The 115,343-nt window shown below is 45.1% G+C and carries 110 protein-coding genes, 7 tRNA genes and 1 other RNA gene (2 of these 118 cut by a window edge); 93 read left to right on the top strand and 25 right to left on the bottom strand.

All coding sequences use genetic code 11. The features are described 5' to 3' along the window. Positions 1-634 carry the 5' portion of a sorbosone dehydrogenase family protein gene (locus GFS24_RS14035; RefSeq protein WP_153660170.1) on the bottom strand. 497 nt of this gene lie to the left of the window's left edge, so 634 of the gene's 1,131 nt are visible here — the first part of the coding sequence; its start codon is at positions 632-634; its stop codon lies beyond the left edge, outside the window. 209 nt (positions 635-843) lie between these two features. Between GFS24_RS14035 and GFS24_RS14030 the strand changes: the two genes are divergently transcribed. Then, entirely contained in the window at positions 844-1,449 is a 606-nt protein-coding gene (locus GFS24_RS14030; protein WP_153660169.1) for an outer membrane beta-barrel protein, read from the top strand. Positions 1,450-1,527: 78 nt separating this feature from the next. Here GFS24_RS14030 and GFS24_RS14025 read toward each other — a convergent pair whose 3' ends face one another. Further along, on the bottom strand, positions 1,528-2,211 hold the full coding sequence (locus GFS24_RS14025) for an energy transducer TonB (protein WP_173003069.1): 684 nt from the start codon (positions 2,209-2,211) through the stop codon (positions 1,528-1,530). Between the two features lie 285 nt (positions 2,212-2,496). Between GFS24_RS14025 and rpsJ the strand changes: the two genes are divergently transcribed. From rpsJ to carA, 33 genes are all read left to right on the top strand, one after another. Then, positions 2,497-2,802, top strand: coding sequence for a 30S ribosomal protein S10 (gene rpsJ, locus GFS24_RS14020; RefSeq protein ID WP_012789286.1), 306 nt, complete (start codon positions 2,497-2,499; stop codon positions 2,800-2,802). A 225-nt stretch (positions 2,803-3,027) separates the two neighbouring features. Next, positions 3,028-3,651 (top strand): 50S ribosomal protein L3, encoded by a 624-nt coding sequence (rplC, locus tag GFS24_RS14015; protein ID WP_153660167.1) that lies wholly within the window; start codon positions 3,028-3,030, stop codon positions 3,649-3,651. 1 nt (position 3,652) lies between these two features. After that, positions 3,653-4,300 (top strand): 50S ribosomal protein L4, encoded by a 648-nt coding sequence (gene rplD / locus GFS24_RS14010; protein WP_153660166.1) that lies wholly within the window; start codon positions 3,653-3,655, stop codon positions 4,298-4,300. A gap of 31 nt (positions 4,301-4,331) precedes the next feature. Next, positions 4,332-4,631 (top strand): 50S ribosomal protein L23, encoded by a 300-nt coding sequence (gene rplW / locus GFS24_RS14005; RefSeq protein WP_074240029.1) that lies wholly within the window; start codon positions 4,332-4,334, stop codon positions 4,629-4,631. A 95-nt stretch (positions 4,632-4,726) separates the two neighbouring features. Then, entirely contained in the window at positions 4,727-5,560 is an 834-nt protein-coding gene (gene rplB / locus GFS24_RS14000) for a 50S ribosomal protein L2 (protein ID WP_153660165.1), read from the top strand. 61 nt (positions 5,561-5,621) lie between these two features. Continuing rightward, complete coding sequence (rpsS, locus tag GFS24_RS13995) at positions 5,622-5,891, top strand: 30S ribosomal protein S19 (RefSeq protein WP_153660164.1); 270 nt, start codon at positions 5,622-5,624, stop codon at positions 5,889-5,891. Between the two features lie 55 nt (positions 5,892-5,946). Further along, complete coding sequence (gene rplV / locus GFS24_RS13990) at positions 5,947-6,297, top strand: 50S ribosomal protein L22 (protein ID WP_153660163.1); 351 nt, start codon at positions 5,947-5,949, stop codon at positions 6,295-6,297. Positions 6,298-6,355: 58 nt separating this feature from the next. Further along, positions 6,356-7,168 carry a 30S ribosomal protein S3 gene (gene rpsC / locus GFS24_RS13985; RefSeq protein WP_153660162.1) on the top strand — a complete coding sequence of 271 codons (813 nt, stop codon included), beginning with the start codon at positions 6,356-6,358 and terminating at the stop codon, positions 7,166-7,168. A gap of 50 nt (positions 7,169-7,218) precedes the next feature. Continuing rightward, positions 7,219-7,638, top strand: coding sequence for a 50S ribosomal protein L16 (rplP, locus tag GFS24_RS13980; protein ID WP_153660161.1), 420 nt, complete (start codon positions 7,219-7,221; stop codon positions 7,636-7,638). A 63-nt stretch (positions 7,639-7,701) separates the two neighbouring features. Further along, complete coding sequence (gene rpmC / locus GFS24_RS13975; protein WP_153660160.1) at positions 7,702-7,902, top strand: 50S ribosomal protein L29; 201 nt, start codon at positions 7,702-7,704, stop codon at positions 7,900-7,902. Between the two features lie 113 nt (positions 7,903-8,015). Continuing rightward, a complete protein-coding gene (gene rpsQ, locus GFS24_RS13970) occupies positions 8,016-8,276 on the top strand; it encodes a 30S ribosomal protein S17 (RefSeq protein ID WP_153660159.1) in 261 nt (86 codons plus the stop codon). Between the two features lie 74 nt (positions 8,277-8,350). Continuing rightward, positions 8,351-8,719: a 50S ribosomal protein L14 gene (gene rplN / locus GFS24_RS13965; protein WP_074240021.1), complete on the top strand. Its 369-nt coding sequence runs from the start codon at positions 8,351-8,353 to the stop codon at positions 8,717-8,719. Between the two features lie 196 nt (positions 8,720-8,915). Further along, positions 8,916-9,254, top strand: a complete 339-nt coding sequence (rplX, locus tag GFS24_RS13960; RefSeq protein WP_153660158.1) for a 50S ribosomal protein L24 — start codon at positions 8,916-8,918, stop codon at positions 9,252-9,254. Then, positions 9,254-9,826 (top strand): 50S ribosomal protein L5, encoded by a 573-nt coding sequence (gene rplE, locus GFS24_RS13955; protein WP_153660157.1) that lies wholly within the window; start codon positions 9,254-9,256, stop codon positions 9,824-9,826. The genes rplX and rplE overlap by 1 nt, the downstream gene beginning before the upstream one ends. A 22-nt stretch (positions 9,827-9,848) precedes the next feature. After that, entirely contained in the window at positions 9,849-10,118 is a 270-nt protein-coding gene (gene rpsN / locus GFS24_RS13950; protein WP_153660156.1) for a 30S ribosomal protein S14, read from the top strand. Positions 10,119-10,207: 89 nt separating this feature from the next. Then, positions 10,208-10,606 (top strand): 30S ribosomal protein S8, encoded by a 399-nt coding sequence (gene rpsH, locus GFS24_RS13945; protein WP_153660155.1) that lies wholly within the window; start codon positions 10,208-10,210, stop codon positions 10,604-10,606. Between the two features lie 118 nt (positions 10,607-10,724). After that, the gene (gene rplF / locus GFS24_RS13940) at positions 10,725-11,279 is read left to right on the top strand and encodes a 50S ribosomal protein L6 (protein ID WP_153660154.1); all 555 of its coding nucleotides are present in this window, start codon (positions 10,725-10,727) and stop codon (positions 11,277-11,279) included. Between the two features lie 96 nt (positions 11,280-11,375). Further along, the gene (gene rplR, locus GFS24_RS13935; RefSeq protein WP_153660153.1) at positions 11,376-11,729 is read left to right on the top strand and encodes a 50S ribosomal protein L18; all 354 of its coding nucleotides are present in this window, start codon (positions 11,376-11,378) and stop codon (positions 11,727-11,729) included. A 59-nt stretch (positions 11,730-11,788) separates the two neighbouring features. Beyond that, positions 11,789-12,307: a 30S ribosomal protein S5 gene (rpsE, locus tag GFS24_RS13930; protein WP_153660152.1), complete on the top strand. Its 519-nt coding sequence runs from the start codon at positions 11,789-11,791 to the stop codon at positions 12,305-12,307. A gap of 33 nt (positions 12,308-12,340) precedes the next feature. Next, on the top strand, positions 12,341-12,526 hold the full coding sequence (gene rpmD, locus GFS24_RS13925) for a 50S ribosomal protein L30 (RefSeq protein WP_074240013.1): 186 nt from the start codon (positions 12,341-12,343) through the stop codon (positions 12,524-12,526). A gap of 88 nt (positions 12,527-12,614) precedes the next feature. Continuing rightward, positions 12,615-13,061 (top strand): 50S ribosomal protein L15, encoded by a 447-nt coding sequence (gene rplO / locus GFS24_RS13920; RefSeq protein WP_153660151.1) that lies wholly within the window; start codon positions 12,615-12,617, stop codon positions 13,059-13,061. Between the two features lie 79 nt (positions 13,062-13,140). Continuing rightward, complete coding sequence (gene secY, locus GFS24_RS13915) at positions 13,141-14,484, top strand: preprotein translocase subunit SecY (RefSeq protein WP_371730674.1); 1,344 nt, start codon at positions 13,141-13,143, stop codon at positions 14,482-14,484. A 150-nt stretch (positions 14,485-14,634) separates the two neighbouring features. Continuing rightward, positions 14,635-15,441 (top strand): type I methionyl aminopeptidase, encoded by an 807-nt coding sequence (gene map / locus GFS24_RS13910; RefSeq protein ID WP_153660150.1) that lies wholly within the window; start codon positions 14,635-14,637, stop codon positions 15,439-15,441. A 270-nt stretch (positions 15,442-15,711) separates the two neighbouring features. Next, the gene (gene infA, locus GFS24_RS13905) at positions 15,712-15,930 is read left to right on the top strand and encodes a translation initiation factor IF-1 (protein ID WP_012789309.1); all 219 of its coding nucleotides are present in this window, start codon (positions 15,712-15,714) and stop codon (positions 15,928-15,930) included. A 30-nt stretch (positions 15,931-15,960) separates the two neighbouring features. Then, the gene (rpmJ, locus tag GFS24_RS13900; RefSeq protein WP_074240009.1) at positions 15,961-16,077 is read left to right on the top strand and encodes a 50S ribosomal protein L36; all 117 of its coding nucleotides are present in this window, start codon (positions 15,961-15,963) and stop codon (positions 16,075-16,077) included. Positions 16,078-16,123: 46 nt separating this feature from the next. Continuing rightward, positions 16,124-16,504: a 30S ribosomal protein S13 gene (gene rpsM / locus GFS24_RS13895; RefSeq protein ID WP_153660149.1), complete on the top strand. Its 381-nt coding sequence runs from the start codon at positions 16,124-16,126 to the stop codon at positions 16,502-16,504. 108 nt (positions 16,505-16,612) lie between these two features. Next, on the top strand, positions 16,613-17,011 hold the full coding sequence (gene rpsK, locus GFS24_RS13890) for a 30S ribosomal protein S11 (protein ID WP_119078771.1): 399 nt from the start codon (positions 16,613-16,615) through the stop codon (positions 17,009-17,011). Positions 17,012-17,178: 167 nt separating this feature from the next. After that, entirely contained in the window at positions 17,179-17,784 is a 606-nt protein-coding gene (rpsD, locus tag GFS24_RS13885) for a 30S ribosomal protein S4 (protein WP_153660148.1), read from the top strand. 69 nt (positions 17,785-17,853) lie between these two features. After that, positions 17,854-18,849, top strand: coding sequence for a DNA-directed RNA polymerase subunit alpha (locus tag GFS24_RS13880; RefSeq protein ID WP_074240005.1), 996 nt, complete (start codon positions 17,854-17,856; stop codon positions 18,847-18,849). Between the two features lie 110 nt (positions 18,850-18,959). Next, positions 18,960-19,442, top strand: coding sequence for a 50S ribosomal protein L17 (gene rplQ, locus GFS24_RS13875; protein WP_153660147.1), 483 nt, complete (start codon positions 18,960-18,962; stop codon positions 19,440-19,442). An 88-nt stretch (positions 19,443-19,530) separates the two neighbouring features. After that, a complete protein-coding gene (locus GFS24_RS13870; RefSeq protein WP_153660146.1) occupies positions 19,531-20,088 on the top strand; it encodes a hypothetical protein in 558 nt (185 codons plus the stop codon). Positions 20,089-20,126: 38 nt separating this feature from the next. Next, positions 20,127-20,933: a hypothetical protein gene (locus GFS24_RS13865; protein WP_153660145.1), complete on the top strand. Its 807-nt coding sequence runs from the start codon at positions 20,127-20,129 to the stop codon at positions 20,931-20,933. Between the two features lie 97 nt (positions 20,934-21,030). Then, positions 21,031-22,143, top strand: coding sequence for a glutamine-hydrolyzing carbamoyl-phosphate synthase small subunit (gene carA / locus GFS24_RS13860; protein WP_153660144.1), 1,113 nt, complete (start codon positions 21,031-21,033; stop codon positions 22,141-22,143). A 757-nt stretch (positions 22,144-22,900) separates the two neighbouring features. On the opposite strand, the gene GFS24_RS13855 is transcribed toward carA, so the two are convergent. Both GFS24_RS13855 and GFS24_RS13850 read right to left on the bottom strand, forming a co-directional pair. Beyond that, a complete protein-coding gene (locus tag GFS24_RS13855) occupies positions 22,901-24,094 on the bottom strand; it encodes a pyridoxal phosphate-dependent aminotransferase (protein WP_153660143.1) in 1,194 nt (397 codons plus the stop codon). A gap of 98 nt (positions 24,095-24,192) precedes the next feature. Continuing rightward, positions 24,193-24,597, bottom strand: coding sequence for a DUF1573 domain-containing protein (locus tag GFS24_RS13850; RefSeq protein ID WP_153660142.1), 405 nt, complete (start codon positions 24,595-24,597; stop codon positions 24,193-24,195). Positions 24,598-24,795: 198 nt separating this feature from the next. Here GFS24_RS13850 and GFS24_RS13845 point away from each other — a divergent pair, with 198 nt between their 5' ends. The 3 genes from GFS24_RS13845 (at position 24,796) to GFS24_RS13835 (ending at position 30,500) form a co-directional block, all read left to right on the top strand. Then, on the top strand, positions 24,796-27,195 hold the full coding sequence (locus GFS24_RS13845) for a thiamine pyrophosphate-dependent enzyme (RefSeq protein ID WP_153660141.1): 2,400 nt from the start codon (positions 24,796-24,798) through the stop codon (positions 27,193-27,195). An 81-nt stretch (positions 27,196-27,276) separates the two neighbouring features. Continuing rightward, a complete protein-coding gene (locus GFS24_RS13840; RefSeq protein ID WP_153660140.1) occupies positions 27,277-28,209 on the top strand; it encodes a DnaJ C-terminal domain-containing protein in 933 nt (310 codons plus the stop codon). 1,334 nt (positions 28,210-29,543) lie between these two features. Then, on the top strand, positions 29,544-30,500 hold the full coding sequence (locus GFS24_RS13835; protein ID WP_153660139.1) for a D-2-hydroxyacid dehydrogenase: 957 nt from the start codon (positions 29,544-29,546) through the stop codon (positions 30,498-30,500). Between the two features lie 62 nt (positions 30,501-30,562). Here GFS24_RS13835 and GFS24_RS13830 read toward each other — a convergent pair whose 3' ends face one another. Together GFS24_RS13830 and GFS24_RS13825 are read right to left on the bottom strand one after the other, a co-directional pair. After that, the gene (locus GFS24_RS13830; RefSeq protein WP_153660138.1) at positions 30,563-31,273 is read right to left on the bottom strand and encodes a YebC/PmpR family DNA-binding transcriptional regulator; all 711 of its coding nucleotides are present in this window, start codon (positions 31,271-31,273) and stop codon (positions 30,563-30,565) included. Between the two features lie 172 nt (positions 31,274-31,445). Continuing rightward, positions 31,446-32,945: an amino acid permease gene (locus tag GFS24_RS13825; RefSeq protein ID WP_153660137.1), complete on the bottom strand. Its 1,500-nt coding sequence runs from the start codon at positions 32,943-32,945 to the stop codon at positions 31,446-31,448. Positions 32,946-33,231: 286 nt separating this feature from the next. Here GFS24_RS13825 and GFS24_RS13820 point away from each other — a divergent pair, with 286 nt between their 5' ends. The 3 genes from GFS24_RS13820 to GFS24_RS13810 all read left to right on the top strand — a co-directional run bounded on the left by GFS24_RS13820 (position 33,232) and on the right by GFS24_RS13810 (position 36,730). Next, complete coding sequence (locus GFS24_RS13820) at positions 33,232-34,611, top strand: dicarboxylate/amino acid:cation symporter (protein ID WP_153660136.1); 1,380 nt, start codon at positions 33,232-33,234, stop codon at positions 34,609-34,611. An 83-nt stretch (positions 34,612-34,694) separates the two neighbouring features. Next, on the top strand, positions 34,695-35,396 hold the full coding sequence (locus GFS24_RS13815) for a DedA family protein (protein WP_153660135.1): 702 nt from the start codon (positions 34,695-34,697) through the stop codon (positions 35,394-35,396). A gap of 80 nt (positions 35,397-35,476) precedes the next feature. Continuing rightward, on the top strand, positions 35,477-36,730 hold the full coding sequence (locus GFS24_RS13810) for an MFS transporter (protein ID WP_153660134.1): 1,254 nt from the start codon (positions 35,477-35,479) through the stop codon (positions 36,728-36,730). Positions 36,731-36,782: 52 nt separating this feature from the next. Here the strand turns inward: GFS24_RS13810 and GFS24_RS13805 are convergent, their stop codons facing one another. The 4 genes from GFS24_RS13805 to GFS24_RS13790 all read right to left on the bottom strand — a co-directional run bounded on the left by GFS24_RS13805 (position 36,783) and on the right by GFS24_RS13790 (position 39,699). Next, positions 36,783-37,244 (bottom strand): MarR family winged helix-turn-helix transcriptional regulator, encoded by a 462-nt coding sequence (locus GFS24_RS13805; protein ID WP_153660133.1) that lies wholly within the window; start codon positions 37,242-37,244, stop codon positions 36,783-36,785. A gap of 99 nt (positions 37,245-37,343) precedes the next feature. Beyond that, positions 37,344-37,925, bottom strand: a complete 582-nt coding sequence (locus tag GFS24_RS13800) for a YceI family protein (protein WP_153660132.1) — start codon at positions 37,923-37,925, stop codon at positions 37,344-37,346. A gap of 216 nt (positions 37,926-38,141) precedes the next feature. Next, positions 38,142-39,080, bottom strand: coding sequence for a malate dehydrogenase (gene mdh, locus GFS24_RS13795; protein ID WP_153660131.1), 939 nt, complete (start codon positions 39,078-39,080; stop codon positions 38,142-38,144). A gap of 121 nt (positions 39,081-39,201) precedes the next feature. Then, positions 39,202-39,699, bottom strand: coding sequence for a peroxiredoxin (locus GFS24_RS13790; protein WP_173003068.1), 498 nt, complete (start codon positions 39,697-39,699; stop codon positions 39,202-39,204). Between the two features lie 162 nt (positions 39,700-39,861). Between GFS24_RS13790 and efp the strand changes: the two genes are divergently transcribed. From efp to accC, 3 genes are all read left to right on the top strand, one after another. Then, the gene (gene efp / locus GFS24_RS13785) at positions 39,862-40,428 is read left to right on the top strand and encodes an elongation factor P (RefSeq protein WP_153660129.1); all 567 of its coding nucleotides are present in this window, start codon (positions 39,862-39,864) and stop codon (positions 40,426-40,428) included. A gap of 63 nt (positions 40,429-40,491) precedes the next feature. Further along, positions 40,492-40,965 carry an acetyl-CoA carboxylase biotin carboxyl carrier protein gene (gene accB, locus GFS24_RS13780; RefSeq protein ID WP_153660128.1) on the top strand — a complete coding sequence of 158 codons (474 nt, stop codon included), beginning with the start codon at positions 40,492-40,494 and terminating at the stop codon, positions 40,963-40,965. Between the two features lie 79 nt (positions 40,966-41,044). Further along, on the top strand, positions 41,045-42,382 hold the full coding sequence (gene accC / locus GFS24_RS13775) for an acetyl-CoA carboxylase biotin carboxylase subunit (protein ID WP_153660127.1): 1,338 nt from the start codon (positions 41,045-41,047) through the stop codon (positions 42,380-42,382). Positions 42,383-42,552: 170 nt separating this feature from the next. Here accC and GFS24_RS13770 read toward each other — a convergent pair whose 3' ends face one another. After that, complete coding sequence (locus GFS24_RS13770) at positions 42,553-43,185, bottom strand: hypothetical protein (protein WP_153660126.1); 633 nt, start codon at positions 43,183-43,185, stop codon at positions 42,553-42,555. Between the two features lie 127 nt (positions 43,186-43,312). Continuing rightward, entirely contained in the window at positions 43,313-45,508 is a 2,196-nt protein-coding gene (locus tag GFS24_RS13765; RefSeq protein WP_153660125.1) for a glutamine synthetase III, read from the bottom strand. 259 nt (positions 45,509-45,767) lie between these two features. Between GFS24_RS13765 and purL the strand changes: the two genes are divergently transcribed. Continuing rightward, positions 45,768-47,987, top strand: coding sequence for a phosphoribosylformylglycinamidine synthase subunit PurL (gene purL / locus GFS24_RS13760; protein WP_153660124.1), 2,220 nt, complete (start codon positions 45,768-45,770; stop codon positions 47,985-47,987). A gap of 598 nt (positions 47,988-48,585) precedes the next feature. Here the strand turns inward: purL and GFS24_RS13755 are convergent. Continuing rightward, a complete protein-coding gene (locus GFS24_RS13755; RefSeq protein ID WP_153660123.1) occupies positions 48,586-49,824 on the bottom strand; it encodes a pyridoxal phosphate-dependent aminotransferase family protein in 1,239 nt (412 codons plus the stop codon). Between the two features lie 135 nt (positions 49,825-49,959). Here GFS24_RS13755 and pafA point away from each other — a divergent pair, with 135 nt between their 5' ends. From pafA to GFS24_RS13740, 3 genes are all read left to right on the top strand, one after another. Further along, positions 49,960-51,636 (top strand): alkaline phosphatase PafA, encoded by a 1,677-nt coding sequence (gene pafA / locus GFS24_RS13750; RefSeq protein ID WP_153660122.1) that lies wholly within the window; start codon positions 49,960-49,962, stop codon positions 51,634-51,636. A 122-nt stretch (positions 51,637-51,758) separates the two neighbouring features. Beyond that, on the top strand, positions 51,759-52,532 hold the full coding sequence (locus GFS24_RS13745; RefSeq protein ID WP_153660121.1) for an enoyl-CoA hydratase/isomerase family protein: 774 nt from the start codon (positions 51,759-51,761) through the stop codon (positions 52,530-52,532). Positions 52,533-52,591: 59 nt separating this feature from the next. Then, entirely contained in the window at positions 52,592-53,254 is a 663-nt protein-coding gene (locus tag GFS24_RS13740; protein ID WP_153660120.1) for a hypothetical protein, read from the top strand. A 351-nt stretch (positions 53,255-53,605) separates the two neighbouring features. Here GFS24_RS13740 and GFS24_RS13735 read toward each other — a convergent pair whose 3' ends face one another. Further along, on the bottom strand, positions 53,606-54,010 hold the full coding sequence (locus tag GFS24_RS13735) for a hypothetical protein (RefSeq protein ID WP_153660119.1): 405 nt from the start codon (positions 54,008-54,010) through the stop codon (positions 53,606-53,608). Between the two features lie 148 nt (positions 54,011-54,158). Here GFS24_RS13735 and GFS24_RS13730 point away from each other — a divergent pair, with 148 nt between their 5' ends. The 3 genes from GFS24_RS13730 to GFS24_RS13720 all read left to right on the top strand — a co-directional run bounded on the left by GFS24_RS13730 (position 54,159) and on the right by GFS24_RS13720 (position 57,292). Next, positions 54,159-55,589: a tetratricopeptide repeat protein gene (locus GFS24_RS13730; RefSeq protein ID WP_153660118.1), complete on the top strand. Its 1,431-nt coding sequence runs from the start codon at positions 54,159-54,161 to the stop codon at positions 55,587-55,589. Positions 55,590-55,738: 149 nt separating this feature from the next. Next, the gene (locus GFS24_RS13725; RefSeq protein ID WP_153660117.1) at positions 55,739-56,503 is read left to right on the top strand and encodes a phosphosulfolactate synthase; all 765 of its coding nucleotides are present in this window, start codon (positions 55,739-55,741) and stop codon (positions 56,501-56,503) included. A gap of 54 nt (positions 56,504-56,557) precedes the next feature. After that, entirely contained in the window at positions 56,558-57,292 is a 735-nt protein-coding gene (locus GFS24_RS13720) for a shikimate dehydrogenase (protein ID WP_153660116.1), read from the top strand. Between the two features lie 285 nt (positions 57,293-57,577). Here GFS24_RS13720 and GFS24_RS13715 read toward each other — a convergent pair whose 3' ends face one another. Continuing rightward, positions 57,578-58,381, bottom strand: a complete 804-nt coding sequence (locus GFS24_RS13715; RefSeq protein WP_153660115.1) for a bifunctional 2-polyprenyl-6-hydroxyphenol methylase/3-demethylubiquinol 3-O-methyltransferase UbiG — start codon at positions 58,379-58,381, stop codon at positions 57,578-57,580. A 96-nt stretch (positions 58,382-58,477) separates the two neighbouring features. Here GFS24_RS13715 and GFS24_RS13710 point away from each other — a divergent pair, with 96 nt between their 5' ends. The 6 genes from GFS24_RS13710 (at position 58,478) to GFS24_RS13685 (ending at position 64,572) form a co-directional block, all read left to right on the top strand. Further along, positions 58,478-59,179, top strand: a complete 702-nt coding sequence (locus GFS24_RS13710; protein WP_153660114.1) for a hypothetical protein — start codon at positions 58,478-58,480, stop codon at positions 59,177-59,179. 81 nt (positions 59,180-59,260) lie between these two features. Beyond that, an RNA gene (ffs, locus tag GFS24_RS13705) (signal recognition particle sRNA small type) lies at positions 59,261-59,360 on the top strand. 142 nt (positions 59,361-59,502) lie between these two features. Continuing rightward, positions 59,503-60,153 (top strand): fructose-6-phosphate aldolase, encoded by a 651-nt coding sequence (gene fsa, locus GFS24_RS13700; RefSeq protein ID WP_153660113.1) that lies wholly within the window; start codon positions 59,503-59,505, stop codon positions 60,151-60,153. Between the two features lie 687 nt (positions 60,154-60,840). Next, positions 60,841-62,337 carry a glycerol kinase GlpK gene (gene glpK, locus GFS24_RS13695; RefSeq protein WP_153660112.1) on the top strand — a complete coding sequence of 499 codons (1,497 nt, stop codon included), beginning with the start codon at positions 60,841-60,843 and terminating at the stop codon, positions 62,335-62,337. A 23-nt stretch (positions 62,338-62,360) separates the two neighbouring features. Further along, positions 62,361-63,068 carry an MIP/aquaporin family protein gene (locus GFS24_RS13690; protein WP_153660111.1) on the top strand — a complete coding sequence of 236 codons (708 nt, stop codon included), beginning with the start codon at positions 62,361-62,363 and terminating at the stop codon, positions 63,066-63,068. Positions 63,069-63,240: 172 nt separating this feature from the next. Then, complete coding sequence (locus tag GFS24_RS13685) at positions 63,241-64,572, top strand: NAD(P)/FAD-dependent oxidoreductase (protein ID WP_153660110.1); 1,332 nt, start codon at positions 63,241-63,243, stop codon at positions 64,570-64,572. Between the two features lie 25 nt (positions 64,573-64,597). On the opposite strand, the gene GFS24_RS13680 is transcribed toward GFS24_RS13685, so the two are convergent. Continuing rightward, on the bottom strand, positions 64,598-65,884 hold the full coding sequence (locus GFS24_RS13680) for a DUF5103 domain-containing protein (protein ID WP_153660109.1): 1,287 nt from the start codon (positions 65,882-65,884) through the stop codon (positions 64,598-64,600). A gap of 35 nt (positions 65,885-65,919) precedes the next feature. Between GFS24_RS13680 and GFS24_RS13675 the strand changes: the two genes are divergently transcribed. Further along, positions 65,920-67,140, top strand: coding sequence for an ABC transporter permease (locus tag GFS24_RS13675; RefSeq protein ID WP_153660108.1), 1,221 nt, complete (start codon positions 65,920-65,922; stop codon positions 67,138-67,140). Here GFS24_RS13675 and GFS24_RS29325 read toward each other — a convergent pair. Beyond that, positions 67,133-67,861, bottom strand: coding sequence for an RNA methyltransferase (locus GFS24_RS29325; RefSeq protein WP_153660107.1), 729 nt, complete (start codon positions 67,859-67,861; stop codon positions 67,133-67,135). The two genes, GFS24_RS13675 and GFS24_RS29325, sit on opposite strands and share 8 nt — an antisense overlap. A gap of 85 nt (positions 67,862-67,946) precedes the next feature. Here GFS24_RS29325 and GFS24_RS13665 point away from each other — a divergent pair, with 85 nt between their 5' ends. Further along, on the top strand, positions 67,947-70,370 hold the full coding sequence (locus tag GFS24_RS13665) for a BamA/TamA family outer membrane protein (protein ID WP_153660106.1): 2,424 nt from the start codon (positions 67,947-67,949) through the stop codon (positions 70,368-70,370). On the opposite strand, the gene truB is transcribed toward GFS24_RS13665, so the two are convergent. The 3 genes from truB to GFS24_RS13650 are packed head-to-tail and all read right to left on the bottom strand — an operon-like array spanning position 70,358 to position 72,641. Further along, positions 70,358-71,044, bottom strand: coding sequence for a tRNA pseudouridine(55) synthase TruB (gene truB / locus GFS24_RS13660; protein WP_153660105.1), 687 nt, complete (start codon positions 71,042-71,044; stop codon positions 70,358-70,360). The genes GFS24_RS13665 and truB overlap by 13 nt on opposite strands. 20 nt (positions 71,045-71,064) lie before the next feature. Further along, positions 71,065-72,054 carry a nitronate monooxygenase family protein gene (locus GFS24_RS13655; RefSeq protein WP_153660104.1) on the bottom strand — a complete coding sequence of 330 codons (990 nt, stop codon included), beginning with the start codon at positions 72,052-72,054 and terminating at the stop codon, positions 71,065-71,067. Further along, positions 72,051-72,641: a riboflavin synthase gene (locus GFS24_RS13650; protein ID WP_153660103.1), complete on the bottom strand. Its 591-nt coding sequence runs from the start codon at positions 72,639-72,641 to the stop codon at positions 72,051-72,053. The genes GFS24_RS13655 and GFS24_RS13650 overlap by 4 nt, the downstream gene beginning before the upstream one ends. A gap of 138 nt (positions 72,642-72,779) precedes the next feature. Here GFS24_RS13650 and rpsU point away from each other — a divergent pair, with 138 nt between their 5' ends. From rpsU to GFS24_RS13585, 13 genes are all read left to right on the top strand, one after another. Further along, positions 72,780-72,974, top strand: a complete 195-nt coding sequence (rpsU, locus tag GFS24_RS13645) for a 30S ribosomal protein S21 (RefSeq protein ID WP_153660102.1) — start codon at positions 72,780-72,782, stop codon at positions 72,972-72,974. Between the two features lie 88 nt (positions 72,975-73,062). Beyond that, positions 73,063-74,001 carry a tyrosine-type recombinase/integrase gene (locus GFS24_RS13640; RefSeq protein ID WP_153660101.1) on the top strand — a complete coding sequence of 313 codons (939 nt, stop codon included), beginning with the start codon at positions 73,063-73,065 and terminating at the stop codon, positions 73,999-74,001. 245 nt (positions 74,002-74,246) lie between these two features. Next, entirely contained in the window at positions 74,247-74,546 is a 300-nt protein-coding gene (locus GFS24_RS13635; protein WP_153660100.1) for an HPF/RaiA family ribosome-associated protein, read from the top strand. 231 nt (positions 74,547-74,777) lie between these two features. Then, positions 74,778-74,851 (top strand) — tRNA-Thr (locus GFS24_RS13630). A gap of 39 nt (positions 74,852-74,890) precedes the next feature. Beyond that, positions 74,891-74,973: transfer RNA gene (locus tag GFS24_RS13625), tRNA-Tyr, on the top strand. Between the two features lie 87 nt (positions 74,974-75,060). Next, positions 75,061-75,133 (top strand) — tRNA-Gly (locus GFS24_RS13620). Positions 75,134-75,210: 77 nt separating this feature from the next. After that, positions 75,211-75,282: transfer RNA gene (locus GFS24_RS13615), tRNA-Thr, on the top strand. A 126-nt stretch (positions 75,283-75,408) separates the two neighbouring features. After that, a tRNA-Ser gene (locus tag GFS24_RS13610) sits at positions 75,409-75,477 on the top strand. Between the two features lie 69 nt (positions 75,478-75,546). After that, the gene (gene tuf, locus GFS24_RS13605) at positions 75,547-76,734 is read left to right on the top strand and encodes an elongation factor Tu (RefSeq protein WP_153660099.1); all 1,188 of its coding nucleotides are present in this window, start codon (positions 75,547-75,549) and stop codon (positions 76,732-76,734) included. Between the two features lie 112 nt (positions 76,735-76,846). Next, positions 76,847-76,917 (top strand) — tRNA-Trp (locus GFS24_RS13600). Positions 76,918-77,024: 107 nt separating this feature from the next. Continuing rightward, positions 77,025-77,219, top strand: coding sequence for a preprotein translocase subunit SecE (gene secE / locus GFS24_RS13595; protein ID WP_074239955.1), 195 nt, complete (start codon positions 77,025-77,027; stop codon positions 77,217-77,219). Continuing rightward, positions 77,219-77,914: a transcription termination/antitermination protein NusG gene (gene nusG, locus GFS24_RS13590; protein ID WP_153660098.1), complete on the top strand. Its 696-nt coding sequence runs from the start codon at positions 77,219-77,221 to the stop codon at positions 77,912-77,914. The genes secE and nusG overlap by 1 nt, the downstream gene beginning before the upstream one ends. A 124-nt stretch (positions 77,915-78,038) precedes the next feature. Beyond that, positions 78,039-81,515 (top strand): cache domain-containing protein, encoded by a 3,477-nt coding sequence (locus GFS24_RS13585; RefSeq protein WP_153660097.1) that lies wholly within the window; start codon positions 78,039-78,041, stop codon positions 81,513-81,515. A gap of 30 nt (positions 81,516-81,545) precedes the next feature. On the opposite strand, the gene GFS24_RS13580 is transcribed toward GFS24_RS13585, so the two are convergent. Together GFS24_RS13580 and GFS24_RS13575 are read right to left on the bottom strand one after the other, a co-directional pair. Then, positions 81,546-82,106, bottom strand: coding sequence for a DUF1579 domain-containing protein (locus GFS24_RS13580; protein WP_153660096.1), 561 nt, complete (start codon positions 82,104-82,106; stop codon positions 81,546-81,548). A 70-nt stretch (positions 82,107-82,176) separates the two neighbouring features. Then, positions 82,177-83,271, bottom strand: a complete 1,095-nt coding sequence (locus tag GFS24_RS13575; protein ID WP_153660095.1) for a lactonase family protein — start codon at positions 83,269-83,271, stop codon at positions 82,177-82,179. Between the two features lie 281 nt (positions 83,272-83,552). Between GFS24_RS13575 and rplK the strand changes: the two genes are divergently transcribed. From rplK to rpoC, 6 genes are all read left to right on the top strand, one after another. Beyond that, on the top strand, positions 83,553-83,996 hold the full coding sequence (rplK, locus tag GFS24_RS13570) for a 50S ribosomal protein L11 (protein WP_153660094.1): 444 nt from the start codon (positions 83,553-83,555) through the stop codon (positions 83,994-83,996). 45 nt (positions 83,997-84,041) lie between these two features. Beyond that, entirely contained in the window at positions 84,042-84,731 is a 690-nt protein-coding gene (gene rplA, locus GFS24_RS13565) for a 50S ribosomal protein L1 (RefSeq protein ID WP_153660093.1), read from the top strand. 10 nt (positions 84,732-84,741) lie between these two features. After that, positions 84,742-85,362 (top strand): 50S ribosomal protein L10, encoded by a 621-nt coding sequence (gene rplJ, locus GFS24_RS13560; protein WP_153660092.1) that lies wholly within the window; start codon positions 84,742-84,744, stop codon positions 85,360-85,362. 83 nt (positions 85,363-85,445) lie between these two features. Then, on the top strand, positions 85,446-85,817 hold the full coding sequence (rplL, locus tag GFS24_RS13555; protein WP_153660091.1) for a 50S ribosomal protein L7/L12: 372 nt from the start codon (positions 85,446-85,448) through the stop codon (positions 85,815-85,817). A 164-nt stretch (positions 85,818-85,981) separates the two neighbouring features. Then, positions 85,982-89,791 (top strand): DNA-directed RNA polymerase subunit beta, encoded by a 3,810-nt coding sequence (rpoB, locus tag GFS24_RS13550; RefSeq protein WP_153660090.1) that lies wholly within the window; start codon positions 85,982-85,984, stop codon positions 89,789-89,791. Positions 89,792-89,908: 117 nt separating this feature from the next. Beyond that, the gene (gene rpoC, locus GFS24_RS13545) at positions 89,909-94,204 is read left to right on the top strand and encodes a DNA-directed RNA polymerase subunit beta' (RefSeq protein ID WP_153660089.1); all 4,296 of its coding nucleotides are present in this window, start codon (positions 89,909-89,911) and stop codon (positions 94,202-94,204) included. Positions 94,205-94,656: 452 nt separating this feature from the next. Here rpoC and GFS24_RS13540 read toward each other — a convergent pair whose 3' ends face one another. After that, complete coding sequence (locus tag GFS24_RS13540; protein ID WP_153660088.1) at positions 94,657-96,441, bottom strand: response regulator; 1,785 nt, start codon at positions 96,439-96,441, stop codon at positions 94,657-94,659. Between the two features lie 222 nt (positions 96,442-96,663). Here GFS24_RS13540 and GFS24_RS13535 point away from each other — a divergent pair, with 222 nt between their 5' ends. From GFS24_RS13535 to GFS24_RS13465, 15 genes are all read left to right on the top strand, one after another. Beyond that, positions 96,664-97,707, top strand: coding sequence for a glycerophosphodiester phosphodiesterase family protein (locus GFS24_RS13535; RefSeq protein WP_153660087.1), 1,044 nt, complete (start codon positions 96,664-96,666; stop codon positions 97,705-97,707). Positions 97,708-97,892: 185 nt separating this feature from the next. Then, the gene (locus tag GFS24_RS13530) at positions 97,893-98,492 is read left to right on the top strand and encodes an OmpH family outer membrane protein (protein ID WP_153660086.1); all 600 of its coding nucleotides are present in this window, start codon (positions 97,893-97,895) and stop codon (positions 98,490-98,492) included. Positions 98,493-98,577: 85 nt separating this feature from the next. Further along, positions 98,578-99,999, top strand: coding sequence for an APC family permease (locus tag GFS24_RS13525; RefSeq protein WP_153660085.1), 1,422 nt, complete (start codon positions 98,578-98,580; stop codon positions 99,997-99,999). Between the two features lie 63 nt (positions 100,000-100,062). Further along, complete coding sequence (locus tag GFS24_RS13520) at positions 100,063-100,221, top strand: hypothetical protein (protein WP_153660084.1); 159 nt, start codon at positions 100,063-100,065, stop codon at positions 100,219-100,221. A 128-nt stretch (positions 100,222-100,349) separates the two neighbouring features. Beyond that, the gene (locus GFS24_RS13515) at positions 100,350-100,865 is read left to right on the top strand and encodes an RNA polymerase sigma-70 factor (protein ID WP_153660083.1); all 516 of its coding nucleotides are present in this window, start codon (positions 100,350-100,352) and stop codon (positions 100,863-100,865) included. A gap of 107 nt (positions 100,866-100,972) precedes the next feature. Further along, positions 100,973-101,896: a FecR family protein gene (locus tag GFS24_RS13510; protein WP_153660082.1), complete on the top strand. Its 924-nt coding sequence runs from the start codon at positions 100,973-100,975 to the stop codon at positions 101,894-101,896. A 111-nt stretch (positions 101,897-102,007) separates the two neighbouring features. After that, positions 102,008-105,286 carry a TonB-dependent receptor gene (locus GFS24_RS13505; RefSeq protein ID WP_153660081.1) on the top strand — a complete coding sequence of 1,093 codons (3,279 nt, stop codon included), beginning with the start codon at positions 102,008-102,010 and terminating at the stop codon, positions 105,284-105,286. Between the two features lie 41 nt (positions 105,287-105,327). Continuing rightward, positions 105,328-106,545, top strand: a complete 1,218-nt coding sequence (locus GFS24_RS13500; RefSeq protein WP_153660080.1) for a hypothetical protein — start codon at positions 105,328-105,330, stop codon at positions 106,543-106,545. A gap of 73 nt (positions 106,546-106,618) precedes the next feature. Next, positions 106,619-107,854 carry a hypothetical protein gene (locus GFS24_RS13495; RefSeq protein WP_153660079.1) on the top strand — a complete coding sequence of 412 codons (1,236 nt, stop codon included), beginning with the start codon at positions 106,619-106,621 and terminating at the stop codon, positions 107,852-107,854. A gap of 115 nt (positions 107,855-107,969) precedes the next feature. After that, positions 107,970-108,764, top strand: a complete 795-nt coding sequence (locus GFS24_RS13490) for a hypothetical protein (RefSeq protein WP_153660078.1) — start codon at positions 107,970-107,972, stop codon at positions 108,762-108,764. 9 nt (positions 108,765-108,773) lie between these two features. Next, the gene (locus GFS24_RS13485; RefSeq protein WP_153660077.1) at positions 108,774-110,114 is read left to right on the top strand and encodes a S41 family peptidase; all 1,341 of its coding nucleotides are present in this window, start codon (positions 108,774-108,776) and stop codon (positions 110,112-110,114) included. A gap of 672 nt (positions 110,115-110,786) precedes the next feature. Then, the gene (locus GFS24_RS13480) at positions 110,787-111,392 is read left to right on the top strand and encodes a DUF4254 domain-containing protein (protein ID WP_153660076.1); all 606 of its coding nucleotides are present in this window, start codon (positions 110,787-110,789) and stop codon (positions 111,390-111,392) included. After that, entirely contained in the window at positions 111,376-112,368 is a 993-nt protein-coding gene (locus GFS24_RS13475; RefSeq protein ID WP_153660075.1) for a glycosyltransferase family 9 protein, read from the top strand. The genes GFS24_RS13480 and GFS24_RS13475 overlap by 17 nt, the downstream gene beginning before the upstream one ends. Positions 112,369-112,472: 104 nt before the next feature. Then, positions 112,473-112,543, top strand: a tRNA-Gln gene (locus GFS24_RS13470). Positions 112,544-112,680: 137 nt separating this feature from the next. Further along, complete coding sequence (locus GFS24_RS13465) at positions 112,681-113,280, top strand: hypothetical protein (protein ID WP_153660074.1); 600 nt, start codon at positions 112,681-112,683, stop codon at positions 113,278-113,280. Positions 113,281-113,569: 289 nt separating this feature from the next. Here the strand turns inward: GFS24_RS13465 and GFS24_RS13460 are convergent, their stop codons facing one another. After that, positions 113,570-114,394, bottom strand: coding sequence for a DUF2971 domain-containing protein (locus tag GFS24_RS13460; RefSeq protein ID WP_153660073.1), 825 nt, complete (start codon positions 114,392-114,394; stop codon positions 113,570-113,572). A gap of 32 nt (positions 114,395-114,426) precedes the next feature. Beyond that, on the bottom strand, positions 114,427-114,993 hold the full coding sequence (locus tag GFS24_RS13455; RefSeq protein WP_153660072.1) for a hypothetical protein: 567 nt from the start codon (positions 114,991-114,993) through the stop codon (positions 114,427-114,429). A 187-nt stretch (positions 114,994-115,180) separates the two neighbouring features. Between GFS24_RS13455 and GFS24_RS13450 the strand changes: the two genes are divergently transcribed. Continuing rightward, positions 115,181-115,343, top strand: partial view of a HEPN-associated N-terminal domain-containing protein gene (locus GFS24_RS13450; protein ID WP_173003066.1) — the beginning only. Its footprint extends 1,001 nt past the window's final position; 163 of the gene's 1,164 nt are visible here — the first part of the coding sequence; the start codon lies at positions 115,181-115,183; the stop codon falls past the right edge of the window.

Here is a 115,343-nt window from a genome sequence, read left to right as displayed (position 1 = left end):
GGAACGGATTATCCGCTGGAATAGTACCATCCAGGTTAATACGGAGCACTTTGCCGCTGAGGGAAGTAGTAAGCTGCGCGTTGGTGGAAACATTCGCATCACCTGCTGTAATGAATAATTTACGGTCAGGGCTGATGTACAGCCTTGAGCCATTATGGATACCCGATGCCGGAATATTATCCAGCAGGATAGCGGGGTTCTTTAAAGTATTGTCAGCATACTGGTATACCACCACTTTTTCCCGGTAGTTACCTGCATTCCGGTAGTTGTACACTATAAAAACCTGCTTTGTAGTGGCAAAGTCTGGGTGTAGCACCATGCCCAGCAAACCGCCTTCTCCATCGGAAACAGCATCCGGGATGGTCAGGAGGGGGCTGATCGTACCCGTTTTGGGGTCTACGCGGCTCACCTTGCCATTCCTTTCCGTCATCCAGATAAAGTTATCAGGGCCCCAGAGGATCTCCCAGGGGCGTGAAATACCGGTACCCTGTACAACGCGGATGTCGTCCGTTGGCCAATCCGGATCTTCCGGCGGGGGAGTGGGGGAGTTGTTCTTTTTACAGGCAAAGGCAAATATACAGGCCGATGCAGTGAGGAAAGCCAGAACGGCTACAGATATGGTAACAGGTTTCATGCAGGTTTTATTTTAAAACGGGTAATGAGGTATTTTATATATAATATGATCAAAATGTTTGCCACGTTTTCACCCCCTGTTAAAAAATAATGTGCTGACATTCAACCTTTTTCAGATCTCGTTGTTAAAAAAGATGTTTAACCCCTCCCGCCTCTTTATCCCGCTGCCAATGAATGTCATGAGCAAGCAATTCATCAAAAACACATATTATGAGAAAAATTGGTCACTTAACCCTTATTCTGGCTGCAGTATTATGTTCCACTGCCACGTTTGCACAAACTGAAAAAGGCAATATGCTGGTAGGCGCCAATTTAGGTAACATCGGAGGCACGTTTCAGGACGGCGGTAACAGGTTCAATTTGAATTTAACGCCCAAATTAGGATGGTTCATCAAAGATGACGTTGCCATTGGTGGTGAGGTTAAACTGGGGTTGTCAACAGGAGAAGGGGTTACTAACTTTACTTATGGTGTCGGGGCATTTGGCCGGTATTATATCAAAGACAAGAAGGTAGAGGTATCCAAAAGGGCACGCTGGTTCCTGGAGGCGAATGCTGGCATTAATGGCGTAAATACAAAAACGGATCTTGGCAGTTCAAACACCAATGGGCTGGGGATAGGTTTTGGTCCCGGACTGGCTTATTTTATTACACCGAATGTAGGTCTCGAAGCATTGCTGAAGTACGACCTGACAGTTGGTTTTGGTAGTGCAACCACAGCACATGCTGTTGGTGTTAATGTTGGTTTCCAGATCTACCTGCCTACTTCAAAGGCCAGGCAGCTCTATAAGGAAGAACGGGCCAACATGAAAAAATAGCCCCCTTAAAAAGTAGATTATACATCACAAACAGGCTGTGTTCCCTGCGTTAAGCGGGAGGCAGCCTGTTTCGCTTTATTATTTAGGCAGTTCAAAGCGGATGATCAACTGGTGTTTGCTGGAAACCTTCTTCCCATCCAGCTCCGCAGGGATCCATTTGGGCATTTTTTCCACGATACGGGTAGCTTCCTCTTCCAGGCCATAACCAATAGCATTTCCAATCGTGGCCGTCCTGTCTACCCGTCCGTTTGCCAGGATCAGGAATTCTACAGTTACCGCACCGCTGATCCCGGCGCTTTTAGCCTCTTTGGGGTACTTCATATTGCTTTTAATGAAATAGGCCAGCGCTTTACCTCCTCCATTGTATTGGGGGAGCCGGGAAACTTCAGGGGTAGGCATATTATAGGGCTTGCGCATGCTATTGCCCAGCTGCACATTCAGGGGGATGGTCAGGTTCAGGTCCACCGGCTTTCCGTTCAGAAAACCCGGTTTCCATTTGGGCATACGGGAAAACATAGCCAGTATTTCCTTGTCCAGCTGTTTGAACGAGGAAGGGTACCGGATCTTTGTGCCGGTAACATAGCCGGTATGTTCTACGGTAAAATCTACATATACGCTTACGATGGTATCTTCCCGGAGATCGAAGTAAGGAACGTTCAGGTTATTGAAAAGCCAGGCTTCCATATTCCGAGGGCCGCCGGGAAACTGGGGGAGTACGTCTGCCTTCAAAGCGATGAGTTCCTGCTCGAGGGCTTCTTTCATTTCCGCCGGGCTAAGCGGTATGGAATCCTGATTTTGGGCAAAAACAGGAAAATAAACAAACAGGCATAATACAATAGATAAAAATCGCATAGATGAATGTAATGCCTTGGTAATAAAAAGATTAACTTTGCGTGGCTTAGCCTTAACAGAGATAAAACTAAAGATTGTGGCTCAGAAAGTCAATATTCTACAGAAATATACCCAAAATTATTTGCCATAAATAAAATAAAGCATACCTTTGCCGTCCCAAATTGTAGGGGGTAATAAAGAAGAAGTTCATTGCATATGTCTCAGAGAATTAGAATCAAGCTGAAGTCCTACGATCACAATCTGGTGGATAAGTCTGCCGAGAAGATCGTTAAAACCGTGCGTAACACGGGTGCCGTGGTAACAGGTCCAATACCTTTACCTACAGAGAAGAAAATCTTTACGGTACTGCGTTCTCCGCACGTTAACAAAAAAGCACGTGAGCAATTCCAACTGTGCACGCACAAGCGTTTGTTAGACATTTACACCTCTTCTTCCAGGACTGTAGACGCGCTGAGTAAGCTGGATCTGCCTTCCGGAGTAGAAGTGGAAATCAAAGCATAGGTAACTAAGAGACCTCGGCAAGGTGGGCAAATCGACGCAGGAGATTCATCGAGACATATAAAAAGATGAATTTACTACGAGATACAAGGCCCGCCTGAGGTGTTTTGTGACAAAAGCAACAAATAGGCTACGCCTTCAGGGTAGCCGCCCAATAAACGTATTTAAACCGCTCATCCTGAGGATAGCTAGAACTCCCTCAGGCGCTGGGCTAAATTATATAACACAATGAAAGGTATTATTGGTAAAAAGATTGGTATGACCAGCATCTTCGAGGCCAATGGCAAGCAAACAGCTTGTACCATTATCGAAGCAGGTCCATGCGTGGTTACCCAGGTGAAATCTCAGTCATCTGATGGGTACGACGCTGTTCAGGTAGCTTATGGTGAGAAGAAAGTTAAGAACACTCCCAAAGCAGAACAAAATCACTTCGCGAAAGCACAAACCTCCCCTAAACGTTACGTAAAAGAATTCCGCAACCCGGACGCTGCCGTAGCTAAAGCACTTGGCGAAACTATCACCTGCGAGATCTTCGCTGAAGGTGAGAAAATTGACATTGTGGGCACTTCCAAAGGTAAAGGTTTCCAGGGTGTTGTAAAACGCCACGGATTCAGTGGTGTGGGTGAAGCTTCCCACGGTCAGCACGATCGTCAGAGAGCACCCGGTTCTGTAGGTGGTTCATCTTATCCTGCCCGCGTTTTCAAGGGTATGCGTATGGCTGGCCACATGGGTAATGAAAGAGTGAAAGTGAAAGGTCTGAAGATCCTGAAGATATTCCCTGAAAAGAATTATATCCTGGTAAGTGGTTCCGTTCCCGGCCACATTGGTTCAATCGTTTTAATCCAGAAGTAATATGCAACTAGATATTTTAAATATAGAAGGTAAGAAGACCGGAAGAACTATTGAGCTTCCTGAAGAGATCTTTGGTGTTGAGCCGAACAATCACGTGATCTACCTCGCTGTAAAGCAATACCTGGCTGCACAACGTCAGGGTACGCATAAGGTGAAGACCCGTGCTGAAGTACAAGGTGCTTCCCGTAAACTGCACAAACAAAAAGGTACCGGCGGTTCCCGTAAAGGTAACATCCGTAACCCATTGTATAAAGGTGGTGGTACCATCTTCGGACCAAAACCTCACCGTTACGATTTCAAACTGAACCGTAAAGTGAAAGATGTAGCTAAGATCTCCGCACTGTCTACCAAGGCTAAAGAGAACAGCATCATCATCATCGAGGATATCAACCTGGATGTACCTAAGACCAAACAGTTCCAAAGCATTCTCAAGAGTTTGAATATTAATGTAGGCGGTAAGAAAACCCTTTTGGTTCTTCCTGAGTACAATGATAACGTATACCTGTCCCTCCGCAATCTCCCTACCGTTGACGGTACTGTATTGAGCGATGTGAACACATACGAGATCATGAACAGCAACTACCTGATATTCACTGAAAGCGCAGCAAAGATCTTCACTGAAGAAACTGCTGACGTAGTAGAAGCATAATAATTTTAATAACAGCTCAAAGCTATAAGATATGAAACTGTCTGATGTTTTAATCAAACCGGTGATATCGGAGAAGGTAAACAAGGCTACCGAAAAGTTTAACCGCTTTTACTTCATTGTTGACAAGAAAGCCAACAAACTGGAGATCAAAAAAGCAGTAGAAGATTTCTACGGCGTAACCGTTGCAGAAGTTAATACAATGGTGGTTCCAGGCAAGAATAAAACCCGCTTCACAAAAGCAGGCTTTATCTCAGGCCGCAAACCTTCCCATAAGAAAGCAGTGGTAACACTGGCTAAAGGAGAATCCATAGATCTGTATGCTAACATATAATATACCAGTGCCGTTAGCGGCGTAAGCTGCTAACCTGGATGTATATACAGATCACATTATAAATAGTCTATTAATCATTTTGAATTAAGTAGAAAATGGCACTGAAAAAGTACAAACCGATTACAGCCGGTACCCGTTGGAAAATAGGTAATGCATATGCAGAGCTGACATCCGACACTCCTGAGAAAAGCCTTCTGGCCCCTGCTCAGAGAACTGGCGGTAGAAACGTGCAAGGTAGAAGGTCTATGCGCTACATTGGCGGTGGACACAAGAAACAATACCGTATCATCGATTTCAAACGTGATAAGGTAAGCATCCCGGCTACAGTTAAAACGATCGAGTACGATCCAAACCGTACCGCATTCATCGCGCTGCTGAGCTATGTAGATGGTGAAAAACGTTACATCATTGCTCCAAACGGATTGCAGGTAGGCGCTACTGTTATCAGCGGCCCTGAAGTTGCACCGGAACTGGGTAATGCGTTACCGTTGAAAAACATGCCTTTGGGTACTGTTGTTCATAACATCGAGCTGCAACCTGGAAAGGGAGCCGCTATCGCACGCAGTGCCGGTACTTATGCACAACTGAGCAATAAGGAAGAAAAATACGCTGTGTTGAAAATGCCTTCCGGCGAACTGCGCAAAGTGTTAAGCACTTGCATGGCTACCGTAGGTACAGTTTCTAACTCTGATCACGCGCTGCAATCTATCGGTAAGGCTGGTGCCAACCGTTGGAGAGGTATTAAGCCCCGTACGCGTGGTGTGGCCATGAACCCTGTAGATCACCCGATGGGTGGTGGTGAAGGTAGGGCTTCAGGTGGTCACCCAAGATCAAGGAATGGCAAATATGCTAAAGGTCTGAAAACCAGGAAAAGGCATAAGAGCTCAGATAAACTGATCATCACCCGTAAAAACGGTAAGAAAGTATAAATAACGCTTAACAAGTTTTAATTCTGTTAAACCGGAGTTGAAATCTTAAATAAACAAGAATATGGGTCGTTCCATTAAAAAAGGTCCTTACGTAGACTTCAAATTAGAGAAGAAGGTAGAAAAGCAGAACGATGGTGGTTCCAAACGTACGGTTATTAAAACCTGGAGTCGTCGTTCTACTATCACTCCTGATTTTGTAGGCCACACTTTTGCCGTGCACAACGGTAACAAGTTCATCCCGGTTTACGTAACCGAGTTCATGGTGGGTCACAAACTGGGTGAATTTGCACCTACCCGCAACTTCAAGGGACACGCAAACAAGAAAATGTAGTCATCCGTTTTTTAAACGCTGACTCGAAACTTATATAACACAGAAACAAATCACAATGGAAGCAGTAGCTAAGCTGAACAACAATCCTACATCCACCCGCAAAATGCGTTTGCTCGCAGATTTGATCCGTGGTCTGGATGCAGAGAAAGCTTTGAATATTTTGAAATTCCATCCTAAACACCCTAGCGTGCCGCTGGAAAAACTGTTGCTATCAGCTATAGCCAACTGGAAGATCAAAAACGAAGGCGCTAGGATTGAAGATGCTAACCTGTTCGTAAAGACTGTCATGGTAGATGGTGGTCGCGTTCTCAAAAGGATGCGCCCAGCTCCACAAGGTAGAGGTTACCGTGTGCGCAAAAGAAGTAATCACGTAACACTGGTTGTAGACGGTCGTGCTGCTAAGTAAGCAGATCAGCTGTAGGAAAAAAATATATTTAAAACTCATAGACAAATAAAACCAGAACATGGGTCAGAAAACAAATCCTATTGGTAACAGGTTAGGTATCATCAGAGGATGGGACTCTAATTGGTATGGAAGCAAAAAAGATTATGCTTCCAAGCTGATCGAGGATAACAAGATCAGGACTTACCTGAATGCACGTATCAACAAAGGCGGCATTTCACGCGTAGTGATCGAAAGAACACTCGGTAAGCTCATCATCACCATTCATACCTCTAAGCCTGGTATCATCATAGGTAAAGGTGGTAACGAAGTGGACCGCATCAAGGAAGAACTGAAGAAACTGACTGGAAAAGAAGATGTTCAGATCAACATTCTGGAGATCCGTCGTCCGGAGATAGATGCTACCATCGTTGCTGAAACGATCGCTAAACAGATCGAAAGCCGCATCAACTACAAACGTGCAATCAAAATGTCCATTGCTACCGCTCTCCGTATGGGTGCAGAAGGTATCAAGGTGAAAGTTGGTGGTCGTTTAGGTGGTGCTGAGATCGCCCGTTCAGAAGAAATGAAACAAGGCCGCGTGCCCCTGCATACTTTCCGTATGGATATCGACTACGCTTCTTTATTCGCCCTTACTGTTTACGGTAAGATCGGTATCAAAGTGTGGATCTGTAAAGGTGAAGTATTAGGCAAACGTGATCTGAACCCGAACGCTGTTTCAGGTAAAGATGGTGAAAGCCGCGTAGGTGGTGGTCATCAGGGCGGTGGAAACCGTGGTGGTGGAGATCATCGTGGTGGTGGTGGTGGAAGAGACAACCGCGGTGGCGGTGGTGGTGGAAACCGTGGTGGTGGAGATCGTGGTCCCCGCAAATAATCACACAGCTGTTGGAAACTAATTAACAAACTTTTTTAACAACATAAACGATGTTACAGCCCAAGAGAACGAAACACAGGAAGATGCACAAAGGCCGCATCAAAGGTAACGCAAAGAGGGGCGCAGCTCTTTCTTTCGGTTCATTCGGCCTTAAAGCATTGGAACCTAAGTGGATCACAGACCGTCAGATAGAAGCTGCACGGGTGGCGCTGACCAGGCATATGAAGCGTGAAGGTAACGTGTGGATCCGTATTTTCCCAGACAAACCTATCACTGCTAAGCCGTTGGAAGTGAGGATGGGTAAAGGTAAAGGTGCTCCAGACCATTGGGCATGTGTAGTAAAGCCCGGTCGCATCCTGTTTGAAGCAGACGGTGTTTCCATGCAAGTAGCTAAAGAAGCTATGGAACTGGCCGCACAGAAACTGCCGATCAAGGTGAAATTCGTAGTGCGCCGCGACTATGTTGCTTAATTGCACCAGCGTATTCAACCTGATCAAGTAAACAAACCTGATAACCAGACAAAATTTTAAAAAATGCCAAAAGCAATACTGGATCTTAAAAGCCTGACTGAACAAGACCTCAAAGACAAACTGTCTGAGGAAAAGTTGCGCTTGAAAAAGGTCACGTTCAGCCACGCGGTAACACCGATAGAAAATCCGATGAGCATCCGCTTCATCAGAAGAGACATCGCACGTATCCAAACTGAACTGCGCAGAAGAGCGTTGGGATTCTAGTTCAAACTAGTACCAACGGTGGGTTGGAATATAGTGATAGCTATTAACCAGCAAAAACAATAAACACTCTCCTTTACCATGTAAAAATGGCCCGGAGTAAAATAACTTTCAAAATGACCGACGAAAGAAAAGTAAGAAAAACCAGGATCGGACTGGTATCCAGCAACAAAATGGATAAGACCGTTACCGTGGAAGTTGAACGTAAAGTGAAACACCCGATCTATGGTAAGTTCATCAAGAAAACCACCAAGTTCATGGCACACGATGAAAAAAACGAGTGCAGCATTGGTGATACAGTACGTATCATGGAATCCCGTCCGCTGAGCAAAAACAAAAGCTGGCGCATGGTAGAAGTGATCGCTAAAGTAAAGTAATTATTCATTTGTTTCAAGCTGCCCGTCATCAACTGATACGCAGCCTCTGCTAAAACAATTAACAACGTATTACGATGATACAACAAGAATCAAGGCTGAACGTAGCTGATAACAGTGGTGCTAAAGAAGTACTCTGTATCCGCGTACTCGGCAACTCCGGTCAGGATTATGCAGGTGTGGGTGATAAGATTGTAGTGACTGTAAAAGATGCTATCCCCGGTGGTGGCGTAAAGAAAGGCACAGTAACCAAAGCTGTTATTGTAAGAACAAAGAAGAAACTCCGTCGTAAAGATGGTTCTTACATCCGCTTCGATGATAACGCCGTTGTATTGCTGAATAACTCAGACGAGCCACGCGGTACCCGTATTTTCGGTCCGGTTGCACGTGAGCTTCGCGATAAAGGATATATGAAGATCATCTCCCTGGCGCCAGAAGTGCTTTAAGGAGTAGAATATATGTTCGGATCTGGAATTAAAGATTTTGAGAATAAAGGTGGTATATATGAAAATTACCTTTATCTGAAGACTGTAATTCAAGATCCGAATTCTTTACATATCTTTGCAGCCCGTTTAAAAAACGACATAAATATTAATCAAGTAGAACAAGTGTTCCGCTTGGCGTTTATAAATAAACAAACAGATGAAAACTAGATTTAAGCCTAAGTTCAACATTAAGAAAGGCGACCTGGTGGTGGTAGTTACCGGCGACGATAAAGACCGGACCAAACCCCGCAAGGTGTTGGAAGTGATTCTTGACAAAGCCCGCGTATTAGTGGAAGGCGTTAACATCATCACTAAACACACTAAACCTTCTGCCCAAAATACCAAAGGTGGTATTGTTAAGGTAGAAGCTCCTATTGCTATCTCTAATGTAATGTTATGGGATGCAAAGGCTGGCGCGCCTACACGCGTAGCTCGTCAGGAAAAAGAAGGTAAAATAGTTCGTATCGCTAAAAAATCAGGGGAGGTAATCAAATAATGGCAAACACATCATATCAACCCAGGCTGCAAACTAAATACCGTACTGAAGTAGTATCTACTTTGCACAAGAAATTTAACTATAAAAGCGTAATGCAGGTTCCCCGCCTTACCAAGATATGCCTGAACCAGGGTATCAACGGTGCGGTTGGTGATAAGAAACTGGTAGATGTTGCAGTAGACGAAATGACCCGTATCGCTGGTCAGAAAGCTATTGCTACTATGTCTAAAAAGGACATCTCCAACTTTAAACTGCGTAAACACATGCCAATTGGTGCCCGTGTTACTTTACGTGGTGTAAATATGTACGAGTTCCTGGACAGGCTGATCTCCGTATCCCTGCCACGTGTTCGTGACTTTAAAGGTATCAGCGAAAAAGCTTTTGACGGCCGTGGTAACTATACCTTGGGTGTTACTGAGCAGATCATCTTCCCTGAGATCGACATCGATAAAGTTTCCCGTATGACCGGTATGGATATCACTTTCGTGACCACTGCCAAAACCAACGAAGAAGCTTACGAACTGTTGAAAGAAATGGGTATGCCTTTCAAGAACATCAGAAAAGAAAACTAACATTAATATTTCATAATCAATTATGGCAAAAGAATCCGTAAAAGCCAGACAAAGAAAGAGAGAAGTGATGGTGGCCAAGTTCGCAGAAAAACGCGCTGCTTTAAAAGCAGAAGGCAATTATGCTGAGCTTGACAAACTGCCTAAAAACGCATCTCCCGTTCGCCTGCACAACAGATGTCAACTGTCCGGTCGTCCAAAAGGATATATCCGTATGTTTGGCATGTGTCGTAACATGTTCCGCGACATGGCACTGGCAGGTAAGATCCCTGGTGTAAGAAAAGCAAGCTGGTAATTCAATTCGAATTATCAACCTGTAGATTAACTTGATTCCTATCTTTTTCGATTGGATATCGCATTGTACAAACTGTAAACTATTCAACAATGGTTACTGATCCAATAGCAGATTTTTTAACACGCATCCGCAACGCCCAGATGGCAAATCACAGGATCGTGGAAATTCCGGCTTCAAAACTGAAGAAGCGCATTACCGAAATCTTGTATGATAAAGGTTATATCCTGAAATACAAATTCGAAGAGGACAATAAACAAGGCCTCATTAAGATAGCATTGAAATACGATGCGAATACTAAAGTTCCCGCTATCACTGACCTGCAAAGGATCAGCCGTCCGGGTCTGCGCCAGTATTCCAAACCAGAAGGTTTCACACGCGTGAAGAACGGTTTGGGTATTGCTATCATCTCCACTTCCAAAGGTGTAATGACCGATAAGGAAGCGAAAGTACAGAACGTAGGTGGCGAAGTAGTTTGCTTCGTTTATTAATATAACTATCCCGCCTGAGTAAGGCGGGATTTATGGCATATCTGACAATTAAGCTCTTACTATACGGCGCTGAACACGGATTGCCTGATTTTACACAACACAATTAAACTGACTGATTATGTCACGTATAGGAAGAAGTCCTATTAAATTGGCCAGCGGAGTTACAGTAACTGTATCCCCTGCTAATGAGATCACGGTTAAAGGTCCAAAAGGTGAATTGAAGAGAGAAATGGACCGTGATATCAAACTGGAAGTGAAAGATGGTGAGATCCTGATCTCCCGTCCTACAGACCAGATCCGTCACCGTGCTTTGCATGGTTTGTACCGTTCCCTGGTAGCCAACATGGTTACAGGTGTAACAGAAGGATTCAAGAAACAACTCGAACTCGTGGGTGTTGGTTATAAAGCTGCGAACCAGGGTCAGTTGTTGGACTTATCTTTAGGTTATTCTCACAACATCGTCTTCGAAATACCTGCTGAACTGAAGGTTGCAACCCTCACTGAAAAAGGTCAGAACCCGAAGATCATGCTGGAAGGTATAGACAATCAACTGTTAGGCCAGGTTGCCGCTAAGATCCGCAGCCTCCGTAAACCAGAACCATACAAAGGTAAAGGTGTTCGTTACACAGGTGAAGAGGTACGTAAGAAAGCTGGTAAATCTGCCGGTAAGTAATAACCGCCACGCCGCGTAACCGGTAAGAGCAAACAGTATTAATAATTAATAAAGAGTAATAGTCCCGGCAGCATCGGGATTTAAATACACTTAGTAATGAGTACAAGAACAGACAGAAGACAGAATATCCGCTTCAGGATCCGTAAAAAGATCAGCGGAACTGCACAACTTCCTCGTTTAGCGGTTTACCGCAGCAACGCAGATATTTATGTGCAGCTGATTGACGATACCAATGGCACTACCCTGGCATCCGCTTCTTCCCGTGATAAGGATATCAAAGCCCAGCAAGGTACCAAATCCGAGAAATCAAAGCTGGTGGGCACTGTGCTGGCAAATAAAGCCACTGCATTGGGACTCACAACCTGCGTATTTGACAGGAGTGGCTACCTCTACCATGGTCGTGTAAAAGCAGTAGCTGACGGAGCACGCGAAGGCGGACTGCAATTCTAATTCCATAATGGAGTTAGAGTGTATAAACAATCTGATATCGTAATTCTTATTAAATAAAAATGGCAAAGAATTCATTCAATAAAGTAAAAGCTGGCGATCTTGAGCTGAAAGAAAAGGTTGTAGCTATCAACAGGGTTACCAAAACCACCAAGGGCGGCCGGACTTTCAGTTTCTCCGCACTGGTTGTTGTAGGTAACGAGAACGGTGTGGTAGGCCACGGTCTTGGTAAAGCCAAGGAAGTGCAGGAAGCCATCACCAAAGGGATCGACGACGCTAAAAAGAACCTGATCAAAGTTCCGGTATATCATGGCACTATTCCTCACGACCAATTGGCTAAGGAAGGTGCAGCGAAAGTATTTATCAAACCAGCTGCCCATGGTACTGGTGTGATCGCTGGAGGTTCTATGCGTGCGGTGCTGGAAAGCGCTGGTATTACAGACGTTCTGGCTAAATCCCTGGGTTCTGCTAATCCCCACAACGTGGTGAAAGCAACTTTCAAAGCTCTGGGCCTGCTGCGTGAACCTATGCAATTCGCAAAAACACGTGGCGTTTCCCTGAAGAAAGTATTCAACGGATAAGCATTATTTCTAATTAGAAATATATAAAGTAAAATGGCAAAGATTAAAGTCACTCAGGTAAAAAGTGGTATCGACCGTCCGGAAAGACAAAAGCTGACCCTCAAGGCGCTTGGTCTGAAAAAGATGCATGCCACTGTAGAAGTAGAAGCAACTCCCCAGGTGCTGGGCATGGTGCGTGCCGTTAACCATCTGGTAAAGGTGGAGAATGTAAACGCATAATGTAACAATTACATTGGCTTCTTACTTTTTTGAATTATTATTGTAAAAGCGAGCGGTTGATTTCCGCGTAAGTAAAACAATTAAAGCTATGAATTTACAGAATTTAAGGCCTGCACAAGGCGCAGTACATAAATCAAAACGTTTAGGACGTGGTGAAGCATCCGGTAAAGGTGGTACTGCTACGAAAGGTAACAAAGGTGCTCAATCCAATACTGGTTATGCCAGCAAAAGAGGTCACGAAGGTGGTCAGATGCCAATTCAACGTCGTTTACCTAAACGTGGTTTCGTTCCGATCAACCGTACTGAATACAAAGTGTTCAACTTAGGAGATCTGGATGTGATCATCGAAAAATACGGCCTGCAAGAGTTCTCCATCGAAAACTTATACATGAACGGCCTCATCAGCAAAACCGCTAAAGTAAAAGTACTCGCACAAGGGGAACTGAAAAGCAAAGTAACGCTGAAAGTGAACGCGATCAGTGAGAAAGCCAAAACAGCAGTGGAAGCAGCTGGTGGATCAATAGAACTGGTTTAAGAAATTACGATAGAGAAGGCGCCTACGGAGTAGTGCGTCTTTTCGAATTTTACACGCGTTATTAAACTCTTATCTTCCTGTGAAGAAATTTATCGAAACCATAAAGAACATCTGGAGCATCGAGGACTTGCGCAAGCGCATTGGTACCACGCTGCTTCTGGTACTGGTGTACCGCGTAGGTTCCTATATCACCCTTCCCGGTCTCGATCCAAATGAGCTGGCAAAATTCTCTGAGACGTCTCAAAAAGGCATCCTGGGCCTCTTCAATATGTTCGCCGGTGGATCATTCTCCCGCGCTTCCATCTTTGCCCTGGGTATCATGCCCTATATCTCGGCGTCTATCGCTATTCAACTGCTCACGATTGCAGTACCCTATTTCCAGAAATTACAAAAGGAAGGTGACAGCGGAAGGAAGAAGATCAATCAATATACCCGTATCCTGACCGTAATTGTTACGGCTTTCCAGGCCAGCGCGTATGTTGCTTACCTGAGAACACAGTCTGGTGGCGCACTGATCCCTGAATATGGATCCTTCATGTTCTGGTTGTCTACCACCGTAGTACTCACTGCAGGTACATTGTTCGTAATGTGGTTAGGAGAAAAGATCACAGATAAAGGTATTGGTAACGGTACTTCTATCATCATCATGACCGGGATCCTTGCCCGTTTGCCAGAAGCCCTGTTGCAAGAGCTGTCGCTCAGAACAACCGGTGCAGGTGGTGGACTGCTGATATTCCTGGTAGAGATCGCATTTTTCATCCTCATCACTGTGGGCCTTATCCTGCTGGTACAAGGTACCCGTAAGATCCCGGTGAACTATGCCAAACGCATTGTTGGTAATAAGCAATACGGAGGTGTACGCCAGTTCATTCCTTTGAAAGTGAATGCTGCCGGTGTAATGCCCATCATCTTTGCCCAGGCTATCATGTTCATCCCGGCTACCGCTATTGGTTTTGCAACTGATAATGCAGGTGCCTCTGCTTTTATCCGCATATTCAGCGATCATACGAATCCTTATTATAACCTGATCTACGCAGTACTGGTGATTGTGTTCACTTTCTTCTACACAGCACTGATCTTTAATCCAACCCAAATGGCGGATGAGATGAAGCGTAACAATGGTTTTGTTCCCGGTGTTAAACCTGGTAAAGCCACGGCAGATTATATAGGAGCAGTTATGGACCGTATCACCCTTCCCGGAGCGTTCTTCCTGGCATTGGTTGGTATCCTGCCCGGCATTGCCGCAGCAGTAAATATCAACGCTGCCTTTGCAACCTTCTTCGGTGGTACTTCTCTGCTGATCATGGTAGGGGTTATCCTGGATACCCTGCAACAGATCGAAAGCCAGTTGCTTATGCGCCACTACGATGGCCTGATGAGTTCCGGCAGGATCAAAGGCAGGACCAGCCCGGCTAACGCCTGATCAAAACAATCATAAGAATTAAAGATATAACGCACCAGGAGTCTCCGATTCCTGGTGTTTTTTTTGTCATACTTTCCAGCTGCCTGAACCACTGCGGCCATTCTGCTGTTCATAAGGAAACAATCAGAATTTTCCATAATTTTGCACGTTATGATCCATTACAAGACGAAAGAAGAAATAGAACTGATCCGTAAAAGCGCGCAACTCGTAAGCGCTACACTGGCTGAAGTTGCCAGCAGGCTCAAACCCGGTATGAGTACTTTGGATGTGGATGCCATTGCAGAACAATTCATCCGGGATCATGGAGCAGTGCCCTCCTTCAAGAATTATAAAGGTTTTCCCAATACATGCTGCATTTCCGTGAACGAAGCCGTTGTACATGGTATCCCCAACGGGTACACTATTAAGGACGGAGACATTGTTTCTGTGGATGTAGGTGTATTCAGTGAAGGATTTCATGGGGATAGCGCTTATACCTTTGCCATCGGAGAAATTCCCACCCATGTGCAGAAACTGATGGCCGCTACCAAAACAGCCCTTAACAAAGGGATAGAAAAAGCCATTGTGGGCAACAGGGTAGGGGACATTGCGTATGCCATCCAGGAGTATGTGGAAAAGGAACGTGGATACGGGGTGGTTAGAGAGCTGGTAGGGCATGGTTTGGGCCGCAACCTTCATGAGGACCCTCAGGTACCAAATTACGGCCGCAGAGGCAGTGGAGCGGTATTGAAAGAAGGCCTGGTGATTGCCATCGAGCCGATGGTGAACCTGGGTACCCGCGATGTGGAATACCTGGAAGACGGCTGGACCGTGGTGACCAGGGACCGTAAATCATCCGTTCACTACGAGCATACCGTGTCTGTTATGAAAGGCAAACCGGATGTTTTATCCAGCTTTGAAGGGATAGAGGCAGCAGAGAAAAAGAATCCTGCCATCAATTCGGCTTACCTGAATTAAATCAGCGATAGCAGCGCGTAGAACGTTGAAGTTCACTTTAAAAGTGTATCTTTGCCATCTAATTTTGAAAACTGAGAAGATTGGGATGAATCCCTATATCAGAATTCCAAAATAATACACTTTGTAATAACCTGATATTGAGTGAGTTTTAGCGGTCACAATAACGCCTGTTAAAAGTTTTCCACACAGTGACGCTTTTCCAAAGATTATTTGCGGTATTTTTTCAGTTTAAGAACTTTTTGTGGTATCTTTGCATTCCTAAAATTTTTTATGGCGAAACAGGCACTCATTAAACAGGATGGTATTATTCTAGAAGCCTTATCAAATGCTATGTTCCGGGTAAAACTGGAAAACGGGCACGAAATTCTAGCCACCATCTCTGGAAAAATGAGAATGCACTATATCCGCATCCTGCCCGGTGATAAAGTGGGCGTTGAGATGAGTCCTTACGATTTGAGCAGGGGCCGTATAATTTTCAGGTACAAATAGGTAATAACTTTAGACTATAACTTTTGACTCATGAAAGTAAGAGCTTCCATCAAAAAAAGAAGTGCAGACTGCAAGATCGTTCGCCGCAAAGGTGTTTTGCTGGTGATCAACAAAAAGAATCCTCGTTTTAAACAACGTCAGGGTTAATCAGTATCTGTATTCATTAATAAGAATTATAAATTAAACAATTGATATGGCACGTATAGCCGGTATTGATCTTCCTAAAAACAAAAGAGGCGAAATTGGTCTGACTTATATCTTCGGTATTGGTCACTCAACCTCAGTGTATATCCTGGAGAAAGCAGGCATTGATCTTAACAAAAAAGTGAGAGACTGGGATGATGATGAGCAAGGCGCCATCCGGAATATCATTAATAACGAACTGAAAGTAGAAGGTCAGTTGCGTTCTGAAGTTCAGATGAACATCAAACGTTTACTGGATATCGCCTGCTACCGTGGTCTCCGTCACAGGAAGGGTCTGCCGGTTAGAGGTCAACGTACCCGTACCAACAGCCGTACCCGTAAAGGTAAACGTAAAACCGTTGCCGGTAAAAAGAAGGCACCGAAGAAATAGTAAGATCTCTTTGCTGGTCTCCCTCTTTCCAGATCCGGGAACTGGCGGCATAAAGGGTTTTTATATAAAAAGGGATTTGGAATTTCATAGTTGGAATTTTAACGAATTATGGCAAAAGCAACTAATACAAAAGCTGCCGCTAAGAAGAGGGTAGTAAAGGTGGATAACTTCGGAGATGTACATATCTCCGCTAGTTTCAATAACATCATTGTTAGCATCACTAACAAGCAAGGTCAGGTTATCTCCTGGTCTTCTGCTGGTAAAATGGGCTTTAAGGGTTCTAAGAAGAACACTCCTTATGCTGCTCAGCTGGCTGCTTCAGATGCTGCAAAAACCGCTTTTGACGCAGGTTTGAAAAGAGCAGATGTATTTGTAAAAGGACCAGGTGCAGGTCGTGAGAGTGCTATCCGCGCTATCTCTAACTCAGGCATCGAGGTAACCCTCATCAAAGACGTGACGCCGCTTCCGCACAACGGTTGCCGTCCTCCGAAGAAGAGAAGGGTATAGTAAAGACATTTATTTTTACGAATTATCTGTTACAATGAACATTTGTATCAGGTAATTCGTATTCGTAATGTATAATTAGTATATTTATTTTTAACAGTGGGTGTGCGATCGAATTTTAAGATTTTTAAATGAGCGTACACCGTAACTAAAAATCTGAACCAAACAACATGGCAAGGTACACAGGACCCAAGACCAAGATCTCCAGGATTTTTGGCGAGCCCATTTTAGGAAATGGCAAGTATTTAGGTAAGAACAGCAATCCTCCCGGTCAGCACGGTGCACAACGCAAACGTAAACAACTGGGCGAATATGCTTTGCAGCTGAGAGAGAAACAAAAAGCTAAATACACTTATGGTGTATTAGAGCGCCAGTTCCGTAACCTGTTCGAAGAAGCTACCCGCAGAAAAGGCGTTACCGGTGAAATCCTGATCAAGTTACTGGAAGCTCGTTTAGATAACGCAGTTTTCCGTCTTGGTATCGCACCTTCCCGTCCTGCAGCCCGTCAGCTTGTTGCGCATAAGCACATCACAGTGAACGGAGCAGTAGTGAACGTTCCTTCTTTACAATTGAAACCAGGAGATGTGATCGGTCTGAAGAATAAAACAGCCGGTAACACTTCACTCACCAGCAACATCCGCGGAAAGAATCCAAAGTTCAGCTGGCTGGATTGGAATGAAAAAGACATGAAAGGTATTTTCATTGCATATCCTGAGAGAGAAAGCGTTCCTGAGAACATCAAGGAACAACTGATCGTAGAATTGTACTCTAAGTAATATGTTATAGCCACCTACCGGTGGCTATGGCCGTGTAACATAAGTTAAACTCATAAATCAAGCATATCAATGGCAATTCTTAATTTCCAAAAGCCTGACAAGATCGTTTTGCAGAAGTCCACGGACTTTGAAGCTCAATTCGAATTCCGTCCATTAGAACCAGGTTATGGTGTGACAGTTGGTAACGCGCTCCGCCGTGTACTGTTGTCTTCATTGGAGGGCTATGCCATTGTGGGAATAAAGATTGAAGGCGCCGATCACGAGTTTGCTACCCTGAAAGGGATCACTGAAGACGTTACCGAGATCATCCTCAACCTGAAACAAGTACGTTTCAAGAAGATCGTTGAGAATGAGGTAGGCAGCGAGAAAATTCAGATCTCCATTAAAGGTAAAACTGAGTTTCGTGCAGATATGATCGAGAAAGCAACCAACTCTTTCCAGATCATGAACCCTGAACTGCTGATTTGCACCCTGGATCCTTCCGCTAAGCTGGATATTGAACTGACGATCGGTAAAGGTCGCGGTTACGTTCCTGCTGAAGAGAACAGACCCAAAGATGCAATCTTCGGATACATCGCCATCGATTCCGTATTTACGCCCATCAAGAACGTAAAGTATAGCATCGAGAACACCCGGGTGGAACAAAAGACCGACTATGAGAAGTTGATCATGGAAGTTCACACGGACGGTACTATACATCCGGAAGAAGCTGTTAAACAAGCTTCCCGCATCCTGATCCAACACCTGATGATCATCACTGATGAAAATATCAGCTTTGATACAAAGGACACCGAGAAAGAAGATGTTGTAGACGAGCAAACACTGCAACTCCGCAAGATCCTGAAAACTCCGCTGGAAGATCTGGACCTGAGCGTTCGTGCATTCAACTGCCTGAAAGCTGCAAAGATCAACTCCCTGAGCGAACTCGTTCAATACGAGCAGGAGGAACTTATGAAATTCAGGAACTTCGGTCAAAAATCACTCAGCGAGATCGAGCAAGTACTCGGCGAAAGAGGTCTTCACTTCGGTATGGACCTGTCCAAACTGAAACTGGACGAAGAATAGAATATTAATAGCACAAATCACGGATCGCTGTAAAGCATCCGTGATTTGTATTTATAACAAGTACCTTGTAAATCCTGACACGGTGCAAGGGAACACAAAACAAACATGTCATGCGTCACGGAGTAAAATTAAATAAGCTGAGCCGCACTGCTGCTCACCGTAAGAGTCTGATGAGTAACCTCGCTTGCGAGCTGATCAGCCACAAACGTATTCAAACTACATTGGCAAAAGCAAAAGCGCTGCGCGTGTATATCGAACCATTGTTAACACGTGGTAAATCAGACGATACACACAACCGTCGTGTTGTATTTAGCTATTTGCAGGATAAAGAAGCTATCAAAGAATTGTTCGGAACCATCAGCGAAAAGATCGCTACCCGTCCAGGTGGTTATACCCGTATCATCAAGCTTGGCAAACGTCATGGTGACAATGCTGAAGTAGCAATGATCGAACTGGTTGACTTCAACGAGATCTACGGTAAAACTGCAGAAGCTGACAAAGCACCTGCTAAGAAAACCCGTCGTGCTGGTGGTGCCAAGAAGAAAGCAGATGATGCTGCTGCTCCTGCTGCTGAAGAAAAAGCCGCTGAATAGTTCTAAAGAACTGAATATATTAGAGGGACAAAGCTTTTGCTTTGTCCCTTTTTTTATTTGATATAGTCCCTAACCTAACTACCCCGTTATGAATGCAAAACATGCAATTACCTATGCTATTATCAGTACCAGCGCTTTCTGTACTTATGGCTGCCAGCCTGCAAAGAATGAATTTAACTCCTTTAGTGCGCCAGGAGGTTTGCTGGAAATTCAAACACCGGTCACATTGGTGAGCACAAACCTGCCGCTCCCTGCGGACGCAAAGGAAAAGATGGAATCACTCATCTTTTATTCGGGCTCAATGGATGATAATTTCGTGATCCTGTTAAATGAGGTAAAGTATAAGGACTACGTGAATATCCCACTGGAGGTGGCTGCAAGAAGCGGGATCCGCCACCTAAAGCAAAATGGGGACGTCTCAGACTTTAATTTCACACAAGATTCAACGATCGTTTCAGGCTACCCTGCCATCCTGCTGAAAGGCAGCTATAATTCCCAAAACACTATACAGCGGGGCTTTTTGGCGGAAGTAATAAAGAACGGAATAGCTACCTTCTCCGTAATGGTCATTTATGACAGGTCCAAAGAAGGCCAGGAAGAGTGTGCGGATAAAGTAATTCGTTCTATAAAGGTTAAAACAAATTAAATATTTACTATATTTGATATGTAGAAAACCTATATCCTATGTACTACCTGAAGTGCGGTTATTGCGCAGAGCATAGCGCATTAAAATCCGAATACATCACTTTCTGTGACCATTGCGGCAAAAAATTCTCTTCAAATTATGCAGACTGGAAGCTGCAACACCCTAATAGTACGTTTGCAGCATACGAAATAGAGGTAGGCGTGCCCGAAGCCAGGTACGAAGCGATCATGAAGAAGCGCAACCGCCAGGGATTTGACCTGCGGAAGAAGGCTGCGCTGATCACCACCGTTGTGGTATTGATCGCCTGTAGTACGGTGGGGGCCTATTACGGGCCAACATTGGTTAAACTGTTCCAGGAACCCGTTGTTCCGGTTGCCATGTTAAATACAGAGAATTGGCGCACGTTCAGAGGGAATATCCTTCAATTGCAGACACCTTTATCCTTATCGCCGGTATCTGTTAAGGATGAGCCCAATATACGCCTGAAAGCCTTTAAAGGGGGAAGTACCGGAGAAGGCCTGGTGATCAGGATGGACGAGGTGGTGTACCTGGCTAATAACTATATTGGTCTTGAACTGGCATCTAAAGAGGCTGCCAACCAGCTGAGCAGGGGAGAGGGCATCTCACAATTCACTTATGTGGAAAAAAACGTTGTGATAATGGGCCAGCAGGCCATACTGCAACATGGTAGTTACATTTACAAACAATCCTCACCAATAGAATTTAATAGCCTGATAGTAGTAAAAGGTGGTACCCGGGTACAGCTGCTGGTGGCTCATCGCGGAAATGATGAAACAGGAAAAAAGATAGCGGAAAAGGTGATGGGATCAGCAAGATTGAATTGATCTTAAATAACCTGTCCAAAATTCAAAATCATGCCCTAACTTTGCACAGTTTTAACCGTTCCTTCCAGGGAACATAAAAAAGAAAGGGTAAGAAGAAATGCCGCAGACTACCAGATCATCACAGCCGGCCATGCTGTTATTAGAAGATGGCACCGTTTTCCATGGTAAAGCTTTCGGAAAAGTTGGAACAGCTTCCGGAGAACTTTGTTTTAATACAGGGATGACGGGTTACCAGGAAGTGTTCACAGATCCTTCTTATAAAGGACAGGTGCTGATCATGAACAATTGTTACGTAGGTAACTATGGTACCAAGAATGAAGATGTAGAGAGCAGCAGTGTGAAGATCAGCGGGCTGATCTGTAAGAACATCGCCCATAATTTCTCCCGCAAAATGGCGGATACTTCGCTCGCTCAGTTCCTCGAAGAAAATAATCTTGTAGCTATTCATGAAGTGGATACACGCGCACTTGTTTCGCATATTCGCAGCAAAGGCGCTATGAACTGCATCATCTCTTCTGAAATATTGGACGAAGCGGAATTGAAAGCAAAACTTTCCAAAGTTCCATCTATGGAGGGTCTGGCGTTGTGTGCAGAAGTTTCTACCAAAGAACCTTATTTCATCGGCGATCCAAATGCAGAGATCCGTATAGCCGTAATTGATAACGGTGTAAAGCGTAACATGCTGAAATGCCTTTCTGAAAAGGGTGCATACCTGAAAGTACATCCTACCCAGGCTACTTTTGCAGAATGTGAAACTTTTAAACCACACGCTTACTTCATTTCCAACGGTCCCGGCGATCCGGCTCCGCTTACTTATGCAGTAGATACGATCAAACAGGTATTGGCTGCAGAACGTCCACTCTTTGGAATTTGCCTGGGTCACCAGTTACTGGCGATGGCTAATGGCATTCCTACTTATAAAATGCATCACGGTCACCGCGGACTGAACCATCCGGTGAAGAACCTGCTGACCGGTAAATGCGAGATCACCACCCAGAACCATGGTTTTGCTATAGACGCAAAGGCTGTGGCAGCTTCTGAAAATGTGGAAATTACCCACGTAAACCTGAACGATAATTCTGTGGAAGGGATCCGTATTAAGAACAAACCTGCGTTTTCAGTGCAATACCATCCGGAATCAACTCCTGGTCCGCACGATTCCCGCTATTTGTTTGATGACTTCTTTACAATGATCAAGTCGAATATGTAGAAATAAAATGGAATGGGGGAAACCCCATTTCATTGACTTTATTAAAAGGAAAGGTCCCGAGGAATCGGGACCTTTGCATTTTAAAATTCCACGTTATGAAAACTAGCGAAAGGTACTATGCGGTTAAGCACAATACCCACCTTGTCTTTTCATTACATGACAATAATATGAAAAAATTGGAATGAACACCCTGCTATTATGACGGAAATTTCCTTGAAATCGAGGATTTTAAATTGCAATCGGTTGGAAAAAGATAATTCTTGATATTAGGGGAAAAAAAATACGGCTCTGTGAACAGAGCCGTTTGCCTTTATAAATTCCACGTTATGAAAAACTGATACAAAAATATGTTGATTAGCTAAAACGTTTTAGTTTGTCGCCGTTTTTTTACATAGTGTTGATAATGCAAAGGTCGCGCCATTTTCCCATTTGTCAAAATTATACAAGTTAAATTTTTGCTAAGTAGGTTTAGAATTTTGTGTACCATACATTTAATTTTTAGCTATTCAACTTCTCATCCTTTGCGTCCTGATTACACAGTAAAAGTAGGCAATAAAATCATATTTCAAAACAACAATGTTGAAAAAATCGGTTGTTTTTACTGAAAAAGCATATATAGAATTTATTGTAATGTAAATATCCAGTATTTATAGGCATTCCAGCCTCCCTTTTTGGAAACATGATTTTTGTCATGTTTCAGAAGAATAATGTTTTTTTAACATGAACTTCTGGGTTTTTAACCGGTTGCTGGCAAGATTCAAATCCTCCCGGGATAAATTTCCAGTGCTTTTTCCAGCGTTTTCATCGCTTTTGTGATAGATTCCTGATTTATTACATAAGCTAAGCGTACTTCCTGCTTTCCAAGCCCCGGTGTAGCATAAAAACCGGTAGCCGGAGACAGCATAACTGTTTGCTCTTCATATGAAAAGGACTCCAGCAGCCACTGGCAGAACTTATCTGCATCATCAATAGGCAAACGCGCCATAGCATAGAATGCTCCGCCCGGATTAGGGCAGAATACGCCAGGGATCTTATTCAGCAAGGATACGAGCACATCGCGGCGGCTTTGATATTCAGCCTTGATCCCGTCGAAATAGTTGTCAGGAAGGTCTACTGCAGCTTCTGCGGCAATTTGAGCGAAACTGGGTGGGCTAAGGCGGGCTTGTGCAAACTTCATCACGGAATCCAGGATCGTTCTGTTATGGGTAACTACTGCCCCAATACGTGCACCACAGGCACTGTATCGTTTGGATATAGTATCAAACACCACTACATGATTATCCAACCCTGTAAGATTCAGTGCAGAGATGTTTTCCCCGTCGTAACAGAATTCCCTGTAAGCCTCATCGGAGAAAAGGAAGAGATTATGTTTAAGGCAGATCTGTTTTAATACTTCCATCTCTGCACGGCTATATAAATAACCGGTAGGGTTGTTTGGGTTACAGATAAGGATAGCCTTTGTTTTTGGCGTGATCTTTTTTTCGAAATCAGCGATCGGAGGCAAAGCAAAACCGGTATCAATAGAGGAGGTCACCGGAACGATGGCGATGTTCGCTTCTGTGGCAAACCCATTATAGTTGGCATAAAAAGGTTCCGGTACAATTACTTCGTCTCCCGGATCCAGGCAGGCCATAAAACCAAACAGGATAGCTTCTGAACCACCAGTGGTTACAATGATCTCCGTATGGTCTACGGTGATGTCAAATTTCTTATAATAACTGATCAGCTTGCGGCGGTAGCTTTCGTTACCCGCGCTATGGCTGTAGTCCAGTATCTTAAAAGTAGAATGTCTTACCGCATCCAGCACTGGCTGAGGCGTTTCAATATCCGGTTGGCCAATGTTGAGATGGTAAACGGTAACCCCTTTTTTCTTAGCGGCTTCTGCAAAGGGAACCAGCTTGCGAATGGGAGAGGGTGGCATGGTCTGGCCACGCTGACTGATATTAGGCATTTGGTGTATTATTTAGCGTTGCAAAGGTATTGTAATGGAGTATAACAAAAAAAGCCCCCGTGATGAACGGAGGCTTTATATGCGAAAGATTTGTATGATTAATTCTCTACCGTACCGGTAAGGATCAATTCTTTCTCCTGTTCAACTCCTTTCAGTTTGAGATAAATTGTTTTTTGTGGTTTACCTACCTGATTGGCGCTGTACGTTGCAGTGATCTTACCGGCTTTACCAGGAAGGATTGGTTCTACTGTCCAGTTAGGAACAGTACAACCGCAACTGGCAGTAGCCTTTTCGATCAATACAGGTTCTTTGGAGATATTTGTAAATTCGAAAGTGATCGTTACGGGTTTGTTGAATTTAGTTACACCAAAATCAACATTGTCTTTTTTGAATTTCACTTTAGCATCAACCGCATTGGTTGCGCCAGATCCATTCTGTGCCTGAGCCCACACTGCGGTGGTTAACAGCAAACTTGCAAATAGGGATAAGATAACTTTTTTCATCTTGTATAAATTTGGTTTTTATCGATCGGTTAAAACATAATAGTTCCTACCAGTTTCCTTAACAAATTTACGGCCAAAAATTGAACCGCAGATATCAAGATATTAAAAATTTCTTAAAAATTTAAATATTACAGGAATTCAACCGGGCATTTACCCATTCATCAATTTCCACTACATTTGTGCTTTAACCAGGTAAGCATGATCGAAAACAACGAATTAGCTATGAATATGCAGAGCCAGTTATCATTTGAACAGTTCCGTAAGGAGGTATTAAGTGATTTCAGGCTAGCCTGTATCAGTAGGGAAGTTAGCTTGCTGGGCCGCCGGGAAGTATTGACCGGCAAGGCCAAGTTTGGCATTTTTGGCGATGGTAAAGAAATTGCGCAGATCGCTATGGCTAAATACTTTAAGCCGGGTGATTTCCGTTCAGGGTACTACCGTGACCAGACCTTTGCGTTTGCCAGCGGAATTGCTACCGTGGAGCAGTTCTTCTCGCAGCTTTATGCTGATCCTGATATCAACCATGATCCTTTCTCTGCCGGCCGGCAGATGAACTCTCATTTTTCCACTTCTAATATAGATATGGAAGGTAACTGGCTGAACCTCACGGCTATGAAGAATAGTGCTGCTGATATGGCGCCCACTGCTTCACAGATGCCAAGGGCGCTGGGGCTTGCATATGCATCCAAACTGTTCCGGGAAGTACCGGAGTTACAGCAATATGAACACCTTTCCCACAACGGCAATGAGGTTTGTTTTGCCACTATCGGAGATGCTTCCACCAGCGAAGGGCATTTCTGGGAAACCATGAATGCAGCAGGTGTTTTACAGGTGCCTTTAGTTGTTTTTGTATGGGATGATGGTTATGGGATTTCTGTTCCAAGGAAATACCAAACTACCAAAGGCTCTATCAGTGCAGCACTGGAAGGATTCAGAAAAACAGAGAACTCAAACGGGTTTGAGATATATAATGTAAAGGGATGGGATTACGCCAGCCTGTGCGAGACCTTTGAAGAAGGGATCCGCAAAGCCCGCGAAACACACGTACCTGTTCTTTTCCACGTGGAAGAGATCACACAGCCGCAAGGGCACTCTACTTCCGGCTCTCATGAACGTTATAAGAGCAGAGAGCGCCTGGCCTGGGAAAAGGATTTTGACTGCAACAGGAAAATGCGCCAATGGCTCCTGGAAAATGCTTTGGCGGATGATGCCACACTGCAACAGATCGAGGCGGAAGCGAAGACCATTGCACAGGAAGGCCGTAAAAACGCATGGGATAAATATATTGCACCCATCAAAGACCAGGTACAACTGTTCCTGGAGCATTGCCAGGCTATCCTGGATGAAGGCCGCGGAGATGTAACATACGTTTCCCAGCTGATGCAGGAAATTGCCGCTAACCGGGAACCGCAACGCAGGGATATATTGAAAAGCGCTGCAGGTATTATCTTCAAACACCCGCGTAATTTCTCCGGTGCTTTGGATGAAATGCAGTTGTATTACGATAACCTTCTCCTGCAGGAAAAAGAGAACTATAATACTTTCCTTCATGCTACCGGTGCTAACTCTGCACTGCAAGTACCAGAAGTTCCAGCTGAATATGCTGAAGATGCACAGGTACTGAATGGGTATGAAGTATTGAATAAATATTTTGATCAGCTCTTCTCTCATCACCCGCTGGTATTTGCTTTCGGGGAAGATGTAGGTAAGATCGGCGATGTGAACCAGGGATTTGCAGGCTTGCAACAAAAGCATGGCAAACAGCGTATATCCGATACCGGTATCCGTGAACTTACCATCATGGGGCAGGGCATTGGTATGGCTTTGCGCGGGCTGCGCCCGATAGCAGAGATCCAGTACCTGGATTATATGTTATACGGCCTGCAACCACTGAGTGATGATGTGGCTTCCCTGCAGTACAGAACAAAGGGTACGCAGTTTTGTCCTATCATCGTACGTACACGTGGTCACCGCCTGGAAGGTATCTGGCACTCCGGTTCGCCAATGGGCATGATCATTAATTCCCTGCGTGGAATGCATATCTGTGTTCCAAGGAACATGGTGCAGGCTGCCGGTATGTATAATACACTGCTGAAAGCACATGAGCCTGCAATAGTGATCGAATCACTGAATGGCTACCGCCTGAAAGAGCGGCTGCCGGAGAATCTTGGGCAGTTTACAGTGCCATTGGGTATTCCGGAAGTGCTGCATAAGGGATCAGATATCACCATCGTTTCTTATGGTTCCACTTTGCGTATTATAGAGGAAGCTATGCTGATCCTTGACCAGCAGGGTATTTCCTGTGAGTTAATAGATGTGCAGACCTTACTGCCTTTCGATATTAATCATTCCATCCTGGATTCATTGAAGAAAACGAACAGGATCCTGTTTGTGGATGAAGATGTACCGGGTGGAGGAACTGCCTATATGTTCCAGCATGTGATGGAAAAGCAGGGTGGGTATCGTTACCTGGATGTGGCTCCGCGTACACTGGCGGCACAATCACATCGTCCTGCATATGGAACTGACGGGGATTATTTCTCCAAGCCCAATGTGGAAGATGTGGTGAAAGTAGTGCTGGACATGATCAGAGAGTAGCTGGATTTAATTTATTGTACAAATAAATAACGCGCCCCCTGTATCATTGCAGGGGGTGTGCTGTTTTAGATTATAAGAGATATGGAATACAAAGATTATTATAAGGTATTGGGCGTAGATAAAAAAGCGAGTGCGGCAGACATTAAAAAGGCTTACCGCAAGCTGGCTGTGAAATATCATCCGGATAAGAATCCTGATGATAAACTGGCGGAAGAAAAATTCAAAGAACTGAATGAAGCATACGAGGTTTTAGGGGATGAAGAAAAGCGTAAGAAGTATGATGAATTTGGAGAGAACTGGAAATATTATGAGCAGGCCGGAAGTAACGGAGGAGATTTTGACTGGAGCAAATGGCGCTCGGGGCAGGGAGCCGGCCGGCAACAGCAGTATGATGACAACATGTTTGGGGATGGGAACCAGTTCTCAGATTTCTTTGAGCATCTTTTCGGCGGCGGTTTTAGCAGCCGTGCGCAACAGGGGCGTGGCCGGAACCGGCGGGGCGGTGATCTGCAAGCCACTATGCAGGTGAATTTGCAGGACGTATATACAGGTGCTACCCGCCAGATAGAAGTAAACGGACAAAAACTCAATCTCAAAATAAAACCAGGTACTTATTCCGGCCAGGTGTTAAGATTAAAGGGAAAAGGCCAGCCAGGCAGGAGTGGGGGAGAAGCCGGAGACCTGTTGATAGAAGTGAGTATTGCTCCGGACGCTCAATTTGAATTAAAAGGAAAAGATGTGTACATGGAAGTGCCTGTTGATCTGTACACAGCTGTTTTGGGCGGGAAAGTGCAGGTGGCTGTACCTGGAAGTCCTTTGCAGCTAAGTATACCAGCCGGTACAGATAGTGGCCGGTTGTTCCGGTTGAAGGGGAAAGGATTGCCGGTGTTGGAAGGCAGCAAAGAAATGCCGGGAGACCTGTATGTGAAGGTGAAGATCACGGTGCCTGCTCAGTTGACAGAAGAAGAGCGGAAGCTGTTCTCTCAATTGGCAGAGCTGAGGAAGAAACCATAAAATCCAACAACCGGGCCAGGCAGCAGAAGCTTTGGCCCGGGCCATGAGGGCATGTGCGGCATTGCATATTCCCATAGCCCTGAATTTTAGAAGAACCTATTGTTGTCATGAAGGCCAGATGAATGAAGACTGGCAATTAACCCCTTTGGCCAGCTATTTTCTGGTCATAAATTGCGATCCCGCCATCCTGCAGTAGCTGGTGCCCAGCTGCACAACTTAAGACAGCGTCATTCATTGTAAATCGTATTCTTCTGTCTTACAATTGTTTACCTGTTCATTTCCGCTTTTTATTCATTCCCTGTTCATTATCCATACAACTAAAGTTGGATAATGGAAATATCTATATTTGAAGCGTATCACAGATACATCAGAACAGAAGAAAATTGCTTAGACGGTTCAAATAGGCTGAAACAGGGGCCGTTCTCTATGGGGCGGCCTCTTCAGTTTTGACCAAACTATGAGTTCTTTTTCCTTTGATATTCGTAACTTCATTAGTGCAGACTATTGAATAGTATTAACCATCATCCATGAATAATCAAGTCTATCGCAAAAGCTTTTGCTAACGCGATTGATTACTGACTAGTTCAGTAGGCCTGGCCAGGTTTTTAAATAAATAGTTTAACCATCATCCTTTGATTGCTGACAATGTCAGAAAAAACTGACCAGGTTCTTTTTAAAGTTTGAAACTTATCCTTGCCCTAATTTTTATATTCTATTTTAAAAAGTACAATTATTTTGTATTTTGGGGTGTAGCTAAATCAACCATTCATTGCACTCCTGCCTAAACCAGCAGAACTCCATTTAGCTTTTACTGTCATTACTGTTTGTTAGTTCAGGCTAAAGCCGCTTGATATATGTATCCATTAGACAATTGAGTACAATAGTGCATCAAAATTGTATTGTCTAATTTAAAAGCGTTCAAACCTACGTTTTATGGAAGCAAGATGTATCAGGTGTAGCAACATTGTGCAATCACACAAAAAAATCTCCGAAAGCAGATGTAAATGCGGCGGCCAACTGCAAAGAATGCGGTTTATCCGGCTGATTGAAGGCATGCACCCACTTGGCAAAGAGCACAATCTCCAACTTAATGGTAAACTATGTTACGGTACTTATCGTTCCGTCTATGGCAATTTTATTATCGATAAGGTCAATAATATTTTCACGAAGATCAATATGCCTTAAACGATTTTTCTCTGCAAATAGCATTGTTTTGTTGACCTACGGCGCTGCCAGCGTTATATGAAGGGCTTTTGCACTGGTTTTGGTTGAGCCTTTTACATATAGCAATGGCGGCGCCTGCCTGTTTGCTGATTATCCCGTACATTTATCACATGAATATTGTTGTATTGGACGGCTATGCACTTAATCCCGGAGACTTAAGCTGGGAACCACTTCAGGCCCTTGGTAATTTGAAGATCTATGACAGGTCGCTCCCGGAACAGGTAGCTGAACGGGCAAGCCAGGCGGACATTATCTTAACTAACAAAGCTATTGTAGACGGAGATACGATAAAGCGCTTAAGCGCTTTGCGGTATATTGGTGTAATGGCCACCGGGTATAATGTGGTGGATGTAAAAGCGGCCCATGCACAAGGTATCGTTGTAGCCAATGTACCGGCATATGGCTCTGCTTCTGTTGCCCAGCTCACTTTTTCCCTTATACTTGAACTCTGCCAGGGCGTAGGCGTTCACGCAGAAAGCGTACGGAAAGGGGAATGGGCGCAAAGTAAAGATTTCAGTTACTGGAAAATGCCCCTGACGGAACTGCAGGGTAAAACCATCGCTATTATTGGTTTTGGCCAGATAGGAAGGACGGTGGCAACAATAGCGCTGGCGTTCGGTATGGAAGTGATCGTTAGTCATAAACATCCGGAAAGGGATAAAATGGCAGGTGTTACTTTTAAAGACGAGGCCACCTGTTTCCGGGAAGCGGATATTGTATCGCTTCACTGCCCGTTGAACGCAGAAAACAAAGGTTTTGTAAATGCCGGTTTACTGGCCACAATGAAACCTTCCGCTTTGCTGATCAATACCAGCAGAGGACCACTTATCAATGAACCGGACCTGGCTACTGCGTTGAATAATGGCATAATTGCCGGGGCAGGGCTGGATGTACTTTCCATAGAGCCTCCGGCTGCAGATCATCCCTTGTTCCTTGCCCGGAATTGCATGATCACGCCGCATATTGCATGGGCAACATTCGAAGCCCGTAAACGCCTGATGGATAAAACGGTGGAGAATGTACAGGCCTTCTTGGAAGGCAAACCTCAGAATGTGATAAAGGCCTGATAAAAAAGAACCCGGGATCCTGCGCCTGCGCCTGATTCCGGGTGATATAATTATATAAAGAATTACTTGAGATTGTAGAACACCTGCTGCACATCTTCATCCTGCTCCAGCCTGTCAATCATTTCTAGCACTTCTTTCGTTTGTTCTTCATTTAGTTCTACCTGTGTGGTAGGGATCCTGTGCAATTCAGCGCTGATAATGGGCATTCCTTTTTCCTCCAGTGCCTTGGCCATGTTACCGAATTCGGTAAAGGCAGCGCGCAGGATGATATTACCCTCTGTATCTTCCCCAATATCCTCCAATCCAAAATCTATCAGTTCCAGTTCCAGTTCTTCCAGGTTCTGCCCTTCATTTTTGATCTTGAAAACGCCCATCCTGTTGAAGAGAAAACCTACGGAACCGCTATTCCCGAGACTTCCCCCTCCTTTATTAAAGTGCATCCTTACATTGGCAACAGTACGCGTAGCATTGTCTGTAGCTGTTTCTACTATTACGGCAACGCCATGCGGTGCGTATCCTTCATATACAACTTCATCATAGTTAGTTGTATCCTTACCCATGGCGCGCTTGATAGCAGCTTCCACACGGTCTTTGGGCATACCCACACCTCTCGCATTCGCATAGCAGCGGCGGAGTGCAGGGTTATTATCGGGGTCAGGGCCGGCTTGTTTAACTGCCATGGCTATTTCCTTGCCGATCCGGGTAAACTGTTTGGCCATGCGATCCCACCGGGCAAACATGGTATGTTTTCTTACTTCAAATATACGTCCCATAATGAATTACGAATTATAGATCACGCAATGCCGGGATTGCGTAACGTGGGTGCAAATTTATTAAATTCCTTTGTAGTGGCGTAAAATTTTGTCGATATATAGCTAAAAGTAAAAAGCTGCCTTTTATATAGAAGGCAGCTTTTTATCATATAATGCAATTTCTTACAATCAGTTATTGTTGTCTGCTTTTACGCACTTTACTGTTCTTAACACTATAGCCGAAATAAACGACCATACCGATCAGTAACCAAACACCTAAACGCTCCCAGTTCTCTCTGCCGAGGCTCACGATCATGGCCAGGCAAACGAGTGCTCCCAGGATAGGAACAAAAGGAACCCATGGTGTTTTGAAAGCACGCACTGCTTCAGGATTGCTTTTGCGCATTACGATCACACCGATGCATACCAGTACGAAGGCAAATAAGGTACCGATACTTGTCATATTTCCTACCACGTGGTCCGGAATAAAGCCAGCGAACAAGGATACAAATACAAAGAATAACATTTGTGATTTGTAGGGCGTGCGGAATTTAGGATGCAGATCAGAGAATATCTTAGGTACTAATCCGTCTTTAGACATGGAGTAGAATACACGTGTCTGACCCAGTAGCATCACCAGGATCACAGAACTGAAACCTGCGAGGATGGCTACTGTGATAAGGGTAGATAACCAGCTATATCCCGGCATGTAAGTATCAATTGCATATGCAACGGAAGCTTCGCTGCCTGATTTCAGGAAATCCTGGTAAGGAGCAACACCAGTCAGTACGTGAGAGAAGAGGATATACAGAACAGTACAAACCGCCAGGGAGATCAGGATACCAAAAGGCATGGTCTTCGAAGGGTTCTTGGTTTCCTGTGCTGCAGTGGAAACCGCATCAAAACCAATGAAGGCAAAGAATACGATACCAGCACCTGTCATTACTCCGGCAAAACCATTATTCCAGAAGTGAGAGTAATCTACCGAAGACCCATCACTGAGGTTTACAACACCTGCAGTTTCAGGGATCATATAAGGAGTGTGGTTAGCAGGGTTGATAAACTGCCAGCCGAGGATAATGAAAAGGATAACGATACAAACCTTTACTATTACAATGATCGTATTTACTACAGCGGATTGTTGCGTACCTCTAACCAGCAGGAGAGAGATCAGCAGCAGGATGAACATCGCCGGGATGTTCACGATACCGGTAACACCAGCTTCAGATACCTGGAAGGGAGAGTGGCTCCATTCATATGGTATAGCACTGCCGAATGTAATGAACAATAGTTTGTTGAGATACTGGCTCCAGCCGATAGCCACGGTAGCCGCCCCCAATGCGTATTCCAGTACAAGGTCCCAGCCAATGATCCAGGCTACGAATTCACCCATGGTGGCGTAGGAATATGTATAGGCACTTCCGGAGATAGGGATCATGGAAGCAAATTCAGCATAACACAGACCTGCGAGGGCACATCCGATAGCTGCAATGATAAAGGAGACAGTCACCGCAGAACCTGCATGCGCTCCGGCAGCAGCAGCTGTTCTTACAAAAAGCCCTGCACCGATGATAGCACCGATACCCAACGCTACAAGTGCCCAGGCACCCAATGTACGTTTAAGACCTTTTTCTGAATCGGAAGCTTCTGCGAGCAAAGTTGACAAAGGTTTTTTAGCAAAAAGCATGCTCATACTAAGTAGTTGTGGTGGTTGATATAAGCTTTGTTTAGTCTAGATTTTTTACAGATCGTCAAATATAGTATCTAAAATTCTAACACCGTATTTTTATTTTATGAATGCATGCAATTGCAATTTACTTGCAATCCATCTATTCCTGCCCCCTTCTGTCAACATTTATGCGGATTTTCCGTCCAGAACCTTATTTTTGAGCGATTTTTATTGCATTGGGTACCAGGGCTGGTATTCCGTGTGATTATTTCCTTGCGTTATTACACTAACTAAACCTAAATCACCTCTAATGAATAAGAAGCAGGCAGCCCTGATTGCATTGAGCCTTATTACCATTGTTGCTATCCTTCATACACTTGAGCATTATGGACTGATCAGTATTCCATTGGTAGGCCTGGCTATCACCCGCTGGCTGGCTATTGCTTCCATCATCTGGTTCGCAATTAAAAAGAAGTCATTAACCACCTGGATCCTCGTGAGTATGGTGGTAGGGGCAGAGGTGGGTCACGACTGGCCGACGGTTGCGGTTAACTTCCAGGTGCTGAGCAAGATCTTCCTTTCCATGATCAAAACCGTTATTGCTCCTTTATTATTTGGTACGCTGGTGGTGGGTATTGCCGGGCATTCGGATATCAAACAGGTGGGAAGAATGGGCTGGAAGTCCTTGTTATACTTTGAGATCGTTACCACTATTGCCTTATTTATAGGACTGGCGGCTATCAATATTAGCCAGGCTGGTGTGGGGATCAAGGTGCCACCTAATGCTTTACATGAAAACCTCCCGGAGCCTAAACCTCAGAACTGGCAGGATATTGTGCTGCATGTATTCCCTGAAAACATTGCGAAATCTATTTATCATGGGGATATCCTTCCTATAGTGGTATTCAGTGTGATCTTTGGTATATCCTTATTACTGGTGAAGGAAAAGTTCCGCGGGCCTATGCTGGGTTTCTGCGAAAGTTTGTCCGAAGTGATGTTCAAGTTCACCAATATTGTGATGTATTATGCCCCGATAGGGGTGGGGGCTGCGATTGCCTTTACGGTAGGGCACGGAGGTTTGGCTGTGCTGGGTAATCTTTTACAATTGCTGGCTACACTCTATGTTGCCCTGTTGATATTCATGCTGGTAGTATTCCTGCCGGTAGCCCTGATCATTAAGTTACCTATCGGCAGATTTATCCGGGAGATATCAGAACCGGTATCCATTGCTTTTGCTACCACCAGTTCAGAGTCTGCCCTGCCTAAAGCCATGGAAGCCATGGAAAGGATGGGGGTGCCACGTAAAGTGATTGCTTTTGTAATGCCCACCGGATATAGTTTTAACCTGGACGGCTCTACCTTATACCTGGCGCTTGCGGCTGTATTTGTTTCACAGGCTGCCGGGCATCCGCTTTCCTGGGGGCAGCAGATCCTGATGGTTTTCACCCTGATGCTGACGAGTAAAGGGGTAGCTGGTGTACCACGGGCTACATTGGTGATCATTTTGGGAACGGTGCATTCCTTTAACCTGCCTACCTGGCCTGTTTTCCTGATCCTTGGCATTGATGAGCTGATGGATATGGCCCGTACTTCTGTAAACGTGATAGGAAATTGCCTGGCTACTGCGGTAATTGGCAGGTGGGAAGGAGAAGTTGATTTCACTAAGCTTCCGCCTGAAACAAAGGCCTAGTGCGACTTTTCATTAAATATTAACTTAGTCTTGACAAATAATAAGCTATTTTTGGCCGTCTATTCAATTTTTTAAACATCAGCATGGATCAGATCATTGAGTTTTTTAAGCATTTAATTAGTCCGGAGTGGATCATTCAGCACGGGGGATTGTACCTGATCTTAGGAATCATCTTCGCTGAAACAGGTTTGTTTGTGGGTTTCTTCCTTCCGGGGGATTCATTGCTTTTTGTTGCAGGTATTTATGGAGAAGAGTTAAGCGCGAGCTTTTTTAATATGCCTTTTGTGGTGGTGATGACCCTGATTGCGATCATGGGTATACTTGGTAACATGGTTGGTTTCTGGTTTGGCAGAAAGTCAGGCCCCATTTTATTTAAAAGAAAAGACACCTTCCTGTTTAAGAAGAAACATCTCTGGCAGGCCAAGGAGGTTTTTGATAAATATGGTGCTGCTGCTGTTTTTATTGCCCGCTTTCTGCCCATTGTACGTACGTTCACGCCTATTGTTGCGGGGATCGTAAATATGGAACGTAAGAAATTTATGTTCTGGAATGTGGTGGGATCAGTCGCCTGGGTTTTTTCCATGATGCTGGCGGGTCACTACCTGAACAAAGCATTCCCCAACCTGAAGGATCACCTGGAATGGATCATCATCATTATTGTAGTGATCACCACACTGCCTGTGATCATTAAACTGGTGTTCGGTAAAGCAACGATCCACTCTCATTTTGATGAATATGGCAATCCAATTGAACCACCTGTAGAAAAAGAAGAAATAAAATCGTAATATTATTTCATATTTTAAAGAGACGCAATTATTTTGCGTCTCTTTCTTTTTTAGGGTATACCGTTAAAATATCAACCTTTATGAATTCCGCCAGCAAACCCGTTAAGCTAATTAACGCTGCAGTCATTGTAGCATCTCTGGGTTATTTTGTAGACATCTACGACCTTCTCTTATTTGGTATTATACGTATCAAAAGCCTTACCTCTCTTGGCCTTGTGGGAGATGATGTAGACCGGATAGGCATGTACCTCATCAATATTCAGATGATAGGTATGCTCATTGGTGGTATCATTTGGGGAGTATTAGGAGATAAACGCGGACGTTTATCCGTACTGTTTGGTTCTATCCTTTTGTATTCTATAGCCAATATTGCCAATGGTATGATCGGTGGAGACAATGCTATTGCCTGGTATATGATCTGGCGGTTTGTGGCCGGATTGGGGCTGGCTGGTGAATTGGGAGCAGGTATCACCCTGGTTTCTGAAATACTGCCAAAAGAGAAACGTGGTCTGGGTACTATGATCGTAGCCAGCGTGGGGATCTCCGGGGCTGTAGTAGCTTATTTCGTATCAGAGTATTTTCAGGATAACTGGCGTGTTTGTTATTATATCGGCGGAGCATTGGGCCTGGCGTTACTGATCCTTCGGGTGAGTGTGGTAGAGTCCGGCATGTATAATAATATCAAGCAAAGCGGGAACGTAAGCCGTGGTAATTATTTTAAATTCTTCACCAGTAAGGAGCGGTTCTTCCGTTACCTGAAATGTATTATGATAGGTTTGCCGACCTGGTTTGTAGTAGGGATCCTTATGACATTCTCTAATAAATTCGCAAAGGAAATGGGGGTAGTGGGAGACATTGATCCGGGGAAGGCCATTATGATCTGTTATGCTGCGCTTACTTTCGGAGATTTTGCCAGTGGTTTTATCAGCCAGATCATGCGCAGCCGGAAGAAGGTGTTATATATCTTTTACACCCTTACCCTGATCAGTGTTATTTTATATTTTAACGCATATGGGATGTCTGCCGCTGCATTCTATACGATCTGTGGCCTGATGGGCTTCAGCGTTGGGTTCTGGGCGATATTTGTAACAGTGGCAGCAGAGCAGTTTGGTACCAATCTGCGGGCTACGGCTGCTACTACGGTTCCTAACTATGCACGCGGCATGCTTCCGCTGATCTCCTTAGTTTTCGGTGTTTTGCAAACAGGCCTGGGTTTCAGTTACCTGCAAAGCGGGCTCATTACAGGTATCCTCTGTATAGCACTGGCTTTCATCTTCGCTTTTTCCATGAGCGAAACATTTGGCAAAGACCTTGATTATGTAGAGGAAACATAAACTGAATGAACAAACTCCTGCATTAGCCGGGAGTTTGTTTTCTATCCTGCACTTAATAGGCGTTCAGTAATTTATCCAGCAACTTATTCAATTGCACTACTTCCTTTTCGTTTAAGGACGCTCTCAGCGTTTCTTCCAGTGTGCCTATTTCCGCATCGATGGTTTTAAGCAACTGAAGGCCTTTGGGCGAAATAATAACGTCTACCGCTCTTCTGTCCAGCTCACAGCTTTTACGTTCTACCAGGCCTGCTTTGCGCAATCTTTCAACAAGGCGGGAAACATCGCTCATTTTGTCCAGCATCCTTTCTTTGAGCATATTAATGCTCGCGGCTTTAGGGTGCTGCCCACGCAGGATGCGCAGGATGTTGAACTGCTGCATGGTAATGTCATACTGCTTGAAAAAATGCTGGTGTTTTGAAATGATCCAGTTCCCCACGAATATCAGACCTACTAGTCCCTTGTGGTGTTCACTGGTAAAGGTTTTGATTGAAATCAGCTTTTCGATATTGGACATATGTGGCAAAAAATATAGCGCAATTTAAATGATATGGAGATACAAAGCGCAATTGCTAACGCCTTCATCCAGTTAGGTTTACGTGTAAATTCTACACAGTTATTGTTTGATAAACTCCAGTTTTAATTCTATGTCCACCATCTTGTCCACTACCATTCCCCCGGCTTCGGTCATCTTATCCCATTTAAGGTTATAATCAAACCGGTTGATGTAAGTATTTGCTTTGAATCCTGCTCTCTGTTTGTTTTCAGCATCTTTTACAGTACCACCGTAACTGACGTTGAACTTCACCCGTTTTGTTACGTCGCGGATCGTAAGATCTCCTTCCAGTAAGTATTTCCCTTCAGAAACCTTCGTGAATGAAACGCTTTTAAATGACATTGTTGGATACTGCTCTGCATTCAAAAAATCATTTGATCTGAGGTGTTTATCTCTTGGGTCATTGCCTGTGTTTACGCTCGATACATCTATTGTAAAGTTGATCCGGGCATCAGAAAAGTCCGGTTTAGCGGACTTTAATTCACCATCGAAACTTTTAAAACTACCGTCTACATCAGAGATCACCAGGTGTTCTACAGAAAAATTAACGGAAGAGTGGTCCCTGTCTACCTTCCATGTTGCTGCCTGTGCCAATAAGCTCAGCGGGCTGCATATCAGCACTACAAGGAGTAGCCTTTTCATGATATGGTCATTTTTGGGATGAGATGTAATATAGATTCTGGCCTTGCTGTTGGTGTACCTGACAAACTGTTAACCCTAAACGCCCTTAACGCGCCATAAAGTTACGAAGATCAGTTGTTATAACGCTCAAACTTGTAGTAGTACTTCTACAAAAAAAAGGAGAGCATCCCATTTGCAACGGGATGCTCTCTTTTAAAATATCTGGTAAACCCTGGTTTAAGCAGGAGTTTTCATATTGTCCAGTACGTCCATCACTTCTTTCACGTGAACGGCTGAAGTAGCAAGCAATGCTTTCTCTTCTTCATTCAGTTTCAGTTCGATGATCTTTTCGATACCGTTCTTGCCAAGTACAACGGGAACGCCGAGGTAGATGTCTTTCAGGCCATATTCGCCGGTAAGCCATGCGCAAACAGGGAAGATGCGTTTTTCATCTTTCAGGATGGCTTCCACCATTTGTGCAGCTGCAGCGCCGGGAGCATACCAGGCAGAGGTGCCCAGGAGGTTCACGATCTCACCGCCACCAACTTTGGTGCGTTGGATGATGGCTTCCAGTTTATCAGCCGCTACCAGTTCAGTTACCGGGATACCGGAAACAGTGGTGTAACGGGGCAGGGGAACCATGGTATCTCCGTGACCGCCCATCAGGATAGCCTGGATGTCCTTGGGAGAACAGCCGATCTCGGTTGCCAGGAAGGCGCGGTAACGGGCTGTATCCAGGATGCCGGCCATACCGAACACCTTGCTGCTGTCTTTTTTAGCAGTCAGGTAAGAGCAGTAGGTCATTACATCCAAAGGATTGGATACGATGATGATAATAGCGTTAGGAGAGTGTTTGGTAACATTCTCGGTTACAGATTTTACGATATTGGCATTGGTGGAGATCAAATCGTCCCGGCTCATACCTGGTTTGCGGGGGAGGCCGGAAGTGATCACTACCACATCGCTGTTGGCAGTTTTGGTATAGTCGTTGGTAACACCGGTCACCTTTGTGCTATAATAATCAATAGGCGCTTGCTGCCACGTGTCCAGTGCCTTTCCTTCTGCGGTGCCTTCCTTGATGTCAAGCAAAACAACTTCCTGCAAGAAATCTCTGTGGGCCAGTACATTGGCACAGGTTGCGCCTACATTTCCAGCTCCTACAACAGTAACTTTCATCGTATCTGAGTATTTTAAAAAAGGTGAAGAATTAATTTGGAAAACAAAAGTAGGACATCGGATCGTGAATTTCTGACTATTCCCCTAAAAATTCCCAATTCGATCAACAGTAATGCTAAATTTATAAGTGCTTTAACAAAGTGTCCAGTTTAACGGTACCTTCGTAGTCCGCTTCCAACCGGTGCTTCTTATTGTAAATATAAGTTCCGGGGAAGTTATGGAGGTCGTAATAAGATAGGATCTGGCGTGTAGGCTCAGCTGCCATGATTATATTGGGGTAGTTTTTGATCTTATATTCGTCGTACCAGGCTTTCATTCGCTCCAATTTAAAAGGAGTGATCATTAATAGCTGGGTTTTTCCGAACTTGCCGATGTTTTTGAGGATATCCTCTGTCATATGAGCACAGTGATCGCACTCCACACTAAAGAGAAAAACCAGCACAGGCTTGTTTTTCGGGAGGTCGTTCTTGGAAAAGGAGCTTCCGTCATATAAGGTCAGCGGCAGGGGAGAAATGATCGGATATTGCTTAAAAGGAGGAATATTGGTGGTGGTGTTAGTGTTGGTTTGTGCTTTCAGCAAGGTCGGAAGGCATAAAAGCAGGAACATCCATCTTCTCATTTTCATATTTTTATATTGCTAAAGTGATAATCAATCTGCTATAACAGCACCAAAACTATACCGCTTTTGTGGAAATTCCGAGAAGTTTTGTTTGTTCATATGCGAAAATTTTTACTTTTGCAATCCTAATGTAAATTTTTAACTTTAAATCAGTGACCTTTTATGGCTACCACCGCAGATATCAGAACAGGATTAATCATTAAGCTGGACAACAGCTTATATTCTGTTGTAGAGTTTGGTCAGAACAAAACCGCCCGTGCAGCTGCAAAAGTGTGGGCTAAATTGAAAGGAGTTGATAACAGCCGTTCAATTGAGCATACCTGGAACTCCGGGGATAACATCTTCCCGGTTCGTGTGGAGAAGAAAGCTTATCAGTACTTATACAAAGACGAGAGCGGTTACAACTTCATGGATAAAGAAAACTTTGAGCAGATAGTTGTAAATGAAGTAATGATAGACGCTCCCCAGTTCCTGAAAGACGGAGATGAGGTGTCCATTGCTATCAACACAGAGACTGAATTGCCTATGGGCGTAGAGTTGCCGGACAAGATAGTGCTGAAAGTAACTTATTCTGAGCCTGGTATGAAAGGTGATACCGCCACCCGTACCTTGAAACCAGCCACCGTTGAAGGCGGAGCTACCGTAATGGTACCATTATTTGTGAATGAGGGAGAACTGATCCGTGTGAATACCAAGACAGGTGACTATATTGAGAGAGTAAAAGAATAGCCATATACTTATCTATTTCTATCACAGAGAACCAGCAAATTACTAAAACCAAAAACTGTCTACATGGACTTTAAACAGATTCAGGAGCTGATTAAAATGATCAACAAATCAAACATCAGCGAACTGAGCATTGAACAGGACCAGTTTAAAATAACTATAAAACAGAAGGATAACGAAGTACAGCAGATCGTAACAGTACCGGCCATGCAAGCGGTTCAGCCAGTAGCAGTAGCTCAGCAAGCTGTTGCAGCGCCTCCTGCAGGAAACACTCCGGCTGCTGCACCTCCTGTGAACAGCAACCTGATCACTATCAAATCACCTATGATCGGTACTTTCTACCGTAGTGCAGGCCCTGATAAAGCGGCTTTTGTGAATGTCGGAGATGAAGTAGTTACCGGTAAAGTAGTCTGCATCATCGAAGCCATGAAGCTGTTCAATGAAATTGAAAGCGAAGTGAGCGGAAAGATCGTGAAGGTATTGGTGGATGACGCTTCTCCCGTAGAATATGACCAGCCTTTGTTCCTGGTAGAACCATAACTCTTTGATAGTGGTTGTAAGGTTGTAAGGTTGCTTGCAACCTTTTTCCTTTTAGTTTTTTATAACCTATAAGAAAAACATGTTCAAAAAGATACTGATCGCCAACCGTGGCGAGATTGCCCTGCGGATCATCCGTACCTGTAAGGAAATGGGTATCAAAACGGTGGCAGTATATTCAACGGCGGATAAAGACAGCCTGCACGTTAGATTTGCAGACGAAGCCGTATGTATTGGAAAACCACAGAGCAGCGATTCTTACCTTAATATACCCCATCTGATGGCGGCTGCAGAGATCACCAATGCAGATGCGATCCATCCGGGTTACGGCTTTTTGGCGGAAAATGCCCGCTTTGCAGAGATCTGCGGAGAACACGGCATTAAGTTCATTGGCCCCACACCAGAGATGATCCGTAAAATGGGAGACAAGATAACAGCGAAAGAAACAATGATCAAAGCCGGTGTTCCGGTTATTCCAGGATCTGATGGTCTTTTGCAGAGTGTGGAAGAAGCCAGGGCCATTGCCAAATCAATGGGCCTGCCTGTGATCATGAAAGCTACTGCCGGTGGCGGTGGTAAAGGGATGCGGGTAGTATGGGATGAAAGCGAGATCGAAAATGCCTATACCATGGCTAAAACGGAAGCTAAGGCTTCTTTTAGCAATGATGGTATTTACATGGAGAAGTTTGTGGAAGATCCCCGTCACATTGAGATCCAGATTGCCGGTGACCAATACGGCAAGGTGTGCCATCTCAGTGAGCGTGATTGTTCTATCCAACGCCGTCACCAGAAACTGGTGGAGGAATCTCCTTCTCCTTTCATGACGCCTGAACTGCGTGAGAAAATGGGTGAGGCTGCTATCAAAGCTGCCAGCGCCATCAATTACGAAAGTGTAGGTACGATTGAATTCTTGGTGGACAAACACCGCAATTTCTACTTCATGGAAATGAACACGCGTATCCAGGTGGAACACGGTGTTACGGAAGAAGTGATCAATTTTGACCTGATCAAAGAACAGATCAAGATTGCCGCTGGTATTCCTATTTCCGGTAAGAACTATACCCCGCAGATGCACGCGATCGAATGCCGTATCAATGCAGAAGATCCGTATAATGATTTTCGTCCTTCTCCGGGCCGTATCACGGTGTTACACACACCGGGCGGTCATGGTGTACGGGTAGACTCACATATCTATGCAGGGTATGTAATTCCTCCTTACTACGATTCCATGGTATCTAAAGTGATTGCTATTGCGCAAACGCGTGAAGAGGCGATCAATACAATGGAAAGAGCATTGAGCGAGTTTGTGATAGAAGGAGTTAAAACAACCATTCCATTCCATCAGCAACTGATGCAGGATGAGAACTTCCGGAAAGGGAACTTCACTACCAAGTTCACAGAAACTTTCAAATTAGTTTAAGGATAAACAGAAAGGCCTCGCATCACAGCGGGGCCTTTTTTTTATAATAAATACGTTGCACTAAAGCGTATAGTTTTAACTAACGCCTGAGACCAATAAAAAACGGGCCATCTGGAAAGATGACCCGCCTGAACCTCAAAACCTTAAAAAAATATATACACTAGTGAAAATTATTTCGCTGCTTTTTTCTTCTTGCCTTTTTCGCCCTTAGCGTCTTTCCTCAATGCTTCATACTTCTCGTACTGCGCATCGCCCAGGGATGTTTTTAACTTCGCGGACCGCTCTGCTTTCAGGGCTTTAGCCTGTTCTTTCTTTTGTTCTTTTGTGAGATCTGTTTTACCCTTCAGTTCCATTGCTTTTGCAGCAAATTCTTTGTTGATGGATTTCAGGTCTTCTCCTTGTTTCTCAGTCAGCCCCAGTTCTTTGATGGTTTCATCACTGTTATCTTTCATGCGGCCACCTTTCTTCCCTTCTTTGCCTTTCCTTTTTTCCATCAGGTTGGCCATTTTTTCTTTACTGGCGGATTGATTCTTTTGCCATTGCTCAAACTGACTGGCATCCAGTACTGTTTTGATCTGTCCGGTGCGGTCTGCCTGCAGGTTTTCTACCTTGGCTTTCTTTTCTTCCTTGCTCAGGGCATCGTTCTTACGGATTTCCGAAGTGCTGGCCATATAAGACCTATTGATGTCCTGTAGTTTTTTACTTTGTTGCTCACTCAGCTTCAGATCACTTGCCGGTTTGGTTTGTGCATATCCCAGGCTCACCGAACCTGCCAGAAATGCTAATAAAAGGATTCTCTTCATAATAATGACGTTTTAGAATAGACCATGGGAATGTGCCGGGGTTTAATCCGGCGGAACACTTTAACAAAACGAAAAACCCCCGGTAAATACCGGGGGCCATCATACACCAAAACAATCTTACGGTTTTTTATCGCAAGAAAAGCAGCTCTCTGTACTTGGGGAGTCCCCAGATCTTGTCATCTACCAAAAACTCCAGCTTATCTGAGTGGTAGCGGATCACATCAAAGTATTTTTCTTTGATTTTCTCACAGTAGTCAATAGCTTTCTGACGTTGGTCAGTCAGGTTATTGGCTACTTTACGTGCTTCGATCATCGCTTGTACACTCTCACTGATGACATTTATGTGTTCAGATATTTTCGTTGCAATCTGAAGTTGTGCTTTGTAAGCATCTTCCTTCAGGCCAATTTCCTTCAGGCCCTTGATGTTGGCAAGGAGCGTATTCAGGTAATTGATAGCCGCAGGCAGGATCTGGTTAGTAGCCAGGTCTCCGATCACGCGGGCTTCGATCTGCACTTTCTTCACGTAATCTTCCAGGAGGATCTCGTGACGGGCATGCAGTTCTCTTTCATTGTAAACGCCGGTTTCTACATACAGCTTGGTAGCTTTAGGAGTAACCATAGCATCCAATGCTTTAGGTGTAGTTTTAACGTTGGCTAAGCCACGTTTTTCAGCTTCTTTCTCCCACTCATCGCTATAACCGTCGCCTTCGAAGAGGATCCTCTCAGAATCAACGATGTATTTGCGCAGTGTTTGCATGATAGCGATCTCTTTCTTCTCACCTTTTTCGATCAGGCCATCCACTTCTATTTTGAAGTTAGTGAGTGTTTTAGCCATGATAGTGTTCAGCACGGTCATTGCAGAAGCACAGTTAGCAGAAGAACCTACAGCGCGGAACTCAAACTTGTTGCCGGTGAAGGCGAACGGAGAAGTACGGTTACGGTCTGTGTTGTCCAGCAGCAGTTCTGGAATATGACGGTGAAGATCTAATTTCAGGATTGCTTCGTCCTGCTCATCAAATTTGTTGTTCACACGGCTCTTAACTTCCTGCAGAACTTCTGCGAGGTATTTACCAGTGAATACAGAGATGATAGCGGGAGGCGCTTCGTTAGCACCCAGACGGAAGTCGTTGCTTGGTGAAGCGATAGCAGCACGTAACAGATCATCATAATCATGTACGGCTTTAATAGTGTTCACAAAGAAAGTGAGGAACATCAGGTTGGTCTTCGGTGTTTTACCAGGAGCCAGGAGGTTCACACCAGTATCTGTAGCAAGGCTCCAGTTATTGTGTTTACCTGAACCGTTGATACCTGCAAATGGTTTCTCGTGCAGTAACACTCTCAGTTTGTGGCGTTTGGCAACTTTGCTCATCACATCCATCAACAGGGAGTTGTGGTCAACTGCAATGTTCACTTCTTCGAAGATAGGAGCACACTCAAACTGAGCAGGCGCTACTTCATTGTGACGGGTTCTTAAAGGAATACCCAGTTTATAGGATTCCAGTTCGAAATCGCGCATGAAGCCATATACACGCTCAGGGATAGCACCAAAATAGTGATCTTCCAGTTGCTGTCCTTTAGCAGGAGCATGGCCTACAACAGTGCGGCCAGTCAGCACCAGGTCAGGACGGGCATTAGCCAGACCTTCGTCGATCATGAAATATTCCTGTTCCCAACCGAGGGTAGCAGTTACTTTAGTTACGTTCTTGTCGAAGTAGTTGCACACGTCAACAGCAGCTTTATCCAAAGAAGACAATGCTTTCAGCAAAGGCGCTTTGTAATCCAGTGATTCACCGGTATAAGCTACGAAGATAGTAGGTATGCAAAGGGTTTTGCCTGCACCCTGATCAATAATGAAAGCAGGAGAGGAAGGATCCCATGCAGTATAACCGCGTGCTTCGAATGTAGCACGGATACCACCGTTAGGGAAGCTGGATGCATCAGGCTCTTGCTGAACCAGTGCGTCGCCGTCAAAAGTCTCAATGCTGGAACCGTCTCCTTTAATAGTAAAGAAGGAGTCATGTTTTTCAGCAGTAGTACCTGTAAGGGGTTGGAACCAATGGGTATAGTGGGTTACACCTTTCTTCATTGCCCAGGATTTGAGGCCAGAGGCGATCTGATCCGCCATCTTACGCTCGATCTTATTACCACCTTTAATAGAGTTCATCAGGCTCTTGTAAGCCTCGTCACTCAGGTGTTCCCGCATTACTTTGCCGGAGAAAACATTAATTCCGAACACGTCTGTGATCTTACCATTCGATTCGGGACTTACTTTGAAATCTACGCCGGTCAGATTTTCCAGCGCTTGAAAGCGTAACGATTGCATGATGTGAAATTATTTTACACAAAAGAACGGCAGAATCGTCGTAATTACAAGTTGTTTCTATCGTTTTAACCAAAAAATTGCATTTCTCCCTAAAAAACACTATATTTTTAAATTTTAGCCAAATATTTGGGGGTCCGATATCTCGAAACTGATACATTAAAAATAACATTATATGTATATAGGTATATCAATACTCCTTCTTGTCAATTGCAGGAAATCTATGTAGTTTTGCATCTTCTTTTTAAATCTTCATCAATTCATGCAAACCACAGTAGAAACCGCCGAACAGTTAGGACTCACCGCAGACGAATTTGAACGCATAAAATCCATCCTGGGCCGTACACCGAATTTTACAGAACTCAGCATGTACTCCGTAATGTGGAGTGAACACTGCAGCTATAAGAATTCTATTGTATGGCTGAAAAGTCTCCCCAGGGAAGGTAACCGCCTGCTGGTGAAAGCTGGTGAAGAAAACGCCGGCCTGGTGGATATAGGTGATGGCTGGGCTTGCGTATTTAAGATAGAATCTCATAACCACCCTTCTGCACTGGAACCATTCCAGGGAGCAGCTACAGGGGTAGGGGGTATTCACCGTGATATATTTACCATGGGCGCCCGCCCGATCGCAGCATTGAACTCACTGCGTTTTGGTAATATTAATGATAAGAAAACACAACACTTACTGAAAGGCGTGGTAGACGGCATTGGCCATTATGGCAACTGCTTTGGCGTACCCACGGTGGGAGGTGAAGTATATTTTGAAGACTGCTACGGTACCAACCCGCTCGTAAATGCTATGAGTGTGGGTGTACTGAAAGTAGGTACCATGGTATCTGCCACTTCTCATGGAGCTGGTAACCCGGTATTTATAGTAGGGTCTGCTACCGGTAAAGACGGTATTGGTGGTGCTTCTTTTGCTTCCGCAGATATTACGGAAGAAAGTGCCAAAGATCTTCCTGCCGTACAGGTAGGAGATCCATTCCAGGAAAAGAAACTGCTGGAAGCTTGCCTGGAAGTGGTGAAAACCAATGCACTGATAGGTATGCAGGATATGGGCGCAGCTGGTATCACCTGCTCTACTGCAGAAATGAGTGCAAAAGGAGAACACGGTATGATCATCCACCTGGATAAAGTACCTACCCGCCAGGAAAATATGAAAGGATGGGAAATGCTGCTGTCTGAAAGCCAGGAGCGTATGCTCATTGTAGTGAAGAAAGGCCGTGAAAAAGAAGTGCTGGATATCTTCGATAAATGGGATCTCCACTGTGTACAGATCGGTGAGGTAACGAAAGATCCTATGCTGCGTTTCTATATGAATGGCGTCCTCGAAGCCGAAGTGCCTGCAGAAAGTATGGTGCTGGGTGGCGGCGCTCCCCAATACCACCGCGCTTACGTAGAACCTAAGTATTTCGAAAAGATCAAAGCATTTGATATCCAGAACATTCCGGACATCACCAATGCAAAGATCGTAGCAGAAAAGATCAGTCAATTACCTAACATCGCTTCCAAGCGTTGGGTATACACTCAATACGACAGCATGGTAGGTACGGCGAATGCCAGCACCAATGCTCCCAGCGATGCATCCATCGTGCTCGTGAAAGGAACGCCTAAAGCGTTGGCTTTAACTACAGACTGTAACAGCCGGTACGTTTATGCAGATCCGCATAAAGGTGGCCAGATCGCTGTAGCAGAAGCTGCCCGCAACATTGTGTGCAGTGGTGGTGAGCCGGTAGCGATCACTAACTGCCTCAACTTTGGTAATCCATATGATCCTGAAGTGTACTATCAGTTTGTACACGCACTGAAAGGAATGGGAGAGGCCTGCCGCAAATTCAATACCCCTGTTACAGGCGGTAACGTGAGTTTCTATAACCAGTCTCCGGACGGCCCTGTTTACCCAACACCAACGATCGGTATGCTGGGTGTACTGGATACCATGGAACAACGGATGACGCTGGATTTCAAACAAGCCGGCGACCTGGTGTACCTGGTAGGACGCAGCTATAATGATATCAGCAGTTCAGAATACCTGCACAAGCTGATAGGTGTTGAACATAGTCCTGCTCCGCATTTCAACCTGGACGAAGAATTTAAACTGCAACAGGCTATCACCAAACTGATCAGTGCCAAACTGATCCAGTCTGCACACGATGTAAGCGAAGGTGGTCTCTTCACCACATTGCTGGAAAGCGGTATGGCAAGAGGTCTTGGTTTTGATGTAGCTACCAATAAAAAATACCGCAAGGATGCTTATCTGTTCGGTGAATCACAAAGCCGTGTAGTGGTGAGCGTGAGTCCTGCTGATAAAGATAAATTTGAAGCCCTGCTGCATGGTTTGGTAGATGCTTCTGATCACTCTGTTCGTTGTGAAAAGATAGGTGTAGTGAAAGGAGAAGGTATTGTAGTAGATGGAGAAGATTGGGGTAAGGTGGCTGATTGGAAAGTGAAGTATGACGTAGCGTTAGAGAATCATCTTTAAAAGATAAAGAATAGAAAGGCTGGTCATAACGACCAGCCTTTTTTTTGCGACAGTGTAAACAGTGACAGTAGTAGATTAAGTCCGCAAAGGTAACCTACACCAACGGTCTCGTATACGCGAAAGCGGAAAAATAGGAGAAAATAAGGCCCATTAACAATTGAAAAATGGGTCTGTTAACAAAAGAATGGCCAAGTTTAACAGTGCGTTAACAAAATACAACGTTAGTGTTATTGATATACCGTATAAGTACGTTATTTTTGGTTAAACGCTGGATAGCAGCTTGTTTTAGTTCGAGAAAAGCACACGGAGCCGTGCTAAGCAAAAATCCCCTTAAGACATTAAAGTACTGAATTATCATAAAATATATTTATGGGTTACTTCATAGTTATCCATATTCTATGATGACCTAAACTTTTTTTTATTACCATGTCCTCATGAACGATCGATTCTTATGATCATGTATTACACCTAGTGAAAGAACGATTTGTTTGCCAGGGCTGACTAACCATCAGCCCTATTTTTTTGCCCCTATGTTAACAAATAAAAAAAGAAAAGGGCATCCTTACGAATGCCCTTAACATATCTAAAAAGTACTTACTTATACCATTGGGATCTCTGCTACTGCATACACTTTCTGGTCCAGCTTTGCCTTTGTTTCAGTGAAAGCCTTCAGCGTCAGCTCAATATCCTCATCAGAGTGTGCTGCTGTTGGGATCAGGCGGTAAATGATCTGGCCTTTTGGTATCACCGGATACACTACGATAGAACAGAAGATATTATAGTTCTCACGCAGGTCCAGGCACATCGCTGTTGCTTCAGGAATATCTCCCTGCAGGTAGATAGGCGTTACCGGTGAATTAGTTCTTCCGATATCGAAACCTCTTTCACGGAGACCTTTTTGCAGCTTATTTACATTGCTCCACAGTTTGTCTTTCAGTTCCGGTTGCTGACGCATCATTTGAACACGTTTCAGATGTCCGATCACGATGGGCAAAGGAATAGATTTAGCAAAGATCTGAGAACGGCTATTGTAGCGGATGTAGTTGATGATGGCTTTATCACCGCTCATGAACGCGCCGATGGAAGCACCTGATTTAGCGAAAGTATTGAACAGCAGATCGATCTGATCCTGTACATTCTGCTCTTCACCTGTGCCGGCACCGGTTTTACCCATTGTACCAAAACCATGGGCATCGTCTACCATTAAACGGAATTCATAAACTTCCTTCAAAGCAACGATCTCTTTCAGTTTACCCTGATCACCAGCCATGCCAAATACACCTTCTGTGATCACGAGGATCCCGCCGCCGGTGGTTTTGCACATTTCTACCGCACGTTTCAGTTGTTTTTCGCAATCTTCAATATCGTTGTGTTTGAATACATAACGATGTCCCTGGTGCAAACGCAGGCCATCTACAATAGAGGCGTGGCATTCTGCATCGTACACGATCACATCACGACGGTTACAGATTGCATCAATGGCGCTCATGATACCCTGGTAGCCATAATTGAGCAGGGTAGTATCTTCTTTACCCATGTAGTCGCTCAATTCTTTTTCCAGTTGCTCATGATGATTAGTGTTTCCACTCATCATCCGCGCACCCATTGGCGCTGCCAATCCGAAATCAGCCGCAGCTTTCGCATCAGTGGCACGAACTTCCGGGTGGTTAGCCAGGCCCAGGTAGTTGTTCAGGCTCCATACAATCTTATCTTTTCCCCGGAATTTCATACGGGGACCAATTTCACCTTCCAGCTTTGGAAAAGCAAAATAACCGTGGGCTCTGTCAGAGTGCTCTCCGATGGGCCCCATGTTCTTCAGTTTCTCGAATATATCCATGACGATTATTAAAAAGAGTTTAAAATTTGGTTACAAAGGTATAAAAATTAAATTTTTTGTAAACTTAGGTTACTTTTGCTGATCAATTTTTCCACGTCTTAACGGAGAGTAAATTAGCAACAATCAATGATTTATATGAGCCGTATTAAATTTTTAACTGTCGCATTACTATTGACGGCAACCGTAACTTTTGGCCAAAAAGCCACTTCGCCTACCCACGGTTTCCCGCCAAATTATGGTAATAAGACAGCAAAAGGAATTGCCCGTCCCAAATTGGTGGTGGGCATGGTAGTAGACCAAATGCGCTGGGACTTCCTGTACCGTTATTATGACCGTTATAGCAATGACGGGTTTAAACGACTGTTGAATGAAGGTTTCTCCTGCGAGAACACCCTGATTCCTTACACACCTACTATCACTGCCTGTGGCCACACCTGTGCCTATACCGGGTCTGTACCTGCGCTGCATGGAATTATCGGTAATAACTGGTACGACAGGACCACCGGCCAAACCATGTATTGCACGGAAGATACGACAGTTACCGCAATTGGCGGCAGTGATGCAGCAGGAAGAATGAGTCCTAAGAACATGCTTACCAACACTATTACAGATGAACTTCGCCTCGCGCAGAATTTCCGTAATAAAACAATCGGCGTGGCTATCAAGGACCGCGGGGCTATTTTGCCTGCCGGACATAGCGCAAATGCTGCTTATTGGTATGATGGTGCAACCGGAAATTTCATGACCAGTTCTTACTATATGAACGCCCTTCCTGCATGGGTTGATGCATTCAATAACGAGAAACTGCCTGCTAAATATTTGTCTCAGCCATGGAACACGCTGTATCCTGTAAATACTTATACGCAGAGTACAGCTGATGAAAAACCTTATGAAGGAAAGTTCAAAGGGCAGAATAATACCTCTTTCCCGCATGAACTGGCTGGTACTATGGGTAATAGCTTTGGCATCCTTTCTTCTACTCCTTTTGGTAATTCCTTTACCCTGGAGTTTGCAAAGAAAGCACTGGATAATGAACAACTTGGTAAAGGCGCCTTCACGGATTTCCTGGCAGTGAGTTTATCTTCAACAGATTACGTAGGCCACCAGCATGGTCCTAACTCTGTGGAAACAGAAGATACCTACCTGCGCCTCGATAAAGACCTGGCTGCTTTTTTCAAATATCTTGATCAGAAAGTGGGGAAAGGCCAATGGTTGTTCTTCATCACAGCAGACCATGGCGTAGCACATGTGCCCGGCTTCCTGAAAGAAAATAAGCTGCCAACTGGTTTCTATAGCGATGCCGCCATGATGAAAGCCCTCAACATAGGCGTTGAAACGGAATTTGGCATTAAGAAAGCCATTATATCTGCGGATAATTACCAATTCACCCTGGATATACCAGGCCTGGAGAAATCAGGTAAGCTGGAACAGGTGAAGGACTGGATCATTAAAAATGCGATCAGGTACCCCGGTGTTTCCAATGCCGTAGACCTTCATCAACTGGCCACTGCGCCCTTGCCGGAACCGCTTAAAACTATGATGATCAATGGCTTTAATGTACAACGCAGCGGAGATATTATGATCACACTGCTGCCGGGCTGGCTGGCTGGTGGCAACACCGGAACCACCCACGGTCTCTGGAACCCATACGATGCCCACATTCCGTTAGTTTGGATGGGATGGGGTGTACGCCATGGTAAAACCAATAGGACAACTGCCATGACAGATATAGCCCCTACTGTTGCTGCCATGTTGCGCATCCAGATGCCTAATGGTAATGTAGGAAAAGTGATAGAAGAAGTAGCACACTAAAACAATGTAAAATAACGAAGAGAGAGCCTCTGTTGGAACGTAATTTCCCACAGAGGCTTTTAATTTACAATACGTTATACATACTGTTTAATCGTTAAAAATAATTGCCTTACATTTGGATCATGCGGGGAATTACCTACCATATTAGCAACAGGATTGCCACCATTACACTGGACCGGCTGGACAAGCGGAATGCGCTGAACGGGGAAGTAGTAAGGGAATTAAGAGCTGCTTTTGCCGAGGCAGAAGCAGATGAAAATGTGAAAGTGGTGATCCTTGCCGGAAATGGAAAAGCATTCTGTGCTGGTGCAGATCTGGAATATCTGCAACAGTTGCAGCGCAATAGCTTTGAGGAGAACTTAATTGACTCAAAAGAGCTGATGCAATTAATGCAGGATATCTATTCGCTGGAAAAGGTGGTGATTGCCCGGATAGAGGGAGATGCCATTGCCGGTGGATGCGGATTGGCTTCTGTAGCTGATCTGAGTTATTCCGTACCGGCTGCAAAATTTGGTTATACAGAAGTAAGGATAGGTTTTGTGCCTGCTTTGGTGAGTGTGTTCTTAGTGAGGAAAATAGGAGAGGGCCGTGCCCGGGAACTGCTGTTAACCGGGAAATTAATCCCTGCAGAAGAAGCTGTGAAGCTTGGACTCATTAATGGCCTGATGCCTGCGGAAACAATTAAAGAGGAAGTACAGGCGTTAGCAGAAAAGTTATGCAGTGAGGCATCCGCTAACTCCCTGAAAGTCACCAAGCAACTGGTCAATGCGGCTTTGGATAAACCCTTACCGGACGCCCTGGAAGCTGCGGCCCGCACAAATGCGGAAACCAGGCAACACCCGGATTGTCAAAAGGGCATTGGCGCGTTTTTGAATAAGTTAAAACCAGACTGGTAGCGGATCTACCACCTTTGGCATAGATTTTTCACTAGTACCTATGAATTAATTGAACCATTATGCGAAAATTGTTACAAATAGGGGGATTGTTGATAGGCTGCATTGCGGGCCTGGCAACGCCGCTGTTGGCACAACGTACCATATCGGATGCCCGGATCACTTATAAAGTAGAATTACCGCCGGAACAGCTCCAAATGGAGGCTATGTTTGCCGGCAGCTCTATGACACAGTATATCCGTGGTAACCAGAGCCGTATAGACATGAACTTCAATGTGGTGAATTACATTTACCTCATCAATACGCAGAGCGAAACAGTGGTGACACTGATGGATAATCACGGGGATAAATACCTCATCCGGACGGACAAGAAAGGCTACGAACAGGATGTGAAGAAGTACCAGGGTACCCAGTTCACAGATCAGAATGAAACGAGGGAAATAGCCGGGTACAAGTGCCGTAAAGCAATTGGTAAAAATGAGGACGGTACTACGTTTGATGTGTTCTACACGATGGACATCCTGCCGGAGAACAGATTTTACAACCGCCGTTTTATGAACCTGAAAGGGATTCCGCTGGAGTTTGAGATCATCATTAAGGCAGGTTCTAAAATGAGGGCAGTGGCCACGAAGGTGGACCTTAGCCCGGTGCCGGCTTCTACTTTTGATGAGCCGAAGGGGTATAAGGAAATTACCCAGGATGAGTTGAAGAAGATCAGGGGGTAAAGAGACCCGCAAGATATAAAGAAGGCTATCCGCAGGGATGGCCTTTTGCTTTTTAAACGTAACCCCAAGTGCAAAGAGAGGTTTCTTTCTTTTATGAGAAAACCCGCAAGAATGGCTTTTCTCTTTTATAAGTTCCCCAATGCAAAGAGAGGTTTCTTTCTTTATGAGAAAACCCAACACAAAAGGCTGTCCACAGCCTTTTCCTTTTGGGAAAACCCCCAACGTAAAAGGCCGTTCGCAAGAACGGCCTTTTACGCAATTTCAAATAAGCTTTGCTTTCCAACCCCCCCAAACAAAAAAGGCCGTTCTCACGAACAGCCTTCCTTTGTAAAATCTCTTTTCAAATTGTCCTTAATTCTTCCTGAAGGGCAGTTTAACCTGCACCTGCACTTGATGATAATGCTGGGGCGACACATTTTGCAATGGCGGCGCCTGCACGATGTAAGGAACTATATAGGTAACATTACCTCGCTTGTAAGTCACTACAGATCTTACATTCACAGTATTGTCAGAGCTCAGTTTAAAATCCGTCCTCAGGATACCACTCGCAGTGAATCCGGCATCGAGGCTCAGATTTGTCTTGGGCATGGCGGTGAGATTGTATTTAGTTTCGGTCTTTTTTACAACCTTGTCGTCGTTATTATCGAAGTTACCGCCTAAGTCATTGGCTTGTACGTTAAGTGCAACCATGAATAAAGCACTCACCATGAGGCAAGACAATGAGAACGTGCTAATTATGTTATTTATCTTCTTCATTGTACCACAAATATACGAATTTTCTATCTATCATAACGTTATCTTAAGGTAAAGATACCCTTTATCTTAATAAAATGTTAAAAAATATACACAAACGGTAGGCTGGGCGGGTTTGGTGGCAGATCGAATTTCACCTATATTTACGTTAATGAATCACGATTTCCCATCATTTAACGAGTTTAACGAGGATTTTGAAGATTTAAGGGACTTGCTTCAGCAATTTGAAAATCTAAAAGAAGGGCGTTCTCACTCCTTTCTGGACGAGGATTCTTTCGAACAGATCATCGACTATTATGACGAGCATGACGAACTCAACAATGCCATGCAAGCCGTCGAGATCGCTATAGAGCAGTTCCCCTTTTCTTCCGCACTGCTCCTCAAGAAATCCGCTTTATTAATTGAAACCAAAAAGTACCGTGAAGCCTTGCAGCTGCTGGAAAAAGCCGCCGTATTGGATAGTAACGATATCAATCTTTATATTCTCAAAACAGACGTATACCTGGCCATGAACCAGCACGAAAAGGCCGCGAAATTACTCGAAGAACAGATCAAAGTGTTCGACGGGGAAGACCGCACAGACCTGCTCCTGGAACTGGCAGATGTGTATGACGACTGGGAAGAGTTCGAAAAGGTGTTCGACTGCCTGAAGATGTTGTTGGAATTTGATCCCACCAACGAAGAAGCATTACACAAGATCTGCTTCTGGACGGAGTTCACCGGCCGCAATGAAGAAAGCATCCGCCTGCATACCAGCATTATCAATGAGCATCCCTATAACCAGCTGGCCTGGTTCAACCTGGGAACGGCCTACCAGGGCCTGAAGCTCTATGAAAAAGCAGTAGATGCCTACCAGTATGCCGTAGTGATAGACGAGCGTTTCGACTATGCCTACCGCAACATGGGCGATGCGTATATCCATCTGCGTAAGTTCAACGAAGCCATCGAAGTATTGCAGAAACACCTGGAAGTAGCCAAACCCGAGGACGTGATCTACGAAGCCATCGGCCACTGCTATGAAAAGATGCGCAAGTTCACACAGGCCCGCTATTACTACCGCAAAGCCTCCCATCTCAGTCCTAACGACGATAAGCTCTATCTCAAGATAGCCAAGGCGTACATGACCGAAGAGAACTGGGAGAACGCCATAAAATCCCTCCAGTCTGCTATTCGCCTGAATAAGCAGAACCTGGAATACAATATCACCCTCGGCCAGTGTTTACTCCAGATCGGGAGTGACAAAGAAGCCCTGGTATATTTCCTCAACGCCGTAAGGATCCGCCCCGGCAGTGCATCTGCCTGGAAAGAGCTGATCCGTGGCCTATACCTCGTGGGGCATGTGGAAGAAGCGTATGCCCAGCTGGAAATTGCAGAAGGCAAGATCGGCCGCAAGCCCGTATTCCTGTACTATAAAGCGGTGATACTCGTATCTATGGGCAGGACCAAAGAAGGCCTGATCCAGCTGGAAACCGCCCTGCAGCTGCACCCAAGGCAATTCAAAAAGATCGCTGAGCTGGACCCATCTATCCTGCAGCATACCAGCGTGGTAGAGTTGATTGCCAGGTATCGCCGGAAACGATAAGGCATTTTTTACCTCTCTTATTATATTACTTCTTATTTTTGCCGCGGTTTTATAATTTGATCATCATTTTGAAAGCCAACAAACCAATAGGCATAGCTACGCAATGAACGTTTGGTGAATGACCATTAAGAAGAATAAAATCGTGAAAAATGAATTTTAATCTGACGCAAATTCCTGAAAGGACCACCCGCCCCCGTACATATGGGTTAACCATGGTAATGGACAAAGGCTTGAGTGTAGAAGAAGCAAGGCATTTTATATCAGCAGCATCACCACATGTAGACGTTGTGAAGTTGGGATTTGGTACATCGTTCGTAACGCCTAACCTGCGTGCAAAGATTGAATTGTACCAGGCGGCTGACATTCCGGTATATTTTGGCGGCACGCTGTTTGAAGCCTTCCTGATCCGTAACCAGTTTGATGATTATGTAAAGCTGATAAAGGATTACGGTATCAACTGGATGGAAGTATCCGATGGTTCCATCACTATTCCCCACGCGGAAAAGTGCGGTTACATCGAGCAACTCACCAAACATGGCCTGGTACTCAGCGAAGTAGGTTCCAAAGATGCAGAGCACATCATTCCTCCTTATAAGTGGATTGAGCTGATGCGCGCAGAATTGGAAGCCGGCGCCACCTATGTGATAGCAGAAGCCCGCGAAGGCGGTAACGTAGGTATCTACCGCGGTTCGGGAGAAGTACGGGAAGGCCTGGTGCAGGAGATCCTCACCCAGATCCCCGCAGAAAAGATCATCTGGGAAGCGCCGCAGAAAGATCAGCAATTGTATTTCCTGGAACTCGTAGGTTGCAACGCCAACCTCGGTAACCTGGCCCCCAATGAGGTCATTCCCCTGGAAGCTATGCGCGTAGGTCTCCGTGGAGACACCTTCCATCTCTTTTTAGATAAAGAATAGCACAATAGGTACGGATTGCCTGCAAAGGCAATCCGTATTCGTATATACATCATTATGCGTTTATTCGGCCTTATTGGTTTCCCGCTCTCTCATTCCTTTTCCAAAGGTTTCTTCGCTGATAAGTTCTCGCAGGAAGGTATTTCCGATTGCACGTATGAAAACTTCCCTATCCCGGATATCACACAGTTTTCCGGTCTCTGGAAGCAACACCCGCAACTGGAAGGCCTCAACGTAACCATACCTTACAAACAGGAAGTGATCCCTTACCTGGATGATTTCAGTGAAGCCGCCAAAACCATTGGCGCGGTGAATTGCATCCGCAAACAGGGAAATAAGTTAACCGGACATAATACAGATGTAATAGGTTTCCAGCGTTCCCTGGAGCCATTGTTGCAGCCGCAGCATACCAAAGCGTTGATATTGGGTGCCGGTGGAGCCGCCAAGGCAGTGAAGTTCAGCCTGCAGCAGTTAGGAATAGCTTATACAGAAGTGAGCAGAAAATATTTTACAGACACGATCACTTACGAAGCACTGAATAAAGATATTATCCAGGAACATACGCTCATCATCAATACCACGCCCGTTGGCATGTATCCCAATGTAACGGAAGCGCCTCCTATTCCTTACCAGTTCATTACTCCGCAACATTTACTCTACGATCTGATCTACAATCCCGCAGAAACGCAATTCATGCAGAACGGCGCTGCGCAAGGGGCTGCTGTAAAGAATGGGCACGAAATGCTTATTCTGCAGGCAGAGGCTTCCTGGGAGATATGGAATGCTCGTTGAGCCGGCGGTTGATTATTAATTGAACATCCGTTGCGTCGCACACTTGTACGGTTTGTTCTTTATTCTGCTGGTTTTGAAGCGAATTGGCTAACAAAAAGAACCAGCCTTCCCGCAGCCAGTTTGAAAAGAATTAGCTAATAAAAAGAAAACTCGCACCGAATTAACCAATAAAAAACAGCCACCCTCACAGCACTATACGCTCTTAGCCAGTTTGAAAAGAATTAACTAATAAAAAGAAAACCAGCCTTCCCTCACCGAATTAACTAATAAAAAGCCCTCGCAGCACTATACGCTCTTAGGCTTAATCAGGTAATACATGCAAGTAGTAAAGAAATTCCTTACAAAAGGGATCCCCTTCATCCAGCCAAACTGCTCTCTTGGTTTGAGATTGAATTTGTATTTATAGATAGGATTGATCAGGTAATATTTTCTGCGTGTGATATCATAACCAGAAGCCGCAGATATCTTCTCAAACCGCTCAATAGAGATACCCGTATCCACCAGTTCCATTAACTCTTTGATCGTATTCTCATGTTCACCAAATGCTTTCAGCAAACCACGGTACAGCGGTCTTGGCAGCAAATGGATATAAGGCAGGAAACTCAGCACCTTACTGTGGCAGATCTGCTGATGCCCCCCATGCGGCATATACCAGGGAGGAAAACCAAAGTACACCTGCCCACGCGGATTGAGCAATGTTTTCAGGTATTCGATCAGTTTATCCTGTTGAGGAATATGTTCAATGGCATCTTTGAGGATGATCAGGTCAAAAGCATGCTGGAACTCGCCGAAGAAATCCACATCATAAATGTTCTTGGCAATCAGCTGCAACTGGCCGCTGGCCACATAATTTCCCAGGAACCCTTTCGCCAGTTCAATCCTTTCCGGGAAAAGATCAACACCTACGCACTGAGCACCCTGCTCCAGGAAAGGGGTAAGTACACCGCCTTCGCCGCAGCCGATCTCCATCACGCGCAGTCCTTTCATGTCCGGAAACTCCTGGGCAATAAAAGGCAAAACATAATTCCTGGAATTCTCTACCTGCTGCTGATAGCGCAAAGTGGCATCCGAATGTTGTGGTAATGACATGCTTTCTAAAATTGCGTGAAAATAGAATATTTTTTCAAGTGTCGTGCATTGCTTTTGCAATCCTTAAATTTGGAATGGTTTTAGCCCATGAAGTGTATGTTGAGAACGTTGATATTGATATTATGTACGGCGTCCGCCATGGCACAGCAAAAGGAAGTGGTCAGCATCCGTGCTGCATTTGATTCCGGCGCTGTGGCAGAGTTGTACAGCACCACCCCGATAGGGTTGGAGATCACCTATGCAGATAGCAGCAAACGCAGTACCACCGGACTGCTCAAAGGAGATTACCGCTGGAGCCAGATCAAGGTGGAATCTCCTGACGGTGAATGCAACAACGGCACCCTGCATTTTAACAGGAACAGGATCCGCCCGGATAACTACCGTATCAAACTGTTGGTAACCCTGCAGGAGAACCCTTCCAAACAACATGAGGTATTCCTGCAACTCCCATATCTGACGGGTATCCGCTTTCATCATTATGCAGACAGCCTGAAGCGTGGCCTGCATTTCTACCTGAATGTGGAAGGTATTTACAACACCGGAAAGATCTATCCGCTGGATACGGCAAAAGTGCGTTTATACACCAATACCGGCCAGATAATAGGGCAGGACCTGTTAATTCCTGCTACAGACAGTATCACAAAAACGATTGCTGTTAGAGCGGTGTACCGCGGTAATGCAGAGATCAATGCATCTTCAGCTATTCCGGTAAAGCAGGGCCCCGAGGACCAGACAGGGTTCATAGAGAATGAAAAGGATGTGTTTAAGAAGCCCGCTAAAAAGAAGAAGAATGAGTAAGGGAGATTTATAAAAGCAATTAAAAATAAACCCAACCTCAATTTAATTTGCATATTACCTCACCTTCAATTACCTTTGCAATGGCAAGTCTTATACGACCAGCTCCTGCTGAACTCCCCCAGGACAGGAATGTAGCAAGGGTAGGCGGTTGAAGCGGTGCGATATAAGTAACTTGCCATTTTTTTTTCCTCTTGGCAGATAGTTCTCTCCTCATATTTCCGAAATTAGTTTGATGGTTTGTTGAAATTGCCCGGAACACATTTCGGAACAGAGAACAAATGCATATATTGAAACCTAAACTATCAAATCATTAATATCACTTTATGAAATTCTTCATTGATACAGCAAACCTTGCACAGATCCAGGAAGCAAACGACTTAGGTATTTTGGACGGCGTAACAACCAATCCTACGCTCATGGCTAAGGAAGGGATCAAGGGCGAGGCTGCCATCATTAAGCACTATGAAGCCATTTGCGAGATCGTGGAAGGCGATGTAAGTGCAGAGGTATTATCTACAGACTTCGCCACAATCGTGGAAGAAGGTAAGAAACTGGCTGCCATTCACCCGAACATCGTGGTGAAAGTGCCTATGATCAAAGACGGTGTTAAAGCCATCAAATGGTTTACAGATAACGGTATCCGTACCAACTGTACCCTGGTGTTCTCCGCTGGTCAGGCTATCCTGGCAGCTAAAGCCGGTGCAGCCTACGTATCTCCTTTCATCGGTCGTATTGACGACAGCAGCTGGGATGGCGTAGAACTGATTGCTCAGATCGCACAGATCTACAGCATTCAGGGTTTTAAAACAGAGATCCTCGCAGCATCTATCCGTAACGCCCTCCACATTGTGAAATGTGCAGAAAACGGCGCTGATGTATGCACCTGTCCGCTGGATTCCATCCTCGGATTGCTGAAGCACCCCCTCACGGACATTGGCCTCGCCAAGTTCCTGGAAGATGCTAAGAAAATGTAGTATCCATTACGAACATACTTTTATGAAAGGGGAGCCAGAACGGCTTCCCTTTTTTTGTTTCCGTCGATTCCTGAAACCTCCCGGAAGTCTTACTCATTCCGAAAGCCTCCGGGGAACCTCTTCAATCTTTTCATTTCCCCCAAGTATCCTTCCCCCTCCCGGAAGTCTTACCCATTCCAAAAGCCTCCCGGAAACCTCTTCAATCTTTTCATTTCCCCCAAGTACCCTTCCCCCTCCCGGAAGTCTTACCCATTCCAAAAGCCTCCGGGGAACCTGACAAGTCTCTCCATTTTCACAAAAACATCCCCTCCCAAACCGCAGTCACAAATACCCCCTAAGCCACTCTTTTGTGTTCATTTCAGGAAGATAACCCGTATATAAGCCGTATATAACTCGTATATAAGTCGTAGATAAGCCGTCCCTTTAAGAGACGGCTTATCTACGACTTATTTTGAATTTAAGTATAACTCATCCTGCCTTCACCTAAACTTTGCCTGAGCGTTGGAGAAGTTTCGCTCCCAGGTGTTGAAAAGGTTTTGCTCACCTCCCGGTTGATGCAATCATCATCACTTCCTCCATCATAACTCTCCTTTCCTCACCCCGATAATTTTTTTTACTTTTAATTTATTCCTAGTATCTTACTACCTCGTAAACCAAGGTACCACGTTAAACTATACTCAATAACGCATGGAAGCACAATTCATTATGGCCCTGGATCAGGGAACTACCAGCTCTCGCGCTATCATCTTCAATCGTGCAGGGGATATCGTAGCCGTTTCGCAGAAAGAATTCACACAGATCTACCCGCAACCAGGATGGGTAGAACATGACCCGCATGAGATCTGGAGTACCCAGGCAGGCGTAGCTGCAGAGGTGATTGCAAAAGCAGGCACCACAGGAGATAAGATTGCGGCCATAGGGATCACCAACCAACGGGAAACCACTATCGTTTGGGATCGTAAAACAGGTAAGCCCCTGTACAATGCCATCGTTTGGCAGGACAGGCGCACCTCCGCTTACTGCGACGAGCTGCGTGCACAAGGCCTGGCAGAAGATATCCGCGCCAAAACCGGTCTTATCGTAGATGCTTATTTCTCCGGTACCAAAGTAAAATGGATCCTGGACAATGTAGAAGGCGCCCGCGCTAAAGCAAATGCAGGAGAACTCGCATTTGGTACAGTAGATACCTGGCTTATCTGGAATTTCACCAAGGGGAAACTGCATGTCACAGATGTGAGCAATGCTTCCCGCACCATGTTATATAATATCCACACACAGGCATGGGATGAAAGCCTGTTGAAACTGATGGATATCCCGGCCTCCATGCTCCCGGAAGTACGTGCTTCCAGCGAAGTATACGGAGAAACGGAAGCCACACTCACCCCCTTCAAAATACCCATTGCCGGTATTGCAGGAGATCAGCAGGCAGCCCTGTTCGGACAAATGTGTACAGAACCGGGTATGGTGAAAAACACCTACGGCACCGGATGTTTCATGATGCTGAACACCGGCGAAAAAGCCATCACTTCCGCCAACAACCTCCTCACCACCATTGCCTGGAAGATCGGTGATACCACCCATTATGCCCTGGAAGGCAGCATTTTCATCGGCGGCGCCGTTGTACAATGGCTGCGGGACGGTTTAGGTATCATCCGCCATTCTGCAGATGTGGAAGCATTGGCAGCCTCTGTAAAAGATACAGATGGCGTATACATGGTACCTGCTTTTGCAGGGCTGGGTGCGCCACACTGGAATCAATATGCCCGCGGCACCATCGTAGGTATGACGCGCGGCACAAAAGATGCACACATTGCCCGCGCAGCACTGGATAGCATTGCCTACCAGACCATGGATGTACTGAAAGCCATGGAATCTGATGCCGGCATGAAGATCCGGGAATTAAGGGTAGATGGAGGCGCTACCGCCAACAACCTGCTCATGCAGTTCCAGGCAGATATCATGGAAACCCAGGTGATCCGCCCGAAAGTAACAGAAACCACCGCACTCGGCGCAGCTTATCTCGCTGGCCTGGCTATTGGTTTCTGGGACAGCATTGAAACCATCCGCAAACAATGGAAGGAAGACGCAAAATTCACCCCCTCCATGGATGCAGAAAAAAGAACTGCGCTCACAAAGGACTGGCAACGCGCCATCCGCGCAGCAAAAGCATGGGCTGAAAAATAATACTAACCTTAATACAACCAACGATGTCAATTTTCCTGGCAGAAATCTTAGGTACCGCCCTGCTCATTCTTTTAGGGAACGGGGTAGTGGCCAACTGCGTATTGAATAAAAGTAAAGGCCAGAATGGTGGATGGATGGTGATCACGATGGGCTGGGCCATGGCTGTTTTTGTAGGTGTATTCACCGTAGGAGCATACAGCGGCGCTCACCTCAATTCAGCCGTAACGCTGGCATTGGCGGTAGCTGGTGGTATTCCCTGGGAACAAGTGCCCGTATACATAGCAGCACAGCTGATCGGGGCCTTTATTGGGTCCTGCCTGGTATGGGCTGCTTACAAACAACACTTTGATGCCACCACGGATGCAGACGGTATTTTGGCCTGTTTCTGCACAGCCCCGGCCATCCGGAGCACTATTCCAAACCTCGTTACAGAGATCATCGGCACCTTCGTCCTTATTTTCGGAGTGTTTTATATCACCAAATCTGAAGTAGGGCTGGGGGCAGTAAATGCCTTGCCGGTTGCACTCCTGGTATTGGCCATCGGCCTTTCCTTAGGCGGGCCCACCGGTTATGCCATCAACCCCGCAAGGGACCTTGGCCCAAGGATCGCGCATTTTATCCTGCCTATCCCAAATAAGCGGAACAGCGACTGGGGATATGCCTGGATACCTATCGTAGGACCGGTAATTGGCGCATTGCTTGCCGCAGGTTTGCACATGGCTTTAAAATAAAACTCTTCCAAAAAAAGGGCTGTCTCAATAAAGAGGCAGCCCTTTTTGCATGAAAATTGCACAGCTCTGTGCGTTTTATCATCCTGTTCTTCATATGCTATGTTAATACTTCAACTAATCTTTCATTTTTTACTGAAAGTTTTGTAATTTTGATATCGAAAATAAAAATGACATGATACAGCCGAACATTCCGGAATCAGACAGGCCCAGAGTTGTGATCGTTGGAGGTGGATTTGCAGGCATTAACCTGGCCAAGGCTTTGAAACACACACCCGTACAAGTGGTGCTGCTGGACAGAAATAATTATCATCTTTTTCAACCTTTACTTTACCAGGTAGCAACTGCCGGTTTGGAACCGGATAGCATTGCTTTCCCCCTGAGAGGTATTTTCAAGAACCAGAAGAACCTGCACTTCCGCATGGCAGAAGTGAAAGCAGTACGTTCTGAGGAAAATATCCTGGAAACCAATATCGGGGAGATCAGATACAACTACCTCGTAATTGCCACTGGTAGTAACACCAACTTCTTCGGAAACAGCCAGATCGCAGAAAATGCCATCGGTATGAAGTCCCTCATAGAAGCCGTGCAGATCCGTAACTACGTGTTAAAGCAATTTGAAGAATCCTTATTACTGAAGGATGAACAAATGATCCGCCGGAAATTGAATTTTGTAATGGTAGGTGGTGGCCCAACCGGTGTGGAATTAGCCGGTGCCTTTGCGGAATTGCGGAAGTATATCCTGCCAAAGGATTATCCTGAATTACCGCTTCACCTGATGAACATTTACCTCGTGGAAGCAGGCCCCAAAGTATTGGCCGCCATGTCTGAAGCATCCAGTCTTAATACATTGAAAGCCCTGGAACATGTAGGCGTTAAAGTATTGCTGAACGTTGCCGTGAAAGATTATAACGGCAGTACACTTACACTGAGTAACGGAGATACGATTGAAACACAATCCCTCTTATGGTCTGCCGGTGTGAAAGGATTTCCGTTGAAAGGTTTCCTGGATAGCATCCTTTTGCCTAACGGCCGGATGAAAGTGAACGATGTGAATTTGGTGGAAGGATATTCCAATATCTATGCTTTGGGAGATATGGCGCAAATGCTGAATGATGAACGTTTCCCGAAAGGTTATCCTATGGTGGCACAGGTTGCTATTCAGCAGGGAGCACAGTTAGGAGCGAATATCAAAAACAGTTTGCGTGGTAAGGCCATGAAACCTTTTAAATACACAGACCTTGGTACAATGGCTACCATCGGGCGTAACAGGGCAGTAGCAGAATTTTTCGGCGTACGCCTGAGCGGTTACATTGCCTGGATCGCATGGATGGCGGTGCATTTATTGAACCTCTTAGGTTTCCGGAATAAACTGGTGGTGTTCATCAACTGGTTCTACCGTTACTTCACCTATGATCGTGGAACACGGATCATTATTAAACGTGGTGCGGCAAACATTGTGAAGTTAGGGCAGACGATGGATCAGACGAATGCGACGAATATCTGACGGGATGGAGGTATGCAGAGAAGCATCATCTCCTGTTCTGCAAAGAATTCAGGTTAAGCTGCCCGATCAGTTCATCGTACCGGCCGCCTAGTCCCCTGTAATAAACGAGCACGGTGTAAACATTCTCTGTTTCCCAGGAATCGCCTTCGGTATATTCCGTACTGAACTGATTATTATTGGTCCTGTCTATAAGCCCGTACACGTAGTTGTAGAAACCCTGCTTAAGGAAGAGTGCTCCTTCGTAAGCCTGGCGGGCACCATTGTAGGTGAGCTTATTGGCGGTGTTACATTCATAATCCGTTAGCTCGCCGAAGATGTACATATCATATCCTGCATAAGGTTCCTTGGCAGGGAATACAAAGTTCACCCGCGCATAATCTCCTTCAAAGTTGGGATTGTAATCATCAATGGTGGCGGGGAAATAACGTCCGTTGATATCTTTGATATACTGGTACACCTGGTTGTCGCGGGGGAAATCAGGCATGGCAAATACGGTTGTGCCTGTACGCTGATAATCCGTTTTCTCTACTCTTTCCGTTTGCAGGCGGAAGCTGCGCAGATCTATCCAGCGCCATTCCTTCATGCCGGGGAAAATAATATTCTGTTCTGCATTATACTCCAGCACATCCCCTTTAATGAATTGTGGCTTGATGCCGGTAATGGCATTATCCCAGCGGAAGTTCTGCTGTATCACCACTTTTAACTGATCAAAAGGATTGGGAAGGTTCAGCCCTTTTGTATTGATGGACACATTTACCTTCTGCGCCGTTCTGAATACTTTAGGATTGATGGGTTGGGAAATGTAGCCGCCTACATTGGCTTTATTGTCCAGCACCATCATCCGGCGGGTAAAGGCCAGTTTGTTCGTATCACTGTCCAGGTACACTTTCAGCAAATAATTGCCGGACTTAACAGGCTTGCAATTATTGTTAGGGATCGTTACCTGGTAATGCACATACTTCTGTAATGCCACACTGGAAAAACGGTAATCCCGGATCTGGTTCTCTGAAAATCCACGCAGGTATTCGATGGAATTCATTCGTACTGGCGTCCAGTCCGCATTACATAATATCAAAGTATAGTAATAACTTTTAACTTCGTACTGAAGATCATCAAAGTTCAGGTCAAGTGTTTCACTACTGTTGAGTGTGATCAGGGGTAAACTAACCGGGTCGCCGCTACGGGTTAGCTTTACCGTTCTGATGTTCTGATGGTAAACATGATCCGGTGTGATCTTGTTTTCCTGCGCGCTCAGGTGGAGACCTGTCAGGATCGCAATAAGGGTGAAGCATGTGGATGCTGCTTTCTTCATAACTGTAATTTACAATATTCCATTAAATTAGCGCCATGCGCATATCCATGTTCATTGCCCGGAGGATCGCCTTTAACCGGTTTTCTTCCTTTTCAAAATTCATCATCAACATAGCCATGATCGCTACGGCGTTCAGTGTGGCCGTTATGATCCTGGCTACGGCAATGATCAATGGCTTCCAGGAGAAGATCTCTGAAAAGATCTTCAGTTTCTGGGGGCATATGCATATCACCCAATATCAGGCCAATGCTGGTCCTTTAACAGAACAAATTCCTTTTACTGCAGATCCTGTGCTGGAAGCCAATATCCGCGCGCTTCCGGATGTTACCGCCATCAATGATTTTGCCACCAAATCCGTGATCATTAAAAAAGACAGGGAAACAGAAGGCATGATCTTTAAAGGCATAGACCGGGATAATAAGCTGCCTTTCATCACAGAAGGCCGCAATATCAATTTCCCGGACAGCGGGTATGCGCCTGAGATCATTGTATCTGCCAACACTGCGGCCCTGTTACAGTTAAAACTCAACGATGCGGTAGTGGTGTACTTTGTAAGGGGAGACGGTTTGCCCCCCCGCGCCAGGAAACTCACCATCTGCGGCATTTACAAAACCGGCATAGAAGAATACGATAAAGCTTACCTCATCGGGGATATTGACCTGATCCGCAGGCTGAACGACTGGGAGGCAAAAGAAATAGGAGGATACGAAGTGTATCTGAAAGATTACCGGGAAATAGACAGTGCCCGCAGCGCTATCGGTGAAATGATGTCCGACGAATTAAATATTCGCAGCATGGAAGAAGTGTATCCTAATATCTTCGACTGGCTGGGGTTACAGAATAAGAACGAAGCCATTATCCTGGTGATAATGACCATTGTGGCTGTTATTAACATGGTCACGGCTATCCTCATCCTGATCCTGGAACGGACTAACATGGTAGGTATCCTCAAAGCCCTGGGCATGCGGAACTCCTCCATACAGAACGTGTTCATTTTCCAGGCAGGGTATATCGTACTGGCCGGGATCTTCATCGGGAATGTGTTGGGTATTGGCCTGGCCTTGCTGCAGCAGTATACAGGTTTCTTCAAATTACCGGAAGAATCTTATTACATGACCGTGGCGCCAATTGCCATTCAATGGTGGAAAGTACTGATGATCAATGGCCTTACCTTAGGTATTTGCTTAGCCATCCTCACCATTCCTTCTTTACTGATCCAGCGCATTATGCCGGTAAAAGCGATCCAGTTCAAATAAGTAAGCGGCCGCAGATAATACCTGTGGCTACTGCAGCATTCAAAGATTCTGCCTGCCCTATCCTTGGGATGGTGATCTGGTGGCTGCTCAGCTGCACGATCTCCTCACTCAGCCCGCGGGATTCATTGCCGATCAGGATAATACCTTCACTGAGCTTTTTGGTGTCAACAATATTGTGTCCATAGAGGGTGGCAGCATAGCTGGCTATCTGGCCGGGTGTTTTCAGTAATGCCGGGAGCTCCATCTCTATCACCGGTACGCGCATGATGCTGCCCATGGTGGCCTGGATGGTTTTGGCGTTGTAAGCATCCACACAATCCGGTGAGCAGATGATCTGGCGGATCCCAAACCAATCGGCTATACGAATAATGGTACCCATATTGCCGGGGTCACGGATGGCTTCCAGGGCCAATGTGATATTGCCTTTCAGAACGGGTGGGGGCAAAGTTGGAATGTCCACCAGCGCCACCGCCTGGTTGGGGGTGGAAAGAGAAGAGATCTGTTTGAGTCCGGCTTCATCCACCTCCAGCACTTCAATGCCAGTAACGTTTCCATGCGCTTCCAGCCATGCTTTGGTAGCATATACGGCTTTTACACCATAAGAGCCCTGCAACAGTTCCTGCACGATCTTATCTCCCTCTGCCACAAACTGGCCAAATTTTTGCCTGTATTTTTTGTGCTGTAATGATTGAATATATTTAATTTGCGCCTTTGAAAACATAGGATCAAACCTACAAGAATTCCGGCATTCAGCCAAGCAGCCCCGTAGTTTCGGGAAGTATCAATACCCGTTAATTTTCAATATTTTGAAGAGAAGTACATACCCGTCATACGTGAAGATGCCTCGCCTGGCTGTGTTGCTGATGGTATGCGGGTTATTGAGTGCTTGCTCCAACACCCGGTATTTACAAAAAGATCAGAACCTGCTCACCAGTACAGATGTGAATATCACCGGTACGCTGAGTGGGAATGAGAAAACGGACCTGAAGAACGATCTTTCCTCCAAATCCCTGATGCTGCAACAGCCCAACCAGAAATTACTGGGCACCCGCTTAAAAGTGTGGCTGTACAATCAAAAGAATTACGAGAAGAAAAGCAACTGGTTCTGGAACCTGATGCTGGCAGAACGGAATCTCCAGGAGCCTGTCATCTACGATTCCCTGAAAACAAAAGAAGCTGTTTCCCGCATGGTTTCCTATCTCAATAACCAGGGTTATTTCTATGCTACAGTAGGTTACAAAGAAAGTATCAAACGGCAGAAAGCAAGTGTTGATTATGAAGTGAACACCGGCAAGAACTTCGTTATCAAGAAAATTAATTACGACATACCAGATACGGCCATCGCCAAGATCGTAAAGGAGAACCTGAAGTTCTCCCTCTTAAAAACCAACGATGCCTATAAAGCAGGGAACCTGGATGGTGAACGGGAAAGGCTCATGCGGCTGATCCGCGATGCAGGGTATTATAAATTCAACCGGGAGCTGATCTCCTTTACAGTGGATACCCTGAATAAATCCCTCTTCGTAGATCCGCTGAATCCTTTTGAAAGCATGCCCACGGTATTAAGTTCAGATCAGAAGCCCTTGCTGGATATTGACGTGGAAATAAAACTGCCGGAGGATTCCGCCAGCGATCTTACCAAGATCTTTTACCTGGATAAGATCTATGTGTTCCCTGATTTCAAACTGCAGGGAAATGTGAATGATACCAATTATCACACTACGCAAAACCGCTTCCTCACCATCAAATATTATGAGAATATTATTCGTCCGCGGGTGCTCTCACGGGCTATTCAATTACGTTCCAACGAAAGATATTCTACCCAGAACTATAACAACACGGTGAACCGTTTGTACGATCTGAACCTCTGGCAGTTTGTGACCCTTACTTACAAGGAGAGTCCGGATACGGTACAGAAGCTGGATGCCTACATTCAACTGACGCCCAGGAAAAAGCAGGAGATCAGCACCAACTTCGATATCTCTACCAGTAGTGATTATTTTGTGGGTAGCGGCGTGTCCGTTGGTTATCGCCATTACAACCTGAACCGCGCTGCCAATGAATTACATATCAGTGTGAAAGGAGGTGTGGAAGTAGTGAAGAATAATAGCCAGTTCGATATGCAGGCACAGGAATACGGCATCACCGCAGATCTCATCCTGCCACGTTTTGTGACGCCTTTCCGTTTGCGGCAGAATAACCGCTCTACTGCTAAAACACGTATTTCCGCAGGTTTCAATAACCTCCGGCGTATTGATAAGTTCAATATCAGGAACGTAACCGGTTCTTTTGGATATGAATGGAATGAATCCCTTTACAAACGCTGGAATGTAAAACCATTAACCTTCACATATGTGGGAGTAGTGCTCACACCCACTTTCCTGGACAGTGTGGTGAGTACCAGTCCTTATCTCAGGCGGAGTTTTGAACCCGCCTTTGTGGGAGGAGAAGCTGTTTCCTATATTTTCAGTAATAACGATGTGTTCCATCAACGACAGAACTCTTATTTCCGCGCCAATTTTGAAGAATCAGGATTATGGCTGAAAGGCGTAAATGGAGCGCTGCATGCATTGACCAGCGGAAGAGAAAACCTGGAAACACTTTCCAAAGTAAATATTTCCCAGTTTGTAAGGCTGGAACTGGATTACCGGCACTACTGGAATTATGAACGTTCCTCCGTTGCCACGCGCGCTTATGCTGGTTTGGGCATCCCTTACGGGCAAAGTAGCGTACTGCCCTACATTCGCCAGTTTACATCCGGTGGCCCTAATAGTATCCGTGCATGGCGTTTGCGTACGCTGGGTCCTGGTTCTTACACAGATACTTCAAGAGTAGCGCAGATCTTCCCGGATCAAACAGGGGATATGAAACTGGAAGGGAATGTGGAATACCGTTTCAACCTGTTCCGTTTATTTGGCGGCAGCATGAACCTGAGAGGCGCTACCTTCCTGGATTTCGGTAATATCTGGATGTTGCGGAAAGATACCTCCCGCCCGGGTGCGGAATTCCAGGTGGCCAATCTTTATAAGGATATTGCCATTGGCACCGGCGCCGGTTTAAGAGTGGATTTTAGTTATTTCCTGATCCGTTTTGATTTTGGTATCCCGCTCAAAAAGCCATACCCCACCAAAAATGCCAGTGGCTGGTACATTGGTGAATGGACGTTGGGAGATAGCCGCTGGCGGCGTGAAAATGTGATCTGGAATGTGGCGATCGGTTACCCGTTCTGATGCGCCTGTTTATACTGCTCAATGAAATCTGCTACTTCCATTGCATCCTCCAGTTTAAATGCCCCGATCTTTGTACGGCATAAACTGCTCAGATAACCGCCGCAACCAATGGCTGCACCAAAATCATTGGCAAGGGAACGGATATAAGTACCCGTACTGCACTGCACCCTGAAATGTACTACAGGCAAAGCCACTTCCGTGATCTCAAAAGCATAGATAGTAATATTCCTGGGTTCCACTTTTACATCCACCCCTTTGCGGGCCAGGAGGTAAATAGGTGTACCATTCTGTTTGATGGCGGAATGAATGGGAGGGAGTTGTTGTATAGGGCCAACGAACTTGTCCGCAAAAGCCTGTAATCCGGCCTGGTCCAGCGCAGGAACAGGCAACTGATTTTCCGGTGCAGATTCAAGATCGAAAGTAGGCGTAGTGGCGCCCAGTGTGAAAGTACCGGTGTACTCTTTTTCCTGCGCCTGGTATTCATTGATCTTTTTGGTCATTTTACCTGTGCAGCAGATCAGCAAACCTGTTGCCAGGGGATCTAAAGTGCCGGCATGGCCTATCTTGGCTTTGGTGGTATTTCTAACTTTCCTTACTACATCAAAGGAGGTCCAGGTGAGCGGTTTGTTGAATAACAGTACGGCACCTTCCTGGTAATTAATTGTTTCGGACATTTTGCAAAGATAAGTTTCCTTTAAGATGAAAAGGCCAGCAGGCTTTGATCATATTCATGCATCAGGCGGGTTACGATCTCTTCCACGCTAATGATATCATCCACCATTTCCACGCTTTGCCCTGCGCTCCAGAGATGACTGTAGTTACCCGGTTTCACGGCCTTTTGAAGTTTCCGCATCCCATTGATCTGTATCATCAGCTTATAGTATTTTTTTGTGCGGGGATTACGGGAAAGCCATTTCTCCCAGGCACTTTGTTTATACCCCATCTTTTTGGCTTCCGGGGTATTGATGATGTTACAAGGAGTGCCGGACAGTCGTTCTGTGAGTACGATATCTTCCATACCATGATCCAGGATGGCCTGTTTATATTCTTCACTCACGGTAGCTTCTATGCTGGCAATAAAGCGGGTGCCAATAGAAACCATATCGGCTCCCAATACCATGGCACTGGCCATTTGCTGACCCGTGGCAATGCCGCCGGCAGCTATCACAGGAATATGCGGGAATGCTTTTTTAAGGGCAGGAATGAGCACATGCATAGGGTAGGGGCCGGCATGGCCGCCTGCGCCTGCGCATACAGCAATCAATCCATCTGCTCCATTCTGCACTGCTTTCTGTGCGTGTTCCATATTCGTTACATCACAGATCACTTTACCGCCATAAGTATGTGCGGCTTCAATTACTTCTTTGGGATTGCCAAGGGAAGTGATGTAAAAAGGAACTTTGGCTGCCACACAGGCGTCCAGGTGTTTTTTATAGAGCGGATTTGTTTTTTGTACGATCAGGTTCACGCCATAAGTGCCCTGCTGGTATTGTGCCCTGGTTTCATTGAGCCTTTCCAGCAAAGCCGGCAGTTCTCCTTCCTTGCGGTAATTGAGAGAAGGGAAGGTACCTGCAATGCCCGCGCGGATAGCCGCTTTCATCATGGGTTCGTTACTCACGAGGAACATGGGTGCCATGATCAGCGGGTATTTCATACCCAGTTCCCGGGAAAGAGGATGGTTCATCTGTTCGTTTGTAATTGCCGGGCCACGTATTTACCCAGGATGTCAAATTCCAGGTTTACGGCAGCGCCTGGCGTAAGGTGCTGAATATTAGTGTGCTCGTAAGTATAAGGAATGATGGCTACTGAAAAAGCATCCTGCGTGATATCAAATACAGTAAGGCTGATGCCATTCATGCAAATGGACCCCTTTTCCACGATCAGGGAGGCAAATTGCGGCGGGAAGCCAATGCGGTACAGCCAGCTGCCGTTTTGCTCTTCAATAGAGAGGCAGGTGCCCGTACTGTCCACATGCCCCTGTACAATATGCCCGTCTATCCGGCTGTTGAAGATCATGGCCCTTTCCAGGTTCACGGTCTGACCGGTTTGCAGGGTGCCCAGGTTCGTTTTTAATAAAGTTTCCGCTACTGCGGTAGTAGTATAATGATCCGCTGCAATAGCGGTAACAGTAAGGCAAACGCCGTTGTGAGAGATACTTTGATCCACCTTCAATTCAGGTGCCAGTGCCGAGCTGATGGTAAGTTCCAGGTTTCCTCCTTCCTTTACGGCCGAAGTGATCGTGCCCATGGTTTCAATAATGCCTGTAAACATAAAAGTCTTAATATTGGACTTGCAAAATTAGTCAATTACGCATTACCATCCTGAATTAGGAAATGGGAGTTGATTTAGTTTTGGAAATTAAAAACTAAAATGTATCTTTGCCGTCCGTAAAAATTATAAAGGAGAAATATGTTAATCATCGATTCTAAAGATTGCGAAAACATAGACAAAGCGCTTAAAAAGTATAAGAAGAAATTTGAGAAAGCGAAGATTTTGCTGCAACTCAGAGAGCGTCAGTCATTTACCAAGCCATCTATCCGTCGTCGGACCCAGGTGCTGAAAGCTGTTTACAAACTGCAGGTAGCTTCTGGTAAATTCGAGTAATTAAGATCAGAAATTAATTTCTAATACATAAGATTGATGATTGTAAGGTTTTCGATAACTTTACAGTCATCAATTTTTTTGTGTTTCCATGAAGGAAGACCATCTCATACCACTGGCAAAAGAATTCCTGGCCTACTATGCAGGCGTTAAGCGGAAGTCACCGAGAACAGTGGAACTGTACACGGTGAACCTTGCTCAATTCTTTGAATACCTGGCCCTTGAATATGGCGGTATAGACCTGAAGGACCTCCGTTCCCTGCACATCCAGTCCTGGTTAGTGGAAGGGTTGAAAGGCCGGCCAGATACCCCCGACATCGTTTCCCCCGGCACTATCCGTCATAAAATATCCACCTTACGATCATTCTTCAAATACGCTGTTCGCCAGAAAGTGATCGGGCAAAGCCCTATGGTGAAAGTGATCAGTCCCAAACTCCGGAAACGTTTACCCGTATTTGTGGAGCAGAAGGGTATGCAGCAGCTGGAGCAGAATTCTGTGGAAGGAGAGGAGATCTTTGGAGATGATTTCAAAGGGGCTACCGGGCAGCTGGTGATTGAATTGCTGTACCAGACCGGTATCCGGCAGGCAGAACTGCTGGGCCTCAAACTGCGGGATGTGGATGTGAGCAATGGTCAGCTCAAAGTATTGGGAAAAGGCGGTAAAGAACGCATCATACCTATCAGCAATGAATTGTTGCAGCATATTAAGGCCTACGATGCCCGTAAACGGCAGGAACTGGCTGATCCTGAACCTGAATACCTTTTGGTGAATGAAAAGGGAACAAGGGTCAGTAAGGGGTATGTTTATAGACTGGTGAAGGCAGCGCTGAGCCAGGTAACCACTATTTCTAAAAGAAGTCCGCACGTATTGCGGCACACATTTGCCACACATCTCGTGAATAACGGGGCGGACCTTAATGCTGTAAAAGATCTGCTGGGGCACTCAAGCCTCGCGTCTACACAGGTTTACACCCATAATACGATAGAAAGTCTCAAGAAAGCTTACAAGCAGGCGCACCCCAAAGCCTAGCACAGCTATCAATATTTCTGCATACACGATTAAGATCATTGCAACAGATGATGCTCCTCAGGTGTTAATAACAGCAGAGGGGTTAACCTTGCATTATTATGATTTTAACAAAATTTTTCACACAAATAATGGAAAGCGATGGAAAGTTCAGTAAATTAGTAATACCAATCCTCACATTAAAAATCGCCTATGAAAAGATGATTACTTGCTTGAAATTAGATTGTTAAATGTTAAATTTTAGTGCTATGAATGTTCAAATTCAAACTGTGCGTTTCGATGCTGACGCCAAACTTATTGATCATGTGAATAAACGAATCCAGAAACTTTCTACATTTTATGACCGCATTGTAAACGTTGAAGTATTCCTCAAACTTGATCAGTTAGCCCACCAGGTCAAGGACAAGATAGCCGAGATTAAAGTTCACATACCCCGCCACGATTTCTTCGTGAAACATGAGTCTAAATCCTTCGAAGAGTCCATAGATCTGGCCTTTGAATCGCTTGTAACCCAGATCAAGCGCCAGAAGGAGAAGAATTTACATTAATTTCCCAGAAATATTTTGAAGTTAATTTTCTCTTTACTACCTTTGCCATCCCGAATCAAAAAGGGATCCGCAAGGGTAGTAAAGTTCTTTACTGTAGGGCATTTTAGCCGACTTACATCAAGAGATTGATCGCATTCGGAAGCTGAAAAAAATATTTGTTTCTTAAAAAGTAAACCATTTATTTTGCGCTTCCTTTTAGCAGGAGTGTTAATCTTTTTCTTGATAAAACATGCCAGCATAGCTCAGTTGGCCAGAGCTACTGATTTGTAATCAGTGGGTCGGGGGTTCGAATCCCTCTGCTGGCTCAGAAGTTTCCGGATGGCTCCGGGCAAAGTTTGTAAGTTGGGCAGGTTCCAGAGCGGCCAAATGGGGCGGACTGTAAATCCGCTGTCTTTCGACTTCATAGGTTCGAATCCTATCCTGCCCACGCTTTATTTTGTTCCGCTTTTGTGCAATCAGGGGCGGAACAAAGTTGTGCAAGGAAATAGAGTGATTGATAAGTACCAAGTAAAATGCGGGAGTAGCTCAGTTGGTAGAGCGACAGCCTTCCAAGCTGTAGGTCGCGGGTTCGAACCTCGTCTCCCGCTCTGAGTCAATACGAATTATCAATTGCGGATTACGGGTTGATAATTTTTAAAAGAGATTCGTAATTCGTTTTGAATTCGCTGTTGTAGCTCAGGGGTAGAGCACTTCCTTGGTAAGGAAGAGGTCGTGAGTTCAATTCTCATCAACAGCTCAAAAAAGTTTGAATTTGAAAAGGGAGGTTCTCCTCAATCAATCAAATAATTTCGGATAGCAGATTGATGGATTGTCCTTCGGGAAGGTTCAGGAGATCAGTATCCGAAATTCGAAGTTTAACTAAGCCGATAAGCTCAATGGATGAGCGTTCTAAGGAAAAAGAAAGGAGCGGGTTCAATCCCCGTCATTGGCTCAAGTTTGTAAATACCGTTTTTTAAACACTATTAATACAACTTTACAAACCATCTTAAAAAAAAATACAATGGCAAAAGAAACCTTCAAGCGGGATAAACCCCACGTTAACATTGGTACCATCGGTCACGTTGACCACGGTAAAACTACCTTGACTGCTGCCATTACGTCGACACTGGCAAACAAAGGTCTGGCTGAGAAGAAAGGATATGATGAAATTGATGCAGCCCCAGAAGAAAAAGAAAGAGGTATTACAATCAATACAGCACACGTTGAGTATCAGACTTTAAGCCGTCACTATGCGCACGTTGACTGTCCAGGCCACGCTGACTATGTGAAGAACATGATCACCGGTGCTGCTCAAATGGACGGTGCTATCCTCGTAGTAGCTGCTACAGATGGTCCAATGCCACAAACGAAAGAACACATCCTCCTGGCTCGTCAGGTAGGTGTTCCACGTATCGTAGTATTCATGAACAAAGTTGACCTGGTTGATGATCCGGAATTACTGGAACTGGTTGAGATTGAGATCCGCGACCTGTTGTCTAAATACGGTTTCGATGGCGATAATGTTCCCATCATCCAAGGTTCTGCAACTGGTGCTCTGGCTGGCGATGCCAACTGGGTTTCCAAGATCGACGAACTGATGGACGCTGTTGATAGCTACATCCCACTGCCTCCACGTCCGGTTGACCAACCGTTCCTGATGTCAGTAGAGGACGTATTCTCTATCACCGGTCGTGGTACTGTTGCTACCGGTCGTATCGAACGCGGTCGTATCAAAGTTGGTGAGAACGTTGAGATCGTAGGTCTGATCCCTGAGTCTCTGAAATCTACCTGCACAGGTGTTGAGATGTTCAAAAAACTGTTGGATGAAGGTGAAGCTGGTGACAATGCCGGTCTGCTGCTCCGCGGTATTGAGAAAACTCAGATCCGTCGTGGTATGGTTATCTGCCAGCCAGGTTCTATCACTCCGCACACTGACTTCAAATGTGAAGTATACGTACTGAGCAAAGAAGAAGGTGGCCGTCACACTCCATTCTTCCAAAAATACCGTCCTCAGTTCTACTTCCGTACAACTGACGTAACTGGTGAGGTTGAATTACCAGCAGGTGTTGAAATGGTTATGCCCGGTGATAACATCGGTCTGGTTGTTAAACTGATCCAGCCTATCGCTATGGAAAAAGGTCTGAAATTCGCTATCCGCGAAGGTGGACGTACCGTAGGTGCTGGTCAGGTTACAGAAATCCTGAAATAATATTGGTAGCAATACTGATAACAATAAAAAGGCCATTAGTTGTAATTTGCTTTCATTAGCAGGTTATATATTTGCTGAGCAAAGAGAATTGCGGCTAATGGCTTTTTAACAAACGGGTATGGTGCAACGGTAGCATACGGGTCTCCAAAACCTTTGATCTGGGTTCGAATCCTAGTACCCGTGCTTAAGAATTAAATTGCCGGAAAGTTAAATTGATTGGTTTTTGAAAGAAAACAGGCAATTTTACTCCACGGCAATTTTTATCGTTCATATCAGGATAACTTATTACCATGAACAAAATCACAAATTACTTCAGAGAATCATACCACGAACTCGTTCATAAAGTATCCTGGCCAACCTGGCGGGAACTGCAATCCTCTACCATGATCGTTCTGATCGCCACTATCATCATCACCCTGATGGTTTGGGGAATGGATTCAGCCTCTCACCTCGTTTTATCGCAATACTATAAACTGTTTCAATAATGGATGATATCCAAATAGAAGATACCCCACTGGAAGAAACGCCACAAGAGGAAACCTCGCAAGAGCAAGAAGAAACTCCTCAAGAGGAAACTCCACAGGAAGAAACTCCCAAAGCGGAAGCACCAAAGGTTGAAACGCCCCAGCCACCCGCACAGGAAACCAAATGGTATGTACTGCGCGTAGTAAGTGGTAAAGAGCGGAAAGTAAAGGAATACCTGGATATTGAAGTACGCCGCAGCGACTGGGGTAATACGATCATCCAGATCTTCCTGCCGGTAGAAAAAGTATACAAAGTGCTGGCTGGTAAAAAAGTGATGCGTGAAAAGAACTTCTACCCTGGCTATATCATGATCGAAGCCCTCGAAGGAAGAATGACAGACGACGTGATCTCGGCTATCCGTAACGTTTCTGGTGTTATCCACTTCCTTGGAAAAGAAAAACCCATCGCACTCCGTAAATCAGAAGTGAACAAGATGCTGGGTAAAGTGGATGAGATCTCCGATCAGGGTATGACCATGAGCGAACCATACATCGTAGGAGAAACCATCAAGATCATCGATGGACCATTCAACGATTTCAATGGTACGATCGAAGAAGTACTGGATGATAAGAAGAAACTGAAAGTAACCGTGAAGATCTTCGGCCGTGCAACACCGGTAGAACTGAACTTCATGCAGGTAGAAAAGATCAGCTAGGCTGTTCATTATATTTAGAGAGCCTCCCGGTATTCCGGGAGGCTTTTTTGTTTGTTGACCAGTTCCGTAAATTTCAGTAAATTTAGAGGAGTAGCATTTCAATCCCAGACCCCAACCCCTGACCATGGCAAAGTTTTCACGCCGACGCCCCGTTGTTATTACCACCGTTATGCTGTTATTGCTGGGTGGCGCCTTCAGTATATATTACTTCTATTACGTACCCCGTAATAAACAGCAGGTGCAGCAATACGGCTTCAACACGCTCAGGTCTGTATCTGAAACACTGGAATCCCGGAATAATAACCAGCTGAAATTCTCCTATAACAATATTTCAAAAGCAACCCCTAAGGACACCCTGTACCTCCCTGCTTCCAGCAGCTGGGACCTTATTCCCAGAACAACAGAAATTACTGCTGCCGTGGAAAAAACATCGGGAAGTGCAGCACTGATGATCAAGAACGACAGCCTGTATTATTACACGAAGAAAATGGATGCCAAGCAGGAGAACTATAAAGCCATCTCCTTTTCTATCCACGATCTGATGCAGCCTATTGTAAAAGACAGGGCTGAATTCTTTACAGGATACCTGCTGATCAAACAACCGGGAGATACAGCAAGGAGGGAAACCGTGTTTGATAATAACAGGCTGGGAGAGGACCTCAGTAATATACTGGATACCTTACTGGCTAAACATAAAGGGCATCAGGTGTCTTCTGTTTATCCTGTCAATGTGCAGGGCAAGAGTTACATGGTTTTCACTTACCCCTGCAAATTTGGAAGTGAAAAACTGCTGCTTTGCGGATTACTGCCTTCGCGGGTATTCAACGCAAGAGTGAATTATATTCCCGATTCTTTCCTGTATGGAGTGGTGATCGTACTGATCGTTGTGCTCATCAGCCTTCCCTTCCTGAAATTATACCTGATGGGAAAAGAAGAACGGCTGGGCTTCTCAGATCTGCTGTTGACCGTTGCTGCATTATTTGTAGGTGTTACCATGATCACCCTGGTTATCATTCACTGGTTATTACTGGAAGGAAGTTATGCCAGAACAAGAGATGATCTCACATACCTGTCCAACAGCATAGATACCAGCTACCAGCGGGAAAAGGACAGTATCCGGAAACAACTGATAGCACTGGACACTGAAATGGATACCAGGCGGAAGAAGGTCAGGGATACCAGGCAACTGGATACAGCACGAATGGATAACCTTTATATCTACGAATCAGATAAAGAAGCCTTAACCGGCAGGCTCTTGTTTGATCACCATACCTATGATTATTTTGACAGGGTGGTATGGGCTGATTTTACCGGCCAGCAAAGGATCAGGGCGGAACGAAGGGGAGGTAAATCTATTTTTATCAATATCAGTGAAAGGCAATACTACCGCGTTTTTGATACGCTCACCAAATTGTATGGCAGCCCACTTAAAGGAACAGAAGATGCTATATACATAGAACCTATCAACAGCTGGACCACCGGAGAGTTTAAAGTAGATGTGTCCATGAAAAGCCGCATTCCTGCATTTAGTATTGTAGTGATGGTAACGGAAATGTATTCTTTCATTAATACCGTTATGCCGGAAGGATATGGTTTTTGCCTGCTGGATAAAAACGGGAATGTACAGGTGCATTCCAGCAAAGGCCGCAACCTAACCGGTAACCTGCTGGAAGAGATCAGCTCCGGCAGCATACAGGAGGCCATGAACGGAAGGCAGAACAAGTATGTGAAAACGCTGCTGTATAATGGTAAACCCTATTCCATGTACATCCGCCCGTTGGAAAACAGCGATCTGTTCCTGGTTACCTTTCATGACAGCAGTTATATGCTGCCGGTGAATCTGAGGATACTCATATTTGCATTGCTTTTTTCTTTCATCACCTGCATCCTGGTGCTGGGTGCTATTTTCTGCATCAAATACAGAGGCATCAGTGTATTCCAGAGTGCAGCCGATTATTTCAGCTGGATGGTGCCGCGCCTTCACATGAAAGGATTTTACATCCGGGGCATTGTGCTGTTCATTGGTTATATGGTACTTTTCCTTTTACTGCAATTCAATCTTCCTCCCGCATCCGCACAATATGCTATTTTGATATGGGGTATTTTGTCTCCGCTGAACCTGGTATTTATGTTGTTCTGGCTCTATGTAGCGCATTACAAAACAGAAAACATGACAAGGCAGTTAAAGCTGATGCGGATAGGAATAGTTTGGGGGGCATGGCTGCTGGCCAACTTACTGGCCTACCTGATCTTTGCCGTGAATGAATGTGACGCAAGCCTTATCTACTGGCTGTTACCAGTTATCATCATCATTGCTGCCGTGGCCATTATACTGATCCCTTTGAAAACGCGCGAGCCGAAAAACCAGCCCATACAGGCGATATTGAAGAGCTGTTTTATCCGGTATAAATTCTTTATCCTGTTCCTGTTACTCGCTTTTTCTGCATTACCTGTTTCTACATTCACCTGGTTTGCACACAATATTGAGATCCTGCAGGAAGTGAAGAAACAGCAACTGCATGAAGTAAATGCATTGGCGGAAAGACAGTTCAGGATAGCAGAGTTATGGAACATGGGAGGAAGTGACAGTGCATCTCCCCGGCAGTATGTTCGCATGCAGTATGAAAATGGACGATATGCTATTTATCCTGATACGGTGATGCTGTTACAGCAAGATACCACCAAAGCCAAACCACTTCCTGACCATGTAATACTGCATTTCTATTTTGGTTTAGCGGATAAGATCGGTGCAGCATATTATGCACCGGTAAACTACCCGGGCTTTGATCATGCTGCGGCAGACAGGAGCTGGGAATGGGAATTTCAGCGTAAGGATAGTTTCCTGCTGATGAAGGACCATCATCATAAAGACCTGAATCTTCAGCGGCTGGAATTGGGTAACGGGAGTATCTCCCTGTTATCAAGGTATCCTGACAGGTTTAAGTTTATAGATACGGTAAAGGGGCTCTTCTTCCTGTTTGTATTCATCGGGCTGGTGGGGCTTGTGCTCTACCAGCTGATCCGCCAGAGCTGCAATGCTTTGTTCCACTTAAAAGTGATCCAGCTTTTTGCAGTGAAGGAAACAGTGGATAAGGTGGCGGACAGGAAAGAACCGAAGGATATTGTAAAAGAGCTGATGAATAAAATGGTGGTGAAGGGCTTTGATGATAAGTTGTGGGAGGAAGGATCATTGACGGCTTTACACAGATTGCTGCTGCTGGATATGGCCGTGGATGGTTTGATCAATAGCCGGAACCTTCCGGAGATAGGGCAGCTGATTGAAATGAAGATCCTGTGCATCCGGGATGGACGGTTAAAGTTTACGGACGATACTTTCCGGGCCTATTTATTGTCGCAAAAGAATACGGAAAAAGAAGTGGCATTGCGGAAGGAGATCAAAACGGCCAGTACCTGGGAGTTATTACACCTGCCTGTGATCATCGCTATTACAGCCGTGGCAGTATTCATATTCTTTACACAGGAAGATGTTTTCAGGCAGATTGCGGCGGCGGTGGCTGCAGCTACCACATTGATCCCGGCACTGCCAAAGTTGTTCGGGGGAGGAGGGAATGCTTCTTCCGGCAAAGAACCGGAAAAGTAGTACGGCAGTAACCTGCCGTACTGTAATAGCTTATTTGCGTGTCATCTTCATCTCCATGGACTTGTATTCTGTACCATTTTCCATTTGATACATCTCCATCAGGTGTGTATTATCATCTATGATCTTATACACTTCCCTCACATTCATTTCCTTGCCGGAGGCAGGATTGGTGCATTTACCGGTAAAAACAACAGAGCGGGTGGCATCGTCCCATTTACCTTCCATGTACATGATCCCGGTACTCATATTGTCCACCCAGGAACTTTGAAATACCTTTTTCAGGTTGTCGTATCCCATGGTGCCAATGCCTTCAAAAGGCTGGCCTGCAAAGGAGCTGGTGTGTTTGGTTTCCTGGAACCGGCCGCCAAGGATCATTTTGTTGGTGCAGGAGCCGCTTCCTTTGGAAGGAGGGGCGCCGGGAGCCATCCAGAAGGTCATGTCCGTAGCCCATTGCCCGTCGGACATGGCGATCATTTTTTGCATGGAACCAGGGGTGGCGTATTCCATCCAGTTCTTTTGGGCAGCTTCATCCTGAGCATTCACAGAAAAGGTAAAGCAGGTGATGGTGAGAATTAACAATGTGCGTTTCATAAAGGGGTGGTTTTAAGGGCACTAAAGTTACTAAATACTTGTTTTGGCAACTTTATGCGTGGTGCCACACCTATTTTACCGGAACCAGTTGCAGGCAAACCGGGCGCTCCACATTGATCTGGTTACCTGTAGGGGTCAGTTTATCCGAAGCAGGGTCCCTTTTAAACACCACCACATTATTGGTACTCTGGTTAGCCACAAGTACATATTTGCCGGAAGGATCTATCATAAAGTTGCGCGGGTTTTCGCCTAAAGTGGGCTCATGCGCAATAAAACTCAGCTCCCCGTTGCTTTTGTTGATCTTAAAGGATGCCAGGTAGTTCTGCTTGATCCTGTCGCTCACATAAAGGAAATTACCATCCGGTGTAACATGTACATCGGCCAGGCCGAACTGGGGTTTTGCTCCCGGGGCTGTGGAAACTGTTTGTACAGGTAACAGCGTTTTATTCTTATAGTTATAGACAGTTACGTTCCCATTGAGTTCTCCCACCACATAAGCCCATTTGCCGTTTGGATGGAAGGTGAAGTGCCTGGGGCCCATTCCCGGTTGTGTGGTTATAAAAGGGATGGCAGCAGGGGTGAGGGGTGTTTTCTTATTCCCCGGATGATAATCATATACCATGATCTTATCTATGCCCAGGTCTGCTACAAAAACCTGTTTCTGATCCGGGGAGAAGTTAACGGAATGGGCATGGGGGCCTTTCTGCCGGGATTCCACAATACTGGATCCGGTATGCTGAATGGTTTGGATGGGAGCGCCAAGGCTGCCATCTGGCTGAATGGGCAAAACGCTGACACTGCCGTTTGCATAATTGGCCACGATCACATTACGGCCGGCTTTGTCTATATTGATATGGCAGGGCCCTTTGCCGCCGGAGGACTGGCTGTTCATCAGTTCCAGGCGGTTGCCATCAAACTTTAAAGCATACACACTGCCGCCGTTTGCGCCACTGGCCTCGCCTACAGCATAAACATACTGTCCGTTGGCAGATACCGTGAGGAAGGAAGGATTATTCAGTTCATCATTGGAACTTACTTTGGTGATGGCGCCGGTTTCCGGATCAAACCTGCATACATGTATGCTTTTAGTGTAAGTACCAATAAGGAGGGTCTGTGCCGCAGTGGAAAATGGCAATAGTATAATAAGAAGGGTGAAAAGACGCATAAAGAGGAATTTGGCGTTTAAAATACAACATAAATCCGTATCTTTGCATGCCTAATCAGAAACGCAATGTACTGATGAATAGGGTTTTAGCTATTAATTTTATTACCAATCTCCGGATAATAGCAAAAAAAATGCCGAACTCCAAACAATTTTTGTTATTTATTTAATTAATAGCTACCTTTGCATCCCCCTTGAAAGGTCTTTAGAGACTTTTGAGTTTTGGGAGTTTTCTTCCCGGTAAAACAGGAGGAGAACGCTTAACCAAATTAAAACAGACATCAATGGCAAAAGAGATCGCAACGTACGTGAAATTGCAGGTGAAAGGCGGCCAAGCCAATCCTGCACCTCCGATTGGTCCCGCTTTGGGTTCCAAAGGTGTGAACATCATGGAGTTCTGCAAACAGTTCAACGCCCGCACCCAGGATAAAATGGGTAAGGTATTGCCTGTTTTGCTGACAGTTTACACTGACAAATCATTTGACTTCGTAATTAAGACGCCTCCTGCACCTGTACAGTTGCTGGAAGCTGCCAAACTGCAAAGTGGTTCAAAAGAGCCTAACCGTAATAAGGTAGGTAAAGTATCCTGGACACAGGTTGAGGCTATTGCACAAGACAAAATGCCTGACCTGAATTGCTTCACCCTGGAAAGCGCTATGAAAATGGTGGCTGGTACAGCGCGTAGCATGGGTATTACTGTTGACGGTAAAGCCCCCTGGGAAAACTAATTTGTTCACTCCCGTTATCGGGATTAACTTTTAAATCATTCTGCAATGGCAACGAAGAAAAGAAAAGTGGCTGACGTTAAGGTGGACAAAACAAAAACATACAGCCTGAAAGAGGCATCCACCCTCGTTAAAGACATTAACTGTACTAAATTCGACTCTTCTGTCGATTTACATATCCGCTTAGGCGTTGATCCTAAGAAGGCTGACCAGGCTATCCGTGGCTCTGTAACGCTTCCACACGGTACTGGTAAGACTAAGAAAGTATTGGTTCTTTGCACACCGGACAAAGAAGCTTCTGCTAAAGAAGCGGGTGCTGATTTCGTAGGTCTGGATGAATTTATCCAAAAGATCGAAGCTGGCTGGACAGATGTAGACGTAATCATCGCTACACCTTCCGTGATGCCTAAGATCGGTAAACTGGGTAAGATCCTCGGACCACGTAACCTGATGCCTAACCCTAAGACTGGTACTGTTACTAATGATGTAGCAGGAGCAGTTAACGAGGTTAAAGGCGGTAAGATCACCTTTAAAGTAGATAAAGCTGGTATCATCCACGCTTCTATCGGCCGCGTTTCATTTACGGCAGATAAGATCGAGGAGAATTCCGTTGAGTTGATCAACGCGATCATCAAGCTGAAACCATCTACCGCAAAAGGTACTTACCTAAGAGGTTTATCTATGGCCAGCACCATGAGCCCTGGTATTGTAATTGACACCAAATCTGTTCAAAACTAATTATTGAGTAATGACGAAAGATCAAAAAACAGAGGCAATAGAGCTGCTGAAAGGTAAGTTCTCTCAATATAGCAACTTCTACATCACCAATACAGAGTCACTGAGCGTAAAGCAGGTGAACCACCTGAGGAAAGTGTGTTTCGATAAGAATGTAGAAATGAAGGTGGCTAAGAACACCCTCATTAAGAAGGCACTGGAAAGCCTGGACAGTGAGAAATATGCTGGTGTTTTCGAAGCACTGCATGGCGTAACTGCCCTCATGTTCTCAGACAGCCCGAAAGAGCCTGCGCTGATCATCTCCACTTTCCGCAAGGAAAACGCCAAACTGGAAAAACCAGTACTGAAAGCAGCTTTCATTGCTGACGAACTGTACCTGGGCGATAACCAACTGGCTAACCTGGTGAAGATCAAAACCAAGAACGAACTGATCGGCGAAGTGATCGGTTTGCTGCAATCACCTGCAAAACGCGTTATCGCTGCTTTGCTGGAGAAAGCAAGGAAAGAAGAAGAAGGCGTTGCCGTAGAAGCAGCACCTGCTCCTGAAGCGCCTGCAGCACCAGAAGCTTCCGCACCGGCCGCTCCAGAAGCTCCCGCAGCTGATGCAGCACCAGAAGCACCTGCAGCTGAATAAGCTATAAGGGCACATTACCATGGCTTCCAAGTCACAATATAAACAACATCAAATTTTCAAAACAATTTCAAAATTATCATACAATGGCAGACGTAAAAGCATTAGCTGAACAATTAGTAGGTCTTACTGTTAAGGAAGTACAAGAACTCGCAGACGTACTGAAAAGCGAATACGGTATCGAACCAGCTGCTGCTGCAGTTGTAGTATCCGCTGGTGGAGATGGTCCCGCTGCTGTAGAGGAAAAAACTGCCTTTAACGTAATCCTGAAAGCTGCTGGCGCAAGCAAGCTGAACGTAGTGAAGATCGTTAAGGATCTGACTGGTCTTGGTCTGAAAGAAGCAAAGGAACTGGTTGACGGTGCACCTAAAGCTATCAAGGAAGGCGTAAACAAGGCTGAAGCAGAAGATCTGAAAGCGAAGCTTACTGAAGCTGGCGCTGACGTAGAAATTCAGTAATTCTTTGTTTTAGATACATCTTTTTAAGGTCAAAAGTGATTTTTCACTTTTGACCTTACCCCTTTGGGAAAGTGTCTTTCAAAAGACAAGAATTTCGATGTATTTGACAAAGAATCATTAATTTCCCTTATTCATACAAGTTATATTAACTGCTAACTTCGAATATGTCTCTAAAAAAAGCCCAAACTAACGAAAGAATTAATTTTGGAAAGATCAAACAAGTTGCTGAGACACCGGATCTGTTGGCTATCCAAATTCAATCTTTCAAGGATTTCTTCCAATTAGAAACCACACCAGACAAGCGAAACAACGAAGGCCTTTTTAAAGTATTCAAGGAAAACTTCCCGATCACAGATACGAGAAATATCTTCAATCTGGAATTCCTGGATTACTTCGTAGACCCTCCGCGTTATACCATCGAAGAGTGTATTGAGCGGGGGCTTACGTACTCCGTGCCGCTCAAAGCAAAACTCCGTCTGAGCTGTAACGACGAGGAGCACGTAGATTTCCAGACAATTGTGCAGGATGTATTCCTCGGGAATATACCTTACATGACCCCAAGGGGCACTTTCGTGATCAACGGTGCTGAACGGGTAGTTGTATCTCAACTCCATCGTTCACCTGGTGTGTTCTTCGGTCAATCCGTGCATCCAAATGGTACCAAGATCTACTCTGCAAGGGTGATCCCTTTCAAAGGTGCCTGGATGGAGTTTGCGACGGACATCAATAATGTGATGTACGCGTACATCGACCGTAAGAAGAAATTCCCGGTAACCACCCTGTTGCGTGCCATCGGCTACGAAACGGATAAGGATATCCTGGAGCTGTTTGGTATGGCTGACGAAGTTAAAGCAGACCGCAAGAACCTGGAAAAATATACCGGCAAAAAGCTGGCTGCCCGCGTTTTACGCAGCTGGGTGGAAGATTTCGTGGATGAGGATACCGGTGAGGTGGTGAGCATCGAAAGGAATGAGATCGTGTTAGAACGCGATAGCTTCCTGGATGATAACAACATCGAACTGATCGTGGACATGGGCGTGAAATCTGTATTTGTGCAGAAAGAAGAGGTGAGCGGCGACTTTGCCATCATCTATAACACCCTCAACAAAGATACATCTAACTCTGAGCTGGAAGCCGTTCAGCACATCTACCGCCAATTGCGTGGTGCCGATGCGCCGGATGATGAAACAGCAAGGGGTATCATCGATAAATTATTCTTCTCAGATAAACGTTATGACCTCGGTGATGTAGGACGTTACAAGATCAACCGCAAGTTGGGCTTACCTACGCCGCTGGACATGAAAGTGCTCACGAAGCTGGATATCATTGCCATCATCAAGTACCTGGTTCAACTGACCAATGGTAAAGCTGATATCGATGATATTGATCACCTGAGCAATCGTCGTGTACGTACCGTGGGAGAACAGCTCTATGCACAATTCGGCGTAGGTCTGGCCCGTATGGCACGTACCATCCGTGAAAGAATGAACGTAAGGGATAACGAGGTGTTTACGCCAGTGGACCTGATCAATGCGAGAACTTTGTCCTCCGTGATCAACTCCTTCTTTGGTACTTCTCAATTGTCTCAATTCCTGGATCAGACCAACCCATTGTCTGAGATCACGCACAAGCGCAGGATCTCCGCACTCGGGCCCGGCGGTTTGAGCAGGGAAAGAGCAGGCTTTGAGGTACGTGACGTACACTATTCCCACTACGGCCGTCTCTGTACGATCGAAACCCCGGAAGGACCAAACATCGGTCTGATCTCCACCCTGTGCGTACACGCCATGGTGAATGAAATGGGATTCATTGAAACGCCTTACCGTAAAGTAAAAGACGGTAAAGTGGATATGACTAAGATCGAATACCTGAGCGCTGAAGAAGAAGATTCTGTAAAAATAGCCCAGGCTAACTCACCGTTGGACGATAAAGGTTCTTTCGCGAACGAAAAAGTGAAATCCCGCGAAACTGGTGATTTCCCCATCCTTGATCGTGAAGAAGTGGAATACATGGACGTTGCTCCGAACCAGATCGTTGGTTTGAGCGCTTCCCTGATCCCCTTCCTGGAACATGATGATGCCAACCGTGCGTTGATGGGATCAAACATGCAACGTCAGGCTGTTCCGCTGATCAATCCACAGGTGCCTATCGTAGGTACTGGTCTGGAAGGAAAAGCAGCACGCGACTCCCGCCTGCAGATCACCGCAGATGGTAAAGGTGTTGTAGAGTTCGTGGATGCAAATGAGATCCATGTTCGCTACGAGCGCGACGAAATGCAGAAACTGGTAAGCTTTGAAGATGATCTGATCATCTACCAACTGACCAAGTTCGTTAAGACCAACCAAAGTACCTGTATCAACCTTCGTCCTGCCGTAAGAAAAGGACAAAGAGTAGTAGACGGAGACTTCTTAACAGAAGGATACGCTACCCGTGCAGGTGAGCTGGCCCTCGGCCGTAACCTGAAAGTGGCGTTCATGCCATGGAAAGGGTACAACTTTGAGGATGCGATCGTGATCTCTGAGCGTGTTGCCAAAGAAGATTGGTTCACCTCTATTCACATCGACGAATACGAACTGGAAGTACGTGACACTAAACTGGGTGAAGAAGAACTGACACCAGATATTCCGAACGTGAGCGAAGAAGCCACCAAGGACCTGGATCAGAACGGTATCATCCGTGTAGGTGCGCATATTAAAGAAGGAGATATCCTGATCGGTAAGATCACCCCACGTGGTGAATCTGATCCTTCTCCTGAAGAAAAACTCTTAAGAGCTATCTTCGGTGATAAAGCTTCCGATGCGAAAGATGCTTCCCTGAAAGCGCCACCATCTACAGAAGGTGTGGTGATAGACAAGAAGCTGTTCTCCCGCGCTAAGAAAGACAAGAACTCTAAGACCCGTGAAAAAGCGGCATTGGAGAAATTGGAAAAAATACATCAGAAGAATGAAGAAGACCTGATGGAAGTGCTGATGAGTAAGTTACTGTTGCTGCTGAAAGACAAAACGTCTGCCGGTATCACCAACACTTACGGTGAAGTATTGATCTCCAAAGGCTCTAAATTCTCTAACAAGAACCTGGCGAATGTTGACTTCCAGTTTGTAAACCCATTGGGTTGGACAACGGATCAGGAAACAAACGACCAGATCAACTTCCTCCTCCACAACTTTAACATTAAGTACAACGAGGAGCTGGGCCGCTACAAACGTGAGAAGTTCAACATCTCTATCGGTGATGAACTGCCAGCGGGCGTACTGAAACTGGCTAAGGTTTACCTGGCCAGCAAACGTAAGCTGAAAGTAGGGGATAAGATGGCAGGCCGTCACGGTAACAAGGGTATTGTGGCTAAGATCGTACGTGATGAGGATATGCCATTCCTGGAAGATGGAACCCCGGTTGATATCGTGTTGAACCCGCTTGGGGTACCTTCACGGATGAACCTTGGTCAGATCTATGAAACTGTTCTTGGATGGGCCGGTCAAAAACTGGGTGTAAGATTCGCCACGCCTATCTTTGATGGTGCGAGTGTTGAAGAGATCGCCGGTTATATTGACGAGGCTAAACTGCCGAGTTTTGGCCACACTTATCTGAGTGATGGTGAAACCGGAGAGCGCTTCCACCAGAAAGCAACCGTAGGTATTATCTACATGCTTAAACTGAGCCACATGGTGGACGACAAGATGCACGCCCGTTCTATCGGACCATACAGTCTCATTACGCAACAGCCATTGGGTGGTAAAGCCCAGTTCGGTGGTCAGCGTTTTGGTGAGATGGAGGTATGGGCCCTGGAAGCATACGGTGCCGCCAACATCCTGCAAGAGTTGCTCACTATTAAGTCCGATGATATCGTAGGCCGTGCTAAAGCTTATGAAGCAATCGTGAAAGGAGACAACATACCGAAAGCCGGTGTACCTGAATCCTTCAATGTATTGATCCATGAGTTACGTGGTCTCGGTCTGGATCTGAAGTTCGATTAAGATTATTATATAACGGCAGTTCCCTACCCGGGAGCTGCCGTATAATCATGTGAAGACAAACAGGCCATGGCATCTCAGACCATGCATTTCCAATGAGTTTTCTTTAAATAACATATAATGGCCATCAAAAAAGAAAATCGTCCTAAATCAAATTTCAGTAGTATCACCATTAGTCTCGCTTCTCCGGATACCATCCTGGAGCGTTCTTATGGAGAGGTGCTGAAGCCTGAAACCATCAACTACCGTACTTACAAGCCGGAACGTGATGGTTTGTTCTGCGAAAGGATATTCGGACCTGTAAAGGATTACGAATGTTATTGCGGAAAATATAAGCGTATCCGTTATAAAGGCATTGTGTGCGACCGTTGTGGTGTTGAAGTGACAGAGAAGAAAGTACGTCGTGAAAGAATGGGCCACATTCGTTTGGTAGTGCCTGTTGTTCATATCTGGTATTTCAAATCATTACCTAATAAAATCGGTTACCTGCTTGGTATGAGCTCCAAGAAACTGGAAACGATCGTGTATTATGAAAGATACGTGATCATCCAGAGTGGTGTGAAACAAGAGAAGGGACTGAACTATAGCGATCTGCTGACTGAAGAAGAATACCTGGATATCCTGGATACCCTTCCGAAAGACAACCAGATGCTGCCGGATGAAGATCCGAATAAATTCATCGCCAAAATGGGTGCTGAAGCGGTAGAAATGATGCTGTCCCGTATTGATCTGGATGGACTTTCTTACCAGCTCCGTAACCAGGCTGCCACTGAAACTTCCCAGCAACGTAAAGCGGAAGCGCTGAAACGTTTGAGTGTGGTAGAAGCTTTCCGTGATGCCAATGGCCGTGTTGATAACCGCCCTGAGTGGATGGTGATGCAATACATTCCAGTAGTACCGCCGGAATTACGTCCGCTTGTACCATTGGATGGTGGCCGTTTTGCCTCTTCTGATCTGAACGATCTGTACCGCCGGGTGATCATCCGTAACAACCGTCTCAAACGCCTGATCGAGATCAAGGCGCCAGAGGTGATCTTGCGGAATGAAAAACGGATGTTGCAGGAAGCTGTGGATTCCCTGTTCGACAACTCCAGGAAATCCAACGCCGTTAAAGCAGAAGGTGGACGCGCACTGAAATCTCTCTCTGATGTACTGAAAGGTAAACAAGGTCGTTTCCGTCAGAACTTGCTCGGTAAACGGGTTGACTATTCCGGTCGTTCCGTTATCGTGGTAGGACCTGAACTGAAACTGCACGAATGTGGTTTACCGAAAGATATGGCGGCTGAATTATTCAAACCGTTTATTATCCGTAAACTCATCGAAAGAGGTATCGTAAAAACAGTTAAATCAGCTAAGAAGCTCGTTGATAGAAAAGAAGCAGTGGTTTGGGATATCCTGGAGAATGTACTGAAAGGTCATCCGGTGATGCTCAACCGGGCTCCAACCCTTCACCGTTTGTCTATCCAGGCATTCCAGCCCAAACTGGTGGAAGGTAAAGCCATCCAGCTTCACCCGCTGGTGTGTTCTGCGTTCAACGCTGACTTTGATGGTGACCAGATGGCAGTACACGTTCCTTTGAGCAACGCTGCAATCCTGGAAGCCCAACTGTTGATGCTCTCCAGCCATAATATCCTTAACCCTCAGAATGGTACGCCTATTACCCTGCCTTCACAGGACATGGTACTTGGACTGTACTACATTTCCAAGGGTAAGAAAACTACGCCGGAAGAGATCATCAGAGGAGAAGGTAAAGCTTTCTACTCTGCTGAAGAAGTGATCATTGCTTACAATGAAGGTCGTGTTGATCTGCATGCAAACATCCGTGTTAAAGCGGACCTGCGTAAAGATGATGGCACACTGGAAAGGAAGCTGATCGAAACTACAGTAGGCCGTGTGATCTTCAACCAGTTTGTTCCGCGTGAAGCAGGCTTCGTAAATGCCCTGCTCACCAAGAAATCACTGCGTGAGATCATTGGCGATATCATTAAAGCAACAGACATTCCAAAGACTGCTAAATTCCTGGACGATATCAAGACACTTGGTTTCCGTACAGCATTCCGCGGTGGATTGTCCTTTAATATTAATGACCTGATCATCCCTGAAGCTAAACAACTCATGATCGACGGCGCAGCCGGCGAGGTGGATGAAGTGTGGGATAACTACAACACAGGTCTGATCACCAATAACGAACGTTACAACCAGATCATTGACATCTGGAGCCGTGTGGATACGAAAGTAACCGAAACACTGATCCGTGAACTGGCTAATGATAAGCAAGGTTTCAACTCAGTTTACATGATGTTGGATTCCGGTGCGCGTGGTTCTAAACAACAGATCAAACAGCTGGCTGGTTTGAGAGGATTGATGGCAAAACCGCGTAAGAGTGGTTCTTCCGGTTCCGAGATCATCGAGAACCCGATCCTTTCCAACTTTAAAGATGGTCTGAACGTATTGGAGTACTTCATCTCTACCCACGGTGCCCGTAAGGGTCTTGCGGATACAGCGTTGAAAACGGCAGATGCGGGTTACCTCACACGCCGTCTCGTAGACGTTGCACAGGATGTTGTAATTACAGAAGAAGATTGCGGTACCCTCCGTGGTATTGCTACTTCAGCCCTGAAGGATAACGAAGAAGTGGTAGAACCACTGTACGATCGTATCCTTGGCCGTACTTCCCTGCACGATGTGTTCGATCCGATCACTGAAGAGCTGGTTGTAGCAACAGGACAACAGATCACAGAAGAAATTGCCAAACATATAGAAGAAAGCACCATCGAAACAGTAGAGATCCGTTCTGTACTGACCTGCGAAAGCCGCAGAGGTGTGTGTGTGAAATGTTATGGTAAGAACCTTGCCACCGGTTACACCACACAACGTGGGGATGCCGTTGGTATCATCGCAGCACAGTCCATCGGTGAACCGGGTACACAGTTGACACTTCGTACCTTCCACGTGGGTGGTGTGGCCGGCTCTGCATCAGTAGAGTCTACACTCACCGCTAAATTTGATGGTACTGTTCAGTTCGATGGTCTGCGTACTACCACATTCGAAAACAATGATGGTGATAAAGTACAGGTGGTTATCGGCCGTACCGGTGAATTGAGGATCATGGATGTGAAGAATGACCGTCTCCTGATCACTAACAACGTACCTTATGGATCTACCCTGGTAGTGAAAGATGGTCAGAAAGTAGTGAAAGGTGATGTGATCTGCTTCTGGGATCCGTTCAACGCCGTTATCGTTTCTGAGATCGCTGGTAAGATCCGCTTTGATAGTATCATTGATGGTATCACTTACCGTGAAGAAGCGGATGAGCAAACTGGTCACCGTGAGAAAGTGGTAATTGAAACCAAGGATAAGAATAAGATCCCTTCCCTCATCGTTGATGGTAACAAGGAAAGCAAATCTTACAACTTACCAGTTGGCTCACACGTGATCCTTGAAGAAGGTGCAGTTGTGAAAGCCGGTCAGGTAATCGTTAAGATCCCCCGCGTTATCGGTAAACTGAGAGATATCACGGGTGGTCTGCCACGTGTTACGGAGCTCTTTGAAGCACGTAACCCGAGCAATCCTGCCATCGTTTCTGAAATTGATGGTGTGGTAGCATTTGGTAACATCAAACGTGGTAACCGTGAGATCATCATCGAAAGCCGCGAGCAACATATCAAGAAGTACCTCGTTCCGTTAACACGCCACATCCTGGTTCAGGATGGTGACTTCGTGAAAGCTGGTACTGCGTTGTCCGATGGTTCTATTACACCTGCAGACATCCTGTCTATTAAAGGACCGTTTGCTGTTCAGGAATACCTGGTGAATGAAATTCAGGAGGTATACCGTTTACAGGGTGTGAAGATCAACGACAAACACATTGAAGTGATCGTGCGTCAGATGATGCGTAAGGTAACGATCGAAGATCCGGGAGATACACGCTTCCTGGAAGGCGATACTACCGATAAGTTTGAATTCTTTGAAGAGAACGATCAGATCTACGATAAGAAAGTTGTAACTGAAGCGGGAGATTCAACCGGTATGAAAGCTGGTCAGATCGTATCCCTGCGTCAGGTTCGTGAAGAGAATTCTGTATTGCGCCGTGCGGACAAGAAACTTGTAGAATACCGCGATGCGGAGTCTGCAACGTCCAGCCCGCTGTTGCTTGGTATCACCAAAGCATCTCTGGGTACGCATAGCTGGATCTCTGCTGCATCCTTCCAGGAAACAACCAAAGTACTGTCTTCTGCTGCCATCAACGGTAAAACAGATGATATGCTTGGCCTGAAAGAGAATGTGATCACGGGTCACCTGATCCCTGCAGGTACTGGTTTGAGAGAGTTTGAGAATATGATCGTAGGTTCTAAAGAAGAGTATGATATCCTGGCATCTTCTAAAGAGGTGTTCCAGTTTGACGAAGAGGAATAGTTATAACTTCGAACGTAGTAAATGTATAGAGAATAAAAGGGGGCACGAACAGTGCTCCCTTTTTTATTGGAGGAAGGGGGGAAGAACCTTCTCCCAATAAATCCCCCTACACCCCTTAAGGGGTGTTTTATTTTAAGAGAATACGGGCTACGCCCTTAAGGGGGTATTTTATTTTAAGAGAATGCCGGCTGTGGCATTATAAGGGATTCGTTTTATTTAAAGAGAGTACCTTCTTTCTCTTTAAGAGAAAGAAGGCGGTGGTATTTAGGGGGGTGTTTTTATTTAAGAGAATATGGGCTGCGCCCTTAAGGTGTTCGTTTTATTTAAAGGAGGTCGCTTCTTTCTCTTAAAGAGAAAGAAGGCGGTGGTATTTAGGGGGGCGTTTTATTTAAGAGAATATGGGCTGTGCCTTAAGGTGTTTGTTTTATTTAAAGAGAGTACCTTCTTTCTCTTTAAGAAAAAGCCGGTTGCGACTTTAAATATTTTCCTACTACTTCATAGAGTGGTCTGAACTGAACGGGCTTCAGTACGTAATCATTTGCACCGGCCTGCATCACTTCATCTACGGCTTCTTTGAAGGAGTCTGCAGAGATAGCTACAACCGGCACATTTTTCAGTATGGGATCTTTTTTAAGTTCTAGCAGGGTCTCATATCCATCCATTACAGGCATGTGCATATCCAGCAGGATCAGGTCCGGGGTCTGGAGCCTGGCTTTTTCCAGCGCCTGCTGGCCGTTATCTGCCATGATCAGTTTGCAGCGGGAACGGGAAAGGAAGTTGGAGAACACCATCTGGTTCATCATATTATCTTCTACTACCAGTATCACTTTATCACTGTAATCCACATCATCCGGCAGGAAGTTAGTTTCCAGCGGGGCAGGAGGCAGCACATGTTCTTCCATAGGGAAAGTAGCAGTGAAAGTACTGCCACCGTCTTCATTACGCTGCACTTTAATTTCGCCGTATAATAATTGCGTCAGGCGTTTCGCGATGGGCAGGCCAAGGCCGGTACCATCAATAAAAGCGCCCTGCTCTGTAACAAAAGGATCAAAGATGCTATGCATCATTTCTTCCGGAATACCGACGCCCTGATCACTTACGGCCAGGGACCACTGATCGTTTTCAGGGAAGAGCAGCACATCGATCACGCTGTTATCCTTCGTGAACTTGATGGCATTGATGAGCAGGTTATTGACGATCTGGGTGAGTTTCACTTTATCGCTGATCATCCTTTCCGGCATATCCAGGTTTATTTCCAGTTCGATCTTTACGCCTTTCAGATCGGCTACATACTGGTAGATATGAATGATGTTGCTGATCCATTCCTGTATGGAGAAGGAATCCTTCCTTACGTCATCCAGCACACCGGCTTCCAGTTTGGATAGTTCCAGTACGTTGTTGATGATCTGGGTAACGTTGTAACTGGCAGAGTGGAGGTGAATGATCAGTTTGGAGATGGGTTTTAACTGTTCTGTTTTATCCATTTCCATCATCAGCAACTGGCTGATCCCAAAAATAGCATTCAGGGGATTGCGGATCTCATGGCTGGTTTCCCGGAGGAAAATGCTTTTGGTGAGATTGGCTTTTGCCAATGCTTCATTGGTGCGTTCCAGTTCTATGGCATGTTCTTTCAGGTTGCGGGTGGTGCTTTTTAGTTTGAGTACGAGCTGGTCGTTTTGCCAAACGTATAATACAATGGTGAGGCAGCTGAGCAGTACGATCACGAGTATGGCCGTATAATGTACCAGCAGGGCGGTAGCCGGTTCAAATACGATCGGCGTGATCACCGGGTAATGTTTGTTGAGTTCCATTAAGCCAAGGGCCACAAAGGTGGCGGTAATGGAAATGATCCGGGAACTGGTGTCTTTCAGGATCAGGAAAGAGGTGCCTACAATAAAGATGGCCAGGAGGCTGGCTTCCATGTTCAGGCTCAGCAGGCAGCCAAAATACACCACTGCCAGCAGGTTAGTGAACTGAACGACGATAGTGGCGGCGGTATACAACCTAAATCGGTTACAGGCTATGCCCGCGAAGAAACAGCAAGCCTCTGTTAATACACCATACAGGATCATCTTTTCACCTGATATCGTATAATAATAGAGGCCAAATATTAAGGCCAGCAGGGCAGTGAAAAGCGCTACGGCATTGTTGCGGAATATCCGGGCACGCTGATCGTCGTCCGTAATGTTTGCGGTTCCCGAGAACAGAATTGACTGGAGCTGGTGCTTAAGCCACATGGACTAAAGTTTTAACAAGGATACAATGGGGCATGCTGATTGGTATATGGTTACTGTTTTGGCGGTTTTTTTATTCTTTAATGGTAATTTAATCAAAAGCACTCACGTTTACAAAAGATTCATATTACCTTGTTGCGAAATTAAGTTGTAAGTAAAAGGCAACAATATATAAGTATATTGTAAGTTGAAAAGTAACTATTTGAAAGATAAAAACACAATACCATGCGTCTACGTTATAGACTGAGGAAAAGTCTGATTATGATCCCTGCATTGATGGCAGCAGTTGCGGTTCATGGCCAGGGGCCTTCCCTGCTTTTGAACAATTACAAGATCCCCGTGGGCAAAAAGGGCGCCCTAGTGGGACAAATATTCAATAAACAAGGCGTTGCCCCGGCAGCAAAGCTGGTGGAAGACACCTCCGGCCTCTTCACCATCGGCAAAAAAGGCGAACTGCGCCTGAACAAGAAGAGCAGTGTAACGGCCAGTGCACCTTCCTTCCAGTATGCAGTTACTATTCAGAATGGTGATGCCCGGGAAACCTTTATCCTGGTAAGGGATGATTTTCACCGTAATAAAGTGGTGGCTCACCGTGGCGCCTGGAAAAATACCGGTTCCAGTCAGAATTCCCTGAGTTCCCTGAAGGATGCTATCCGGATCGGCGCAGAGGGTACTGAGTTTGATGTATGGCTGTCTAAGGACGGTGTACCTGTACTTTCCCATGATAACCACATCGGCGATAAAAAGATCGAGGAAACGCTTGTGGCAGACCTCATTTCGATACCATTAAATAAGGGGGATCATGTGCCTTTATTTGAGGATTACATCAAAGAGGCCATGACGCAGAATACCACGCACCTGGTGCTGGAACTGAAGCCTTCCGGTTTAGGTCAGGCAAGGGCAGAGGAGCTGGCTACGAAATGTGTGGAACTGATCCGCAAGCACAAATGTGAGGCCTGGATGCTGTATATCAGCTTCGATTACAATATTTGCAAGAAAATAGCAGAATTGAACCCTTTTGCCAAGGTGGCTTACCTCAACGGGGATAAAACGCCGGCAGAGCTGAAAGCAGATAAGATCTGGGGTTTTGACTACAACTTTAAGGTAATAGATAAGGACATCAATATTATCAAGGATGCCAAGAAGAATGGTATCAATGTGAACATCTGGACGGTGAACAAACCTGAGCAGATGGACGCTTACCTGAAGGCCGGTGTGGACTACCTGACCACGGATGAGCCGGAGATGTTACTGGAGAAAGTTAAATAAGACATCATATGCCAACTGAAGAGGCTGTTTCCTGTGAGAAGCGGCCTCTTCGGCTTTATAGCTACCTTGTTCTACAAGATTAATTAAAATTCCATTTTAACGTTTTTTTATATCCCAAAAACCTTATTTTAGCCGCCTCAAGATTTCTATTTCATATTATAAGGGTTAAAAATCTACCGATCAACATGTACACTCGTCAACTTTTTGTGAAAAATGGACTATTCCTGGCAGCGGTAGCCGGTGTATTCGCATCCTGCCAACAAGGTAACAAACAAGGCACCGCATCTGCTAATGATTCTTCGGTTCATCAACCCGCTTCAGGCGCTGTTCAAAGGCTGGCGTATGTAGATATCGATTCCCTGGAAGCTCACTACGATTACTTTAAGGAAAAGAAAGCAGCACTCGAAAAAGAAAAAGAGACTGCCCAGAATGAGATCAATGCCCGTGAAAGGCAGTTACAAAGTGAATTAAGTGTGTTGCAGCAAAGGGCGCCTACAATGACGCAGGCAGAAGGTGAAGCAGCGCAAATGGGTCTTCAGAAGAAAGCCCAGCAGCATGAGCAGAACCGCCAGAGCCTGTATGCGCAATTGCAGACAAAAGAGGCGCAGTTCAATGAAGACCTGCAAAAACGCCTGGATGAAAGTATCAAGAAATTCAATTCAGACAATCGTTTTGCTTTTATCTTCTCTTATCGTAGTGGCGCAAGCAATATCCTGTACAAGGATGAAGCTTACAATGTGACCAATGATGTGATCAAGGAGTTGAACGCAGTAGCTAAAAAATAAGTCGCGGGATGTAATCCTGAAATATATTAAATTTAATCCCGGTACATTACACCGGGATTTTTTTATAACCACTTATCAACCTCACATGTCAATCAACCAGGAAAACTCTTTTAAACCAAGTCTAAGTCTGGTGGATGCCACCATGATCGTTGCCGGTTCCATGATAGGATCCGGTATTTTTATTGTATCGGCTGAGGTAGCGCGTTCTATGGGCTCTTCCGGATGGATGATGGCCATGTGGGTATTAGCGGGTGTGGTAACGTTGATCGCTGCACTGAGTTATGGTGAATTATCCGGGATGTTCCCTAAAGCAGGCGGGCAATATGTTTATCTCCGTGAAGCTTACAATCCTTTTATTGCTTTCCTTTTCGGATGGACGCAGTTTGGTGTGATCCAGACGGGTACCATTGCGGCGGTGGCCATGGCTTTTGCCAAATATGTGGGATACCTGGCGCCGGGGCTGGGAGAAACGAATTACCTGCTGGAGGTAGGAGGGTTTCATCTTTCGGCAGCGCAATTGGTAGCGATGGCTTCTATTATTTTACTCACCTTTATTAATACGAAGGGGGTGAAAAATGGTAAGATCATTCAAACCGTTTTCACTTTCACGAAGTTGTTCTCTCTTTTTGGATTGATCATTTTCGGATTGATCATCGGCGCCAAAGCAGAGATCTGGAATGCTAACTGGGAGAACGCCTGGCAGCTCAGTAACCTCAGCATGGAAAACGGGCAACTGGTAACAACCGGTTTAACTACAATGGCCTTCTTCGGTGCGATGGCAGTTTCCATGAAGGGTACTTTGTTTTCCAGCGATGCCTGGAACAACGTTACTTTCATTGCAGGCGAGATCAAAAATCCACAGAAGAATATTGGCCGTGCCTTGTTATTGGGTACGCTGATCGTTACCATTATCTATGTAGCTACTAACGTAATGTACCTGGCAGTATTGCCTTTTAATGATATCGCTTTTGCGCCTTCAGACAGGGTAGGAGTGGCAGCAGCAGAAAGCATCTTTGGTGCAGGTGTTGGGGCTGTGACCATTGCGGTGATGATCATCATTTCTACTTTTGGTTGTAACAACGGATTGATCTTATCTGGTGCGCGTATTTATTATACCATGGCAAAAGATGGTTTGTTCTTCAAACAGGCAGGAGAGTTGAATAAAGATGATGTACCTGGTTTTGGTTTATGGATCCAATGTGCCTGGACTTGCCTCCTCTGCCTCAGCGGTAAATACAACGACCTGCTGGCGATGGTGATCTTTGGTGTACTGGTGTTCTATGTGATCACGATCCTTGGGATCTTCATCCTGCGCAAAACAAGGCCGGATGTACCACGCAGCTACAAAGCTTTCGGGTATCCTGTATTGCCTGCATTGTATATCCTGATCGCTTTTTCACTGGCGGTGTTATTGCTGATCTATGAACCTAATTACGCTATTCCCGGATTGGGCATCATCCTGTTAGGCATACCATTATACTTCATTGCACTACGCAGTAAAAAATAAAGAAAAGGCCCGGTGATACACCGGGCCTTTTCTTTATAGGTATTTTAACAACTCATGCACGGAATGACCAAAAAAGAAAAAGCCCCCCGTGCGAGCGCCAACCTGCACATGGGGGCCATGTTTAATGTTCCTAAAAACGATCAAATGTATGGATTTTTACCGGTTCTCCTGGCGTCGGACCATTTACCGCTGGGGGCTATTTTGCAGATGACAAAGAAATAAGGGAAACCATGCTCCTGTGCAGGCCCCAAAGTGTTTGATCACTTTGGGGCCTGTGCTTTTATGCATGCTTAACGTTCAGGTAACATGTAACGCCTACATTTATCCACGTTAATTTCAATTGTTCTGCCATGCCCGAAATTCCAGCAAAAGTACTTTTTGAGGAGTTGTTTGTCACAAACCGGGACAAGGTATACCGCTTTGCATACAAGTTAACCAGCGATGCAGAAAGGGCGGAAGAGATCACTCAGCAATGTTTTGTACGGTTATGGGAGAATATGGAAAAGGTGCAGCCCGGCCAGGATATTTTCCCTTTGTTGTTTGTTTACGTGAAGAACATCGTAATTGATGAAACCCGCAAATTATACAGGGAAAAGAAGAACCTGGGCGAGTTAACCCTGCATAAAAAAGAAGTGCGCGATGAGGATTCTGCAGAGAATACCTTATTGTATAAAGAGTTACGGAAGGAAATCCAACAACTGGTGGCCCGGTTGCCGGAACAGCGGCGGAACATTTACCTGATGAGCCGCGATGAAGGCCGTTCCCACAAAGAAATTGCTGACCAATTGTCCCTATCACCTATGACCGTCAGGAATCATCTGCAGCTGGCGATGCAATTTATCCGCCGGGAATTAACGGCCCGTTAGCCATCCTATGTTACCAAATTATGAACTCCATTTTTCCATTGGTACATCCTTCTTTTACAAACGTACTCTTATTACAACCGGGTTAATAACCACCGTTTGACTAACACATGAACCACCAATTGTTGGATAAATACTTTAAAGGCCTTTGTACAGAAGCAGAACAGGAACAGGTGGAAACCTGGATCGGTCAACAGGATAACAAGGAGCTGGACAAGTATCTGATGACAAAATGGGATGAGCCAACACCGGTTAGAAAGATAAGACGGATCCCATGGCTACGGATGGCCGCTGCGGCCGCCGTACTGGGGATCATTGGCACGGCAGGTTTCCTGTTGCAGCAGAATACCGTGCAGGAGATCCGCCATACCAGGCACATGGATACTTTATCGAATAACGGCCCCGGCGTTAAGCTGGTGCATATGCCGGATGGTACGTCTGTATGGTTGAATGGGTATTCTATGCTCATATACAACGAAGATTATAACATTAAAAAACGGGAGTTGTGGTTGAGGGGAGAAGCCTATTTTGAAGTGAAAACGAATGATGAAAAACCGTTTAGCGTGAATACAGGGGGGCTGATCACTACCGCATTGGGTACTTCATTTAATATTGCCTCCTCCTGTTATACAGACAGCAGCATCCATGTGAGCCTGATATCAGGGAAGGCGGCGGTAAGTACAGAAGATACCACGCTGGCCTTCACAAAAATATTACTGCCTGGGAAAAGGATCAGTTACAAGAACAGTAAAGAATATAAGGAATCGACCTTTGCTATAAGGGAAGCTATCGACTGGAAGAATGGCACATTGATCTTTGATAATACACCGCTGGATGAAGTGTTTGCGAAACTGCAACGCAGGTATGGGCAGACCTTTATCTTAATGGATAAAACCATCGCGGAAAAAAGGATGACAGCAACATTTCCCTTGCAGACATCACTTAATCTTATACTTAAAAAAATGTCTTTTGTGCAGCGTATTTCTTATAGCCAAAGAGGAGACAGCACTTTTGTTCATATCACGAAGAATTAGTTAACAGACCCGGCTTTTGACAACAGTTCATCTGACTGGCAGGAAATCCTGCTACCAGGTATCTCATGCACATGCTTCATCTCAACCAGATATAAAAAGCAACAAAAACGTATGCAGAATTTTACACGTAAATTTTTTAACAGGCGCACAGCCATCTATTTAACATTTGCTATTTTATTATGCGGGCAGCACCTGGTATTAGCTGCACAGTCATATAAAACTTTGCAACAAAAGATCTCTTTAAAAACCGGGAAGACTAATGTGGCAGAAGTGGTCAAAGCACTGCAATCACAAACTTCCTTTATTTATGCATATGATCCTTTATACCTTGGTAAATGTGCCGTATCAGAACTGGAATTTTCTTCCACTGATCTCGGAAAAGTATTGGAGTTCCTGGACAGGAACACACCCGTAGATATCGACTACAACAATAATACAATTGCCATCCGTGAAGGAAAGGCCGAAGCTTTGGCAAGAAGGATAGAAGATGGTACAATATCCGGAAAGGTGGTGGATAACCGTAATGAACCACTTCCTGGGGTAACTATTATGATAGAAGGAAGAGGAGGCGCTGTAACACAGGTAGATGGCAGTTACTCCATTAAATTACCTCCGGGTAAATATGTACTCACATTCCGTTACATCTCTTATAATACACAGAAGGTTACAGATATCGTCGTAAGAGAAAAACAGCTGACATCGTTGAATGTGTTGATGACCGCCTCTTCTTCTGCTTTGAAAGAGGTAGTGATCACCGGCAATTACCAGAAAGCTTCTGTGGAAGGACTGTATGCCCTGCAAAAAAATAACGCAGCAGTATCTGATGGTATCAGTGCTGAGCAGATCAGGGTAACACCGGATAATAATGCGGCGCAGGTATTGAAAAGAGTGAACGGCATCACGGTGCAGGACGATAAGTTTGTGACGGTACGGGGATTGAGCGAGCGATATAATAATGTGATCCTGAATGGCGCTAACCTTCCCAGCACGGAACCTAACAGAAGAAACTTTTCCTTTGACGTGATACCGAGTGCATTGATAGATAATATCATCGTCAATAAAACAGCCACACCGGATATGCCGGCAGAGTTTGCTGGCGGGCTTGTACAGGTGAATACACGGAGCATTCCTGAAAAGAACTTCCTGGCAATAACATTAGGAACAGGCATCAATACAAACAGTACCGGGAAGTCCATGTATGGTACAAAACGTGGCGGTAATGACTACCTGGGCTTTGATGATGGTACGCGTGGCTGGTGGAATAAAAAATGGAGCAATGAGGAATACCGTAAATACCTGGGTGCAGGAGACAAGGAGAACCGTAGCAGGATGGAACGGGAGATACCCAACAACTGGGGGCTGCGTGCATATGATTATTCACCGGTACAGAACTACCAGTTGATGCTGGGCAGAAAGATAGATCTGAAAGACAAGGTCACATCTTTTGGGGTTACGCTGGCAGCCACTTATCGCCATGAAGAAAGTGTAGTGGATGAAACACGCTATTTCCCTTCCTATTATCAATATGATAGTGCGCGTACTTATAATTTTAACACAGCGCTGGGTGCAGTAGCGAACATTGGTTTTCAGACCAAAGGGCACAAGATTGCTTTTAAGAACTTATATAACCGCCGTTTCAGTAACGAAGCCAACGTTTTTTATGGCATGAACTGGGACAGGGGAGACGGGCCGGTAAAATACTATATTGATGTAACCCTGATCAATTCCCTGTGGCAGAACAGGCTGGAAGGGGAACATCTTCTCGGTAAACACCTGAAGTTCGATTGGTCTGCTGATAACATAGTACTGGATAGAGACCAGCCGGACACAAGGGCATCCAACGGGCGTTCGGGTGGTGGACCAAAAGGACAGTACAGGAACTATAACCTGAATGACGGATCCAGTGGTGTTCTATCAGATGGATTGACCATCTTCAATTCAAGGCTGAAAGAAAAGCGTAACAATGTGGCAGGAAACTTTACGGTGCCGGTTAAGATCGGCGGTGTGATACAAAACTTTAAGGCTGGTTACGCAGGTACTTTCCGCGATGCAGATAACAAAAGCCTGGCACTTCGCACTTATTACGATCCATCCGCTAATACAGCAGATAAACTGGCAAAGATAGACAGTGCTGTGTTTGGTAAATCAGATTATGAATTACATGCACCTGCATTCTTTCAGCCGGGTATGCTGCAATACCAACCTTCCGGTATAGGCAGGCAGGGATTTGCAGGAGATGATTATACCGGTAAACAACAGATACATGCAGGTTATCTGATGACAGACCTGAAATTCCTGAAAAACTTCCGCTTTATCGGAGGGGTGAGGCTGGAACAGAATAACATGGAATTGCAGGGTATTTCTTATGACTACAGGACCGGTTTGCCAAGGGACACTGTGATGAAGTACAGCAAAACTGATTGGCTGCCATCTTTCAACCTGGTATATAGCCTGAACAGCCGTATGAATATCAGGGCAGCTTACTCACAAACTTTAGCAAGAGCAGACTTCAGGGAAAGAGCACCATATATCTATTATGAATTTAAAGAGAGGAGTTCTTACAAAGGAGCATTAGGGCTGAAAGATGCAAAGATCACTAATATGGACCTCCGATATGAGTTCTATCCAGCTCCGGGAGAAGTGATCTCTGTATCTGCTTTTTATAAAAAATTCGATAACCCGGTTGAACTGATAGGTGATTTCAGCAGTGGTAATGCCAGCGGCCTCTTCTATTATTTTAACCTGCAAAGTTCTACGAGCAAAGGTTTTGAACTGGACCTCCGTAAGTCTTTAGGTTTTATCAGGCCAGGCGCCAAATGGCTGAAACAGATATTTATAAGCGCCAATGCTTCATGGATGCAGGCAAATGTGCGGTATAACACCAGGGAGTTACTGAATGCTGCCAATGGTGTAAGCGGAAGGAATGATACAATCCTGGCGCCGGATTCCCGTAACCGCCCCCTGCAAGGCCTTTCTCCTTATGTGTTGAATGGCAGCATCGGTTACTTCGGAGAAGTGATAGGCGTGAATGTGGCTTACAACAAATATGGTCCGCGTATCCTGGTAGGTGGTTACCAGGCATGGGATGATCAGTACGAAAACCCGCGTGATGTAATTGATCTGCAGCTGAGTGCTAATCTTTTAAAGAAACGGATGCAGGTACGGTTAAACATCAGTGACCTTTTGCAGCAGGATAATATCGTGTACCAGAACCAGTCGTTGAAGCCATCCGGCAATACCGGAGGAGCAAGCGAAACAGACATGTATATGCTGACCAACAAAACAAACAATGATCCTAAAGGAAACCGATATAACAGTGAAACAGATTATGTGAGGAACCGCTGGTTCAAAGGCAGGAACCTGAGCTTCAACATCACTTATAACTTTTAAAGTCCGCAGGTATTAAGTAAGCTTCAGAAAAAAATAATGTCATGAAAACACATTTAATTGTTGTCAGCTTGCTGGCCATGGTAATCTTTGCTGCTTGTAAAAAAGACGTGAAACTGGAAGATCAGCATGTGAAGGCAGGTGTTTTGCTAAGCGGTGCTACATTACCGGGCATTATTGATACTGAAGTTGTATTGTACAATGGTACTTACTATCTCAATGGTAAAACTTTTATCAAGCCGGGAGGAAACCTGGTGATCCATGCGGGGGTTATTATAAAAGGTATTTCCAAACCTACTCCTGCACAGGCTTCTGCTCTGGTTGTTACCCGTGGTGGTTTGATCCATGCACTGGGTACTGTTGACCAGCCTGTTATATTTACCTCAGACAACACGATCCCTGCTCCGGGAGACTGGGGTGGGATAGTGATCCTGGGCTCCGCCCCTGTGAACCAGGCTGAACCTCTTATTGAAGGGATCGATATGCCAACACTTCCGCCCGCTGTAGATATGCACTATGGTGGTAGTTATGCGACTGACAGTTCCGGAGTTCTGAGATATGTGCGTATCGAATGGGCCGGAGCTATCCTTACAAACGATAACGAACTGAACAGCCTCACCCTGGGCGGTGTTGGCAGCCGTACCGTGTTGGATTATATACAGGCTTCTTACGGCCTCGATGATTCTTTTCAATTTTTTGGTGGTACAGTAAATGCTACCCATCTGGTATCACTGAATACGAAAGACGACATCCTGGACTTCAATCTTGGTTATACCGGCACTGTTCAATATGTGCTTGGTATCCGCAGACCGGGTTTCGTTTATTCTTCAGCAAACGGTATTGAATCTGACAATGGAGGTGGCCCTTTTAATATCCCGATAACACGGCCAGCTGTTTCTAATGTCACCATGACAGGAGGTGAAACTTCCGCTTTACCGGGTACGCAACGGGCTGTTTATATCAAAACTAATTCAGGGATAAATATTACTAACTCCATTTTTACAGGATATGGGACCGGCTTCCAGTCAACAACACCAAACGTGTTCACCGGTAATGTAGTGCATGCATTCAGTACACTTGGCATACCCGCGGGCAATATTGGTGTTGTGAATTCCAACAATTCTAATGGGGGTGTTGAGCTGGTTGATCCATTTAGTGTTGGCGTGAGCTTCGACCCGTCTACAACTTTGGCGGCTCATACAGATAAAGGCTGTAACCCGGCTTTCGATTATTGGTTCCTGACCTGGACCGCAGGTCTGTAATTACAAATTCAAATTCATTGCATCCATTAGATAACAAATTCATTCATTCATTAAAACCTAAAAAATTCAAACCATGAAAAAGCTCATGATTGCAGCCAGCGCGCTGACCCTGTTAACCTTCGCCGCTTGTAAAAAAGACGCACAAAAGCAAGGCGAGCAAAATGTAAGAGCAGGTGTTCTGCCAAACGGTTCTACAATACCCGGTATTATTAGCGGTAACGTAGAGCTGATTGAGAATGGCACTTATTACCTGGATGGTAAAAGTTATGTTACTCCCGGTGGAGAAATAGTTATCAACAAAGGTGCTACCATTAAAGGTATCTCCAAAAGTACTCCTGCAGAAGCTTCAGCGCTGATCGTTACCCGCGGCGGTTTGATCCATGCAGTTGGTACTGTTGAACAACCTATCGTATTCACTTCTAACAATGGTACTCCTGCTGTTGGAGACTGGGGTGGTGTTGTGATCCTGGGTTCTGCTCCCTGCAACAAAGTTGGAGCTTCTATTGAAGGTATCGATCTGCCTTCACTTCCTCCTGGCGTAGATGTACAATACGGTGGTTCTAATGCAACAGACAGCTCTGGTATCCTGAAATATGTACGTATTGAGTGGGCTGGTGCTAACGTTTCAGACAACAACGAACTGAACAGCCTCACCCTGGGTGGTGTAGGTAGCCACACAACACTGGATTACATTCAGGTTTCTTATGGCAGAGACGATGCTTTCGAATTCTTCGGTGGAACTGTTAATGCTTCTCACCTGGTATCTCTGAACACTAACGATGACATCCTGGATACAGACCATGGTTTTACCGGTACGCTTTCTTATGTACTTGCTATCCGCAGACCAGGTTTTATTTATGCTGATGCAAACGGTATCGAATCAGACAATGATGCAAACAGTTCTTCAGATACTCCAAGAACACGGCCTACCATTGAATACGCTACCTTCATCGCTGGCCAGAATTCTGCTTTCTTAGGTACACTGAATGCTGCGCGTTTTAGAAGAAACACTGGTTTCAATGTTACTAACTCTATCTTCATGGGTTATAATAATGGTACAACTGAAACAGAAGGTGCATCAGGTGTGTTTACCGGCAACGTAGTACATGTATTCCTCACACTGGGAGCCATTAACCCGCTGACCAACGAGACTTACATTCATGCTACTGATGCAAATGCAGACATCCAATTGGTAGATCCGTTTTCTTTGCTTCCTAATTTCGACCCAAGCACAACAACTGTAGGATCAGGTAAAGGCTGTAACCCGGCTTTCGATTATTGGTTCCTGACCTGGACTGCTGGTCTGTAATATCTTGTTAAACTAACTGCTTTTACAATTTGTAAAAATAGATGCAACGAATTTTAGCAGGTGATAGGAAACTATCACCTGCTTATTTCATAATTACCGATTAAATTTTACATTAATGAAAAGAAACATTTTACTACTACTTTCTATTTGCCTTGCTGCCTGTACAAAAGAAGGAACATTACAGGAAGAAAAACATATTTTGGAAATATCTGCCAGCAGTTATTGGGCAGACGAAACAGCGGTGTCTGCATTGACATGGAATGATGCCCTCGTAATGGATAGTATGAGTAAAGTCAAAAACGGCTTTAACAAGAGAATAGTAGAGAAAGTGGGCGGTCAGCAACACCTGAAACTGAAGGACCTCAGGGATGGACAAATATGGATGGACACTTTGCTGGATATCTCTGATAACTTTGTATCCATCACCATCCTGCAGTTCGAAAAGACCGGGAAGCCTCAGTTCCTGCTTAACAAAAGAGGGGAAGCAGCGGCGCCTGATAAGAGGAAGATAGGATTTACCTTTTCAGACCCTGAACTGCCTGAAAAGCTTACCCTGGAACTTTACCGTGTTAAGATGATCAATCCTATTACACCGGGAGAAGGAATGACTGAACCTATTGTTATTTTTGAAAACATCCAGCGGGGTAAGTTTACCGGCTTTACCACCATCAATTATTTCACGGGTTTTGAAACAGGTGTAAGGTTTGTTTACAAATTGAAAAATGCTGCCACCAATACATACCTGCTGAACGGAGATGTTATTGATCCTGCCAGGTACACGAAAGGAGGGCGTTTTAATTTAAACGCGAATTCGCTCAGAGATTTTGGCAGCTCTATCTATGATATTAAACGAAATGTGGCCGGTGGTGTTGTTACATCGTATGTTTCCAACTACCTTGCCGCGTTTTAATTCATCGTTATGCGTCTTCAACTGCTTTGCCTGATATTGCTATTCAGCGCCTGCCGTAAGCAGGATGCCCCTGTGCCTGCCGGACCGGCAACGCAGCAGGAGATCAATAACTGGATCCTTGCCAACATGCGGGAATACTATCTTTGGAACCAGTCCCTTCCAGCTATGGCAGATGGGCAGCAGGAACCTGTTGCCTTCTTTAACAGTCTGAAACAACCAGGAGACCGGTTCTCCGTTATATATAATGCAAGTAATTTTCCAAGGGGGATGCTGCGCACGTTCGGCATCGATTATTATGTGATCCCCTGGGCGCAGGCACCGGGTGGTGCAATCGGCATTCTCAATTTTGTGATCCCTGGCACCAAAGCTGCGCTCAATGGCCTCAAAAGGGGCGATTACTTCACCCGTATCAGTAATACGGTGATCACGCCTGCCAATGTTCAACAACTTGGAGCGGAACTGTTGCAAAAGAATAACAGCACCATTACCACTGCAAGGATAGGAGACAATGGACAGGTTACCGAAATAAACCAGATAGCTATAGAGGGCAGGAGCATTGTGGAGAACCCTCTTTATGAAAAGCAAATATGGCAGATCAGCGGAAAGAAGGTAGCTTATCTCTTCCTGAATAATTTTGATGACTATTATAATAAGGATGTACTGCAGGCCTTCCGGAAATTTAAAGAAGAAGGCGTTACAGAACTGATCATCGACCTTCGTTATAATCCCGGTGGCAGTGTAACCGGCTCCGCTTTACTCAGCGCTTTGGTGGCGCCGGGTATTGATGAGCTGAAACCTTTTGTACAATACGCCGGTAATGCAAAGCAACAGGTAAGGATGCGTTCCTTTAAGGATGTTTTAGCCGTGCCTTCAGGGGAAAACAAAGTGATCCCTTTCAGCGAACTGGCTCCCGGACGATTATCCCTTCCCAGGGTATTTGTGCTGGGAACAGGTATTACTGCATCTTCTTCAGAATTACTGATCAATAATCTCAAACCTTATATGCAGGTAGTACTGATTGGCCAAACCACTTTTGGTAAAGATGTGGGGGCTGTTAGTATTACTGACAAACGTATTCCCTGGTCCCTTTTCCCTATTACCTATAAATTATCAAACGCCAAAGGAGAAGGCGGATATGAAAACGGCATAACACCACAATATGTGAGTGACGAGAAAAGTATTTTGCCGTTATTTCCTATCGCAGATCAGCAGGACCCACTGATCGCAAAAGCGCTGTCCATCATTTCAGGAGGAGGGCGGCAGTTTGAAAGGATTCAGCCACCTGTAAAAGTTTTATACGACTCAAGGCAGCTTTTAAGCGAATCATCCATTGTTATACTCCCGGATTAATGATTGTGAGAAAATTTGGGCAGTAGTACAGCAGCGCAGTGATTTTCCTGCGCTGTTTTTTATTTGTTAACAACCCACTGCAGAAATCCGGCATTACCAACAGGAACGGATAAACTTTTTATAGGGTTTGGGGCCTTTACAATTCACTAACAGCGCAATTTTCAATGCGTTGCAAATTCCTTTTTTTCATTCGTTAAAAAATTAACCACTGCAATATTATAACAGCGGGGAGTTGTAATTTAGTATCGCACTCAAGCAAAGACAGATTACCGATTTAGCCTGACAAAAAAGTGAACAGTTAACTGATAACCCAAAATACCTGAATTAAAGATATAACCAGATAAAGACACAGGAGATCTCCACCATTTAGATCCTCCACACATTTTTTACCATGCTGTTATTAGCAGTGTTGCTGTCGTCACCAACTTGCTAATAACAAGCATGTGTATTCAACTAATTGCAATGGCGCGAGCTTTTTGAAAAGCCCTCTTTAGAGAACCATTAAGAGCCTACACAATTGCATTCTCGAACATTCACATGATTTATGCCCGGCACATTGTATCTACAGTGTGCTTTTTTTTTCGTTTATAGCTTGATGTTAGTGTTTTTCCGGGGGAGGGCCCGGGTTTTGCCATATATGGGATTTTCAAAATTCCAGATTACATTTGCTGCATGTTTACTGAACTTTGTATTAGCATTTTTGACCAGAGTATCCGGGATTACCATGTTCACAATGATATTTACCGGAAAGTGGAGAATCCATATGCAAAAACCACGGTGGAGCACCTGTTATACGGGAAAAACTGGATAGATACTGTTCAGTGGCACCTGGAAGATGTGGTGAGGGACCCTCATATTGACCCGGTTAAGGCATTGGACCTGAAGCGCTGGATAGACCGCTCCAACCAGGAACGGACGGATATGGTAGAATACACAGACAGTTACTTTCTTGATAAATATACAGATGTGATCCCTCAGCCCAAGGCTACCATTAACACGGAAAGTCCGGCTTGGGCTATAGACCGCCTCTCCATCCTGGGGCTCAAGATCTATCACATGCGGGAAGAAGCTACGCGCCCGGATGCTACAGAAGAACATCGCAAAACCTGCCAGCGTAAGCTGGAAATCCTGCTGGAACAGCAAAAGGACCTTTCCACTGCTATTGAGGACTTGCTGGAAGATATCAGCAAAGGCCGCAAATACATGAAAGTGTACAAGCAGATGAAGATGTACAACGATCCTTCCCTCAATCCTGTATTATATGGCCAAAAGCCGTAGTATCCTGGCTATACGGTTTTCTGCCATGGGAGATGTGGCTATGACCATTCCCGTGATGAAAGAGGTGTTGGATGCCAATTCGGAGCTTACTATCATATTTGTGACCAATAAGAACTGGGGGCCGCTCTGTGAGGGGATCCCCCGGCTGGTATTTGTGCCGGCTGATCTGAAAGGGATACATAAAGGGGTTCCTGGACTGTACCGGCTCTTTTCTTCTTTGCGCGTTTCTTATCCCGGGATCAGTGCTGTGGCGGATCTGCACCAGGTGCTGCGTTCCCGTATTGTGCGGATGTTCTTTCGTTTAAGGGGAATCCCGGTGGCAGTGATCGATAAAGGGCGGGAAGGGAAGAAGCTTTTAACCCGGAAAGAGGGGAAAGTGCTGCAGCCACAGACCACTACCATTGAGCGGTACCGGCAGGTTTTCCGGGAATTGGGGTTTTCAGCCTCCGAAGGTTCCGGTGTGTTGCCCCGGTCTTCTAATGATCTGATCCAGATAGGGATTGCTCCCTTTGCTACATATAAAGAAAAGACCTACCCCGTTGAAAAGATGGAAGCCGTGATCCGGCAGGTAGTGGCCAGGGAAGATGTGGAAGTGCTGTTGTTTGGAGGAGGAGCAGCGGAAATAGCGCAATTAAATGTGCTGGCTGCTAAGTTTAGCCGTGTGCGGGTGATGGCTTTGGGTCTGAAAGAGGAATTATCCATCATCAGTGGTTTAAAACTGATGGTAAGCATGGATTCCGCCAATATGCACCTGGCTTCTCTTTTTGGGGTGCCGGTGGTATCTGTATGGGGCGCTACGCATCCTTATGCAGGATTTATGGGATATGGGCAGAAAGAGGAGAATGCTGTGCAAATTGACCTGTATTGCAGGCCATGTTCTGTTTTCGGTAATAAGCCTTGTTACAGAGGAGATCATGCTTGTATGGAACAATTATCTCCAGAGCGGATAGTTGAAAAGATAGCAGCGTTGATTTGATGAAACGCCTGTATTGGTAAGGTTTTCAAGGTTTTTTCTAAAAAAGTGGGAAGTTTTTTTTGCAGAAATAAAAAAAAGTATACTTTTGCAATCCCAATCAACGATGTCCCATAGTATAATGGTAGTACGACAGATTTTGGTTCTGTTTGTCTTGGTTCGAATCCAGGTGGGACAACAAGGGTTAGAGAAGATCTTCACGGATCTTCTCTTTTTTTTTACCTCCCTCTCCTGTTTTTATAACAATTATTTCATGCCCGTTTTGTTGTTTGACGTTTGCTACAGATTAATTTTCCTGCTTAAATTATTCATTTTATGAAATATGCTTTATTGTTCGCAGGACTTTTCATGACGCTTGCGGTACATGCACAGAAAACCCCTTTAACGGAATACCCGGGTACTTACAAAGTGGGTACAGGTGAAACCGCGCAAGATATCAAAGTGGAACTGAAAGAAGACAAATTGATCATCAGCGGCAGCAGAGGCAGTGCAAGTATCAGCATGCAGAGATCTGATACCTTCGCTGTAGATGAATACGGTGGCGAAACGATCTTCCTCCGTAATGCGGCTAAACAGATCTCCGGTATCAAAGTAAACATCCCTTCCGCCAACATCGCTCTGGAAGGCATCCGTGTGGATGACCTGATGGAATATGTTGGTACCTACAAAGTACCCGCTGGCGATGATACGGATCTGGTGGAGGTAACTTTGAAAGATGGGATACTTACTGCTACCAGTCATGCTGGTAGTGCAGCGCTGAGTGGTAAGGCAGGAGATACTTTTAACGTAGAGAAATATGGCGGGCATATCATATTCAAACGTACGGAGAATAAGGTCTCTGGGATCAAGATTGATATTCCTTCTGCTAATATTGATGTTGAAGGGGTGAAGGCGGTACCTACAAATCAACCTTGAAATACCCTGTTGTTATATAATAACAGAAAAAATATACAATTCCCTATGGGAGAAGTATCTGTAAGGACTTCAAAAAACCACTTCAAACGAAAGTTTGAGTGGTTTTTGTGTTTTTACACCATTTCCTCATCCCTTTCCGATTTTTGCATGTCAATTTCTTTTTGATTGTCCTGTAACCCTTTCCCAACTTGCTGGTCCGAGTTGGGTAGGGTAACTCTTTCAATACGAACCTTTTTTGTTCTCAACTTGTTCGCTTTTTAGTTCTTTGGGAAACTAAGCAAGAGAATTGCTAAAAAATACGCTGCCGAATCAGTTCAAACTTTGTTTTAGACATGATCATTTCGTGTACAGTGGCATGGGAAACGTTTTTTTTCACATGTTCTACGATTTGCAGCTTGGTGTTATGAGGCATATTGCATCCACAGGTTATGTCTGCGATGGTTTTAGGACGCAAGCTTATAGTCTTGTTCACGAAGTGGGCTTTTATCAACCGATATTCATCTTCATGTTTCCAGATGTTGGATTTGGTACATATCAATTTTGTAAAAGCACTCGTGTGATCTTCAAATAACCCCAGCATTGGTAAATTGTCCTGATACTGCATATGCTGAAAACCGGCTTCTGTGTTTAAGTAAAGTTCCTTTTTATGAAAACCAATCGCAAAGCCCTTATGGGACTGGGCATAATAAGACCACAACAAAAATTTTTCCGGGCTTTTGCAAAGACAAACAATGCCAATTTCCCTTGCTAACTGGTCGGAAGTACGAAGCTGAAATTCCTCTTGGAACTTATCATTGCGGTAATTACCCTGTTGTTGTTGCTCATAACACATGTTGTGAATTTCTGTGTCTGGCAGATCGGGATGCATTTGCTTGGCAGATGTAAGATATTTTAAGAAAATATTAGCCTCGGTCAGTTCCTGGGGATCGTATTGGAATGGAATACCCCCATCAAAGGGATCATTGAACTTTCTGTACGAGCTAAAGTACAGTTCGTTTTCGAAGAGTAGTTTACGAGAGTTTGGATTATCCCAGTCCCGGAATTTGTAAAGGATGTCAGGTACATCAAATAGAAAATTTTTGTCCTTAAGATTAACGAAAGTGTAAGTTGTCATATTGTAAAGCTTAAGGTATGGGGAAGAGTGTGTTATGTCGTTTCAAGTACTAGTTCTGCATCTACTTCACCAAAGACTTTCTCGATCTTCCGTACCATCAGGTTCGCGTGGTTACTGAGGGAATAATACGAATGAAGAGAATCTCTGTTGGCAAGCTGGTTCATTAACCTATCAATCTCTATGTCAGTCTGGGCAATACCGCTTTTTAGCCTGTAACCATGTGCTATCAGAGTGTTCCTGATGCCTGTTAGGTTGGGGAAAGTATTATTAATATTATCAAGCAGGGGCTGACCGTACTTCTTGATGTCGATATATTGTTCTTTGTTAAAAAGGATTGCCGCCTTCGCAAATCCTTTAGACAGTTCATCGTTGAAGGAACTATAACAGACCATCATGTTACTGACTACGCAATACATGGTGATCCGCAGATTATTCAATTCTAATTCATCCCAGATGGGACGGTTATATTCCTGTAGCATTTTGTTTTCCAGGTATTGCAACGATTTTTCATTCATTTGCAGGTTGGCGTTAATTCGCTTTATGATTTTGATGGCCTGCTCAAGATCTTGTGATAGGGGGGCTGTTTTATCGTTAGACATGTTTGTTGATATTGATAAAAGATACGATTTTCCCTGAAAAAGAAAGAAAGTAAATATAGGTGGCAGGACGACTTGGCATGTAATTTTACTCAAAGCTCCCTCCCCCATTTTTTATATTTATTTTTATGCTATTATCCTTCTTTAATTGTAAAATATCTAAACTATGGGATTAGTAAAATCCTGGTACATGGACCGTGAATTAAGTGGAATTGGCGGCTCAGTAGATAAAACTGTATGTGCTTGCCATATTGATGATTATGCCATCCAATCATTTATTAATAAGACAGGAGAGAATGGTAGATGCGATTACTGTGAGGAAGACAACATAGTGGTGGAAGTTAATGAGTTAA

The sequence above is a fragment of the Chitinophaga sp. SYP-B3965 genome, assembly GCF_009647655.1.
GTDB lineage: Bacteria > Bacteroidota > Bacteroidia > Chitinophagales > Chitinophagaceae > Chitinophaga.
The sequence above is the reverse complement of the archived record's forward strand: the minus strand, read 5'-3'. Positions and strand labels throughout refer to the sequence as shown.

Excerpts from the sequence above, each read along its gene's own strand:
- GFS24_RS13655 (WP_153660104.1), bottom strand. The coding sequence starts at position 72,054 with ATGAACCATCCTCTTTCCCGGGAACTGGGTATGAAATACCCGCTGATC.
- GFS24_RS13475 (WP_153660075.1), top strand. The coding sequence starts at position 111,376 with ATGGCCAAAAGCCGTAGTATCCTGGCTATACGGTTTTCTGCCATGGGA.
- rplD (WP_153660166.1), top strand. The coding sequence starts at position 3,653 with ATGCAACTAGATATTTTAAATATAGAAGGTAAGAAGACCGGAAGAACT.
- GFS24_RS13715 (WP_153660115.1), bottom strand. The coding sequence starts at position 58,381 with ATGTCATTACCACAACATTCGGATGCCACTTTGCGCTATCAGCAGCAG.
- GFS24_RS13650 (WP_153660103.1), bottom strand. The coding sequence starts at position 72,641 with ATGTTTACAGGCATTATTGAAACCATGGGCACGATCACTTCGGCCGTA.
- rpsE (WP_153660152.1), top strand. The coding sequence starts at position 11,789 with ATGGCAAAGAATTCATTCAATAAAGTAAAAGCTGGCGATCTTGAGCTG.
- GFS24_RS13730 (WP_153660118.1), top strand. The coding sequence starts at position 54,159 with ATGAATCACGATTTCCCATCATTTAACGAGTTTAACGAGGATTTTGAA.
- GFS24_RS13540 (WP_153660088.1), bottom strand. The coding sequence starts at position 96,441 with ATGTGGCTTAAGCACCAGCTCCAGTCAATTCTGTTCTCGGGAACCGCA.
- tuf (WP_153660099.1), top strand. The coding sequence starts at position 75,547 with ATGGCAAAAGAAACCTTCAAGCGGGATAAACCCCACGTTAACATTGGT.
- GFS24_RS13815 (WP_153660135.1), top strand. The coding sequence starts at position 34,695 with ATGGATCAGATCATTGAGTTTTTTAAGCATTTAATTAGTCCGGAGTGG.
- rplB (WP_153660165.1), top strand. The coding sequence starts at position 4,727 with ATGGCACTGAAAAAGTACAAACCGATTACAGCCGGTACCCGTTGGAAA.
- GFS24_RS13720 (WP_153660116.1), top strand. The coding sequence starts at position 56,558 with ATGCGTTTATTCGGCCTTATTGGTTTCCCGCTCTCTCATTCCTTTTCC.
- rpoC (WP_153660089.1), top strand. The coding sequence starts at position 89,909 with ATGGCCATCAAAAAAGAAAATCGTCCTAAATCAAATTTCAGTAGTATC.
- GFS24_RS14025 (WP_173003069.1), bottom strand. The coding sequence starts at position 2,211 with ATGAAAGAAGCCCTCGAGCAGGAACTCATCGCTTTGAAGGCAGACGTA.
- GFS24_RS13535 (WP_153660087.1), top strand. The coding sequence starts at position 96,664 with ATGCGTCTACGTTATAGACTGAGGAAAAGTCTGATTATGATCCCTGCA.
- rplX (WP_153660158.1), top strand. The coding sequence starts at position 8,916 with ATGAAAACTAGATTTAAGCCTAAGTTCAACATTAAGAAAGGCGACCTG.
- rplN (WP_074240021.1), top strand. The coding sequence starts at position 8,351 with ATGATACAACAAGAATCAAGGCTGAACGTAGCTGATAACAGTGGTGCT.
- GFS24_RS13805 (WP_153660133.1), bottom strand. The coding sequence starts at position 37,244 with ATGTCCAATATCGAAAAGCTGATTTCAATCAAAACCTTTACCAGTGAA.
- GFS24_RS13845 (WP_153660141.1), top strand. The coding sequence starts at position 24,796 with ATGATCGAAAACAACGAATTAGCTATGAATATGCAGAGCCAGTTATCA.
- rpsJ (WP_012789286.1), top strand. The coding sequence starts at position 2,497 with ATGTCTCAGAGAATTAGAATCAAGCTGAAGTCCTACGATCACAATCTG.
- GFS24_RS13635 (WP_153660100.1), top strand. The coding sequence starts at position 74,247 with ATGAATGTTCAAATTCAAACTGTGCGTTTCGATGCTGACGCCAAACTT.
- accC (WP_153660127.1), top strand. The coding sequence starts at position 41,045 with ATGTTCAAAAAGATACTGATCGCCAACCGTGGCGAGATTGCCCTGCGG.
- GFS24_RS13755 (WP_153660123.1), bottom strand. The coding sequence starts at position 49,824 with ATGGATATATTCGAGAAACTGAAGAACATGGGGCCCATCGGAGAGCAC.
- GFS24_RS13680 (WP_153660109.1), bottom strand. The coding sequence starts at position 65,884 with ATGAAGAAAGCAGCATCCACATGCTTCACCCTTATTGCGATCCTGACA.
- GFS24_RS13790 (WP_173003068.1), bottom strand. The coding sequence starts at position 39,699 with ATGAGAAGATGGATGTTCCTGCTTTTATGCCTTCCGACCTTGCTGAAA.
- GFS24_RS13515 (WP_153660083.1), top strand. The coding sequence starts at position 100,350 with ATGCCCGAAATTCCAGCAAAAGTACTTTTTGAGGAGTTGTTTGTCACA.
- GFS24_RS13710 (WP_153660114.1), top strand. The coding sequence starts at position 58,478 with ATGTTGAGAACGTTGATATTGATATTATGTACGGCGTCCGCCATGGCA.
- GFS24_RS13835 (WP_153660139.1), top strand. The coding sequence starts at position 29,544 with ATGAATATTGTTGTATTGGACGGCTATGCACTTAATCCCGGAGACTTA.
- truB (WP_153660105.1), bottom strand. The coding sequence starts at position 71,044 with ATGTCCGAAACAATTAATTACCAGGAAGGTGCCGTACTGTTATTCAAC.
- pafA (WP_153660122.1), top strand. The coding sequence starts at position 49,960 with ATGAGCCGTATTAAATTTTTAACTGTCGCATTACTATTGACGGCAACC.
- GFS24_RS13500 (WP_153660080.1), top strand. The coding sequence starts at position 105,328 with ATGAAAACACATTTAATTGTTGTCAGCTTGCTGGCCATGGTAATCTTT.
- GFS24_RS13800 (WP_153660132.1), bottom strand. The coding sequence starts at position 37,925 with ATGAAAAGGCTACTCCTTGTAGTGCTGATATGCAGCCCGCTGAGCTTA.
- rplL (WP_153660091.1), top strand. The coding sequence starts at position 85,446 with ATGGCAGACGTAAAAGCATTAGCTGAACAATTAGTAGGTCTTACTGTT.
- GFS24_RS13575 (WP_153660095.1), bottom strand. The coding sequence starts at position 83,271 with ATGCGTCTTTTCACCCTTCTTATTATACTATTGCCATTTTCCACTGCG.
- map (WP_153660150.1), top strand. The coding sequence starts at position 14,635 with ATGATCCATTACAAGACGAAAGAAGAAATAGAACTGATCCGTAAAAGC.
- GFS24_RS14030 (WP_153660169.1), top strand. The coding sequence starts at position 844 with ATGAGAAAAATTGGTCACTTAACCCTTATTCTGGCTGCAGTATTATGT.
- GFS24_RS13465 (WP_153660074.1), top strand. The coding sequence starts at position 112,681 with ATGAAATATGCTTTATTGTTCGCAGGACTTTTCATGACGCTTGCGGTA.
- rpmD (WP_074240013.1), top strand. The coding sequence starts at position 12,341 with ATGGCAAAGATTAAAGTCACTCAGGTAAAAAGTGGTATCGACCGTCCG.
- GFS24_RS13490 (WP_153660078.1), top strand. The coding sequence starts at position 107,970 with ATGAAAAGAAACATTTTACTACTACTTTCTATTTGCCTTGCTGCCTGT.
- rplC (WP_153660167.1), top strand. The coding sequence starts at position 3,028 with ATGAAAGGTATTATTGGTAAAAAGATTGGTATGACCAGCATCTTCGAG.
- rplO (WP_153660151.1), top strand. The coding sequence starts at position 12,615 with ATGAATTTACAGAATTTAAGGCCTGCACAAGGCGCAGTACATAAATCA.
- GFS24_RS13640 (WP_153660101.1), top strand. The coding sequence starts at position 73,063 with ATGAAGGAAGACCATCTCATACCACTGGCAAAAGAATTCCTGGCCTAC.
- rpsK (WP_119078771.1), top strand. The coding sequence starts at position 16,613 with ATGGCAAAAGCAACTAATACAAAAGCTGCCGCTAAGAAGAGGGTAGTA.
- GFS24_RS13765 (WP_153660125.1), bottom strand. The coding sequence starts at position 45,508 with ATGCAATCGTTACGCTTTCAAGCGCTGGAAAATCTGACCGGCGTAGAT.
- GFS24_RS13725 (WP_153660117.1), top strand. The coding sequence starts at position 55,739 with ATGAATTTTAATCTGACGCAAATTCCTGAAAGGACCACCCGCCCCCGT.
- rplQ (WP_153660147.1), top strand. The coding sequence starts at position 18,960 with ATGCGTCACGGAGTAAAATTAAATAAGCTGAGCCGCACTGCTGCTCAC.
- rpmJ (WP_074240009.1), top strand. The coding sequence starts at position 15,961 with ATGAAAGTAAGAGCTTCCATCAAAAAAAGAAGTGCAGACTGCAAGATC.
- GFS24_RS13850 (WP_153660142.1), bottom strand. The coding sequence starts at position 24,597 with ATGAAAAAAGTTATCTTATCCCTATTTGCAAGTTTGCTGTTAACCACC.
- GFS24_RS13530 (WP_153660086.1), top strand. The coding sequence starts at position 97,893 with ATGTACACTCGTCAACTTTTTGTGAAAAATGGACTATTCCTGGCAGCG.
- rpmC (WP_153660160.1), top strand. The coding sequence starts at position 7,702 with ATGCCAAAAGCAATACTGGATCTTAAAAGCCTGACTGAACAAGACCTC.
- GFS24_RS13870 (WP_153660146.1), top strand. The coding sequence starts at position 19,531 with ATGAATGCAAAACATGCAATTACCTATGCTATTATCAGTACCAGCGCT.
- rpsM (WP_153660149.1), top strand. The coding sequence starts at position 16,124 with ATGGCACGTATAGCCGGTATTGATCTTCCTAAAAACAAAAGAGGCGAA.
- GFS24_RS13480 (WP_153660076.1), top strand. The coding sequence starts at position 110,787 with ATGTTTACTGAACTTTGTATTAGCATTTTTGACCAGAGTATCCGGGAT.
- GFS24_RS13525 (WP_153660085.1), top strand. The coding sequence starts at position 98,578 with ATGTCAATCAACCAGGAAAACTCTTTTAAACCAAGTCTAAGTCTGGTG.
- rplW (WP_074240029.1), top strand. The coding sequence starts at position 4,332 with ATGAAACTGTCTGATGTTTTAATCAAACCGGTGATATCGGAGAAGGTA.
- GFS24_RS13740 (WP_153660120.1), top strand. The coding sequence starts at position 52,592 with ATGCGAAAATTGTTACAAATAGGGGGATTGTTGATAGGCTGCATTGCG.
- rpsS (WP_153660164.1), top strand. The coding sequence starts at position 5,622 with ATGGGTCGTTCCATTAAAAAAGGTCCTTACGTAGACTTCAAATTAGAG.
- GFS24_RS13585 (WP_153660097.1), top strand. The coding sequence starts at position 78,039 with ATGGCAAAGTTTTCACGCCGACGCCCCGTTGTTATTACCACCGTTATG.
- rpsQ (WP_153660159.1), top strand. The coding sequence starts at position 8,016 with ATGACCGACGAAAGAAAAGTAAGAAAAACCAGGATCGGACTGGTATCC.
- GFS24_RS13495 (WP_153660079.1), top strand. The coding sequence starts at position 106,619 with ATGAAAAAGCTCATGATTGCAGCCAGCGCGCTGACCCTGTTAACCTTC.
- nusG (WP_153660098.1), top strand. The coding sequence starts at position 77,219 with ATGGATGATATCCAAATAGAAGATACCCCACTGGAAGAAACGCCACAA.
- rplV (WP_153660163.1), top strand. The coding sequence starts at position 5,947 with ATGGAAGCAGTAGCTAAGCTGAACAACAATCCTACATCCACCCGCAAA.
- fsa (WP_153660113.1), top strand. The coding sequence starts at position 59,503 with ATGAAATTCTTCATTGATACAGCAAACCTTGCACAGATCCAGGAAGCA.
- rpsC (WP_153660162.1), top strand. The coding sequence starts at position 6,356 with ATGGGTCAGAAAACAAATCCTATTGGTAACAGGTTAGGTATCATCAGA.
- GFS24_RS13505 (WP_153660081.1), top strand. The coding sequence starts at position 102,008 with ATGCAGAATTTTACACGTAAATTTTTTAACAGGCGCACAGCCATCTAT.
- rpsD (WP_153660148.1), top strand. The coding sequence starts at position 17,179 with ATGGCAAGGTACACAGGACCCAAGACCAAGATCTCCAGGATTTTTGGC.
- GFS24_RS13810 (WP_153660134.1), top strand. The coding sequence starts at position 35,477 with ATGAATTCCGCCAGCAAACCCGTTAAGCTAATTAACGCTGCAGTCATT.
- rplK (WP_153660094.1), top strand. The coding sequence starts at position 83,553 with ATGGCAAAAGAGATCGCAACGTACGTGAAATTGCAGGTGAAAGGCGGC.
- GFS24_RS13825 (WP_153660137.1), bottom strand. The coding sequence starts at position 32,945 with ATGAGCATGCTTTTTGCTAAAAAACCTTTGTCAACTTTGCTCGCAGAA.
- rplF (WP_153660154.1), top strand. The coding sequence starts at position 10,725 with ATGTCACGTATAGGAAGAAGTCCTATTAAATTGGCCAGCGGAGTTACA.
- GFS24_RS13735 (WP_153660119.1), bottom strand. The coding sequence starts at position 54,010 with ATGAAGAAGATAAATAACATAATTAGCACGTTCTCATTGTCTTGCCTC.
- rplR (WP_153660153.1), top strand. The coding sequence starts at position 11,376 with ATGAGTACAAGAACAGACAGAAGACAGAATATCCGCTTCAGGATCCGT.
- infA (WP_012789309.1), top strand. The coding sequence starts at position 15,712 with ATGGCGAAACAGGCACTCATTAAACAGGATGGTATTATTCTAGAAGCC.
- GFS24_RS13830 (WP_153660138.1), bottom strand. The coding sequence starts at position 31,273 with ATGGGACGTATATTTGAAGTAAGAAAACATACCATGTTTGCCCGGTGG.
- GFS24_RS13865 (WP_153660145.1), top strand. The coding sequence starts at position 20,127 with ATGTACTACCTGAAGTGCGGTTATTGCGCAGAGCATAGCGCATTAAAA.
- accB (WP_153660128.1), top strand. The coding sequence starts at position 40,492 with ATGGACTTTAAACAGATTCAGGAGCTGATTAAAATGATCAACAAATCA.
- GFS24_RS13840 (WP_153660140.1), top strand. The coding sequence starts at position 27,277 with ATGGAATACAAAGATTATTATAAGGTATTGGGCGTAGATAAAAAAGCG.
- GFS24_RS29325 (WP_153660107.1), bottom strand. The coding sequence starts at position 67,861 with ATGTTTTCAAAGGCGCAAATTAAATATATTCAATCATTACAGCACAAA.
- GFS24_RS13455 (WP_153660072.1), bottom strand. The coding sequence starts at position 114,993 with ATGTCTAACGATAAAACAGCCCCCCTATCACAAGATCTTGAGCAGGCC.
- rpoB (WP_153660090.1), top strand. The coding sequence starts at position 85,982 with ATGTCTCTAAAAAAAGCCCAAACTAACGAAAGAATTAATTTTGGAAAG.
- rpsU (WP_153660102.1), top strand. The coding sequence starts at position 72,780 with ATGTTAATCATCGATTCTAAAGATTGCGAAAACATAGACAAAGCGCTT.
- rpsN (WP_153660156.1), top strand. The coding sequence starts at position 9,849 with ATGGCAAAAGAATCCGTAAAAGCCAGACAAAGAAAGAGAGAAGTGATG.
- GFS24_RS13770 (WP_153660126.1), bottom strand. The coding sequence starts at position 43,185 with ATGAAGAGAATCCTTTTATTAGCATTTCTGGCAGGTTCGGTGAGCCTG.
- rpsH (WP_153660155.1), top strand. The coding sequence starts at position 10,208 with ATGGTTACTGATCCAATAGCAGATTTTTTAACACGCATCCGCAACGCC.
- GFS24_RS13855 (WP_153660143.1), bottom strand. The coding sequence starts at position 24,094 with ATGCCTAATATCAGTCAGCGTGGCCAGACCATGCCACCCTCTCCCATT.
- glpK (WP_153660112.1), top strand. The coding sequence starts at position 60,841 with ATGGAAGCACAATTCATTATGGCCCTGGATCAGGGAACTACCAGCTCT.
- GFS24_RS13690 (WP_153660111.1), top strand. The coding sequence starts at position 62,361 with ATGTCAATTTTCCTGGCAGAAATCTTAGGTACCGCCCTGCTCATTCTT.
- GFS24_RS13520 (WP_153660084.1), top strand. The coding sequence starts at position 100,063 with ATGACCAAAAAAGAAAAAGCCCCCCGTGCGAGCGCCAACCTGCACATG.
- GFS24_RS13880 (WP_074240005.1), top strand. The coding sequence starts at position 17,854 with ATGGCAATTCTTAATTTCCAAAAGCCTGACAAGATCGTTTTGCAGAAG.
- GFS24_RS13745 (WP_153660121.1), top strand. The coding sequence starts at position 51,759 with ATGCGGGGAATTACCTACCATATTAGCAACAGGATTGCCACCATTACA.
- GFS24_RS13820 (WP_153660136.1), top strand. The coding sequence starts at position 33,232 with ATGAATAAGAAGCAGGCAGCCCTGATTGCATTGAGCCTTATTACCATT.
- rplE (WP_153660157.1), top strand. The coding sequence starts at position 9,254 with ATGGCAAACACATCATATCAACCCAGGCTGCAAACTAAATACCGTACT.
- GFS24_RS13510 (WP_153660082.1), top strand. The coding sequence starts at position 100,973 with ATGAACCACCAATTGTTGGATAAATACTTTAAAGGCCTTTGTACAGAA.
- mdh (WP_153660131.1), bottom strand. The coding sequence starts at position 39,080 with ATGAAAGTTACTGTTGTAGGAGCTGGAAATGTAGGCGCAACCTGTGCC.
- carA (WP_153660144.1), top strand. The coding sequence starts at position 21,031 with ATGCCGCAGACTACCAGATCATCACAGCCGGCCATGCTGTTATTAGAA.
- GFS24_RS13460 (WP_153660073.1), bottom strand. The coding sequence starts at position 114,394 with ATGACAACTTACACTTTCGTTAATCTTAAGGACAAAAATTTTCTATTT.
- rplJ (WP_153660092.1), top strand. The coding sequence starts at position 84,742 with ATGACGAAAGATCAAAAAACAGAGGCAATAGAGCTGCTGAAAGGTAAG.
- GFS24_RS13580 (WP_153660096.1), bottom strand. The coding sequence starts at position 82,106 with ATGAAACGCACATTGTTAATTCTCACCATCACCTGCTTTACCTTTTCT.
- purL (WP_153660124.1), top strand. The coding sequence starts at position 45,768 with ATGCAAACCACAGTAGAAACCGCCGAACAGTTAGGACTCACCGCAGAC.
- rplP (WP_153660161.1), top strand. The coding sequence starts at position 7,219 with ATGTTACAGCCCAAGAGAACGAAACACAGGAAGATGCACAAAGGCCGC.
- GFS24_RS13685 (WP_153660110.1), top strand. The coding sequence starts at position 63,241 with ATGATACAGCCGAACATTCCGGAATCAGACAGGCCCAGAGTTGTGATC.
- efp (WP_153660129.1), top strand. The coding sequence starts at position 39,862 with ATGGCTACCACCGCAGATATCAGAACAGGATTAATCATTAAGCTGGAC.
- GFS24_RS13675 (WP_153660108.1), top strand. The coding sequence starts at position 65,920 with ATGCGCATATCCATGTTCATTGCCCGGAGGATCGCCTTTAACCGGTTT.
- rplA (WP_153660093.1), top strand. The coding sequence starts at position 84,042 with ATGGCAACGAAGAAAAGAAAAGTGGCTGACGTTAAGGTGGACAAAACA.
- GFS24_RS13485 (WP_153660077.1), top strand. The coding sequence starts at position 108,774 with ATGCGTCTTCAACTGCTTTGCCTGATATTGCTATTCAGCGCCTGCCGT.
- secE (WP_074239955.1), top strand. The coding sequence starts at position 77,025 with ATGAACAAAATCACAAATTACTTCAGAGAATCATACCACGAACTCGTT.